Source organism: Mucilaginibacter gilvus, assembly GCF_004054195.1.
GTDB classification, from domain to species: Bacteria; Bacteroidota; Bacteroidia; order Sphingobacteriales; family Sphingobacteriaceae; genus Mucilaginibacter; species Mucilaginibacter gilvus.
In genome coordinates this window covers 173,015-288,357 of the sequence record NZ_SBIW01000012.1, presented here as the reverse complement: position 1 = coordinate 288,357, position 115,343 = coordinate 173,015, and the positions used below count along the sequence as shown (strand labels likewise).

Annotated in this window: 87 protein-coding genes, 3 tRNA genes and 1 riboswitch (2 of these 91 running past the window's edge); of the genes, 43 read left to right on the top strand and 47 right to left on the bottom strand. The window is 44.9% G+C overall.

Annotation, left to right across the window (positions count from 1 at the left end; all coding sequences use genetic code 11):
• The 4 genes from EPL05_RS21025 to EPL05_RS21010 all read right to left on the bottom strand — a co-directional run.
• On the bottom strand, positions 1–1,705 hold the beginning of the coding sequence (locus EPL05_RS21025; protein ID WP_128535960.1) for a VCBS repeat-containing protein. 1,871 nt of this gene lie to the left of the window's left edge; 1,705 of the gene's 3,576 nt are visible here — the first part of the coding sequence; its start codon is at positions 1,703–1,705; its stop codon lies beyond the left edge, outside the window.
• A 135-nt stretch (positions 1,706–1,840) separates the two neighbouring features.
• Positions 1,841–3,565, bottom strand: a complete 1,725-nt coding sequence (locus tag EPL05_RS21020) for a RagB/SusD family nutrient uptake outer membrane protein (protein WP_208394802.1) — start codon at positions 3,563–3,565, stop codon at positions 1,841–1,843.
• Positions 3,566–3,591: 26 nt separating this feature from the next.
• Positions 3,592–6,780: a SusC/RagA family TonB-linked outer membrane protein gene (locus EPL05_RS21015; RefSeq protein ID WP_128535958.1), complete on the bottom strand. Its 3,189-nt coding sequence runs from the start codon at positions 6,778–6,780 to the stop codon at positions 3,592–3,594.
• Positions 6,781–7,372: 592 nt separating this feature from the next.
• The gene (locus EPL05_RS21010) at positions 7,373–11,542 is read right to left on the bottom strand and encodes a two-component regulator propeller domain-containing protein (protein ID WP_128535957.1); all 4,170 of its coding nucleotides are present in this window, start codon (positions 11,540–11,542) and stop codon (positions 7,373–7,375) included.
• A gap of 303 nt (positions 11,543–11,845) precedes the next feature.
• Here EPL05_RS21010 and EPL05_RS21005 point away from each other — a divergent pair, with 303 nt between their 5' ends.
• The 11 genes from EPL05_RS21005 to EPL05_RS20955 all read left to right on the top strand — a co-directional run bounded on the left by EPL05_RS21005 (position 11,846) and on the right by EPL05_RS20955 (position 27,815).
• Entirely contained in the window at positions 11,846–12,523 is a 678-nt protein-coding gene (locus EPL05_RS21005; protein ID WP_128535956.1) for a response regulator transcription factor, read from the top strand.
• Entirely contained in the window at positions 12,520–13,767 is a 1,248-nt protein-coding gene (locus tag EPL05_RS21000) for a sensor histidine kinase (RefSeq protein WP_128535955.1), read from the top strand. The genes EPL05_RS21005 and EPL05_RS21000 overlap by 4 nt, the downstream gene beginning before the upstream one ends.
• A gap of 73 nt (positions 13,768–13,840) precedes the next feature.
• A complete protein-coding gene (locus tag EPL05_RS20995) occupies positions 13,841–14,281 on the top strand; it encodes a PepSY-like domain-containing protein (RefSeq protein WP_128535954.1) in 441 nt (146 codons plus the stop codon).
• A gap of 190 nt (positions 14,282–14,471) precedes the next feature.
• Positions 14,472–15,707 carry a TolC family protein gene (locus EPL05_RS20990; protein WP_128535953.1) on the top strand — a complete coding sequence of 412 codons (1,236 nt, stop codon included), beginning with the start codon at positions 14,472–14,474 and terminating at the stop codon, positions 15,705–15,707.
• A complete protein-coding gene (locus EPL05_RS20985; RefSeq protein ID WP_208394801.1) occupies positions 15,707–16,642 on the top strand; it encodes an efflux RND transporter periplasmic adaptor subunit in 936 nt (311 codons plus the stop codon). The genes EPL05_RS20990 and EPL05_RS20985 overlap by 1 nt, the downstream gene beginning before the upstream one ends.
• Complete coding sequence (locus EPL05_RS20980) at positions 16,639–19,698, top strand: efflux RND transporter permease subunit (protein WP_243837342.1); 3,060 nt, start codon at positions 16,639–16,641, stop codon at positions 19,696–19,698. The genes EPL05_RS20985 and EPL05_RS20980 overlap by 4 nt, the downstream gene beginning before the upstream one ends.
• Positions 19,699–20,057: 359 nt before the next feature.
• Entirely contained in the window at positions 20,058–20,735 is a 678-nt protein-coding gene (locus tag EPL05_RS20975) for a response regulator transcription factor (RefSeq protein ID WP_128535952.1), read from the top strand.
• Between the two features lie 8 nt (positions 20,736–20,743).
• Positions 20,744–22,102, top strand: a complete 1,359-nt coding sequence (locus tag EPL05_RS20970; RefSeq protein ID WP_128535951.1) for a sensor histidine kinase — start codon at positions 20,744–20,746, stop codon at positions 22,100–22,102.
• Positions 22,103–22,199: 97 nt separating this feature from the next.
• Positions 22,200–23,471, top strand: a complete 1,272-nt coding sequence (locus EPL05_RS20965; RefSeq protein ID WP_128535950.1) for a TolC family protein — start codon at positions 22,200–22,202, stop codon at positions 23,469–23,471.
• Positions 23,472–23,509: 38 nt separating this feature from the next.
• Positions 23,510–24,604, top strand: a complete 1,095-nt coding sequence (locus EPL05_RS20960; RefSeq protein ID WP_128535949.1) for an efflux RND transporter periplasmic adaptor subunit — start codon at positions 23,510–23,512, stop codon at positions 24,602–24,604.
• A 73-nt stretch (positions 24,605–24,677) separates the two neighbouring features.
• A complete protein-coding gene (locus EPL05_RS20955) occupies positions 24,678–27,815 on the top strand; it encodes an efflux RND transporter permease subunit (RefSeq protein ID WP_128535948.1) in 3,138 nt (1,045 codons plus the stop codon).
• A 77-nt stretch (positions 27,816–27,892) separates the two neighbouring features.
• On the opposite strand, the gene EPL05_RS20950 is transcribed toward EPL05_RS20955, so the two are convergent.
• The 5 genes from EPL05_RS20950 to EPL05_RS20930 all read right to left on the bottom strand — a co-directional run bounded on the left by EPL05_RS20950 (position 27,893) and on the right by EPL05_RS20930 (position 33,464).
• Complete coding sequence (locus tag EPL05_RS20950) at positions 27,893–28,924, bottom strand: YncE family protein (protein ID WP_128535947.1); 1,032 nt, start codon at positions 28,922–28,924, stop codon at positions 27,893–27,895.
• A 92-nt stretch (positions 28,925–29,016) separates the two neighbouring features.
• Positions 29,017–29,331 carry an L-rhamnose mutarotase gene (rhaM, locus tag EPL05_RS20945; RefSeq protein ID WP_128535946.1) on the bottom strand — a complete coding sequence of 105 codons (315 nt, stop codon included), beginning with the start codon at positions 29,329–29,331 and terminating at the stop codon, positions 29,017–29,019.
• Between the two features lie 75 nt (positions 29,332–29,406).
• Positions 29,407–31,686 carry a GH92 family glycosyl hydrolase gene (locus EPL05_RS20940; RefSeq protein WP_128535945.1) on the bottom strand — a complete coding sequence of 760 codons (2,280 nt, stop codon included), beginning with the start codon at positions 31,684–31,686 and terminating at the stop codon, positions 29,407–29,409.
• Between the two features lie 87 nt (positions 31,687–31,773).
• Entirely contained in the window at positions 31,774–32,010 is a 237-nt protein-coding gene (locus EPL05_RS20935) for a hypothetical protein (protein ID WP_128535944.1), read from the bottom strand.
• An 11-nt stretch (positions 32,011–32,021) separates the two neighbouring features.
• A complete protein-coding gene (locus tag EPL05_RS20930) occupies positions 32,022–33,464 on the bottom strand; it encodes an alpha-L-fucosidase (protein ID WP_128535943.1) in 1,443 nt (480 codons plus the stop codon).
• Between the two features lie 347 nt (positions 33,465–33,811).
• Here EPL05_RS20930 and EPL05_RS20925 point away from each other — a divergent pair, with 347 nt between their 5' ends.
• From EPL05_RS20925 to EPL05_RS20905, 5 genes are all read left to right on the top strand, one after another.
• Positions 33,812–34,447, top strand: coding sequence for an RNA polymerase sigma-70 factor (locus EPL05_RS20925; RefSeq protein ID WP_243837341.1), 636 nt, complete (start codon positions 33,812–33,814; stop codon positions 34,445–34,447).
• 511 nt (positions 34,448–34,958) lie between these two features.
• Entirely contained in the window at positions 34,959–38,096 is a 3,138-nt protein-coding gene (locus EPL05_RS20920; RefSeq protein ID WP_128535942.1) for a SusC/RagA family TonB-linked outer membrane protein, read from the top strand.
• A 5-nt stretch (positions 38,097–38,101) separates the two neighbouring features.
• Positions 38,102–39,682, top strand: a complete 1,581-nt coding sequence (locus EPL05_RS20915; protein WP_128535941.1) for a SusD/RagB family nutrient-binding outer membrane lipoprotein — start codon at positions 38,102–38,104, stop codon at positions 39,680–39,682.
• A gap of 126 nt (positions 39,683–39,808) precedes the next feature.
• The gene (locus EPL05_RS20910) at positions 39,809–43,111 is read left to right on the top strand and encodes a VCBS repeat-containing protein (RefSeq protein ID WP_128535940.1); all 3,303 of its coding nucleotides are present in this window, start codon (positions 39,809–39,811) and stop codon (positions 43,109–43,111) included.
• Positions 43,111–44,448, top strand: a complete 1,338-nt coding sequence (locus EPL05_RS20905; RefSeq protein WP_128535939.1) for a vanadium-dependent haloperoxidase — start codon at positions 43,111–43,113, stop codon at positions 44,446–44,448. Before EPL05_RS20910 ends, EPL05_RS20905 begins: the two co-directional genes overlap by 1 nt.
• Before the next feature lie 108 nt (positions 44,449–44,556).
• On the opposite strand, the gene EPL05_RS20900 is transcribed toward EPL05_RS20905, so the two are convergent.
• Positions 44,557–47,226 (bottom strand): glycoside hydrolase family 2 protein, encoded by a 2,670-nt coding sequence (locus tag EPL05_RS20900; RefSeq protein WP_128535938.1) that lies wholly within the window; start codon positions 47,224–47,226, stop codon positions 44,557–44,559.
• Positions 47,227–47,660: 434 nt separating this feature from the next.
• Here EPL05_RS20900 and EPL05_RS20895 point away from each other — a divergent pair, with 434 nt between their 5' ends.
• The 4 genes from EPL05_RS20895 to EPL05_RS20880 all read left to right on the top strand — a co-directional run bounded on the left by EPL05_RS20895 (position 47,661) and on the right by EPL05_RS20880 (position 56,429).
• Positions 47,661–48,776 (top strand): FecR family protein, encoded by a 1,116-nt coding sequence (locus tag EPL05_RS20895; RefSeq protein WP_128535937.1) that lies wholly within the window; start codon positions 47,661–47,663, stop codon positions 48,774–48,776.
• Between the two features lie 158 nt (positions 48,777–48,934).
• A complete protein-coding gene (locus EPL05_RS20890) occupies positions 48,935–51,097 on the top strand; it encodes a glycoside hydrolase family 3 N-terminal domain-containing protein (protein WP_128535936.1) in 2,163 nt (720 codons plus the stop codon).
• 384 nt (positions 51,098–51,481) lie between these two features.
• On the top strand, positions 51,482–54,922 hold the full coding sequence (locus EPL05_RS20885; RefSeq protein WP_128535935.1) for a SusC/RagA family TonB-linked outer membrane protein: 3,441 nt from the start codon (positions 51,482–51,484) through the stop codon (positions 54,920–54,922).
• 7 nt (positions 54,923–54,929) lie between these two features.
• Positions 54,930–56,429 (top strand): SusD/RagB family nutrient-binding outer membrane lipoprotein, encoded by a 1,500-nt coding sequence (locus tag EPL05_RS20880; RefSeq protein ID WP_128535934.1) that lies wholly within the window; start codon positions 54,930–54,932, stop codon positions 56,427–56,429.
• 106 nt (positions 56,430–56,535) lie between these two features.
• On the opposite strand, the gene EPL05_RS20875 is transcribed toward EPL05_RS20880, so the two are convergent.
• Positions 56,536–59,790: a glycosyl hydrolase gene (locus EPL05_RS20875; RefSeq protein WP_128535933.1), complete on the bottom strand. Its 3,255-nt coding sequence runs from the start codon at positions 59,788–59,790 to the stop codon at positions 56,536–56,538.
• A gap of 255 nt (positions 59,791–60,045) precedes the next feature.
• Positions 60,046–60,116 (bottom strand) — tRNA-Gln (locus EPL05_RS20870).
• A gap of 128 nt (positions 60,117–60,244) precedes the next feature.
• Between EPL05_RS20870 and EPL05_RS20865 the strand changes: the two genes are divergently transcribed.
• Positions 60,245–61,210 (top strand): hypothetical protein, encoded by a 966-nt coding sequence (locus EPL05_RS20865; RefSeq protein WP_128535932.1) that lies wholly within the window; start codon positions 60,245–60,247, stop codon positions 61,208–61,210.
• Between the two features lie 3 nt (positions 61,211–61,213).
• Here the strand turns inward: EPL05_RS20865 and EPL05_RS20860 are convergent, their stop codons facing one another.
• Together EPL05_RS20860 and EPL05_RS20855 are read right to left on the bottom strand one after the other, a co-directional pair.
• Positions 61,214–61,699: a hypothetical protein gene (locus tag EPL05_RS20860; protein ID WP_128535931.1), complete on the bottom strand. Its 486-nt coding sequence runs from the start codon at positions 61,697–61,699 to the stop codon at positions 61,214–61,216.
• Between the two features lie 193 nt (positions 61,700–61,892).
• Positions 61,893–64,067: a carbohydrate binding family 9 domain-containing protein gene (locus EPL05_RS20855; protein ID WP_208394800.1), complete on the bottom strand. Its 2,175-nt coding sequence runs from the start codon at positions 64,065–64,067 to the stop codon at positions 61,893–61,895.
• 148 nt (positions 64,068–64,215) lie between these two features.
• Here EPL05_RS20855 and EPL05_RS20850 point away from each other — a divergent pair, with 148 nt between their 5' ends.
• Positions 64,216–64,827 (top strand): class I SAM-dependent methyltransferase, encoded by a 612-nt coding sequence (locus EPL05_RS20850; protein ID WP_128535930.1) that lies wholly within the window; start codon positions 64,216–64,218, stop codon positions 64,825–64,827.
• A 12-nt stretch (positions 64,828–64,839) separates the two neighbouring features.
• Here EPL05_RS20850 and EPL05_RS20845 read toward each other — a convergent pair whose 3' ends face one another.
• The 4 genes from EPL05_RS20845 to EPL05_RS20830 form a co-directional block, all read right to left on the bottom strand.
• Positions 64,840–65,322: a GNAT family N-acetyltransferase gene (locus tag EPL05_RS20845; protein WP_128535929.1), complete on the bottom strand. Its 483-nt coding sequence runs from the start codon at positions 65,320–65,322 to the stop codon at positions 64,840–64,842.
• Positions 65,323–65,473: 151 nt separating this feature from the next.
• Positions 65,474–66,067 carry a GIN domain-containing protein gene (locus EPL05_RS20840; protein ID WP_128535928.1) on the bottom strand — a complete coding sequence of 198 codons (594 nt, stop codon included), beginning with the start codon at positions 66,065–66,067 and terminating at the stop codon, positions 65,474–65,476.
• A gap of 575 nt (positions 66,068–66,642) precedes the next feature.
• A tRNA-Cys gene (locus EPL05_RS20835) sits at positions 66,643–66,713 on the bottom strand.
• A 9-nt stretch (positions 66,714–66,722) separates the two neighbouring features.
• A complete protein-coding gene (locus tag EPL05_RS20830) occupies positions 66,723–67,358 on the bottom strand; it encodes a peroxiredoxin (RefSeq protein ID WP_128535927.1) in 636 nt (211 codons plus the stop codon).
• 161 nt (positions 67,359–67,519) lie between these two features.
• Positions 67,520–67,635, bottom strand: a riboswitch (SAM riboswitch).
• Positions 67,636–67,793: 158 nt separating this feature from the next.
• On the opposite strand from EPL05_RS20830, the gene EPL05_RS20825 reads away from it, so the two are divergent.
• Positions 67,794–68,021, top strand: a complete 228-nt coding sequence (locus EPL05_RS20825) for a hypothetical protein (RefSeq protein ID WP_128535926.1) — start codon at positions 67,794–67,796, stop codon at positions 68,019–68,021.
• 223 nt (positions 68,022–68,244) lie between these two features.
• Here EPL05_RS20825 and EPL05_RS20820 read toward each other — a convergent pair whose 3' ends face one another.
• Both EPL05_RS20820 and EPL05_RS20815 read right to left on the bottom strand, forming a co-directional pair.
• Positions 68,245–68,829 (bottom strand): hypothetical protein, encoded by a 585-nt coding sequence (locus EPL05_RS20820; RefSeq protein WP_128535925.1) that lies wholly within the window; start codon positions 68,827–68,829, stop codon positions 68,245–68,247.
• 7 nt (positions 68,830–68,836) lie between these two features.
• Positions 68,837–69,910, bottom strand: coding sequence for a glycoside hydrolase 5 family protein (locus tag EPL05_RS20815; RefSeq protein ID WP_128535924.1), 1,074 nt, complete (start codon positions 69,908–69,910; stop codon positions 68,837–68,839).
• A gap of 485 nt (positions 69,911–70,395) precedes the next feature.
• Between EPL05_RS20815 and EPL05_RS20810 the strand changes: the two genes are divergently transcribed.
• Positions 70,396–71,877 carry a PAS domain-containing sensor histidine kinase gene (locus tag EPL05_RS20810; protein ID WP_128535923.1) on the top strand — a complete coding sequence of 494 codons (1,482 nt, stop codon included), beginning with the start codon at positions 70,396–70,398 and terminating at the stop codon, positions 71,875–71,877.
• 14 nt (positions 71,878–71,891) lie between these two features.
• On the top strand, positions 71,892–72,326 hold the full coding sequence (locus EPL05_RS20805; protein WP_128535922.1) for a response regulator: 435 nt from the start codon (positions 71,892–71,894) through the stop codon (positions 72,324–72,326).
• Between the two features lie 65 nt (positions 72,327–72,391).
• Here the strand turns inward: EPL05_RS20805 and EPL05_RS20800 are convergent, their stop codons facing one another.
• Positions 72,392–73,372: a type I phosphomannose isomerase catalytic subunit gene (locus EPL05_RS20800; protein WP_128535921.1), complete on the bottom strand. Its 981-nt coding sequence runs from the start codon at positions 73,370–73,372 to the stop codon at positions 72,392–72,394.
• 143 nt (positions 73,373–73,515) lie between these two features.
• Positions 73,516–74,745, bottom strand: a complete 1,230-nt coding sequence (locus EPL05_RS20795) for an NADP-dependent isocitrate dehydrogenase (RefSeq protein WP_128535920.1) — start codon at positions 74,743–74,745, stop codon at positions 73,516–73,518.
• Between the two features lie 357 nt (positions 74,746–75,102).
• On the opposite strand from EPL05_RS20795, the gene EPL05_RS20790 reads away from it, so the two are divergent.
• On the top strand, positions 75,103–75,762 hold the full coding sequence (locus tag EPL05_RS20790) for a hypothetical protein (RefSeq protein WP_128535919.1): 660 nt from the start codon (positions 75,103–75,105) through the stop codon (positions 75,760–75,762).
• 68 nt (positions 75,763–75,830) lie between these two features.
• Complete coding sequence (locus tag EPL05_RS20785) at positions 75,831–76,265, top strand: hypothetical protein (RefSeq protein WP_243837340.1); 435 nt, start codon at positions 75,831–75,833, stop codon at positions 76,263–76,265.
• A 147-nt stretch (positions 76,266–76,412) separates the two neighbouring features.
• Here the strand turns inward: EPL05_RS20785 and EPL05_RS20780 are convergent, their stop codons facing one another.
• From EPL05_RS20780 to EPL05_RS20770, 3 genes are all read right to left on the bottom strand, one after another.
• Positions 76,413–78,230, bottom strand: a complete 1,818-nt coding sequence (locus tag EPL05_RS20780; protein ID WP_128535918.1) for a DNA polymerase III subunit gamma/tau — start codon at positions 78,228–78,230, stop codon at positions 76,413–76,415.
• A gap of 66 nt (positions 78,231–78,296) precedes the next feature.
• Positions 78,297–79,199, bottom strand: a complete 903-nt coding sequence (locus EPL05_RS20775) for a toll/interleukin-1 receptor domain-containing protein (protein ID WP_128535917.1) — start codon at positions 79,197–79,199, stop codon at positions 78,297–78,299.
• 79 nt (positions 79,200–79,278) lie between these two features.
• A complete protein-coding gene (locus tag EPL05_RS20770; protein WP_128535916.1) occupies positions 79,279–79,524 on the bottom strand; it encodes a hypothetical protein in 246 nt (81 codons plus the stop codon).
• A gap of 234 nt (positions 79,525–79,758) precedes the next feature.
• On the opposite strand from EPL05_RS20770, the gene rpsF reads away from it, so the two are divergent.
• The 4 genes from rpsF to mtgA all read left to right on the top strand — a co-directional run bounded on the left by rpsF (position 79,759) and on the right by mtgA (position 81,706).
• Complete coding sequence (gene rpsF / locus EPL05_RS20765) at positions 79,759–80,124, top strand: 30S ribosomal protein S6 (protein WP_128535915.1); 366 nt, start codon at positions 79,759–79,761, stop codon at positions 80,122–80,124.
• The gene (gene rpsR / locus EPL05_RS20760) at positions 80,124–80,387 is read left to right on the top strand and encodes a 30S ribosomal protein S18 (RefSeq protein ID WP_067054791.1); all 264 of its coding nucleotides are present in this window, start codon (positions 80,124–80,126) and stop codon (positions 80,385–80,387) included. Before rpsF ends, rpsR begins: the two co-directional genes overlap by 1 nt.
• Positions 80,388–80,403: 16 nt before the next feature.
• Complete coding sequence (gene rplI / locus EPL05_RS20755; RefSeq protein WP_128535914.1) at positions 80,404–80,847, top strand: 50S ribosomal protein L9; 444 nt, start codon at positions 80,404–80,406, stop codon at positions 80,845–80,847.
• Positions 80,848–80,950: 103 nt separating this feature from the next.
• Positions 80,951–81,706 carry a monofunctional biosynthetic peptidoglycan transglycosylase gene (gene mtgA / locus EPL05_RS20750; protein ID WP_128535913.1) on the top strand — a complete coding sequence of 252 codons (756 nt, stop codon included), beginning with the start codon at positions 80,951–80,953 and terminating at the stop codon, positions 81,704–81,706.
• A 203-nt stretch (positions 81,707–81,909) separates the two neighbouring features.
• On the opposite strand, the gene EPL05_RS24255 is transcribed toward mtgA, so the two are convergent.
• On the bottom strand, positions 81,910–82,254 hold the full coding sequence (locus EPL05_RS24255) for a YdeI/OmpD-associated family protein (protein ID WP_208394799.1): 345 nt from the start codon (positions 82,252–82,254) through the stop codon (positions 81,910–81,912).
• Positions 82,217–82,525 carry a DUF1801 domain-containing protein gene (locus tag EPL05_RS24250; protein ID WP_208394798.1) on the bottom strand — a complete coding sequence of 103 codons (309 nt, stop codon included), beginning with the start codon at positions 82,523–82,525 and terminating at the stop codon, positions 82,217–82,219. Before EPL05_RS24250 ends, EPL05_RS24255 begins: the two co-directional genes overlap by 38 nt.
• Positions 82,526–82,617: 92 nt before the next feature.
• Between EPL05_RS24250 and EPL05_RS20740 the strand changes: the two genes are divergently transcribed.
• Complete coding sequence (locus tag EPL05_RS20740) at positions 82,618–83,193, top strand: hypothetical protein (RefSeq protein ID WP_128535912.1); 576 nt, start codon at positions 82,618–82,620, stop codon at positions 83,191–83,193.
• Between the two features lie 2 nt (positions 83,194–83,195).
• On the opposite strand, the gene EPL05_RS20735 is transcribed toward EPL05_RS20740, so the two are convergent.
• Complete coding sequence (locus EPL05_RS20735; protein WP_128535911.1) at positions 83,196–83,486, bottom strand: YciI family protein; 291 nt, start codon at positions 83,484–83,486, stop codon at positions 83,196–83,198.
• 85 nt (positions 83,487–83,571) lie between these two features.
• Here EPL05_RS20735 and EPL05_RS20730 point away from each other — a divergent pair, with 85 nt between their 5' ends.
• Positions 83,572–85,026: an NHL domain-containing protein gene (locus EPL05_RS20730; RefSeq protein ID WP_128535910.1), complete on the top strand. Its 1,455-nt coding sequence runs from the start codon at positions 83,572–83,574 to the stop codon at positions 85,024–85,026.
• Between the two features lie 8 nt (positions 85,027–85,034).
• On the opposite strand, the gene EPL05_RS20725 is transcribed toward EPL05_RS20730, so the two are convergent.
• Positions 85,035–85,520, bottom strand: coding sequence for an ABC transporter ATPase (locus EPL05_RS20725; protein ID WP_128535909.1), 486 nt, complete (start codon positions 85,518–85,520; stop codon positions 85,035–85,037).
• 71 nt (positions 85,521–85,591) lie between these two features.
• Here EPL05_RS20725 and EPL05_RS20720 point away from each other — a divergent pair, with 71 nt between their 5' ends.
• The gene (locus tag EPL05_RS20720) at positions 85,592–86,053 is read left to right on the top strand and encodes a hypothetical protein (RefSeq protein ID WP_128535908.1); all 462 of its coding nucleotides are present in this window, start codon (positions 85,592–85,594) and stop codon (positions 86,051–86,053) included.
• Here the strand turns inward: EPL05_RS20720 and EPL05_RS20715 are convergent.
• Genes EPL05_RS20715 through EPL05_RS20705 form a run of 3 tightly spaced genes read right to left on the bottom strand, consistent with a single transcriptional unit; the run spans position 86,048 to position 88,623 of the window.
• Positions 86,048–86,842 carry a (Fe-S)-binding protein gene (locus EPL05_RS20715; protein ID WP_128535907.1) on the bottom strand — a complete coding sequence of 265 codons (795 nt, stop codon included), beginning with the start codon at positions 86,840–86,842 and terminating at the stop codon, positions 86,048–86,050. The genes EPL05_RS20720 and EPL05_RS20715 overlap by 6 nt on opposite strands.
• Positions 86,843–86,863: 21 nt before the next feature.
• Positions 86,864–87,301, bottom strand: a complete 438-nt coding sequence (locus EPL05_RS20710) for a DUF2750 domain-containing protein (RefSeq protein ID WP_128535906.1) — start codon at positions 87,299–87,301, stop codon at positions 86,864–86,866.
• A gap of 23 nt (positions 87,302–87,324) precedes the next feature.
• Complete coding sequence (locus tag EPL05_RS20705; RefSeq protein ID WP_128535905.1) at positions 87,325–88,623, bottom strand: (Fe-S)-binding protein; 1,299 nt, start codon at positions 88,621–88,623, stop codon at positions 87,325–87,327.
• A 392-nt stretch (positions 88,624–89,015) separates the two neighbouring features.
• Between EPL05_RS20705 and EPL05_RS20700 the strand changes: the two genes are divergently transcribed.
• A complete protein-coding gene (locus tag EPL05_RS20700; RefSeq protein WP_128535904.1) occupies positions 89,016–89,765 on the top strand; it encodes an SDR family NAD(P)-dependent oxidoreductase in 750 nt (249 codons plus the stop codon).
• A 67-nt stretch (positions 89,766–89,832) separates the two neighbouring features.
• Complete coding sequence (locus EPL05_RS20695) at positions 89,833–90,414, top strand: TetR/AcrR family transcriptional regulator (protein ID WP_128535903.1); 582 nt, start codon at positions 89,833–89,835, stop codon at positions 90,412–90,414.
• Positions 90,415–90,428: 14 nt separating this feature from the next.
• Here EPL05_RS20695 and EPL05_RS20690 read toward each other — a convergent pair whose 3' ends face one another.
• The gene (locus EPL05_RS20690; RefSeq protein WP_128535902.1) at positions 90,429–91,151 is read right to left on the bottom strand and encodes a DoxX family protein; all 723 of its coding nucleotides are present in this window, start codon (positions 91,149–91,151) and stop codon (positions 90,429–90,431) included.
• Between the two features lie 2 nt (positions 91,152–91,153).
• Positions 91,154–91,477: a hypothetical protein gene (locus EPL05_RS20685; protein ID WP_128535901.1), complete on the bottom strand. Its 324-nt coding sequence runs from the start codon at positions 91,475–91,477 to the stop codon at positions 91,154–91,156.
• Between the two features lie 458 nt (positions 91,478–91,935).
• Here EPL05_RS20685 and EPL05_RS20680 point away from each other — a divergent pair, with 458 nt between their 5' ends.
• Positions 91,936–93,402, top strand: a complete 1,467-nt coding sequence (locus EPL05_RS20680) for a sensor histidine kinase (protein ID WP_166727771.1) — start codon at positions 91,936–91,938, stop codon at positions 93,400–93,402.
• A gap of 174 nt (positions 93,403–93,576) precedes the next feature.
• Here the strand turns inward: EPL05_RS20680 and EPL05_RS20675 are convergent.
• The 3 genes from EPL05_RS20675 to EPL05_RS20665 form a co-directional block, all read right to left on the bottom strand.
• A tRNA-Phe gene (locus EPL05_RS20675) sits at positions 93,577–93,649 on the bottom strand.
• A 205-nt stretch (positions 93,650–93,854) separates the two neighbouring features.
• Positions 93,855–96,119 carry a glycoside hydrolase family 95 protein gene (locus EPL05_RS20670; protein WP_128535899.1) on the bottom strand — a complete coding sequence of 755 codons (2,265 nt, stop codon included), beginning with the start codon at positions 96,117–96,119 and terminating at the stop codon, positions 93,855–93,857.
• Between the two features lie 19 nt (positions 96,120–96,138).
• A complete protein-coding gene (locus tag EPL05_RS20665) occupies positions 96,139–96,918 on the bottom strand; it encodes an L-fucose dehydrogenase (RefSeq protein WP_128535898.1) in 780 nt (259 codons plus the stop codon).
• Positions 96,919–97,106: 188 nt separating this feature from the next.
• Between EPL05_RS20665 and EPL05_RS20660 the strand changes: the two genes are divergently transcribed.
• Positions 97,107–97,976 (top strand): AraC family transcriptional regulator, encoded by an 870-nt coding sequence (locus EPL05_RS20660; RefSeq protein WP_128535897.1) that lies wholly within the window; start codon positions 97,107–97,109, stop codon positions 97,974–97,976.
• Positions 97,977–97,979: 3 nt separating this feature from the next.
• Here EPL05_RS20660 and EPL05_RS20655 read toward each other — a convergent pair whose 3' ends face one another.
• From EPL05_RS20655 to EPL05_RS20620, 8 genes are all read right to left on the bottom strand, one after another.
• On the bottom strand, positions 97,980–99,953 hold the full coding sequence (locus EPL05_RS20655; protein ID WP_128535896.1) for a sialate O-acetylesterase: 1,974 nt from the start codon (positions 99,951–99,953) through the stop codon (positions 97,980–97,982).
• A 123-nt stretch (positions 99,954–100,076) separates the two neighbouring features.
• Entirely contained in the window at positions 100,077–100,733 is a 657-nt protein-coding gene (locus tag EPL05_RS20650; RefSeq protein WP_128535895.1) for a hypothetical protein, read from the bottom strand.
• A gap of 155 nt (positions 100,734–100,888) precedes the next feature.
• Complete coding sequence (locus EPL05_RS20645) at positions 100,889–101,485, bottom strand: LutC/YkgG family protein (protein ID WP_128535894.1); 597 nt, start codon at positions 101,483–101,485, stop codon at positions 100,889–100,891.
• Between the two features lie 150 nt (positions 101,486–101,635).
• Positions 101,636–102,997, bottom strand: coding sequence for a lactate utilization protein B (locus EPL05_RS20640; protein ID WP_128535893.1), 1,362 nt, complete (start codon positions 102,995–102,997; stop codon positions 101,636–101,638).
• Positions 102,994–103,743, bottom strand: coding sequence for a (Fe-S)-binding protein (locus EPL05_RS20635; protein WP_128535892.1), 750 nt, complete (start codon positions 103,741–103,743; stop codon positions 102,994–102,996). The genes EPL05_RS20640 and EPL05_RS20635 overlap by 4 nt, the downstream gene beginning before the upstream one ends.
• 50 nt (positions 103,744–103,793) lie before the next feature.
• Positions 103,794–104,651 carry a fumarylacetoacetate hydrolase family protein gene (locus tag EPL05_RS20630; RefSeq protein WP_128535891.1) on the bottom strand — a complete coding sequence of 286 codons (858 nt, stop codon included), beginning with the start codon at positions 104,649–104,651 and terminating at the stop codon, positions 103,794–103,796.
• A 6-nt stretch (positions 104,652–104,657) separates the two neighbouring features.
• Positions 104,658–105,422: an SDR family NAD(P)-dependent oxidoreductase gene (locus EPL05_RS20625; protein ID WP_128535890.1), complete on the bottom strand. Its 765-nt coding sequence runs from the start codon at positions 105,420–105,422 to the stop codon at positions 104,658–104,660.
• 15 nt (positions 105,423–105,437) lie between these two features.
• Entirely contained in the window at positions 105,438–107,102 is a 1,665-nt protein-coding gene (locus EPL05_RS20620; protein WP_128535889.1) for a UxaA family hydrolase, read from the bottom strand.
• 413 nt (positions 107,103–107,515) lie between these two features.
• On the opposite strand from EPL05_RS20620, the gene EPL05_RS20615 reads away from it, so the two are divergent.
• The 3 genes from EPL05_RS20615 to EPL05_RS20605 are packed head-to-tail and all read left to right on the top strand — an operon-like array spanning position 107,516 to position 110,372.
• Complete coding sequence (locus EPL05_RS20615) at positions 107,516–109,234, top strand: FAD/NAD(P)-binding protein (RefSeq protein WP_243837339.1); 1,719 nt, start codon at positions 107,516–107,518, stop codon at positions 109,232–109,234.
• A complete protein-coding gene (locus tag EPL05_RS20610; RefSeq protein WP_128535888.1) occupies positions 109,231–109,815 on the top strand; it encodes a DUF1543 domain-containing protein in 585 nt (194 codons plus the stop codon). Before EPL05_RS20615 ends, EPL05_RS20610 begins: the two co-directional genes overlap by 4 nt.
• Positions 109,812–110,372 carry a GNAT family N-acetyltransferase gene (locus tag EPL05_RS20605; RefSeq protein WP_128535887.1) on the top strand — a complete coding sequence of 187 codons (561 nt, stop codon included), beginning with the start codon at positions 109,812–109,814 and terminating at the stop codon, positions 110,370–110,372. The genes EPL05_RS20610 and EPL05_RS20605 overlap by 4 nt, the downstream gene beginning before the upstream one ends.
• On the opposite strand, the gene EPL05_RS20600 is transcribed toward EPL05_RS20605, so the two are convergent.
• Both EPL05_RS20600 and EPL05_RS20595 read right to left on the bottom strand, forming a co-directional pair.
• Positions 110,369–111,385, bottom strand: a complete 1,017-nt coding sequence (locus tag EPL05_RS20600) for a zinc-binding alcohol dehydrogenase family protein (RefSeq protein WP_128535886.1) — start codon at positions 111,383–111,385, stop codon at positions 110,369–110,371. The two genes, EPL05_RS20605 and EPL05_RS20600, sit on opposite strands and share 4 nt — an antisense overlap.
• Before the next feature lie 5 nt (positions 111,386–111,390).
• Entirely contained in the window at positions 111,391–113,838 is a 2,448-nt protein-coding gene (locus EPL05_RS20595) for a glycoside hydrolase family 95 protein (RefSeq protein WP_128535885.1), read from the bottom strand.
• 523 nt (positions 113,839–114,361) lie between these two features.
• Here EPL05_RS20595 and EPL05_RS20590 point away from each other — a divergent pair.
• Positions 114,362–115,003, top strand: coding sequence for a (2Fe-2S)-binding protein (locus EPL05_RS20590; RefSeq protein WP_128535884.1), 642 nt, complete (start codon positions 114,362–114,364; stop codon positions 115,001–115,003).
• Positions 115,000–115,343, top strand: partial view of an FAD binding domain-containing protein gene (locus EPL05_RS20585; RefSeq protein WP_128535883.1) — the start only. Its footprint extends 637 nt past the window's final position; only the first 344 of its 981 coding nucleotides appear in the window; the start codon lies at positions 115,000–115,002; the stop codon falls past the right edge of the window. Before EPL05_RS20590 ends, EPL05_RS20585 begins: the two co-directional genes overlap by 4 nt.

Below are 115,343 nucleotides of genomic sequence, written 5' to 3'. Positions count from 1 at the left end.
AATGGGCGATGTTCTCCACAGAAGAAAGGTATCCGCGATAAGGGTTGTTCTCATAAAACTGCTGCTTGCCTTTATTGTAGTAGATGTTTACCAAAGTGCCCAACCCGTTCAAATTAAACTTATCGCCCTTAAAGTTTAGTTGCAGGTAGTGCGAACCGCCCAGGTCTTTTTCCTCATCTCTTGAGGTGTTGCGATAAACCAACGCCTCATCGTTAACATTATTCACAACCATGTCCATCGCGCCATCGTTATCCAGATCGGCGTAAACTGCACCATTAGAAAAAGTTGGCAGCGATAAGCCCCAATCCATGCTAACATCCTTAAAAGTAAGGTCGCCATTATTGGCGAAAGCATAATTGTGTATTTTAATCTCCGGAATTTGATTTAAAACAGTTTCCTTAGAAGCTATGGCGTAGGCTTGCTGCCTGTAGGTCATGAAATCCCTGTCAGATACATCCCTTGGGAAACCGTTGGTTACGATCATATCCCTGAAACCATCGTTATTAAAATCGGTAATGAGCGGTGTCCAACTCCAGTCGGTTTGCGCTATTCCGCTCAGGAAACCTATATCGGCAAAGGTGGGCGCGCCAATAGCACCTTGCTGCCCCAGGCGCGGGCCCTGGTTTAATTGCAGGGTATTGCGCACATATTGGTACTGTGTGCTAAACAAGTCGAAGTTTTGAAAAAGCTGGTAGTTATTTGGCCCCAGCATCATCTTTTTACGGTAGTTGTCCTCGGGGTTCATATCCAGTTCCACCACATCTGGCAAGCCATCGTTATTAATGTCTACCACATCCTGCCCCATTGAGTTAAAGGAGGTGTGTTTAAAATATTCTTTAGATCGATCGGTAAAGGTGCCGTCGTGGTTGTTGATATACAGGATATTGTTGGAGATAAAATCGTTGGATACGTAAATATCTCTCCATCCATCGCCGTTAAAATCAACAGTAGATGCCGAGTGCCCGAAGCCACTTATGGTAACACCTGCCACTACGGTTACATCTGTAAAAACGGGGTGCTTTAGCAAGTTGTCCCAATCGTTACGAAACAGCTTACCTGTAACATTATGTGGCCCGCGGCTTTCGGCAGAGCCAAAAACGTTAGGATTATATTGAGCGCTGGCATTGTTAACCGTAAGGTACATATCCAGATCGCCGTCGTTATCATAATCAAAAAAACTGGCCATGGTAGATTCAACACCCGCTTGCAGGTGGTAATCTTTTGCCATATCCTTAAAATGAGGGGTACCGTCCTTATCAAGCCCCTGGTTAACGTACAAAAAGTTGTATCGCCTGGTAGAATCGGCGTAAATGGTGTTACAAACGTAAATGTCCATCAACCCATCGCTATTGATATCTACCACGCTTACACCACGGCCCCAGCGCCCGTTGCCGCCTACGCCTGCTGTGGCGGTAATATCATCAAACTTAAAATCGCCTTTATTGAGGTACAGGCGGTTAGATACCATGTTGCCCGAGAAAAAAACATCCTGTTTGCCATCGTTGTTAAAATCGCCGATGCCAACGCCGCCGCCATTGTAGATGTTTACTACGTCGAGCGGGTTTATGGAATCGTTCTCGGTTATTTTATTGTTGAAATTGATGCCAGAATGAGAGGAAGATATTTGCTGAAACTGCGTTTTCTTTTTACAGGAAAGCAAGCCAACAAAACAGAACAGAACTATTGTATAGTAAGAAATTCTCATATAGTAAGCCTAAGGTTATCGATTGAAAAGCATGTACAATTTATGGGTTTACATCCATTTCAACGAACTTTTTATCAGCAGCAAAAAAAGGCCTTCTCTGTACAGAGAAAGCCTTTTTTTAAAGTTAAAATACTATTATTTGCCATACGCAGGATTCTGCGTAAGATTTGGGTTAAGACCAATCGCAGCTTGTGGAATTGGCAAAATATCGCGTCCTTCCGGAAGGGTTGTTTTCCATACACCATGCAATAAACCATCGGCTGTTGGGCCATACGGATAAGGCTGAGGTGTAGAAGTTGCATCGGTACCGTAAGCGGCTTTGATGAAAGCCGAAGCTACACCCGGGCCAGCCCTGCGCAGATCATAAAAAACAGAATACTCGGCGGTTAATTCGTGTCTGTATTCGCTCAATACCATTTGCAAAGGATCGGTTATTGGGGTAGACGCTTTACCATCATAAGTAAGGCCGTCCTGCATTACGGCAGGTGCAACACCACCAAAGGCACGGTCTCTAACTATTTTAAGGTCGGCCATTGCGCCGGCAACGTCACCAGTACGTACTTTACATTCAGCTCTGCTTAACAGTACTTCCGCGTAACGCATCAGGATTTGGTTTTGTGAGCCAAATATGATTTGGCTACCAGTACCGCCTGTAAGTTGCGGATCGCGCCATTTTTTGGCATTGTAGTAGCCAGACCGTTTTTGATCTGATACACCATACCATGGTTTGGTTAACGTACCGCAAGTATTGATAATAGTACCGTCATCGGCTTTGAAACGAGCATCTCCATTTGCAAAGCCGCCCGTTACTGCAGGATAACCTTTTATACCACCCCATTTAGCGATGATACCAGGGCTTATATTCTGATCGCCGGGGCCTAAAACGGTAAGTGCTTTCCGTTTATCACCTGCCTGGTAAGAATACCACAAGCCCGGGTTGGCGTAATCGTAACCAAAGTTAGAAATCTCTTCAGGCCAGCTAAAGTCATCTATCCAGGCAACTTCTCCGCCATTTTGCCAGCCGCCATCCCAGCTCTGGGAACCCGATACTTCAAATTGTACCTCGAAAATCGATTCGTCATTATTTTGATTGCTAAATTCATGCACATCGGCAAAGTTTGGCAATAAATGGTAATTGCTGGTAAGCTCGGTGCTGTTAAAAGCTGTAAGGGCAGCAGCGTAATCTTTCAACCACATTTGCGCAGCACCTTCATAAGCGTAAGCAGAGCCTTTTGTAGCACGGCCCAGATCTTTTTTATCAAGCGTTGCTTTAGATACCAATAACGTTTCCGCCTGTTTCATATCAGCTACCACTTGTTTAAATACTTCATCCTGAGAACTGCGTGGCGTTAAACCGTCTGTTTCTGACTTTAACTCCAATGGTACGCCGCCAAAAGAACCTGCCAGATAGTAGTAACTCATACCACGTAAAAAGTAAGCTTCACCGGTAAGGCGATCTGCAAGGGCAGCTGTAACAACACCATTCTCCTTTGCAGTAGCAATAATTTTGAATGCAGCGTTAGCACGTGCAATAGTGATAAAGGCATTGTTCCAAAAAGTTGATAATGCACCAAAATCTGAGTTGATCTGGTAATTGTTCCAGGCAATATCCGCTCCATAATTGTAAAAATCATGCGTTGTGAAATTGGCGTAGTACCAGATAGATTTTTTCAGCAGGTCGCTATTTTGATAACCATCGTAAATGCTGTTAACCAATGCAACAACATCTGTTGATTTCCTGAAAGTAGCATCTGCCGTGGCCTGAAAGCTACTATCCCTCGACAAAAAATCCTTCTTACACCCCACCGGCATTATCAACGCGGTAAGCAGGGCTATAAAGGCAATATTCTTCTTATTCATTTTCATGTCTTTAATATTTTATCTTCTTATTTGAAAATTACATTTAAACCCACGGTGTAAAACCTCGAACCGGGATATGTACCGTTATCTACACCATTCTGTGTTGCGTTTCCGTTCTGAACCCCAATTTCAGGATCTAAACCACTGTATTTGGTTATAGTGAAAAGGTTTTGCGTTGAGAAGTAAACCCTAACTTTAGATAATAACGCTTTTTCGGTAATCGATTTAGGTAATGTATAACCCAGTGTAACGTTTTTCAATTTAAGGAAACTACCATTTTCTATCCATGCACTTGATGGTAAATTGCTGCCAATGGCATCATCATTATAAGTTGCCCTTGAAAACACGTTCGACGGGTTAGATGTGGTCCAACGGTTTTGGAAGTACTCTAAACTAACGTTTTCTACGCCCACAAAACCACGGTTTTGGAAGCTTTGTAACGAGCTTTGCTGATAGTTAAGAATTTTGTTACCGTAAACTCCGTAGAAATATGCATTAAAGTCGAATGCCTTATATGATAAATCGATATTTAAACCACCAAAGAACTTAGGCATAGGACTGCCAAGGCTAACCTGATCAGAAGGAGTTACTTGTCCATCGCCGTTTGTATCGGCAAAGTAACGATCACCCGGCGCTGTGGCGGTTTTTTGATAGAAAGGGTTAGATGGGTTTTTAGCTGCTGCCGATGCGTTTAAAGCATCTATCTGGGCTTGAGTTTGGAAAATGCCCAATGATTGATATCCATAAAATTCACCTACCGGCTGGCCAATGTTGGTTTGAGTAAAGGTAGACCAACCTATGCCTGTTAAGCCTAAGCCACCAAAATTTGTTACGGCGTTAGTACCTGAAGCAATTTCAGTTAATTTGTTTCTGATAGCTGATACGGTTAAATTTAATCCGTAATGGAAATCACGGGTAGTATGATTATATGCCAAAGCAACCTCTAAACCTTTATTTTCCATACTGCCTACGTTACGGGTTAAGAACGTATAACCAGATTGAGCAGGAGCAGCAAGTGTTAACAAGAAGTCTTTAGACCGCCTTTTGAAAACGTCGACAGTTAATGATAATTCACCATTTAAAAATGACGCGTCCATACCAAAATCTGTCATATAATCAGTTTCCCATCTCAAAAAAGGATTGGCTGGCTGAGTTTGAACAATACCTGGCTGGAAAATTTTATCAAACGGATAGCCGTTGTTTCCACTGGTAGCCGCTGCAGAGCCTGACGCGTAAAGTGCAAGATACTGGAACCCCGGAATAGAACCCTGATTACCAACCTTACCGTAGCTGCCTCTGAATTTCAGATCAGTTAACCAATTTACATTTTTAAGGAAAGATTCTTCTTTGGCTTTCCAGGCAACAGCACCCGATGGGAATACGCCGTATTGATGACCCTTGTCAAATTTGGACGAACCATCGCGCCTTACAGTACCTGTAATTAAATATTTGTCAGTGAATTTGTAGGTTAACCTTGCATATTGAGACTGTAATGCATAAATACTTTCCCCGTTACCATATCTGTCTAACTGCAGGTTGGTAACCTGGCCTAAATCGCGTATGGAGCTATTTGGAGGGATACCGCTGCCACCCATAGAGCTATAAGTAATCTCTTGTTGAGAAACGCCACCCACAAAATCTATGCTGTGTACACCAAAGGTTTTGGTATAAGCGATGGTATTTTCCCAGGTGTAATCAAACGTACTGTTAATATGCTGATTGTAATTAGCATTGCCCGGTACCGCACCTGGCCCATATTGCGTTTGCGCGCGGGTGTCTTCCGGCTGAAGAAAATAGCCCGAATAGCTTTTGTTATTAACACCCAAGAAGGTTTTAATTCTTAAACCATCAATAATTGTAGCTTCTAACGACGTGTTAGCCAGTAAAAAATTAGCTATATTTTTGTACTGATTATTTTCTATCGAATAAACCGGGTTATTGTATTTAGAGGTATAAGTATTTAAAGGGTTATAAAAACCATAGTTACCGTTACCGTCTTTTATTTGATTAGTTAGTTTGTTGCCACCATCAAGCGTTGGTATCAATTGCGTTAAATTACCTAAAGCACCGGTACCATAAGGGTTGTTTGAGTTTTGGTAAGTGTATTTAATGCTTGTTGACGATTTTAAAAATTTAGTTGCCTGGTAATCTAAATTCGAGCCCAGCGTTACACGCTTAAAAAACGAATTTAATACAATACCTTTTTGATCGTAATACCCTACAGAGGTAGCCGACTGAACTTTCTCGTTACCACCACGGATACCCAAGCTGTAATTTTGCGTTTTGGCACTCTGATAAATAGCATCTTGCCAGTCTACATTGGTTAGCGAAGCAGGATCGCGCCAGGCAGGGAATTCCTGAAAGTTGTGCTGAGGATCTGCATCAGCAATTTCGTTGGCCAGTGTAGCCCATTGCTGTGCATTTAATAACTTATATTGTTTAGGCTTGGTTTGAAAAGCGTTGTAAGCGTCAACAGTAACCTGTACACCTCCGTCTTTTCTGCCTTTTTTTGTAGTCACAATAACAACACCATTAGCAGCCCTTACACCGTAAATGGCGGTAGAAGATGCATCTTTCAATATATCGATAGTAGCAATGTCGCTGGGGTTAATATTATTTATACCACCATCTATTGCGTATCCGTCCACAACATATAATGGGTTGTTACCACCACTGGCCAAACTTCCAACACCACGTATGAGTATTGTAGTGTTACCGCCGGGAGCACCGTCATTACTGGTAACCTGCACACCAGAAGCTCGGCCTTGCAGTGCGTTCTCCAATGAAGGTACGGGTACCTTAGCAATGGTTTCGGCACTAACAGAACTTACCGATCCGGTAAGGTCTTTACGTTTTGCGGTACCGTAACCTATTACAACAACTTCGTTAAGCGCGCTTGTACTCGATGCTAACTTGAAGTTGTAAACAGAGCCGCTGCCCAGGGTCATCTCCTGACTGGCGTAACCAATAATAGTTACAGATAACGTACCAGTGGCCGGAACCACTAATTTAAAAGAGCCGGTAACATCAGTTACCACACCTATGGAAGTACCCTTAACTCCAACACTTGCGCCAGGGATAGGGGAACCATTTGTTTCGGTTACAGTACCTGTAATTTGCCGGCTTTGGGCATAACCGGCCATACTCATCAGGCACAGCGTTAAGCTGGTGCAGAGTAGTACTACAAGATTTTTAATTTGTAATTTTCTCATCATACATTTAATTTTTCTAAAGTTTAATTGGTTGTGGTTGATAACATAAGCCTACGGAGAAGGCATTCATCATCAGAAGTAAAAGTATTAGACAATCGATTGAATCGATACCACAAATGTTAACGTTTATATAACAAATGTTAATGGGTATATCACGAGTCAAATACTGTTAAAATAGTATCATTTTGTACCAAAAAAAGTGAATTGGGCGTATTTTTAAGAAAAACAGGAGATTGGATACTTAATGCCGGCAAAGGCAGGTTAACAATTGGTGTATGCTGTAGCTGTGCCTTAACAACGTTAATATGATTCCTATTTAATACGCCCTGCAGGCTTATATCGAATATAAAACGGCCTTAAATAAAAAAAGCGCCCCGTTCTCAGGCAGGGCGCCATTTACCAATACTGAACCAACTAACCCCACAAAAATGCTAACATATTGATGAAGGAGTGTTATTATACGTTTCAGCTATACACTAATGTAAAACTTAACGTGCTATAAAATTAGCTTGGTTTGATAAAAATGTATAACACTATTTATTACATCTATGCAACAAATGTTAAACCACGAAGAATGAGCGAGGAGGGGCCAATATTAAACCAGCTCGGCTTCTTTTTCCTTATTCCTTAATTCTGCAATATACTCTGAAGGCAGTATACCGTACTCCTCGCGGAACACCTTGGCAAAGTACGCCGCGTTATTAAAACCAACCTCATAGGCTACGTTGGCTATACTCAGCTTACTCTTCTCTAACAGTTGCACAGCCCGTTTTAAACGGATGGTGCGGATACAATCTACCGGGGTTTTGCCCGTGAGCGTGAGCAATTTTTTATACAGCGATACCCTGCTGAGGTTTAAATGCCTTGCCAGCTCTTCTACCGAAAAATTAAGATTAGTGATATTTAACTCAATGTATTCAAACGCGTTTTTAAGGAACTTGTCATCTTCAGATACCACGGTAATACCCTTGGCATTTACCTCTATTTGTTTCTGGTAGGTTTTTTTGAAGGTTGTCTGCATCCGTAAAGAATTATGGATCTTGGATAGCAGTATCTCAAAGTTGAACGGTTTAATAATGTAATCGTTGGCTCCGCTGTCAAGGCCTGCAAGCTGTTCTTCTTCGGTACCTAAGGCTGTAAGCAATATTACAGGGATCTCGGCAGTACGGCTATCCGCCTTAATTTTTTTGCAAAGCTCGATACCGTTCATCACCGGCATACTAATGTCGCTTACGATGAGTTTTGGGTGCATGGCCAGCGCCTTTTGCCAGCCATCCTTACCATTAACGGCTTCCACAATGTGGAAGCTGTTCTTCAGGTTATCTTTCAGGTAAAAACGCAGGTCATCGTTATCTTCTACCAGTAAAATGGTTGGCTTTTTGCCTGCTCCCGGTGTATTCTCCGGGTTTTTAAATATAGTGGGTTCACTTTCCAGCGTTTGGTTGTCGGCAACAACTTTTATATCCTTCAACTCAGATTGCTTACCAACCGGCAGGGATATGGTAAAACAACTGCCGTAATCTGGTTCACTTTCTATCTCAATGGTGCCGCCCTGCATCTTCACAAATTCGCGGGTAATAGATAAGCCTATACCGCTCCCCTGGTTTAGCAGGCTCTCGGGCATATCATCCTGGAAGAACCGCTCAAATATCTTGTCCTGGTTTTCTTTCGGGATGCCTATACCGGTATCTATTACTTTTATTTCCAATTCATTCTTCGCACCCGGGCTTTCGTTAATGCCCGCCATGCTCAGCATTACGCTGATATGCCCGCCAGATGGCGTGAATTTAAACGCGTTGGAAAGCAGATTGAACAATATCCGTTCTATCTTATCGTGGTCGAAATCTGTCACATACGAGCATATATCGCTTTCTACTAAAAACTGGATCTGCTTTTGGTGTGCTACATCCTTAAATGAGGATGATACCTCTTTAATAAATTGAACTATATCCCCTTTCTTCAGGCTCAGTTTAAGCTCGTTGTACTCCATCTTACGGAAATCGAGCAGTTGGTTAACCAGGTTGAGCAGGCGTTTGCCGTTTCTTTTGATGGTGACCAGCTGGTTTTGCTGTTCGGGCCGTTCGGTTGTTTTGATGAGGTTATCAATAGGCGATAATATCAGCGAAAGCGGTGTGCGGAACTCATGACTTACGTTGGTGAAGAACTTTATCTTCATCAGATCGAGCTGGTGCATCCGGCGGGCCTCTTCGCGCTCCTGCGCTATTTTACGCTCGGCTTCCATTTTGGCCTGCCTGGTATCAAACTCCCGCTTCAACTTAAGTATGCCGCGGTGGCGGATATACAGCAGCCCGCCAACCAGTATAACAATGTAGCTTACATAAGCTACGGGCGATTTTAAAAATGGCGGCTTTACCGTAATATTAAGCGAGATAGTATCATCCAGGCTTGCATTTTGCGTACGTACTTTAAACACGTAGTCGCCGCCATCCAGGTTGGTGTAGGTAGCTTTGCGGTTATTGCCGGCAACAGTTATCCAGCCTTTATCAAAGCCTTCCAGCTTGTACTCAAATTTTATTTTATCGGGGTTAAAATAATCGCAGGCCGCAAATTCAATATCAAAAACGTTTTGATTATGCGCCAGGGTAAGTTCTTTGGTTTCCGAAAGGGCTTTTGTTAACACTACACTTCCGTTTACAGTATCGCCAACGGTTACGCTTTTGTTAAAAAAGTGCAGATCGGTAAAAATAAGGTTAGGCTTAGGTTTAAAGGTATTTACTATCGCCGGATCGAAGATATTAAAGCCGTTTATACCTCCAAAAACAAGTTCACCGCTTTTTAGCCTCAATGCCGAATATAAATTGAACGCCCTGCCTTGCAACCCATCCAACTCGTTGTAGTTATTAATGCGGAACTTATATTTACCATCCACCCGGCTAAGCTGTATTTTTGCCAGTCCGTTTGTGGTGCTTACCCACATTTTACCTTCTTTATCCTCTATAATGTTCGATACATTGTTGGCCGGCAGGTTTATACCTTCCTCAATGTTTAAGAAATTATTGGTTTTGGTATCTAAAATACTCAACCCATCTTTGGTACCTATCCATATCAACCCGCGCTTATCTTGTGTAATGGCGTTTACATCATTACCAACCAGACTATTCAGGTTTTTAGGTTGGGACAGGTAATGCCTTACCTTATTGGTTTTGTAATCAATAACATCAACGCCTTTATCGCGCCCTATCCATTTATTTTTGTCTTTATCCTCGTAAATAATAGCTGTATATTCCGAGTTCATGGAATATTTGGGATGCTTAAATGAATTGGTTTTAGGATCGAAAACGTTATACCCGCCGGCGAAGGTACCCACCCACATTTCGCCTTTATGGTCTTCCATAATGGTATAAATACGGTCGTCGCCTATACTGCCGGGATCGTTAGGATTGTGGCGGTAATGGGTAAATCTTTTACCATCGTAACAATCCAACCCGCCAAAGTAGGTACCTATCCACAGTTTATGCTGCTTGTCTATATATAGCTTGATGATGATATCATTAGCTATACTGTTTGCATCTGCCGGGTTGTGCTTAAATTGGGTAAATGTATTATTAGCACGGTTGAAATAAATAAGCCCGTTGTTATTGGTGCCTATCCATAAATTGTTTTTATCGTCTTCGGCAAATGTATTCACATCTCCGGAAGGCAGGCTTTTGGGGTCGCTACTAAAGTGTTTAAATAACGGGAATTGCATTATACCGCTATGGTAATAGTTTACACCCTGTTTAAAAGTGCCGGCCCAAATAATACCCGAATTATCCTTATAAAGGTTAAGGCTGTTGCCGCTAAGCGATTTTGCGTCATCGGGTTTGCTCATAATAAAGCTCACCTTGTTGGTTTTCGGGTCGATAATGTTAGCGCCGCCATGATCGCTGCCAAGCCATATTTTATTATCATCGGCCTGCACAATACTATTTATTACGTTGGAGTTTAACCTTGCCTGTGGAGTATCTTTACTATAATGCGTAAGGGAATTAGTTATTGTATTGTAGCTAAAAGCGCCTATAGGTGCACCATCCGAACTTATCCAGATGTTACTCTTATTGTCAAGCAGCAGGGTATAGTTTGATGGCCTTAGGCTATTGGCTTTGGCAAAGCCATCGTAACGGCGGGTAATTTTATTAGTGCCCGTATTTAATTCCTCCATAAAGGCATCGCTGTAAAGCAGCCAAACATTGTTTTGCGGCGTAATTACCACATCCATTACATTGCTAGAGTGAAGCCTGGCTTTGGAACTGGGCAAGGTGCTGTAAAAAAATGTGCTGCGGTTGGCAGGGTTATAGCAATACAGCCCGGCATTATCGGTAATAAACCAAAATCTGCCTGCCGCATCTTTACGCACATGCGTTATGTAACTGGTAAAAATGTTATAAAGGGAAGCTTCGGCGGTAATATTGTTGGAGATCTTTTCGGTTTCGGGGTTGTAAATACTTAGGTTACTATGTGTAAAAATCCATAATTTATTATCGGGGCCCTGCTCTATGCGTACCACGTGGTTCTCGGCCAGCGAATTGGTGTTTTTATTATCGCGCTTAAATATTTTGAATTTGGAGCCGTCGTATCGGTTAAGACCCGATGTGGTGCCAAACCATACAAAGCCTTTTTCGTCCTTAAAAATGCAGTTAACCTGGTTGTCTGAAAGCCCGTTGGTGATATCGAGACGCGAAAACTCATAGGCATCTTTCTGAGCAAAAAGTTGCTGTTGCCACAGCATACACAATACACAGGATACGTAAAGTTTAAGTCTCATAATAGTATAATTGGCATCGGCAATTCGGGGGAATATTACCGAAATAAAATTAGAGAATAATTGTCACAACCACACTAAATAGTAAAAAGATATTTCATAAAAAATATCGGCCGGTTAAATCCTGTCGATTAAAAATAACCAACCACTTATAAATCAATTTATTACAAATAAAATTTCGCTTATGTATTGAAACAAACTTTTTAAAGCGTTTTTCAACACAGCTATAAATTAATTACTTAAATAATGCACAGGGCAACACCAACTGTACAGGTTTTCTACAATTTTTACTATTAACTTTATACGGTGAAGATATTGATCATTGAAGACGAAACCGGGCTGCGGGAAAGTATTGAGGCCTATTTTACAGGGGGCGACAGCGTATGCGAAACCGCGGGAGATTTCACCTCGGCACTTGCAAAAGTAAGTGTGTACCGGTACGATTGCATCATCCTCGACCTCACCCTGCCGCATGGTAACGGGCTGGATATTATCAAACACCTAAAAAACAACCAGCATAACGATGGTGTGCTTATCGTATCCGCTAAAAACTCCCTCGACGACAGGCTGACGGGCTTAGACCTCGGAGCCGACGACTACCTTACCAAACCTTTCCATTTATCGGAGCTAAAATCGCGTGTTACGGCCATTGTGCGGCGTAGATCTTTTAACGGTAACAGTCTGCTTAAATTTAATGAACTGAGCATCGACCTGGATGCGAAAACGGTAGCCGTGAATGGTAATTTTGTAAAATTTACCCGCAAAGAGTACTCACTGTTGTTATATTTTATTGCGAACAAAGGGAAAGTGGTATCTAAAAATGCCATTGCCGAACACCTTTGGGGCGACAGTATCGATATCGCCGACAACTTCGACTTCATTTACTCGCACATTAAAAACATCCGCAAAAAACTGGTAGAAGCCGGCGCACACGATTATATACAGGCCGCTTACGGCATGGGGTATAAATTTACCGAGGCATGAAACTGCTTAACAAGTATAATCGCATTAATATTGCCGCCACCATTGGCATTATGCTGGTTACCGGTATCATATACTATTATGCCATCAGCCATATTTTAACCAAGCGGATTGATAAGGACCTGGTGCTGGAAGAAAATGAAGTGTTTAACTATGTAAGCCTAAACCATAAACTCCCCGATGTATATGAATCGAACCATCAGCAGATCACTTTTTTGCCGCTTGGCAAACACGTTATTAAACGGAGATTTTTAGATACCGTTTATAAAGAGGTAGATGAGGACGACATGGAGGCCGGTCGTGCGCTCATCAGTTCGGTAAAGGTAGGCGGGCAAAGCTACCGGATCCTGGTAGCACAATCAAAGGTAGAAACAGAGTACCTCATCAAGATCATCTTCCAGATAACCATCTGCGTAATATTTGTATTGCTTGTACTGCTAACGGTGCTTAACCGCGTAATATTAAAAAGCATTTGGCAGCCATTTTATAAGGTATTGGCACAGTTAAAAGATTTTAGCCTTGCTGATAAAGCAATCGTTAACAGTACTCCATCAGGCATTGATGAATTTAAAGAACTGGACCAAGCGGTAATAACCATGGCCGGCAGGGTAAAAACCGATTATCAAAATTTAAAAGCCTTTACCGAAAATGCCTCGCATGAACTGTTGACCCCTATATCGGTTATCAACTCCAAACTGGATACCCTGCTGCAAACAGATGAATTTACCGACAGGCAAAGCAAACTACTTAATGATATATATGGTACCGTTGCCCGTTTAACAAGGCTCAACAAATCTATGCTGTTATTGGCTAAAATAGAGAACGGGCTTATTGGTGGCGATGAACAAGTTGATGTAAAGGCGATATTGGAAGAATGCCTTTACCAGCAGGAAGAGATCATTCACAGTAAAAACATTACCCTGGAAACTACCTTGGGCGAGATGCAGGTTAGTGCAAGCAGACTGTTGATGGAAGTACTGCTGAATAACCTGATCAGCAATGCTATCAGGCATAACTACAGCGGTGGCGAAATTACCATTACGCTGCAGCCACGGCAACTTACGATAAGCAACACCGGGAAGAACACTTTCGATATAGAGCAGGTGCTTAAGAGGTTTCACAAGTCAAACGAATCTGAAGGCACCGGGCTTGGGTTAACCATTTGCAAAAAAATATGCGATAATTATGGTTTTGCGTTGCAATATAACTTCGCAAACGAGAAACACCTATTTTCGATAAGTTTTTAGCAATCCCAAATTGCTACAGATTGTTTCCAATTTAGTTACAGATTTGGGGATTACTTTAGTAAAAAACACTAAAATGAAAATCATTAAAACTACAATGGCTATTGCAATAGCCTCGGTAATGGGGCTCACCGCCTCAGCACAAAAGATCAACTCTGCCAAGGTACCCGCATCGGTAAAAAAATCATTTTCATTGGCTTACCCAAGTGTAAAAACCGTTAAGTGGGAAAAAGAAAACGGCGGCTATGAAGCCGGTTTTAAACAGGGTAACAGCGAAATGTCGGCCTTTTTTAAAGCAGATGGTACACAGAAGGAATCGGAAACAGAGATAAAAGCGACTGAATTACCGGCAGCCGTTGCCCTGTACGTAAAGGAGCATTATAAAGGCGCCGCCATTAAAGAGGCCGCCAAAATCACCAAAACAGCAACCGGTGAAATTAATTACGAAGCCGAAGTAAAGGGCAAAGACCTGCTGTTTGATAAAGATGGCAAGTTCATCAGAATAGCTAAAGACTAATTCGGCTTAAGCAAATATACGGGCCATTGTCGGGGAACAGATGGTATGCAACAAAATGCCGCGGATACCAAGTATCTGCGGCATTTTAATTTCCCAATGGTTACCTTTAGCATTACACAAAATTTATCCAGAATTTTATAAGAGTTTTACAAACAGAACCGCCTACAGTAGGTTCTGTAGCTGATACCGAATGAAGTACATCATATACCTTTTTGCGCTTATCCTAACTACATCTACCTGCTACGGGCAAAGCAAAACGCTGGACGATTACCTGCAACATGCGTTAAAAAACAGCCCCCTTATAAAGGACCTCAACAACCAGGTGCTGGCCGCCCGGATAGACAGCGTACGCATCCGTGCAGGTTTTAAACCACAAGTGGCCTTAAACGCCGGCGGGCTTTACGCCCCGGTGATAAAAGGTTACGGTTATGCAGCTGCTATTACCAACGAGCATTCATTAAACGGACAGGTTACCGTGAGCAAATCCTTCATCGGCAAAGATTACCTTAATACACAGTTCGCGGCCATTGGGCTCAGCCAGGATTCCTTGCGCAACAGCGTAAAATTATCTGAGCAGGACTTGCGCCGCACCATTATTGGGCAATATATTACCGCCTACGGCAGCCTGCAGCAGCAGCAATTTAACCAGGAAGTGGTTACCCTGCTAAGCAAAGAAGAAGAACTACTAAAGAAACTCACCCGCAGCAACGTATATCGCCAAAGCGATTACCTTACGTTTTTGGTTACGTTGAAAGGCGCGCAGTTGCAGCTCTCGCAAACCAAACTGCAATATAAAACCGATTACGCCACGCTGAACTACTTAAGCGGCATTGCCGATACCACCATCAGCGAGATTGCCAAACCCGAATTACAACGAGCCATAGTTTACGACCGCAGCAACAGCATATTTTTTAAGCAATACCAACTGGATAGCCTGCGACTGGCTAACAGCCGTAAACTCATCGACTATAGTTATCGCCCCAAATTAAGCGCCTTTGCAGACGGGGGCTACAATTCCGACCTTACCAGCCAGTATTACAAAAACTTTGGTGCCAGCGTGGGTTTTAGCCTTACGATGCCAATTTATGATGGTGGGCAAAAACAACTTGCCTACAAAAAACTCTCCTTAGAACAAGAAACACAGCAGGTATACAAGGCTTTTTACTTTAACCAGTATAAACAGCAAATCAGCCAGCTAAACCAGCAGATAAAGGAATACGATAAGCTGATAACCGAGATAAACGAGCAATTTAAATACTCCGAAAGCCTGATAAAGGTAAATACCCAATTGATGCAAACCGGCGACCTGAAAATTGCCGACCTGATTCTGGCCATAAACAGCTACCTCAGCATAAAAAACCAGCTTGCCCAAAATGTAATAAGCAGGCTGCAATTGATAAATCAACTTAATTACTGGAGCAGATAATGATGAAGCAATATATAAAACCCTTTACTGTTTTACTGGCCTGCATGGTAATTGCCGCGGTTTTCAGCTGCGGGGGCAACAAAGCAGCTGAGGAAGAAGTTGCTAACCCGCAAACTCCCGTTACCATTACCAATATTGATAACAGCGCATTAGCCGATTCTATCGAACTGAATGCCACTTCATCTTTTCTGCAAAAAAACTATGTAAAGGCCAACGCCATCGGTTATATTAAAAAAGTGAACATACAGCCGGGGCATTATGTAGAGAAAGGGCAGCTGATGTTTACCATTAAAACCAAGGAAGCACAAAGCATAGGTAACACCATCAATGTGCTGGATACCACCTTTAAATTCTCGGGCATCAACAATATCCGTGCTTCGCGTAGTGGCTACGTAACCGATCTGATCCACCAGGTAGGTGATTATGTGCAGGACGGTGAACAACTGGCCACTATAAGCGACCGTGAAAGTTTCGCGTTTGTTTTACAGCTGCCTTACGAACTGAAAAAGGTAATGCAGAACAACCAAAATCTGGTGCTCACCCTCCCCGATGGCGAAAAGTTGAACGGGCGTGTAGTGTCTACCATGCCATCTGTAGATACGGTTTCGCAAACGCAGGGCATTGTAATAAAAGTAAACAATAGCCACCCCATCCCCGAAAATTTAGTTGCTAAGGCGCTTATCATCAAAACGGCAAAAAGCAGTGCGCCGTCTCTGCCAAAGTCTGCCGTGTTATCTAACGAGACCCAGGACGAATTTTGGGTAATGAAATTGATAAACGATACTACGGCCATAAAAATACCGGTAAAAAAAGGCATCGAATCTGGCGGTAAGGTAGAGATCGTTTCGCCGAAATTCAATACTAATGATAGGATAGCCGTAAGCGGCAATTATGGTTTAGCCGATACCGCAAAGGTTAAAATTGTGAAACCATGAACAAGCTGGAAAACTTTTTCATCACCCATAAAAAGCCTATCAGCCTAATGCTTTTTATTGTGCTGCTGGGCGGAATATTTTCCTACTCGCGGTTACAAACCTCGCTTTTCCCCGAGATCACGTTCCCCAAAATAAAGATCATTGCCGATGCGGGGCTACAGCCTGTAAACAAAATGATGGTTACGGTTACCAAACCGCTGGAGAACGCCATTAAACAAGTACCCGATCTGCATTACGTGCGCAGCATCACCAGTCGCGGCAGCTGCGAGATCTCTGCCTACATGAACTGGGATGCCGATATAGATTTGAGCCAGCAACGCATCGAATCGCGCATAGCACAGATCAAAAACCTATTGCCGCCCGACGTAGATATATCTGTTGAAAAGATGAACCCTTCCATCCTCCCGGTAAGCGGTTATACTTTGGAGAGCCACAACCTCTCTCCCATCGAGCTAAAGCAACTGGCCACTTACACGGTAAAGCCATTCCTTTCGCAGGTAGATGGTGTATCCGAGATCCGGGTTATCGGCGGCAAAACCAAAGAATACTGGCTGGTGCTCGATCGCCAGAAAATGAGCGCGCTGGGCCTTACACCCGATATGATCAGCAATACGCTTACGCAAACGGCGTTCATCAAATCTAACGGGTACCTGGCAGATTATAAAATGCTGTACCTTACCGTTACCGATGCCAGCGTAAACACCAGCGAACAATTGCAAAACCTGGTAGTAAGCAACAACCGCAAAAGGGTTATCCAACTGAAAGATATTGCCGAGATCCAGATAAACCCCGGTGTGGAGTTTACAAAAATAAACGCCAACGGGCACGAAGGCGTACTGATAGCGGTTATTAAACAGCCCAACTCTAACCTCGTCGATCTATCTGCCGCCATGACGGCCAAGGTTGCCGATCTGCAAAAGGTACTGCCCAAAGGCGTTACCCTAAAACCCTATTACGTACAGGCCGATTTTGTAAACGAATCTGTAAAGAGTGTTAGCGATAGCTTGTGGATAGGTTTAGCGCTGGCCATCATTGTGGCTATTATATTTTTGCGGTCGTTAAAGGCAAGCGCTACTATATTGATCACCATCCCGGTAACACTATGCCTTACGCTTATTATTCTGTATGCCTTTGGCTATACGCTTAACATCATGACGCTTGGTGCCATTGCGGCGGCCATAGGGCTAATTATTGATGATGCCATTGTGGTGGTGGAGCAAATTCACCGCACACATGAGGAGCACCCCGAAGAACCTACACTCACCCTGCTTCAAAAAGCCATCGATTATCTGTTTCCGGCTATGGTGGGCTCATCCATTAGTACTATCGTTATATTTATCCCTTTCCTGATGATGACGGGGGTGGCTGGTGCCTATTTTAAGGTAATGACAAATACAATGATCATCACCCTCGCCTGCTCGTTTTTTGTAACATGGATAGGCTTGCCGGTGATATACCTGCTGCTCACCAGAGAAAAACCTGCCAACAGCAAGCAAGCTAAGGAAGAAGTACACGAGGTAAAAAGACAGCGCTGGGTATCGTTTTTTATCCTCAATCCCTTCATTAGTATTTTGATGATATTGGGGTTGGTAGCGGTTATTATATTTATCCCCGGCAAATTGGAAACCGGCTTTTTACCGGATATGGATGAAGGGAGTATTGTGCTTGATTACACCTCCCCTCCCGGCACCTCCTTGGAAGAAACCGACCGGATGCTGCGCGAGATAGAAAAACTCATTATAAAAGAACCGGATGTTGCCGCCTACTCGCGCCGTACGGGCACGCAAATGGGGTTCTTTATTACCGAGCCCAACACCGGCGATTATCTTATCCAGTTAAAAAAGGGGCACGACAAAACTTCCGAAGAAGTAATTACCGATCTGCGCGTACAGATTGAAGCTTCGCAGCCCGCTTTGCGGGTAGATTTTGGACAGGTAATTGGCGATATGCTGGGCGACCTCATGACCTCTACGCAACCCATCGAGATAAAAGTATTTGGCGACGACCAAGCCAAACTGCAAACACTTGCCCGGCAAATTGCTGATATCACCACCAGCGTACAAGGCACCGCCGATGTGTTTGATGGTATTGTGATAGCCGGCCCATCGGTAAACATCGTGCCCGATTATGCAAAACTGGCGCAATACAACCTTACCCCCGCCGCGCTGCAAACGCAGGTGCAATCGGCCCTGGAGGGGAACGTGATAGGTAACCTTTTCGAGCGCGAGCAGCAATCACCTATCCGTATGGTGTACCCGGGCAGTCGCACGCAGAATGTTACCGGCATAAAAGATCTGAATGTGTTTTTAGCGGATGGCAGGTTGATCCCCATCACCTCGCTCGCTAAAGTAGAACTGCACCCCGGCGATGCCGAGGTAGAACGCGAAAATCTGCAGGCCATGGGCGTTATCAGCGCCCGTTTAGAGAACAGCGACCTGGGTACGGTTATCCCCGCCATCCAAAAAGGCATTGCCGATAAGATAAATTTACCGCCCGGCTACCACGTGGAATATGGCGGTGCTTACGCAGAGCAGCAACAATCGTTTAAAGAGTTGCTGATGATATTAATTACATCGAGTCTGCTGGTTTTTGGAGTGATCTTGTTCCTGTTCAAACAGTTCAGGATAGCCTTGCTCATATTGATTGTAGCGGTGCTGGGCATTGGCGGCAGTATGCTTGCCCTGTTTTTAACCAAAACGCCGCTCAATGTAGGCAGCTATACCGGGCTTATTATGATCGTAGGCATTATAGGCGAGAACGCCATTTTCACATTCTGGCAATTCCGCGAGAGTGCGAAAACCAGTTCGGTAGACGATGCGATAGTTTATTCTATATCTACCCGCCTTCGCCCCAAATTAATGACCGCGCTGGGTGCCATTATCGCCCTTGCCCCATTGGCCTTAGGCATTGGCGCGGGCGCGCAGTTGCACCAGCCATTGGCCATTGCTGTTATAGGCGGCTTTTTAGCAGCGCTGCCTTTGTTGCTGATCGTTTTACCAAGTATGATCCGCGTATTTTACCGTAACCATAATTTTAATAAGCCGGTAGTAAAATAGCAGGAGCGGGCTTGGTCTGCGTAGTTGAGAGAATTTAATCTACAAAAAATAGCGGTAAAAAAAGCGCTTTTTATGTTAACCCTGTTAAATTACAACGCACTGATTAACAATAACTTAAAAATATAATTACTGAAATATGTTAAGTTATGTTAACCCTTGCACACACAAGAAAGCCCGGTAATTGAATAGGCTATGGCATAAAAATTACTCTTTGGTAAGTGTTCATCCATAAGGATATCACCGTTTAGGGAAAACCACGGATATGCGTTTCAAACTTACCTTATTATTGCTATTGGATATTGTAAAGCCAATAGGCTAACTTTACCGCTCGCCTTATTTGAAAGGGCAGTATTTGATCTATGGATTCCATTTGCCTTGTTGAGGATAACGAAAAGGTTTCATCATTTATAAAAAAGGGGCTCAATGAGCATAAGTACGGCGTTGACGTTACCCCCAATGCCGAGAATGCTCTGCAAATGCTGCAGCAAAAAAATTACAACCTCGTTATATTGGATGTGATGCTCCCTGGCATGAGCGGTATAGACTTTTGTAAAGAGGTGAGAAAGAACCAGCCCCTGCTGCCCATTTTGATGCTGAGCGCTTTAGGCACTATTGACGATCGTGTTAACGGCCTAAAATCGGGTGCCGATGATTACCTGGTAAAACCCTTCCACTTTAACGAGCTGCTTGCCCGCATAGAAGCCCTGCTGCGCCGCAAAAAAGTGGCCGAGGAAGAAAATCACATTCTGAGTTTTGGCGGGTTAAAACTGAACACCTGGGATAAAACCGCCGAACGCGAGGGTCAGCAGATCATCCTCACCGCTAAAGAATACAGCCTGCTGGAACTGTTTATCCAGCACCCGGCAAAACTCCTCTCTCGTGAGTTTATTATGGAAAAAGTATGGGGTATTAATTTTGATACCGGCACTAATATGGTGGATGTGTATGTAAACTACCTCCGCAATAAAATTCAAAAAGGCTTCGATAAAAAACTGATCCATACAGTTATTGGTATGGGCTATATTTTAAAGGACTAATACCGGCCATGAAGATAAAAACCCGCCTCTCCCTTTATTTTACGCTCATTAGTTCGGGGGCGCTGCTGCTGGTTTTGGTGGCAGTTTACATCGCGGTCTTCTCTTTTTTTAACGCCGATTTTTATAACCGCTTGCAGGAGCGTACCAAACTGGCCTCGCAATTTTATCTAAAGGCCGATGAACTGGCAACAGATTCGCTGATGCAGGTGCAGCAAAAATATTTAGAGAAGCTGCCCGATGAGGTGATCCGCATATACGATGATTACAACCTCTCTGCCTTTAACATGAAAAACCATGTTTACTGGACAAAAGAGATCATAGAACAGGTACGAAAAGAAGGCGTCCTCGAGTACGAAGAAGGCACGCGAAAAGTAGTTGGCAAATACTATCACGATAACCAGGGCAATTATGTAATACTGGCTTCGGCAGTAGATACCAACCTGTCGCGCCGCACGGTGGTGCTGGCTAAAATAACAGGCGTGCTTTTCGTTATATTTGGTACAGGTTTGTTTTTCGCGGGGCGGGTTTTTGCGCAAAAGGCATTGTCGCCCGTGGATAAGATCATCTCGCAAATAAGCAATATACAAGCCAGCAACCTGCATTTACGGGTGGATGAGGTGAACACCAAAGATGAGATAGCCCAGTTGGTGAACAACTTTAACCGCTTGCTGGAGCATTTACAAAACGCCTTTGAACTGCAGCAAACCTTTGTGGCAAATGCCTCGCACGAATTGCGCACACCCCTTACCAGCATTATGGGAGAGGTGGATGTAGCCCTCAACAAAAAACGCAACATGGCCGAGTACGAGCGGGTGCTGCATTCCATAGCCAATGACGGCGGCCGCCTGCAGGAAACTATTACCAGCCTGATGGAACTTGCACAGGTAGACCTTAACTACACCCGCGCCGCCCTCACCCCGGTTAGGGTTGACGAACTGATATGGGAGCTTGATGAGTATTGGACCAATAAAAAAGGGCCGGGCTTACTTAAAATTCAATTAGCCAATCTGCCCGAGGATGAAGAGCTGCTCACCATCCCGGCACATAAATCCATGCTGTATATCGCGTTGAATAACATTATTGACAACGCCTTTAAATATTCGGGCTCTAACCCGGTTGTATTAAATTTTAAGGCTGACGCCACAAGTATCGCCATAGCTGTGACAGATAAAGGGCAAGGCATCAGCAAAGCCGACATCGAAAAAATATATCAGCCCTTCTTCAGGGTGAATACGGATAAATCGGTATCCGGCAGCGGTATCGGCCTGTATATCACCAGCAAGATCGTCGAATTGTTTAAGGGCAGAATCTACGTAGCCTCGCAACCCGGCGAGGGCAGCACCTTCACGGTAACGTTTTTAAAATAGCAAGAGCCGTTTTAAATTCTAATGCTAATCTAATTTGGTTTTAATGCGCCTCTAATTTGAGTGAAATAGGTTTGTATCATCAAATTCTATTGAGCTCATGATAACCAGGTACATCCGAACCGTCTTCATTTTAGCACTGCTAATTACAGTTGCCCGGGGCGCACACGCACAAACAGACACGCTTAAAATTACTTTTAAAGATGCCGAAAAAGCCTTTTTAGATAAAAACCTGAACCTGCTTGCCCAAAAGTATAATGTTGATGCCGCCCAGGCATTGGTAAAACAGGCCAAGCTTTGGGACAACCCCGTTTTAAGCACCGACCAAAACATTACCGATGCCAACAAAAAGTATTTCGACCATAGTTCGGGTAAAGGGCAGGTATTTGTACAGCTGAGCCAGCTGATAAAAACCGCGGGCAAACGCGGCAAGCAGATCCAGATAGCGCAGGATGGTGTACAAATTCAGCAGGCGCAGTTTAACGATCTGCTGCGCAACCTGCACTATAACTTACTCTTAGATTTTTCGCAGGTGGCCAACCTCCTGGACCAGCGCAAGGTTTACCAAACCGAGATAGCATCAGCTACCAATATGGTGAACGCTATTGAAAAATCATACCAGGCGGGCAACAATTCGCTGAAAGATGTGATCCGTTTGAAAGCGTTGAACTTTGGCCTGCAGAACGACCTGGTAGAAATAGACCGCCAGATAAACGATTTGCAAAGCGAGCTAAAAACACTGCTCACCGCCAACGAAACGCAATTCATATCGCCGCAGATCACCTTTAACAATACCGATACCACGCTGAACGCCGCAACCCTTGCCGAACAGGCAAAAACACTTCGCGGCGATTATTTGGCCAATAAATACCTGTACGACCAAAACGTACACAACCTTGCACTACAAAAGGCACTGGCCGTGCCCGATATCACCATAGGAAGCACATACGATCAGCATAGCAGCTACGCCAACAACTATATTGGGTTAGAGATCAGCCTGCCCCTCCCCCTGTTTAACCGCAACCAGGGTAACATCAAAAACGCCAAACTAACGGCACAAAGCCAGGAATATACCGTGCAGGGCAACGAACTGCAGTTAAAGAACGATGTGTACTCGGCAGTTAACCAGTACAAATTGAGCCAGCAATTACTCAGCACCAACGAAACGGATTTTTACAACAAGTACGATCAGTTGTATAACAGTATGCAAAAAAGCTTCCAGCAGAAACAAGTGGGCCTGCAGGAATTTATCGATTTCTTCGACTCGTACCGCGAAACCAAACTGAAGATCTTACAACAGCAACTTAACCTGCAAAAAGCCATTGCCGACCTCAATTTCGCGGTAGGCACCACGGTAGTAACGCCACTTTAATCAACCGAAAACAGCAACACATCAGCATAAAAAACAACATGAAAAAAGAACTCCTATATATGGCAGCCGGGTTATTGGCCCTTGCATCCTGCCAGGAAAACAAAACCGGTACTATGGAAAGCAAACAGGTTTGCGTAAGCGATTCCATGGCCAAAATAATAACCGTTGATACCGCCAAAACCACGCAAATGAAGGATGAACTTTCCCTATCGGGCGAGGTATCTTTTGATGATAACAAAGTGGTAAAAGTGTTCCCGTTCACCAGCGGGCAGGTAATGGAAGTAAAGGTGTCCCTGGGCGATAAGGTAAGCAGAGGTCAAACCCTTGCGGTACTGCGCAGCGCCGATGTGGCCGGTAACTATACCGACCTTACCTCTACCAAAGCCGACCTTGCCATCAGCAAACGTCAGTTAGAGCAAGCCGAATACCTGTACAAAAACGGTATCTCCAGCGAACGCGATTACACCGAGGCAAAAGAGAATTATAACAAAGCTGTAGCATCTAACAGTAAAGTAAAACAGCAGATCGCAATTAACGGCGGCGGCAATACCAGTGCCAGTGGCTCGTTGGTGATCAAAGCACCCGGCGATGGCTACATCGTAGAGAAGAATATAACCGCGGGTAACTTCATCCGCCCGGATAACAGCAGCAGCTTGTTCACCATCTCTAATATGAAAGATGTGTGGATCTGGGCAAACGTGTTCGAGTCGGACATTGCTAAGGTTAAAAAAGGATATGATGCGAAGATCACTACGCTGGCTTACCCCGATAAAGTTTTCACCGGAAAAGTAGATGAAGTAAGCTCGGTATTGGACCCGGATAACAAGGTAATGAAAGTTCGTATCGCTTTACAAAACAAGGATATGCTGCTGAAACCCGAGATGTTCACCAATGTACTCATCACCAATAAAGAAGCAACCAGCTCGGTAGCCATCCCTGCATCGGCTGTGATATTTGACAGCAGCAAAAACTTTGTGGTGGTGTATCACGACAAATGCAATTTACAGGTACACGAGGTGAGCGTAATAAAAACGGTTGATAACATTACCTACATCTCCTCCGGATTAAAGCCGGGCGATAAGGTGATCTCTAAAGGCCAGCTATTACTTTACGATGCTTTAACCGAGGAATAAGCCACTCAAAAAGATTGTCTGTAACACAAATTGTTTTTACGGTAACCTAACCGGCTGCCATTATATTAAGTAAATGAACAAGCTCATTAAAAATATTATACACTTCTCGCTCAGGCACCGGGCGATGGTGTTTTTCCTTACCGGTGTTCTGGCTGTATTGGGCGTCTGGAGTTATTTAAATACCCCTATTGAAACATTCCCGGACGTAACCAATACCCAGATCATCATAATTGCGCAATGGCCCGGCCGCAGTGCCGAGGAGGTGGAGAAAATGATCACCGTGCCTATGGAGACCGTTTTAAACTCGGTACAAAAAAAGGCTAACCTCCGTACTACGTCATCATTCGGCCTTTCTTACGTGCGTATCATTTTTGATGACGACGTGGATGATGCCTTTGCACGCCAGCAGGTGCTTAGTCGCTTAGGTAATGCCGACCTGCCCGATGGTGTAAAACCAGAAGTTGAGCCACCATACGGCCCAACCGGCGAAATTTACCGCTATACACTCAAAAGCAAAACAAAATCTATTCATGATCTTACTGCCATACAGGATTGGATCCTCGACCGCCAGTTTAAATCTATCCAGGGTGTGGCCGATGTAAACAGCTTTGGCGGTGAGGAAAAAACTTACGAAGTAAGTGTTAACCCATCCCTGCTGGCAAAATACGGCTTAACATCGCTCGATGTTTTTACCGCCATTAACCGAAGTAACATCAACGTAGGCGGCGATGTGATCGAGAAGAACGACCAGGCATTTGTGGTGCGTGGTATCGGCTTGATCAACAACATCAGCGAGATCCAGAACATCATCATCAAGAACGTGAACAACGTGCCTATACTGGCGAGCAACGTTGCCAATATTAAGGAAAGCGGTCTGCCACGTTTGGGCCAGGTAAGCCGCGACCGGCAAAAGGATGTGATAGAAGGTATTATTGTGATGCGCAAGGGCGAAAACCCTGCCGAAGTGCTGGCGAAGATCCGTGATAAAGTTGCCGATCTGAACGATAACATCCTGCCGAAAGGTGTAAAAATTGACACCTTTTACGACCGCACCAACCTGATGGATTTTTGTACCGAAACGGTGATTCATAACCTGTGCGAAGGTATTGTATTGGTAACGGTTATCGTGTTCCTGTTCATGGCCGACTGGCGTACCACCTTAACAGTAGCCATTATTATACCGCTCGCATTGCTATTTGCCTTTATATGTATGCGTATTAAGGGGATGACGGCCAACCTGCTCTCGATGGGCGCGGTAGATTTTGGTATCATTATAGATGGCGCGGTGGTGATGGTGGAGGGTATATTTGTAGCGCTCGATCATAAGGCCAAGGAAGTGGGTATGCAAAAGTTTAACGGGCTTGCCAAACTGGGCCTGTTCAAAAACGTTGGTGCCGAAATGGGTAAGGCCATCTTCTTCTCCAAACTGATCATCATCACTTGTCTGATCCCGATCTTCGCGTTCCAGAAGGTGGAGGGTAAAATGTTCTCTCCATTGGCTTATACGCTGGGCTTTGCCTTACTTGGCGCGCTTTTGTTTACGCTCACCTTGGTACCCGCTTTATCCAGCATCCTGTTACGCAAGAATGTAAAAGAGAAACATAACCCGGTCGTGATCTTCTTTGAGAATGGCATCCGCCGGCTGTTTACGTTCACTTATAAAAACCAAAAGTTAAGTTTAATTATCGCGTTCAGTTTTATGGCGCTTACGTTTTTCTCTGCCAAATTCCTGGGCACAGAGTTCCTGCCCGATCTGAATGAAGGCGCGTTGTGGGTAGAGGCTGAGTTGCCTATGAGCGTTTCCTTAAACCAGGCAGAAAGCATCAACCAAAAAATGATGCAAATATTGGAGAAATTCCCCGAAGTAAAACAAACGCTTGCGCAGGTTGGCCGTACCAACGATGGTACCGACCCTAAAGGCTTTTTTGATGTACAGATCCAGGTGGATCTGAAGAATAAGAAAAACTGGCCAAGCGGCATAACCGAAGAGGAACTGATAGACCAGATGGATACCCAACTGCGCAAATTGCCGGGTATCGTATTCAACTATTCGCAGCCAATTCGCGATAATGTTGACGAAGCAGTAGCTGGTGTAAACGCCAGCATGGCCGTTAAGATCTTCGGTACCGATTTTGAAGTACTGGATAAAAAAGCCGATGCGGTAATGAAGGTGTTGAAAGGCATTAGAGGTGTTGATGACCTTGGTGTACTGCGTAACCTTGGCCAGCCCGAGTTTAGAATAGAGCTTGACCAGCGTAAAATGGCACTGTATGGTGTTACCACTGCCGATGCAAACTCGGTGATTGAAATGGCCATTGGCGGTAAAGCGGCCACGCAGCTATATGAAGGCGAACGCAAATTCGATATCCGGATCCGTTATCAGAAAGAGTATCGTGATACTCAGGATAAAATAGAGAACCTGATGGTGCCAACGCTTAACGGTTCTAAGATCTCCATCAAAGAGATCTCAACCGTTAAGGAATTAACAGGCCCGGCGTTTATCTTCAGGGATAACAACGCCCGCTATATCGCCGTAAAATTCTCGGTGCGTGGCCGCGATCTGGGCAGTACCATAGCCGAAGCACAGGCCAAGGTAAACAAGGACGTTAAATTAGACCATGGTTACGCCTTCACCTGGAATGGTGAATTTGAGAACCAGATCCGTGCATCAAACACACTGGCACACGTAGTGCCTATTTGTTTGCTGGTAATCTTCCTGATATTATATATGATGTTTGGTAACGCCAAAGATGCCCTGCTGGTAATTATGAACGTACCTTTCGCCCTCATAGGCGGTATATTGGCCCTGCACATTACGGGTATCAACTTCAGCATCTCGGCAGGGATAGGTTTCATCGCCTTGTTTGGGGTGTGTATCCAAAACGGGGTGATCCTTATCTCAGTGTTCAAAAAGAACCTGGAAGCGGGCCTCCATTTGGACGAGGCCATCCTAACCGGGGTAATATCCCGTGTGCGCCCAGTGGTGATGACGGCCCTGATGGCAGCTATCGGTTTAATGCCGGCAGCTATATCAACCGGGATAGGATCCGAAACACAGAAACCTTTAGCGGTAGTAGTAATAGGTGGTTTGATCACCTCAACCATACTTACCTTACTTATTCTGCCTGTAATTTACGCCATTGTGAACAGGTTTATTCACAAACGCGAGAACCGCAAGCTGTTAAAGCGGATCGGTGCTATAAACGCATAAGTTGCCCCCACTATAGATGAAAAGAGGCTGCCACTTAAACAAGGCAGCCTCTTTTTATTTTAAGGGAATAGCATTAACTATTTCCCTACTTCAATTACATGGAAAGTGCCCGGTACCATTTTAGGGCGCGGGTTAGCATTTTCTGCGGTTGGCGCAACAGCTTCCAGTTTTGCAGTTGGTAAAAACAGGTGGTGAGTAAGCACATCTATACCGATAGTGCGCGCGCCTTTTTCAGTGGTGATATTCTCAATAAATGCGAATTTGTTAGCGCTGATCTCTTTTATTACAGATATAGTACCCTCGTTATTTGAAGTATAAGCCCTCTTAAGGGTTGGGTCGAATGCCACCCCATCGCAATCCCCGATGTGGAACTTGGCCAGGTTTTTACCGTTTGTGGCATCCATTACTACCAGGGTTTGGTTGCCGCCGCAACCCACAAATAAACGGTTGGTAGCACGGTCCATAGCCAGGCCCGATGGTTCGTCGCCATCATTTATTTTATAGCGGGCTATTACTTTGTAGGTAGCCGCGTCAATAGCAACCACCTCGTTGGTGGTTTCGGAATTTACAAATACTTTACCCTTACCGTCAGACACACCGGTTTCGGGTTTACCGCCAAGCGGGATAGTTGCTACAACTTTATCGGTAGCCGGGTCAATAACCGATGCGTCGTTGCTGCGACCGTTAAAGGCGTATACTTTTTTTGAGAAATCATCATAAAAAATAGCGTCGGGGTTAGTGCCTACCGGGATTCTGGCAATTTCGGCGTTGGTTTGCAGATCGAATACCGTGCAGCTGTTATCGCGGCCGTTGCTGGTATAGCCTTTGTTTAATGCCTTTACTAATGCTATACCATGTACGCCGTTGGTGTTCGCAATAACGCCGATAGAATCGCCCGTGGCGGTGCTCAGGATGTTTACCTGTGTACCATGCGATACATAGATCTTTTTACTTTCGGCATCTACCGTTACATAATCCCAGCCTCCCTGGCTTTTTATGCTGTGGCTTTTAAGGACATGAAAGCCGGTTTTGGTTTGAGCGAATGTGTTGAAGGAAGCCATAGCTAACGCAACTACCGCAAGCCCCTTTATTGTTTTTAAGTGGATCATAATGTCGGGTTTAATTTTACGCTATGATAGGATTGTAATCTGTAGGAATATTGGATAATAGAGGATATTAATTAGCACTATAAATCTTACCATCAGGGCATGTAAAACACTTGTTTCAACGGTTGGCTTACAGGGGAATTATCCGGGTTGGTTTCCATAATATCGGCCATGTACTCCCACCAACGCTGTACAATGGGATGGGAACCCAAATGCTGCGACGACTGGCCTGATGACTGCTCCTGCACCGCAAATAAAATGTTGGTGCTTTCGTCTAAGAAAATAGAATAGTCACTTACGCCTGCTTCTTTTAGCAAAGTTTTCAACTCTGGCCAGATCTCGGCATGGCGTTGTTCATAAATACCTTTGCAACCCGGTTTTAGCTGCATTTTAAAAGCTATTTTTGCCATTTAACGTAATCTATTTTGAATTTTTACTTTCTTTTGCTGCTAATTTAGCTTTTTCATTTTTAAGGACAACTGTAATTAATATACCGATTTCGGGCGCGATGCCGAAGCTACACCAAACACAGCTGAGGGTTTGCTGCCCATCGTAATTACCATGCTGCCTCCCTTGGCCAGATCGGTATGCAACAGGTACGATTTGGCATAAGGCTTACCATTAAAGCTGATACTTTGGATATACTTATTGGAACCCACGTTATTTTTCACGCTGATATGGAAGGTTTTACCGCCCGCCAGTTTCAGCACGGCATCATTAATAACCGGACTGCCAAATACATAAGCACCATTTGCAGGATTGACCGGGTAAAAGCCCATAGCCGATAACACGTACCAGGCCGACATCTGCCCCACATCCTCGTTGCCGATAATGCCATCCTTTTTATTGGTGTAAAAAGTATCTAATATGTATCGTACCTTTTCGGCGGTTTTGTATTGCTGGCCCGCGTAGGCATACATGTAAGTGATATGGTGGCTCGGTTCGTTACCATGGGCATACTGCCCTATTAAGCCGGTGATATCGTTCGAGGCCTCGTTACCCATATCGCCTTTAACGGTGAACAAAGAGTCAAGCTTTTTAACAAAGGTATCTTTGCCACCCAACAATTGCATCAGCCCTTCCACATCCTGCGGAACCAGCCAGGTATACTGCCAGGCATTGCCCTCGGTAAAATCATCCTTCATGTGGCGCGAAACAAAGGGGCTGAACGGGCTGCGCCATTCATTTGCACCCAGGCGGCCACGCATAAAGTGGGTTTCTCTGTTGTAATAGTTCACATAGTTTTTACCACGCTTGCTAAAGTATTCGTAATCCGCATGCTTGCCCAGCTTTTTGGCCATTTGCGCAATGCACCAATCATCAATGGCGTATTCCATGCCGGTGGCTACGGTCTCGGTCATGGTATCGGCGGGGATGTAACCCAGTTCCTTTACAAATTTTAAGCCGCGGCGATCTCCCATGGCGGTAGTTTTTACGGCTTCGTAAGCCAGCTCGCGATCAAAACCTTTGTATCCCTTTAAAAAGGCATCGGCAACAACCGGGATGGCGCTGTTACCCACCATACAATCGGTTTCGCTGCCCATTAAATGCCAAACGGGTAGCCTGCCCTGCTGCTGGTATATTGCCAGCATCGAGCTGATGATATCGTTAACACGCTCGGGCTGAGTAATGGTCATCAGCGGGTCCTGTGCCCGGTAGGTATCCCATAACGACATGGTGGTAACATTAGTAAAGCCCGCATTATGGTGTATTTTTTTATCGGTGCCCAGGTAATCGCCATTGTAATCGTTATAAACCGATGGGGCAATCATGGTGTGATACATGGCGGTATAAAAGGTACGCATACGCGCCGGAGTAGCTTTGATAGCGATTTTACTTAATTCTTTATTCCATAATGCATTGGCATCGCTTTTTATCCGGTCGAAATCCCAGGTGCAAGCCTCGGCAGCTATGTTCAACAAGGCATTGTCCATACTTACCGGTGAGATGCCTACTTTAATTTTCACCTTCTCGCCCGCAGTAGTATTAAAGCTGAGCACACCCTTTACATTACGGCCCTTTAATTCGGCGCCACTTACTTTGGCGAGGCTATCATAAACCGCAAAATTGCTGATGCGGTTTGAAAACACCGCCGCAAAATAGATCCGGTCATCCACCGACCAGCCCGAAGAATGGCGGTAACCTATTATGGTAGTATCGTTAACCTGTTTAATAAAAGTTTCCACCGGGTGATCCCAGCCGATACCTTTTTGCAGATCGATAACGATGTGCGCATCCTTTGATTTAGGGAAAGTATACTCATGCATCCCCACCCTTGTGGTAGTGGTAAGCCTGACGCCGATATTGTAGCGCTTTAACTTTACTGAATAGAAGCCGGGTTGAGCGATTTCTTCCTTATGGCTAAACAGGGAATAATAGCCGCCGCTGTAACCATCTGCCAAGTTGCCGCTTACCACTTTTACATCGCCCGTGGTTGGCATAAATTGAATGTCGCCCAAATCGCCGATACCCGTACCACTTAGGTGGGTGTGCGCAAAGCCTGCGATGGTACTGTCGGAATAATTATAACCAGAACACCAATCCCACTCAACCGCTTTTATGTTAACCGGGCCTAATTGCACAGCGCCGAATGGAACATTCGCTCCCAAAAACACATGCCCGTGCAGGGCCGTGCCGATAAAGGGAGCTACAAAAGAGGTGTAGTTGGTTGGCCTAACATCAGCCTTTTTTGCCTGTCCGAAAACGCCTATGCAAGCAGCGCATAGTGCTATTGATACGAGGGATAATCTGAAATACTTTTTCATCAATTATTTACTATTGGCGATGCCGGGTACTTTTTTATACATATTATTATAAGCCTCGAAAGACCAGTGATTTTTTTAGCGCTATGCTTAATTCTTCAACCATTCTGAGGAAATATCTTTTGGCTCCGAACCAGCTTCGTTTTTAAAGGAAGCGGTTGCCACAATGGAGGTAGCAGGCGTAACAATAAAACTGCCACTTGCCGGGATCAGCTCGGTTGGGTAAGGGATAATCGGGTAACGCGCGTCCGTTTGCTGTGCCGAAGCATTTGCAAAGCCCAGCACCGTGAAAGAAAAAGCCAAAACTGCAGCTCTATAAAATTTCATCAGGAGGAATATTAGTACGTTACTTTTAAAGTGGACGCGTATCGAGCAGCGGTGTTGTTTTGGATAGCAGCGGGGATGGTTATCACCAGATCATCACCGGTCAGTTTATACTTAAGGCTTTGTTTAAAGCCAAGCATGGTTACCTTTTTAATGGCTTTTACATGGTTAACCTTAATAATTACTGTTTTACCCAGCTTCACGCCGTCCTTATCGGCCAAAACAAAGGCATATATGGTATTAGCGTTTTTTGCTTTAGTATAGTATACATTGCCTGTAGAATATGGCGCAACCGATGTGGAACCGTAAATACCTTCACCGTTCACCTGCATCCAGGCGCTAACTTCGCTTAGGCGTGAGTAGGCTACCGGATCCCAGTCGCCATCGGGACCAGGGCCTATATTTAATAACAGGTTACCGCCGCGCGATACGATCTTCACTAATAGCTGCACAATTTGGTGGGCGGTTTTATAGTGGTCGTTTGGTACATAGCTCCACGAATCGCCCATGGTGATGCAAGTTTCCCATGGATGATCCAACGGTGTTTCGGGTACCTGCTGCTCCGGCGTGGTGTAGTTTTCAAATTCGCCGGTTACGGTACGGTCCACTACTATCAACCCCGGTTGTTTGCTACGGGCCATGCCTGCAATTTTAGGCATATTAATATCCTGGTTGAATTTGATGCCGCGCTGCCAGTCTACCGTAGTATCAATGGTGCTTTTTGGGCGTACCCACCCTCCATCCAGCCATAAAATATCAACCTTACCGTAATCCGTCATCAGTTCGCCTATCTGGTTATAAGTAAAATCTTTAAACTTCTGCCATCTATCGGGATGCATAGCCGGGTCGTAATTTACATTACGATCTTTAGGGGGAAAATATGGCCACCAATAATCTTCGGAATGCCAATCGGGCTTGGAAAAATAAGCGCCTATCATAAAATTCTCTTTACGGAAAGCATTGAAGATCTCTTTGGTAACATTGCTGCGCGGATTAGAAGAGAATGGCGTTTTTGCCGACGTGATCTTATAATCCGTCTGCTTGGTATCAAACATGCTGAAACCATCGTGGTGCTTGGTAGTGAAAATAACATACTTCATCCCGGCACTTTTTGCCGCGGCCACCCATTTTTCGGGGTTGAACTTTACCGGGTTAAAGGTGGTTTGCAGGTTTTCATACGCTTTTAAGTAACCGTTATAAGTAGCACCATAAGGGCCTTTGCGTTGTGTCCAGCCTTCATCTTCGGGGCAAATGCTCCAACTTTCTACCACCCCCCATTGACTGTAGGTACCCCAGTGCATAAAAAGCCCAAATTTAAGGTCCTGCCAATTGTTTAGTTTCTTTTTCACCAATTCATCGGTGGGTGCCTGGTATGTTTTAGACATATTATGCTGCTGCGCCACCAATACGGTTGTATTTATCAGCACCAAAAGCAGGGTAACGAATTTTTTTATCATCTATGTTTATATTATATATTGATGCATTTTGTAATCTATTGACATTTTTTAAACGGATTTTGCCTACATAAGGCGCTATTTTTTACACACTATTACAACATTTGCCTTTTTTACAGCCCTAACGAACAGACTTATTTTACCATTTACACTTTCTATTGTTATTTTCCAAAAAAAAGAAGTGGTTTGTGTCTAATCAGCGCTTTTCCTTAACGTAAATGATACACTAAGTTTCAAATCTTTTTAAAATATTTTAAAAAACAAGCAAAGTTGTTGATATTTTGTATTTAAAGCGTTATTATTGTTACGCAAATGTTAAGTTTCTACCGGCTTACAAATTATAGGATATTTTGAGAAACAAAAATGCCAATATTGTTGAATTATGGAACCGGGTATGCAACCACGACGATGTAAAAGCATTTGAAAAACTATTTTACGCACTAAACAAGCCTCTCATTAAATTCTGTGTGTTGTATGTACGCCAAAACGAGGTGGCCGAAGATATCGTTTCAGAATTATTTGTGAAATGCTGGCAAAACCGCCAAAAGCTTTGCGGCATAAACAACCCGGCTACCTACCTGTATATAGCGGTAAAAAACCAATCGCTCAACTACATTAAAAAATATTCTAATATCCACATGGTGCAGATAGAGGATACGGATGAATTTGCACTGGTGAATACTTACAATCCTCAAAAAGAACTTGAAAAGAAAGAACTTGTTTTTAAACTGGATAAGGCTATCAGCGCCTTACCCCAACAATGCCGGATCATCTTCAGGTTGATTAAAGAGGACGGCATGAAATATAAAGAAGTTGGCGAGGTACTGGATATTTCTCCACGCACTGTACAAACGCAACTTTTCAGGGCTTTAAAAAAGCTGAGCGCGGTTTTAGACCCTGATCAAAAACGGGCGCGCCATTCGGTTTCAAACGCCCCTGTTTTGTTTATGCTGGCTGCTCTGTTTGCCTGCTTATTTTTCTTTTAGTTTAACCGCCATTGCCTACCGCGATGCCAATTTTTGAGGCTCTCAGCCCGTTATTATCTGTTTATTCAATTTTTTTCGCGCGTCAACTCCCTCGGCGTGAACTGCTATTTGCTTTTTTTAGTTAACAAATTCATTATCATTATTATAGTGTATTACTCACACTCATAATGTTTCAACAATAAAATTAAAATATTTACAAATCGTGTAGGCAATGTTAAGTTTTTAATTGTCCATACCCGTGAAGCCCGCGTAGTGAATGCACCAATAGCACTTTACGCAGTTTACAGGGCTATAACCGGTATTGAACAAATGAAAATTAAACAATTTGCCTATGTAAAATAAGTACTTACCCACCCCATAAAGCATAGTTACCTGGTGGAACTACCGCTTAAGAAAACTAAAACTGTTTAAACAAGATACCCGGCGTACGGGGTCTTGAAATTAACCCCTCTTTAACTAATTAAATATGGAATTTTTTAAACATCCAATGGGTGTAAGAAATAGGTATCGGATGTCAGAAGCGCTTCCGATATGTAAAGTTGCCCTGGCATTTTTGATAATTGCAAGTACGCAACTATTGGCCGTAGCGGCTCCTGTAAACGCTGCTCCTACTAATTTCAATAAAAGCAAGTTTGTGCCTGTTACCGGTACCGTTACCGACGAAAATGGCGAAGCGCTGATAGGCGTTAGTGTTGCCATAAAAAGCACAGGCACCGGTACACAAACCGATGCAAGCGGTAAATTCACACTGGATGCTGCGGTAAATTCTACATTAGTATTCAGCTACGTAGGTTTTAAAACACAGGAAGTTGTTTTTACCGGCAGCCCGCTTAGGGTAAAAATGGTATCTAACACCAAACTGCAAGAAGTTGTAGTAACGGCTTTAGGTATCAGCAAAGAACAGAAAAAATTAGGCTACTCTGTATCAACCGTAAATGGCGATGCTTTAAATAAAGCGAAAGAATCAAACGTTGCTTTATCATTACAAGGCCGCGTTGCTGGTTTAAGCGTTGGTGCATCAAACGGTGGCCCCGGCTCATCTGCAAGGGTGTTGTTACGTGGTTTAACGAGCTTTACCGCAGGTAGCCCGCTATATGTTATTAATGGTGTACCAATGGATAACACACAACGCGGCGCATCCGGCGAGTGGGGTGGTGCAGATTATGGCGATGGTATTGGTAACATCAACCCTGACGATATAGAGTCGATGACGGTACTTAAAGGCCAGTCGGCTTCGGCGCTTTACGGCTCAAGAGCGGTAAATGGTGTAATTTTAATTACTACCAAATCCGGTAAAAAAAACAGCCCGTTCGGTGTTGAGTTCAATACCAACGTACAGTTTGATAAACCGGTAGATAACACCGATTACCAACAAGTTTACGGCCAGGGGATACAAGGTGTTAAACCTACTACGCTTGATGCAGCACGCAACTCGGGTAGCCTTGCATGGGGTTCTAAAATGGATGGATCTGACGTTATGCAAATCGACGGACAAAACCATAAATACTCTCCGGTAAGCAATTACATTGATTTTTACCGTACAGCACCAAGCTTTACAAACACAGTATCATTTACCGGTGGTAACGAAACAGGTGCTTTCCGTTTGTCGGCTTCAGACCTGCGCGCCAACTCAATGGTACCAAACAGCTACCTCGACAGGAAAACTTTTAACTTTAACGGCAGCCAGCAGGTAAACAAAAAATTAAATATTAACGTAGTAGCTAACTATGTTATCGAAAATTCTAAAAACAGATCTGGCTTAAGTGATGGCCCCGGTAACCCTAACAACGTACAGTTTTTAGCTCCTAACCAAGACCAGGCAACTTTGGCGCCGGGTACAACTGCTGATGGTAAAGAATTAACCTTTACTGATGACAGCTATGTAACCAACCCATACTTCGCGGCTAACTACTTTATATCAAACGTTATCAGAACCCGTTTGATCTCGGCATTATCTGCCAAATACGATCTAACTAACTGGATCTATTTACAAGGACGTTTAGGTTATGATGACAGTAATGATAAAAGGGTAAATATTGAGCCAACTGGTACAGGCTACCGTAATGATAATGGTACCATGAACCTAAGCAATACTCATATTAACGAGTTTAACGCGGATGTATTGGTTAACGCTAAACACACACTTGTTCCAAACTTTTTAAATTTAGATCTGTCCGTAGGTGGTAACATCCGCAAAAGCTCTTTAGAGGGATCATTTATCAACGGCCAAAACGGTTTCATCATCCCTTATTTCTACAGTTTAAAAAACTTTAAAACTCGTGATTCGGGACCAACGGTTGACGGCGCAAGCAAAAAACAAGTTAACTCGGCTTACTACTCTGCAGATTTTTCTTTCAAAGATTTCTTAGTATTAAGCACAACCGGCCGTTACGATTACTATAGCACCATATTAAAGTCTGTTGGCCCGGGTATTTTCTCGCCATCAGTTTCCGGTAGTTTCATCTTCTCTGAATTATATAAGATAGATGGCCTGGATTTAGGTAAAGTAAGGTTGTCATTCGCACAAACCAGCAACGATGCCGCTGCTTTTTCTAACGCGGTTTATTACGATCTTAACAACTCTATTAACGGTATCCCTGCAGCTGGTTTCAGCAGCCAGTTACCAAACTTATTCTTAAAACCATTTACGCTGAAAGAAATTGAAGCAGGTTTAGAGATGAAATTCTGGGGCGACAGATTAGGTTTTGACGTTACTGTCTTCTCTCGTAAAACAACAAACGAGATCATCAACGGTAACTTAGATTGGTCTGCCGGTTACACAAACCGTTACATTGGTACAGGTTCTACCCAAAACCGTGGTGTGGAAATAGAGATCCATGGTACTCCTGTTAGAAAATCGGGCTTCAGTTGGACTCCCTCGTTCAACTTCACCTATGTTAAAAACAAAATTCTACAAACAGACGGTATAACCAATAATAACATTGGCTTTGGCACTTATCGCCCGGCAGCAAGTTCTGGTACTGCCAGCACAGCTCTTATAGTAGGCTTAGCCGGACCACAAATTTTGGCTACCGATTACAAGCGCGATGCGGCTGGTAACATTGTTTTTGATGCTGATGGTCTTCCGCAGCGTGGCGATTTAAAAGCAATGGGTTCAACCATTCCTAAAATCTACGGTGGTTTTAACAACGCATTTACCTACAAACAATTCAATTTAGGTTTCCTGATTGATTACCGCTTTGGCAACAAAGTGCTTTCGGCTACAGAAAACTACAGCATTTTCAGAGGGTTCAATAAACTTACACTGGTAGGCCGCGAATCAGGCGTAGTTGGCAACGGCGTTACCGAATCTGGTGCACCTAATACCAAAAGCGTATCTGCACAAACTTACTACCAGGCGTTATCACGTAACGTTGGTGCAGTATCTGTGTTAGATGGCAGCTTTATTAAGTTACGCCAGGTAACTTTAGGCTATACCTTTAACGCTACTTTCTTAAGAGGTACGCCATTTAGCAGTATAGGTGTATCGGCAGTTGCCCGTAACCTTTGGACAATTATGAAACATACCGATAATCTTGATCCGGAGTCTGGTTTTTCAGCCGACCCAAGATATGCCGGTATAGAAGGTACCAGTTTGCCTTTCGCCAGAACTTATGGTTTAAACGTAAACTTCAAATTCAAAAACTAAGACAGATGAAAAAACGATATATTTTTAGCTTCCTGGTAGCAGGCGCTACGTTAATGGCAAGCTGTACAAAAAATTTCGAGGAGATAAATACACAGCCGGATAAAACAAACGGCGAACTTATTAACCCGAACTATTTGATGTCGCAAGCGCAAATGACCTTTTCGCAAACCGGCTATGATCAGTTATTATTCCAAAGCATGTGGACGCAGTCTTTGGCTTCAACGTTCAGCTATTACAGCAATGGTGACAAGTATGTATTTGGCGGCGGCGGTACGGGTTATTTCAACCGTACCTGGAACAGAGGATACAGCGCGCTTACGCTGGTTGACGAAATGAAGGCTTTAGTTAAAGATAAGCCCGAGTTAGCTAATCTTGATGCCTGCGGTACCATTTTACGTGCTATGTTTATTCAACGCATAACAGATTTACACGGAGACGTACCTTATTCACAGGAAGGACAAGCAAAAAATGGGATATTTGAGCCGGCATTTGATTCTCAACAGGACATTTACACTGCAATACTTACCCAGCTTGACCAGGCTACAAAAGCCCTTGACGCGGCTAAAGCTACTCCTACTGCCGACCTTTTTTACGGTGGTAACATTGCACAATGGAAACGTTTAGGTTATTCTTTAATGTTAAAGGCAGCTATGCGTTTAACAAAGGTTGATGCTACTACAGCCAAAACCTGGGCAGAAAAGGCATACGCTGGCGGTACCATGGCAAGCATTGCTGATAACGTGAAAGTTATGACAGATGCCAACGGTAATACCAGCAGTAACTCTGATGCATTATTGGTTACCGATGACTTTAGAGAAGTACGCTGGGGCAAAAAGCTGATCGATTACATGAAATCGAGCAACGATCCCCGTATTTCTGCTATAGCGGAAATCACGGCCACCAATGGCCGCAGAGCCAATGAAGACCGTACTTTAGCAGGTATTAACACAGCAAGCCTGCAGGCAGGTATGCCAAATGGTTACACCACCGGTACTATTTCTACCGCGGCTGGTTACCCGGGCGAAACGCCTGCTGCTGATGCAACAGATGCACCTGCGCCATTGGGTAAATACTCTCGCCCACGCTTGCTGGTTTACGCAGACAGGGTAAGTGCAAACTTTATTTACACTTACGGTGAGTCTGAACTGTTGTTGGCAGAAGCTGCATCAAGAGGCTGGGCTACCGGTGTTGCTGCAACCCATTATGCCAATGCACTTACTGCAGATATGGCTACACTTGCACAATACAATCCATCGGCAGCCGGTGCTGTAAACGCAGGTGATATTGCAACATACGTTTTAGCACATCCGTTAGTAGCAGCAACTGCTTTGGAGCAAATTAACATGGAATATTATGTAGCTACTTCAACTACATTTGATTTTAACGAAACATTTGCTAACTGGAGAAGATCTGGTTACCCGGTATTAACCCCAATTACTTTCCAGGGCCAGTTTATCACCGGCCAGGTTCCACGCAGGATGCCTTACCCTACTACACTTATACAAACCAACGGCACAAACTATGCCGCTGCTGTTACACACCAGGGTGCAGATAATTTTGCTACCCGTGTATGGTGGGATAAATAATAACCATTTGTTATAAAAAACAAGGCTGCAATTGCAGCCTTGTTTTTTGTTTAAAGTAAAAATACGCGCGCCTTCAATAGCAATCTCTATTTTTATATTTCCAGTAATTAATAATCCCCTCATTAAATGCATTACTGTTTCTTCGGTATTATCAAAAAGGGTCTCCTTTTAACACTTACCACGCTCGCAATACCATGCATTGTTCTACATGCTCAAGCACAGCAAACGCTATTTAATTTATTACCCGCCGCGCAAACCGGCATTACCTTCCGTAACGATCTTAAAGAGGACGAGCGCCTTAACGTACTATCCTACGAATACTTATACAACGGCGGCGGTGTTGCCGTTGGCGATATCAATAACGATGGCCTGCAGGATCTGCTGTTTACCAGCAATATGGGGCAAAACAAGCTATACCTTAATTTAGGCGGTTTAAAATTTAAAGACATTACCAGCGAAGCCGCATCTGGCCTTAGCGGCAGGGCCGGTGCCTGGAAAACCGGCGCAACCATGGCCGATGTAAACGGCGATGGCTTACTGGATATTTATATCTGCTACTCGGGCTTAGGTCAAAACGATATACGGCGCAACCAGCTATTCATCAACAAAGGCAAAAATAAATTTGTAGAAAAAGCCAAAGAATACGGCCTTGATGACCCCGGCTACAGCACGCAAGCTGCTTTTTTCGATTACAATAATGACGGCAAGATGGATATGTTCCTACTGAACCATAATGTTAAAAAGATAAACAACATTGAACTGGCACAAGCCAAAAACCAAACCGACGAGCTGGCAAGCAATAAACTGTTTGAAAACCAGGGTGGCCATTTTGTTGATGTTTCTAAAAAAGCGGGCATTATACAAAACCCTTTAACCTTTGGCCTGGGCATTGCCCTTGCCGATATTAACAAAGATGGGCTTACCGATATTTATGTAACAAACGATTATAACGAACCCGATTATATATACATCAACAAAGGCGATGGTACTTTTAGCGAGCAATCGCAAAAAATGCTGAGGCACCTCTCGCAATTTTCGATGGGGGTTGATATTGCCGATATCAATAACGACGGCCTACCTGATATCATAACACTTGACATGCTTCCGCCTGATAACCGGAGGCAAAAACTGCTGCAACTGCAGGAAAATTATGAAACCTTTGAGCTGATGCTTAACCAGGGCCTGTACAAACAGTATATGCGCAATATGCTACAATTGAATAACGGCGATGGTACTTTTAGCGAAATAGGCCAACTGGCCGGCCTGTCAAATACCGACTGGAGCTGGTGCCCGCTCATAGCAGATTTTGATAACGACGGTTACAAAGATATATTCATCTCCAATGGCTACCTGCGCGATTATACCAACAAGGATTTCCTGCGTTACTGGGGCGATTATAAAATGAAAAAAGCGATGGACAGGGAGCCTGCCCTGCTGATGGACCTTGTGCAGGCCATGCCATCAACCACCCTATCCAATTACATATTTAAAAACAACCACAACCTTAACTTTACCGATAAAAAACAGGATTGGGGAATCAATAACCCGGGAATTTCCAGCGGATCGGCCTATGCAGATCTGGATAACGATGGCGACCTGGATATTATCACCAACAATATCAACAATGTTGCTTCCATTTTTAAAAACACCAGTCGCGATGCCGCTGCAACAAATTATATTGCTATAAACCTGGTTACCGCGAACGGCAAGGTAATTGCCACTGGTGCAAAAGTATATGTTTATACCGGCAAGGCGGTGCAATACCAAGAGCTAAACCCTAATCGCGGCTACCTCTCCTGTGTATCAACTGTATTAAACTTTGGCTTAGGCGATGTGCAAACTGTCGATTCGGTAAAAGTGACATGGCCGGGTAATAATACACAAGTGCTTACGAACGTGAAAGCAAATCAAAGGCTTAATTTGGTTTATAGTGATGCGGGTAAAAGAGCTAATATTTCGACTTCAGTGCCGCAAAAACGGTCTTTCAGCAAAGTAAAAGCGCCAATAGACTATACCAACACCGCTAACACCATCAACGATTTTAAGCGCCAGCCGCTGATGCTGTTTATGGCATCTAAAATCGGGCCTGTAATAGCCAAAGCCGATGTAAATAAAGACGGACTGGAAGACATTTTTATTGGCGACGGAACGGCAGGTAAGCTATACCTGCAAACTAAAACCGGGACATGGGCGGTTAAAGAAATTGCCGACCTGAATGCCGAGAACACCTCTGCCGCTGCTTTTTTTGATGCCAATGGCGATGGCTTCCCCGACTTATACATAGCCAAAGGCGGCTATGCACTGCTGGAACCGGGCTCAACCGAGCTACAGGATAAACTCTATTTAAACGATGGCAAGGGTAATTTCACTTTCAGCAGTGTGGCTTTACCTGTATTAAACGCCAGCAGTAAATCTTGCGTACGCCCATGCGATTATAATAACGACGGTAAAATAGATCTGTTCGTTGGTGGCCGTATTGTACCGGGCCAGTACCCTATTACGCCACGCAGCTATTTACTTAATAATAATGGCGATGGTACTTTTACCACCATCCCCGCTCCTTTTAGTAAGGCAGGCATGGTAACAGACGCCCAATGGGCCGACCTTAATGGCGATGGCCGCCAGGACCTGGTGATCTGTGGCGAAATGATGCCCATTTTGGTTTACATCAATACCAAAACAGGCTTTGAAGATAAAACCGCCGACTACTTTGCCAAGCCCGAAAGCGGTTTTTGGAACAGTATCAGCCTGACGGATGTGGATGGTGATAGTAAATTGGATATCATCGCGGGCAACCTTGGTACAAACACACAGATCCAAACCAGCGAAACGCAGCCAGCCGAAATGTACTTTGCCGATTTTGACAATAATGGCTCGATAGACCCATTCCTTAACTTTTATGTACAAGGTGTAAGCTACCCCTTTGTAAGTCGGGAGGAACTGAACGACCAGATCTTCCCTATGCGACGTAAGTTCAGGTCCTACAAGGATTACTGCGATGCAACCATGAAAGAACTATTTACACACGAAGAATTGGCAAAGGCTACCAAATTAATAGCGGCCAATGTTGAAACTACTTTGTTTTTAAACCAGAACAAGAAGTTCATGAAAAGCGAAATACCTATTGAGGCTCAATTTTCCAGCGTATCACAAATATTAACAGGCGATTTTAACCACGATGGCAAAACCGATCTGCTGCTGTTCGGCAACCATACCGATAACCGCCTTAAATTGGGCAGCTTTGATGCCAACTACGGATGCCTGCTCATCGGTGACGGCAAGGGTAGCTTTGTTTATCAAACCCAGGTTGCATCGGGGCTAAGTACCGATGGCGATGTGAAATCGGCTTCAGAAATAAAAATAAGTGGTATCAAGTATTTAATGCTCGGCGTATCTAACCAGCCCTTACAATTTTACCAGGAAAACTAATGATCAAAAAACTGCTCTTTTTTGCCGCCACTATATTACTATGTCGCTCTGCCGTTGCACAACCAGCAAAAGCCCCGACACCTGCATACCTTGCATTAGACAAGGCCATTAATTCTATATCGGCGGTGATGATTCACGATGTGGTTAACCCGCCTGCCGCCGCCCGCTACTACAATTACTTTATGCTGGGTGCCTACAACCTGGTGGCTTTGAATAACAAAGACATCGTACCGCTTAGTAACTTTATCAAAAGCTACAAGTTGGATAATTCCATCAGCATAGCGCCCGGAAAATATGACTACCGCATAGCCGCCGTATATTGCATTTTAGAAACAGGTAAACAGATGCTTCCCTCAGGTTTTATGCTACAGGACGATGAGGACAAATACATCGATCTGCTGAAAAAAAACAACATCAGCGACGAGGTTATCAAATCGTCGGTTGCTGCAGCCGTTGAAATGACCGCCAAGGTGCTTGGTTTTACCCGCAGCGATGACTATAACCGCTTAAGCGGCAAACTGCGGTACACTCCGCTAAAAGGGAGCAAGAATTGGTACCCTACCCCACCCATGTATATGGAAGCCGTGGAACCAAACTGGAAAACCGTGCGGCCAATGATGATCGATTCGTCGCGGCAATTTATACCGGCAAGGCCAACCGCTTTTAGTACCGATAGCACCAGCGAATTTTACAAACAAGCGTACGAAGTGTACAAAATATCGCAACACCCATCTACCGAGCAGGTTAATATAGCTTCCTTTTGGGATTGCAACCCTTTTGCAGTGACTACATCGGGGCACATGATGATTGGCTTTAAAAAAATAAGCCCCGGCGGCCATTGGATGAATATCGTGGGCATCGTAACAAAAAAAGCCAACCTCAGCTTCGATGCTTCGGTACAAGTATTGGCGCTTGAGGGCATTACCCTGATGGATGCCTTCATCAGCTGCTGGGACGAAAAATACCGCAGCAACGGCATCCGCCCCGAAACTTATATCAACCGTTACATCGATAATAAATGGACGCCATTTTTACAAACCCCGCCATTCCCCGAATACCCAAGCGGGCACGCCGTGCTTTCCAACGCCTCGGCAACTGTATTATCATACCTTTTAGGCGATCATTTTGAATATACCGATGATTCTGAGATCCCTTATGGTGTAGGGCCGCGCAACTTTAAATCATTTATCCAGGCCGCCGAAGAGGCTTCAGTTTCGCGGTTTTATGGCGGTATTCATTTTAGGGACGCTATAGAAAATGGCAATAAACAGGGCCGTGATGTTGGGGAAGATATTGTTAAAAAACTAAAGGCCGCCAAGGTGCTCCAGTTGAAGTAACTATCATGTAATCAACCTGCCTGATATTGGATAGCGCCTACGGCGCATAAAATATGTCAATCATTTTCTACAAAGCGGCTGCGCCTACGGCGCAAGCCCGAAGCTTACTTAGTTGCCAACGGCAATAAATTTCTCTGCCATGTTCCAGCCGCTGATGCTTACCATTGGCGCAGGCGCATTTTTAACAGGTGTGTAATCTATCACCACCTTTTTTACCTCGCCCGGCAAAACAGATACGTAATTATCGCTGTAGAACGCAGGCAATAAACGCTCTTTTGTACCGGCATCCACTACCGACAAACGGTTAAAAAATGCCAACGGTACCTTATTGCCGTTGGTTAAGGTCACTTCTATTTTCCCGGTTTTTAACGCCTTTGCACTTACCGCAAGTTGGGCGTTATCCATTTTTTGCAAGCCGGAGTATTCACCTGTTTCGTTGGGCACCCAATAAATATTTTGGCTTAACGGCGTTTTATCTTCGGCTAAAAGCTCCAGCACTACAAACGCGCCATCATCCTTAGCAGCAGCATCGATATTTTTTTTGATAGACAAATAACGCTTGGTAGAGGCAGCCGTTACGTCTACAAAAACCTGTGTGATCAGGGTTTCCTTACCCGCTATATCGTACATTTTCGCAACCAGCATCATATTGGTTTTTGGACGGAAAGTGTTATTGGCCACCATCACCATGCCGTCGGTAGGGTTGTACATTACGTGCAACGGGGCGCTGCCGTTGTGCAGGCCGTAAAGGCAGGCGTTAGGGTCCAGATAGTAATCATACATCTGCCCGCGCATCGCGGTCCATGGGTTTTGAGTTTTCCAGATGATGGTGCCGGTATACCAATCCCACATGTGCGAGCTAAAACCCTCCATTAATGCGCGGTACTGGTCGTAATTTACCAGTTGTGCCTTATTGGCAAAATCTTCTGCATCCTTTGGCTTACCGTATTTATCAATAAAACCATCGTAGCCTATATACTTGTGGTATTCCCAAACCGGATCCGTTTTGGTTTTACCAGTAGCGGCATCATAAACAGGTGCCGCCAAATTTCCCTTCGGGATAAATCTTTTCAGGGATGTGTAATCACTCACCCCAACAGAACCAACCTCGGAGTTGAAAGGAAATGCGCGCTCGTTCCAAAACACCGAGAGCGGCTGTATGCCATAAGGGCCATCACCGTTACCGCCGTTCACATTGCGCGACATGTTCTCTGAGTTGGAATACTCAATAAACCAGCGGGTGCTATCCAGCGCGGGCATAATGGTATCCCGCAGCGCTTTCAGGATATCCTCAGGTGGGGTGATCTCATTACCACCGCACCACATAGCTAGCGATGGGTAATTGCGGATCATTTTCACCTGGTCTTTTATGGATGCAAGGTAAAGGTCGTGGTCGTCCGGGTATTTCCTGCGTGTCCATTGGTCTTCCCGTTTCATCGGATCCAACCATCGGCCATTGCAATCTCCCGATCCCCACATATCCTGAAAAACCAGCATCCCGTATTTATCGCAGGCCTCGTAAAACTCTGGCCGTTCTATCAGCGCACCCCCCCAAACCCTGATCAGGTTCAGGTTCATATCCCGGTGAAAGCGCACTTCAGCATCGTAACGGGCATCTGTAAAGCGCAGCATCTCGTCGGATATGATCCAGTTGCCCCCTTTTATAAATATCCTTTGGCCATTAATGTTTACCTGGCGGCTTTCGGTACGTGCGTTCCACTCCGTAGTGAGCTGCCTTACCCCCACCAAAATCTCCTGCTGATCGGACACCTTCGCATCTGCAGCAACAAATTGCAGCTTCAAATCATATAAATTTTGAGGGCCATAACCATTAGGCCACCAAAGCTTGGGATTAGCCAAAGTGTAGTCATCCAATTTAACTTCCTGGGTAGAATTTGGCTTAAGGGTAACTTTCTTAAATACCTTCTTGCCATCTAACAGGTATTGCAACGTGCCGCTAACACGCAACGCGGTTGCATTTTCCAGCTCCGTGCTTACTTTTATAATGGCAGGTTGCTGTGCTCCTTCAGGTTTACGGATGCCGGGCACCAGTGTAATTACATGCGGGTCTTTTATTTTTACCGAGCCGGTAGTTTGTATAGTTACCTTGTCCCAGATCCCGGTATTACGGTCGCGAACGGGCTGGATCCAATCCCAGCCGGCGGTGTATTGGATACCTACATTTTTGGCGATAGTACCGTCGCCACCCTGCCCGCCGTTGGCATTACCTACCGCATCGGGCGGGTAAACGATCACCGCCAGCCTGTTACTGCCATTGGCAGCAAGCCATTTGGTAATATTGAAAGAGCGGCGCATAAACATGCCTTTATTAAGCTGCGCGTTTAGCTTATTTCCGTTCAAAAACACATCAAAACTATAATTCACCCCCCTAAAATTAAGGTAAATCTGGCTGCCCTTTGCCGGTATGGCCTGTTTGAAATCTTTTGCAAACCAATAGGTATAATAATCACGGCCAGTTTTGTAGATATCGGGGATCTGCTCATTATTCATCCCGTAAAATGGGTCGGGCATTTGCTTATTGGCTACCATGCTGGTTAATACCGTTCCGGGTACAGTGGCCGGCATCCAGGCCGCGGTGCTGTATGAGGTATTTGAAATGGCCGTCCCTTGTTCTTTTATTTGAGCGATAGGGGCACACTTCCATCCGGAATTTAATTCATAGCTATTTTGCGCTTTGGACGTAACTGTCATTAAAACCAGGTTTAACAACAATATTGAAATAAGCGCGACTTTGTTAAGAGTAAAAAGTTTGATCATTTTTATGAAGTATAATACGTGGACCGGAAAGCGACCGGCGTTTAGCAAGGCGTTTGCCCGGGTGAGTTAACGATACCGCTTGTTACAAAAAATACCGTTGTACCGTAATGACAATGATTGCCCGATTATTGCCTACAGGCAAATTGAAATACTTTTTTAACATTTTCAGGTACCATTTTAAATAAAGTTCAACTTTTAGCTAAAAATCAGCGTCTTATAACTAAATTGGCACTGTAAATGCCCGTTTTAACATGTTTTAACTAAAAAAATATGTTAAGGCCGGCCGATTAAACCTAAGTGTAATAAATTTAAAAACAGGAGCAAAATATTGTGGTGGATAAACCCATGATTTTGGTTACGTACATTTTTTAAAAAAATTTGTAAGTAATTTCAATCAAATGTTGTCCTAAGTAAAAGTGCGGGTTATTATAAAGATGGGCAACGATAAATTTATTGAACTGGTTTCAAAACACCTTACAAATGATATTACTCCGGCGGAAAGCGCCGAGCTTAAACACCTCATTACTAATTTCCCCGCCTACAAACAACAATTTGACGACCTGGGCATGTACTGGGACCATACGGACAATGAGTACACCGACGACGCAATTGCCTTTCAGAAAATACAGGATAAAATAAAAAGACTGGATGATAAAGCAGAAAGCGAACCCAACGACAGCAAAATCCTACTTCCGTTAACACCCAAGCGTAAAAATAAAAATACATTTCGCCTTTGGCCTGTTGCGGCGGCGGCGATAGTTTTAGTAGCAGCAGGCTCTTATCTTTTAAATGCTTTTGTTTTTTCGGCACATACAGGCGCAATATCTACCGCAGGCTGGCAGCAAAAAACAACATCAAGGGGTGCAAAATCAATCATCACTTTATCAGATGGTACCCGTATCACGCTTAATTCGCAAAGTACCATTAAATACCCGGCAAGCTTTAGCGGGAATACAAGGGAGGTTACGTTAACCGGGGAGGCTTATTTTGATGTTAAAAAAGACAAGGAACACCCCTTTATCATCCATACCGATAAAATGAATGTAAGGGTATTGGGCACCACATTTAACGTTAGATCGTACCCACAAGATACCGTTAGTGAAACTACACTCATCAACGGAGCCATTGAAGTCACTTTAAACGACAGGCCATCCGACCGGATCATCCTAAAACCAAAGGAGAAACTCATAGTAAAGAATAACGGTTCTGGTGATGCGAAAAAACCAACTAATGCGGGTAATGGAGGCAACACGCAGGTTGCGCAGTATGTGCTCACTTCATTAAACTACATCGGTGGGAAAGATAGTTCCGTATCAGAAACCTCCTGGATAAATAACCGCTTCTCGTTTGAGAACGACAGCTTTGCTGTACTTGCCGAAAAGATGGAAAGGTGGTATGGCGTAGATATCCAGTTTAAAAACGACAAGGTTAAACAGTACAATTTTAGCGGTGTTTTTGAAAACGACACCATAATACAGGCCTTAAACGCACTGCGCGATATCGAAAAATTCGATTACAAGATCTCGGGATCGACAATTTATATCTATTGATCCGTTATAAGTTTCTACGGAGACGTCCTCAACACGCCCGCGTAAATTTCTAAACAGCGCGATTATAAAATTGGAATCGTAGCCCATCGCTTATGTTTTCACGTATCAGTATGGTAAACCACAATACACCCAAACCGGCAAATTTTACTTTTATTAAAATGAAATTATCTAAATCCTTTTTACTTGTAGTTACAGCGATCCTATTGATGGCCAATACAACACATGCACAGCAGGCACCCGCCTATTTAAACCCCAAGCTGAAAGTTGAGGAACGTGTAAAAGATCTTTTAGGTAGGCTAACCCTTACAGAAAAAGCTATGCTGTTAGGCTACCGCAATCAGCCGGTGGAGCGGCTTAACATACCGGCCTATAACTGGTGGAACGAGGGACTGCATGGTGTGGCAAGAGCCGGCGAGTCAACCGTTTTTCCGCAGGCCATAGCCATGGCGGCAACCTTTAACCCGCAACTGGTAAAACAAATAGGGGTTGTAATTTCAACCGAGGCGCGGGCCAAATACAACCTCGCTGTTGCCAATAACAACCACGGGCAATACGTGGGGCTAACGTACTGGTCGCCAAATATCAATATCTTCCGCGATCCGCGCTGGGGCCGTGGCCAGGAAACCTATGGCGAAGACCCATTTTTAACCAGCCAGATAGGGTTAGCTTATGTAAATGGTATGCAAGGCAGCATCCCCGCGCAATTTAAAATAGCGGCAACCGCAAAACATTTTGTGGCACACAGTGGCCCCGAAAACACCCGCGACTATTTCAATTCAATAGTAAGCGAGCAGGATCTTCGGAACACTTACCTGTATGCTTTTCATAAATTGGTTAACGGCGGCGTATCCAGCGTAATGACGGCTTATAACAGTGTTAACGGCGTCCCCAACTCGGTAAACAATGCTTTATTGCAAAATATCCTGCGGAAAGAATGGGGCTTTAAAGGCTATATAGTTACCGACTGCGGCGCGCTCGATGATGTTTACCTTACCCATAAATACCTCAAAACCCGTACAGAAGCAGCCGCTGCTGGCATCAAAGCGGGGCTCAATTTAGATTGCTCGGGCGTATTACAATCTGATGTGGAAGAGGCCGTAAAACAAAAAATGATCAGCACTAAAGATGTTGACCTGGCTTTAACGCCGGTGCTATTAACACAAATAAAATTGGGTTTTTATAATGACCCAAAACTTTCGCCCTACTATACTTTTAGCGCGGACAGCATTCACAACCAAGCTCATATCAACCTTGCACGTGCAGCCGCGCAGCAAAGCATGGTTTTGCTGGAGAACAAGAACAACGTGCTGCCCTTAAAAAAGGAGGCCTACAAAAGCATCATGGTTTTAGGGCCTAACGCGGCATCGCTTGATGCGCTGGTGGGCAGCTACCACGGCATCAACGCCAATATGGTGAACTTTGTAGAAGGGATCTCCGCAGCGGTAGATAAGGGTACCCGTGTAGAATATGACCTGGGTGCGGGCCAAACCGACACTACCCATTTTGGCGGTATCTGGGGAGCCGGCAATGCAGACCTGACCATTGCCGTAATTGGGCTTACCCCGCTTGATGAGGGCGAAGCCGGCGATGCATTCCTATCGGCCGCTGGCGGTGATAAAAAAACTTTAAGCTTACCCGCAAGCCATATCGCCTTTATGAAGGCTTTGCGCAAGGGTGTTAAAAAACCTATCATCGCCGTAGTAACCGCGGGCAGCGATGTGGATATTGCAGCTATAGCACCCTATGCCGATGCCGTTATTTTAGCCTGGTATCCCGGCGAACAGGGTGGCAACGCCCTTGCCGACCTTATATATGGTAAAGTAGCGCCATCGGGCAGGTTGCCCTTAACCTTTTACAATTCGGTAAACGACCTGCCAGCATTTAGCGACTATAGCATGAAGGGCCGTACCTACCGTTACTACACCGGTAAAGTACAATACCCTTTTGGCTATGGGCTTAATTACACAACCTTTACTTACGAGGCGAAAAGCAAGGTAAAGGATGTATATAAACTGGCCGATACCATTGAGGTGTTCTGTAGCATCAGCAACAGCGGAAAAGCCAAGGGAATTGAAACCGCGCAGGCCTATATTGTTTACCCGGTGAATGATGATTTACCTGTACAGGAATTAAAAGCATTTGATAAACTCAGTCTTGAACCGGCAGAAAGTAAAACAGCTGTACTGAAGATCCCTGTTTCCGAACTACAAAAGTGGGATGCAGAAAAACATAAATTTAAATTGTTCCCCGGAACTTATACGCTTAAGGTTGGACACGATGCTGCGGATAAATCTATTGTGCAGCAATTCATTATTAAATAACGAAAACTGCAAATAAACACACCGGTTATTTGTATTGCTAAGATTATTGATTTATATTGATTGGCTTTAAGAGGTATAACGCATTATGTCCATTATGGCTGTTTTTTGGAGAAAAAACCGGGGACTCCTCCCCGGTAATCAACCAACTAATTCTCTGATGAAGCAATTTAACCCTCTCATCAAATATTATACGTACAGGAAGTCGCCCTCCGGTATAAGAACAATTTTACAGGCTTAATTGCCTACAACAAATCGAAAAAGAATTAAATTAATTAAAGGCACATCAATATCTATAATAACATTTGGCAAGCAGTTATTACCATAAATATATATTCGATCTCCCCGGCGTAAAATTGCGAAAGCAAGTTATTGAAGACCGTTGATATGAAACTGAAAATCCTTTTCATAGTTGTCATAAACATCCTGGCAATTCTGCCTGCGCTTGCTCAAAATAAAGTCTCGCTAAATTTAAAGAACGCCGATTTTAAGAAAGTTTTAAAATCGATAGAAAAGCAAAGCGACTACCACTTTGTTTACAGCGAGCGTAAAATACCCGTCAACAAAAAAGTAACTATCAACGTTCAAAACGTGGAGGTTACCAATGTTTTGGATGAGGTATTTGCCAACACCGGCTACGCCTATAAAAAATTAGCCAACAATCTCATCGTTATTCTGCTTGCCGGTGAACAGATCAATTCCGGTAAGGCTATTGGGCAGGTGGTAGATGAGAACGATAACCCACTCCCCGGTGCCAGCATCCAGATCAAAAAAACATCATTTATTACTATTACTGATAATAACGGAGACTTCACCATGGTTGCGCCGGATAATTCGGTACTGGTGGTTACCTATGTGGGTTACAACACTATAGAAATCCCTTACGACGAAATGGCGATTCTCACCATCAGGATGTCGCCGAACGACAAGGCCCTTAACGAGGTAGTTGTTACCGCACTCGGTTTAAACAAAGAAGAACGGCGGCTTGGTTACTCCATTACGCAATTAAGCGGCAACGAGGTATCTGAAACCCGCGAAACCACTTTTATCAACGCTCTTGCGGGTAAAGTGGCGGGGCTAACCGTACAATCTCCACCCAACGGGCCGGGTGGGTCGTCCCGGATCATTCTCAGGGGGTACTCTTCGTTCTCGGGTTCAAACCAGCCGCTATACGTGGTAGATGGTGTGCCTATCAACAGCAGCACTAAAGAGAATACCGAGGAGCCTTTAAAGGTTTTCGGCGGCAGCGATCCCGGTGATGGCTTATCCTCCATCAATCCGGACGATATCGAATCGATAAGTATTCTGAAAGGAGCTTCAGCAGCGGCGCTTTATGGTGGGGGGGCGCAAGGCGGCGTTATATTGATCAGCACAAAAAAAGGGTTAAAAAGCCCTGGGGTAGGGATAGCTTTTAACAGCAACACCGTAATGGAAAAAATGATCCCCTACGATGGCTTTCAGTATGAATATGGGCGCGGTAACAACGGGAAGCTTTACACTATGGCCGATAATATTACCAACAGCAGTTACTTAACAGGCCAATCATGGGGCGCTAAATTCGCGGGCCAGCAGGCCCTGGGTGCCGATGGCAAAATTGAATCATACCAGCCCCAAACTATCCGGGAACGTTTTAACAAATTATACCAAAACGGCATCACCACCACCAACAGCCTCGCATTTACAAAAACCACCGATAACAACAGCTTTAGAGTGTCGTTATCGCAAACCAAAAACAATACACCCACGCCAGGCTCGGGGTATGAACGTTATAACGGCGTATTGCGTTTTGTGCAGGATTTTGGCAACAAGATCCATACCGATTTTAAGGTAGACCTATCTAAAACCATGCGCACAAACGCCCCCTTGCTAAGAGGCGATGACAGGGGCTCGTTTTCCAAGTACTTCATCCGATCTGACAATGTAACCGATATTGATTTTTTGAACCAGAAAGATGCCAACGGCAACTACCTGTATGTATACACCAATCCTTATATACAGCTTCAGAAGATCATTAATGATCAGACCCAAAACCGAGTTTTATCCGCAGCCAATATCACATACGACCTATCCAAACATCTCCATTTTAACCTCATCGGCGGGCTGGATTATGTTGGTACCGATGGGCTTTTTGTCAATTTCCCAAACAATAAGAACGGTAGCGGCACCATTACCAACACCACCATTACCCAGCGAAGAAGCGATGTGCGGGCATTGTTGAATTACGACCGTACTTTCGCCGATTTTAGCGTAAGCGCGTTTGCCGGTGCCGAGTTCCAGAATTCCGCCTTTAGTTCGCTAAATATCACAGGAACCGGCCTTACAGACCCTACCTCCACCAATTTAAATAACACAACCATCGGCTTGCCTGTGCAGGTATCTACCCCCAGATTAAAAACCAATGCGATCTTTGGCGCGACGCAGTTAGGTTACAAAAATCTATTGTTTTTAGAGGTAACCGCCCGTAATGATTGGTACTCGGCGCTGTCTTCCACCCGCCCGGGCTTTGTAAACCATATCTTTTATCCATCGGCCAATCTGAGTTATATTTTCTCCGACGCGTTCAGGATAAACCCTAAAGTGCTTTCTTTTGGTAAGCTGCGCTTATCTGTGGGCCAAACCGGGAGCAACCCAAACCCCAACCAAACCGACCTTACGTTTAAGTATACCGAAACGGTAAATAACATACCGGGGCAGCAAATAAGCAACACTTCGCTGCCACCTTCATCCTTAAAACCCGAAACCACTACCGAAACGGAAATAGGTACCGAGCTTAAATTTTTTAAGGACCTGTTTTATTTAGATGTGGCCTGGTACAATAAAAAATCGAAGAACTTTTTGTTGCCGGTAACCTTGCCAACTACCACAGGGTTTAACTCCACTTACCAAAATGCGGGTTCGATGATCAACCGGGGGCTGGAGATCCTGCTGAACGGAACAGCCGTAAAAACGACGAATTTCACCTGGAATATTATCGTTACCTATGCCCATAACAATAATAAAGTTACAGCTTTAAGTGATGCGCTTGGCACCAATGGCGTTGCGTTTTACTACACCATAAAAGCCAAAGCCGGTTATCCGCTGGGTTCAATTTTTGGGACGCCGCTACGCCGGGACGCTAATGGAAATTTGCTTTATAAAGCGGTAAGTACCGACGGGAGCAATGTAAAAACAGCCGTTGTTATTGATAAAGGAGCGCTATCTTACCACGGTGATGGCAACCCTGTAAAAAATGCGGCGGGCGCGTTGGTCGTAGATAACGAAACCTACCTGGGCAGCATCAATCCCGATTGGTCGGGCGGTATTACCAACACTTTCCGGTATAAAAATTTCAGGTTCAGCTTTTTAATAGACGGGCAATTTGGCGGGAAGATTTTTGAAGATGGAGCCAGATGGGCAAACTTTTTTGGAAATTCAAAAGCTACCCTGCTGGGCCGCGATGGCACTTATATACCACAGGGCATGGTAAACACCGGTACGGATGCAGCGCCCGTTTATGTGAAAAACATCCTGCCATACAGCCCTTACCAGCAATACAATGCGTTTGCCTCTCTTGCCTATTATGCTGATGAAATGTCGGTATTCAGCAGTACGTTCATCAAATTAAGGCAGATCTCGCTGGGTTACTCGCTTCCAAAAAAATTACTCAGCGCCACGCCCGCCAAGAGCGCTACATTCTCGTTAATAGCACGTAATTTATTCTTTATCAGGAAAGACCTCCCTATATTCGACCCGGAATCTTCCGACAGTATTGGCAATGGCTATGGCTATGATAGCGGCGGCTTGCCCGGCAGCCGCACCTTTGGTTTTAATTTAAGCGTAAGTTTTTAATATAGACATGAAGCAGACACCGCCAAAATTACTTTTACTCTTGCTGCTGGCTTTTGCGCCATTAGCTTGTACGAAGAATTTTGCCGAATACAACCTCAACCCCGATGGTGTTACCACGCCACAACCAGCCTACATGTTTTCTGATGCGCTGGTGAAAACATCCGGGCTGGATATGGAGCCCCGCACCAACTACTGCCACGCTTTTATGCAATATGGCTATTCCGATTTTTGGTCGGGTACAAGCTACACGCTATCTGATGATATTGCCCGGCGTTACTGGAACAATTTCTATATCCCCGTACTGCAAAATCTGGAGTTTATAATGCCACTGTTAAAAACAAATAACGGCATGGTTACCACCTATGCGGCAGCCCGTATCTGGCGCGTATTTATCTACCAAAAACTAACCGACTATTATGGCGATATCCCTTACAGCCAGGCGGGTAAAGCATTGGAGAGCGGGATTTTCACGCCGGTTTACGATAAGCAGCAAATCATTTATGCCGACCTCATCAGCGAATTGCGGGCATCCATTACCCTGCTCAGCAACAATGCCCCCGAAGCCGTACAGGGCGATCAGTTTTATGCAGGCAGCACCGAGCGCTGGAAAAAACTCGCCGCTTCGTTATTATTTAGGATGGGGATGCGCCTGATCAAGGTAGATGCACCACAAGCGGAAGCTTTGGTTAAAGAAGCATACAGTTATGGCGTAATGGCGTCCAACTCGGATATGCCGGTGCTAAAGCACAATATGAACGCACCAAACGGCTATGCGTTTAACCTCTCCGATCAGCATTTCTTTTTACATAAAACACTTGTGGATCACATGCGGGCAAGCGGCGACCCACGGTTAAAAATATACGGCGGAGTTTACGATAAAGAGGCTTTTCTGGGTGGAGTTATCACCTCTTCGGATACGTCAAAGTTTATAGGCTTTAGCTTTAATGCAGCCGACCCTTTGCCCAATACCCGTGTAAACTATGCCGTTTACCAGCCCAAGGACACTCCTTTTTTTGACTTTCAGTACGCGGAGGTGGAGTTTTTACTGGCCGAAGCTATCCTGAGAGGCTTTATTACCGGCGATGCCAGCGCGCACTACCAGGCAGGCATTACCGCGCAAATGCAATCCTTAGCCATGTTGCCTACCGCGCCATCTATAAGTACTGCACAGATCAGCGCTTACCTTACCAAAAACCCGATGGTGGACGTAAAAGATCCAACAACGGAGCGGTCAATAGAAATTATTAACACCGAATTTTGGGTGGCCGGTTTTATTGCTGATGCTGATGAGGTTTATGCCAACTGGCGCCGTACCGGTTATCCAAAGCTGATCCCAAACCCAAACACCGTAACCGGGAACAGCAACTCCCCGGGCGTTATCCCAAGGAAAGTACCCTATCCACAGGTTGAATTTACGCTGAACAATGCCAACATAACCAGTGCCCTTTCGGCATACGGCGGCATGAACGATTTTAATGAAAAAGCCAGGGTGTGGTGGGATAAGTAAGATGGCTTATTAAAAGCTACACACCCTCCTTGAGCACCACATGCTTTATGTTTTTACGGTTGAAGGTATACGTAATATGGATGAGCCCATCCTTTGCTTGAATGCGTTAATATTTTATAACATCAATTTTAACCGGCCCCATTAAGCCCGAAGATTGCAAACCACCCCTCGGATCGGGACCAAAAAGTACAGATGTTGGCCGCGTACCGGCAGGCATCAAACTATCGCCGACAAGCCGGTTCACCCAATTGTTTACCACCTTAATTTCGAGCTTATTTTCTCCCGCTTTAAGTACTTTGGTGATATCAACCCGGTATGGCGGCGTCCAGGCGCCACCCATTTCCTGCCCGTTCACAAAAACTTTGGCTATCGATCTGGCCACGCCCAGGTCGATGATATAATTAGCCCCCTTTTCCGGAGTACCTGTTTTAAAAGTGGTACGGTAATAGGCCGTTCCCGAGTAATATTTTATGCTGTCGTTTGCGCTTTTCGCCCAATCTGTTAGCTCGTCGAATTTTACAGGATGCGCCGGGCCACGCATCGCTTTGTCAAAACTCACCATCCAGGGCTGTGTGATGCTTACTGTTTTTGTTGCCTCCGGATAATTTGAACGTGTAGTGCTTCCCGCTTTAGTCGGTTTTCGGAATATGACAAACGCGCTCTCTAAAGGGGCAAGCTGCATAGGAACCACGGTTGTTTTTGCCGTTTGACGATACACAGGCAGATTGCGTATGCTGCCGCTTACCGCATCCCACAATTCGGGACTTTTGCCGCTTACGCGAAACTCCGCGTCAAATTTAACGGGAGTGTCGTTTTGGTTCGATACAAAATAAAGATCGCCTCCCGCTAATTTCCTATGAATAAATAATACCGATTCGCTTTTGGTGACCTTCAGATCGGGCAGAACTTTTACGAGGTTCAAAGCTTCCTGCATCTCCATCCCGCTAATCACCATACCTTTGCCGTAACGGTTCACCTTTGTTGTTTTACCATCGATGTTTCCCCAAAGCTCCGCCGCCATTGTTTGTACCATTTTATCGGAAGATGGATAATTTTGCAAACTTGGCGACCGTGATGGTTTCGGCCCTAAAACAACCGCCCCCTGCAGTACCAGCTCTTTTACTTTCGCTAATAGTTCCGGCCGCATGGTTTCTAATTTTGGTAAAATGAGGATGCTGTAACTGATGCCATTGGACAGGGTAAGCTTACCATTTTTTACCGAAAGTTTTTGTTTGATCACCTCGCCATTGATGTAGTCGAATGAGTAGCCCGTTGGTAACGCCGGGTCTGTTACGCCTATCATTTTGGGCGCATCTTCGCCAATAAAATAGGCGACATCGGCTACGTACTGCCCTTGCTGCAACATCATATTACAGCGTTTTAAGTAGCGCATCAACACGTCCATATCAAAAAACCAAGTGTTCAGCCTGTTAAATTCCACGCCAAACCATGCGGTTAAACCCGGCGCGGTGTTTTCAGCAGGCTGCTGAATATATACGTGCAGCAGGGTGTTGTTTATTCCCTCCGTAAAAAAGCGGTCACCGCGTTTTTTGAACATCGCCGGGTAGCGTGCAAAGGGGGCACCTGCTGCCGTGAACGATTCTGCCGAAACCTTTGTTTTGCCATAAATATGTGCTGAAGATGAGGCCGCGCGGTTTTCTATATCACCAAGATCACCCTCGCTCCAAAATTCGCCGCCTATCTCATCAGACTGCCCGCCGTATTGTAAAAACTCGCCCGGGTAACCCCAGTGCCCGTAATTTTCCAGCCAGGTAGTTAAGCCGTTTTTATGGCTGATCTCGCGCAGGCCGCCCACATATTTATACGATATATCATCGGCTATCAACCTTCTTAAGTCCCACAAAAACCTGTCGGACATATCCTGGCTGCCCACAACTTTGCCCTGCAACGTGGGCAGGTAAGGTATCGGGTCGTAATGATAGGCCTGTTTAAATTCATCAGCGAGGTGATCCGTCCAGTTTTGGCTGCCGGTTTCGTAACTATCCTGTACTACTACCTTCCATGTTTTGCGGTCGGCTGCCGGGATGCGTTTTAAGATCTGCCCCATAAACGCGCTAAAGTGATCCGTCACATGTTCTTTACTCATCTTATCTACCTCCAGCCCCCGGCCCTCGGGCGGTGCCGGGGCGTTGGTAACCTTGGTGGGCGTCATCCCGGTGCGCTCAATAATCCAGTTGCCTGCCGGCACTTTCCAGTTCAGGGTACCATCGGCTGTCATAGCTGTTGATATATCCAGTACTTTTGCCGGATCGATGGCGTAGTTGGACGTTTCGTTGGGCTGGGGTGCCCATTGATAGGCCGTCCAAAAAGGATGCGGCGTTGGCCACATTTTAGCCAATGATTTCTCCATGTAATTCTCCACCATCGGCACCGCAGACAATTTCAATTCCGTTAACCCGGAATTGGAAGTAACTTTTGTGAATACAACCCTAAAACTCGTTGATGTGGTAGTGGGGATAGAAATATTAGCCGGGCCATAAGGCTTAAAGCCGGTATTCAGCTCAGGGTTTGTACGATCTATAGAAAAGTGTTTTACGGTTACGTAAGCCCCATTTACCTTAGCCTGTATATCTCCTTCTAAGAAAACCGGCTTCCGGGCGCTGTTTACCACTACGCTGCGCACCGTGTACGGGCTTTGCGTAATTACCTCAACAGAAAATTGCTGGCCGTTTTTTAAACTGATACCCGATGCATCATTCCCATCAAACAGGTTAGCCAGGGAATCTACCGCAGGAACTGATGAAAATTCCGGTTTCAAGGTGCTGATATCGGCTGTGTAACCATCAACTACCGGATATGCTATCACCTTTACATCCTGAAAATCCTCTTGTGGTTTTACTAATTTTTGCCGGAGTAATAACGGCCCCTTAACCATCAGCTGCGACGAGGTTAAATATCGCATGGCCTGTTGAGGTTTTACCCATGGCCCGCCGGATTGGCTCCAGCCGGGGCTGTTAAAGATCCCTATCTCAATGTTTAACCTCGTGGCGGTTTTAAGCGCGGTGTGCATAATCTCCCACCACTCATCAGACAGCATCTTTACCTTTCCATACGGCACCTCATCCAACCCGATGTTACCAATAAACGCCCGGTTGATGCCTACCTTTTTCATGGCCTCCAGGTCTTTTACAACACCTTCCTTAGAAATATTGCCCGAGATCCAATACCAGTAAACACTGGTTTGTACCGAATCGGGGATGGTTAAAAAACCGGTTTCAATAGCCTTGAAGGTGGGCAAATGATGCTTGACAGCACTGCGGGCTGGTGCATTCTGGCCTTTTGATTGATTAGCTATGAAACAGCATGATAGCAAATAAAAGCAAATGTGTTTTAACGACATTCCTATTCAAATAAGTTTAGTAAAAAATGGGCATAAATACCCGATTGACCACATGCAGACGGTACTATAAAGATTTTTAACCGGTAATAATACCTGCAAACACGTAAAAAATCAGGCTAATTGGCAATAACGTTGCTAAGCTAAATAACCCAAACTTGATAACTGTTATGCACTGTATTGACCGCGGTGTTTGGTAAAATTTGGAAAGAATAAAAAAAACGGACGGCAATTTATTAAATCGCTCGTCCGTTAATGTTTTCGTGAATGGATTCGAACCACTACTAACAGAGTCAGAGTCTGGGGTGCTACCGTTACACTACACGAAAATAAGGTAATAGCTTATTTAGCTACGGGGCAAAAGTAATAAAATTTGCAGACTTCGAAAATTGAACCTGAAAAAGGATAGCTATTACCTGTTTTACGTTTACCGCCATTGTGTTATCTTCGCCATTGTATGATGTACACTTACCTCAAAAACAACAAATTCAGTATTCTTACGGTCCTTGCGTTAGCGTTCCTGTTGAGCGCGTGTGGGGGTGGCAAGAAAAATAAAGCATATACCAGTATCCAGGCAGATGAATCTGTAAAGCCATCCTTTATGCCTGTAAAGGGCATTCGTTACACCGAAGTGCGCCGCGCCTTTAAAAATGGTGTATCGTTTAATAACGATGGCTACCAGTTGGAGCCGGAATGGCACCTCTCCTTCCTGTCAGACGATTCGGTGAACATCTATAACCCCAAACGCAAAATGTTTGTGAACGCGCCGCTACTGTTTGATCATGATTCGCTCTTTAACGTGGCATGGTCGTGGATGCGCTTGCGTAAATTAACCCGCGATAGTATCATTTTCCAGGTGATGAAAGTAAAGGGGCGGAAACTGAATCGCGACAGCTCGGTGGTATACATGACCCTCTATGCAGACGATTACATTAAAAATAAATTACATACCGATGCTGCCACATTGATGAGGCCCCGCCGTGCAGATACATTGTTTATCCTGAATAAGGCGGCACTGGCCAGCAAGGATACCTCTAAAGCCTTCTCTGCCCGCGACCAGGCCGTGTTAAAAAGCAAAACGCCGCTGCTTACCATAAAACAGATAGACCCCATAGCCGAAGATGACCAGCGCGAAGGCATGAACCAGGATTACATGCTGCCCGAGTACAGTATCACCATTAAAAAAGCCTACGATGATTTTAAGTATGCTTTTTCGGTGCGGATAGATGCCGACGGAAGTATGCATTTTTTACGATCGGTTAATTTTATGTACGAGGAATTTGTGGCGTCGTCTAACCGGGCCATGAAAGGCATTGTAGATGGATACTTTAAAGCTTACCTAAACGTAAAACCCGGCACCACCCTGGGCATACCGCATTCGAGTTTTATTATTGTGAATGTAGTGGGGGCGAAAAAGGGGTGATGTTTATTTACTCTTAGTTACCTTGGGTTTCAACTCCCTTTTTACCGGCGAAACTGATTTGGTAATGGTAAAACCTTTGATGATGTCTTTTGGGTTTTTTACTTTGGCCAGGGAGTTGATATAGGCATCGGCCATGAGTTTGTATATGTATTCCTTCGGGAAATCGTCCTTACCGGTTACTTTGATATAACGGAACTGTTTACCATTCCCTATCAGCATTTTTTGCGGGTCGTGCAGTTCGCTGCCCCAGTTAAACCCGAATATCACATTTTGGTTAGTGCGCCATATAGCCACATTGCAAAACACCTGCCCCAACTTCTCGGTAGGCGACCAGCCAAACGCTACTGCATTATACGCATCGTAAACCAACTCATTCGTCTCAGGAAACCTATCCCAGGCGAAATCACGCAGCCATAAAGCCAGTTCGATGGTTTCGGGCTTAAAGGGCTCCATAAATTTTAGCAGATCGATGGTTTGGGCTTTGCTCATGTGGAGTTTTTATCTTACCGAACATTATTGTATAACAAAAAATCACCCATAAAAATGGCGCTTTTTATGTTAACCCTGTAAAAATACAAATAATTGATTATTAATGACTTATAAAGTTAACATGCGGAATTGTGTTAACTTTTGTAAACTTTTTGTCCTAATTGATTACCCCCGCTTTCCCTTTCCAACAACGTTATATATTCCACCAGTAGGTCCACTTAACCGTCAGCTGCCTGTTTTTAACCATAAACGGCGATGGGATGGAATTGTCGCCATAAACAATAAATACATCTGATGCAGGGCGGTAACGCCATTGCAGGCGGGTGTTGATGTTCATGTTACGTGCCTGCTCGTTGTACTGCACAAAGGTGGTAAAATACAGGTTGTTGGTAAAGGTAACATCGGTACGCGGGCCTATCAGCCAAAAACTATTGCGGCCATAAGGCTGTGGCAAGCGCAGATCGTTATAGGAGGCGTTTACCGCTATATTTACATAAGGCTGAAAACGGTAGCCCAGCTGGCCGGTAAGCGTGAGCTTGGTGCCGTCGTCATAATATCCCCCGTATGAAGCTTCTGCAACATAGGTAAATACGCTTTGCGGCTTGGAGATATACTGCACATCGGCCGTGTTCCAGTGGCTCTCGAAACCTATGGGCAGGTTGCCTTTGCCAATGTTGGTAGGATCGTATGGGCGAAGCAGCTTTACATAGGTGTCAATCCCCGAGAACCATAATTGGCTGCGGTTACGGAAGGTGATAATATAGCTCAGGTTACTTTCGTTATCGGTACGTTTAAAATGTTCATCAAAAAAGTAGGTGGACGTTAGTTGCAGGCTATGGATCAAAACTGAGCCACTTTTTGGGAAGAAATTACGCAGCAACAGCGGACTAAGCTTATTGTAGCCCCTTCGAGGCACATAGCCCACTTCGGCATTGTAGTTACTACCTACGTATTGCTGTTGCAGATACAGCGTCCAGTATTTACTAAGGTACTGCAGGTGCGCAGCCTGCACATAATCGTGCCCGGTAACGCCTGGGCTGAACGATTTTAAGCCCAGTAGTTTACCCGTCCATAGATTATTGGAGGATGCCAGGTTATATTCTACACCCAGGTTACGGTTATAGCCTGGTGCCGTATTACCGTGGCTTGGCGCGCTGCCGGTAGCATCTTTGTTAATAAACATAATGCCGATGTTGGAGCGGGAGAACACCCGCCGTTGCAGTGTAACTACCCCAAAGTTTTGGCCAGGCAGGTTATTAATGCCAGTTTGCCCGGTCTGCACATCCATCACCCCCACGCGCCAGTCTTTATTTATCTTACCCGTTAGCCTTGTGCCAAAACGAATGGGCGCGTTAAGCCCTATCCTGCGGGAAAAGAAAGGGCGGATATCCGAATACCCGAAATTAGAGAACAGGTCGCCGTTCTCTAAAAAGAATTGCCGTTTTTCGGGAAAGAAAAGTTCGTAGCGGTTTAGGTTGATCACCTGCTGGTCTACGTCCACCTGCGAAAAATCGGGGTTAACGGTGAGATCCAGGTTGAGCGCCGAGGTGAGCCCTATTTTAACATCGCCGCCAATATCTGTACGCCAGTTGGTAGGTGTTTTGGTTTGATAATCTTTGGTTAGGCCGGCCAGCGCATAAGGTATTACCGATACGTTGCTGCTGGCAACGGGTGGCTCCTCGTCCCAAACCAAGGTGCCGGTATACGCCAGCGACGCGGTAGGGAACTGCCTTGGCACCGGCGCCCAGCTCGATTTCTCGGTAGATTTAAGGTCGTTGCGACTAAAGTTGATTCCCCACTCGCGGATGCCTTTTTTATAGCGGATGCTTTTGAACGGGATAGCCGCTTCCCATACATACCTGTCGGAATAGTTTTTTACTACGGAGAACCATTTGTTATCCCAGCTCAGATCTACCTTGCCGCCCTCGTACATGGTACCGTCCCATTGCGCGCCGGCCGCGTTTGCGCCAAAGCTAAAGCCATCGGTACGGGCATCAAAGGGATCCATAAAAAGCAAAAAGTTATCGTTCTTCCCAAAGTTAAAGTCGCGCTTTAGCGATTCCACCATGTTTTGGCCCGGCAGGCCGCCATAGCAAATGGCCACTACGTAGAGGTTATCGTTATCGTAAGTCATTTTTACCGTAGTTTTCACTTTAGCGAAGCTGGTATCCATGGGTAAAACTAAAAAGAAGTTGGCGGCAGAATCGGCACGTTGCCAATCAGCCTCATCAACAATTCCGTCTATTTTAATTGGAGCCGCAGCCCGTTTAATGTGATACTGATAGGCGGCGTTCTTTTTTTGGGCGATAGCTGTTAAGCCGGGCAGGCAAAAACAAAGCAGCAGTAAGGTGAGTTTTCCTGTTGACAATGGGATAATAAATAATGGTTTAAATACCTGGTACGAGAAACAAGTATATACATATTATCCCGTAAATATACGTCAATGTGTATTTTAAACACAATTGTTACTTAAGTTGGGCGCTCCGCTATTATTATATTTATCCTACTTTTACCTTATGGAAAACAACCCGCAGCAGCTTTACGGTAATATTGATATCTACCTGTTCGACCAGTTGTTGAAAGGGCGTTTCAACGGCTGTAAAAAAGTGCTGGATATTGGCTGCGGCAGCGGCCGCAATATTGTTTATTTCCTCCAAAACGAACACGACGTATATGGCATCGACCCAAACCCGAACGCCGTGGCAGAAGTGCAGGCCCTCTCAAAAATATTAGCCCCGGCCAATCCGCTAAAAAACTTTGTGAATTGCACTGCCGAAAATATGCCGTTTAAGGACACGGCTTTCGATCTGGTAATTTGCAACGCTGTACTACACTTTGCCGAAGATAGCAATCACTTTGATGCCATGCTGCGCTCAGCCTGGCGGGTGCTAAAACCCGGCGGCTATATGTTTACCCGGCTGGCATCAGATATTGGCATAGAAAGCCTGGTTACCCCCTTAGGCAACAGCCGCTACGCCCTGCCCGATGGCAGCGAACGTTTTTTGGTGAATGAACAGATATTAATGGAATACACCCACGAACTAAACGGCGAATTATTTGAGCCAATAAAAACCACTAACGTGCAAAATTTACGATGCATGACCACCTGGTGCGTGCGGAAGAGATAAGGTGCGGCGCTTTTATAATGCGCGGTACATGATATAAGTATCTACCAAACCCAGTTGCTGATGCCTGAAACCATTTGGCGTTGTACCGATGACAGAGAAGCCATGCTTTTGCCAAAGTTTAACTGCGGTTGCATTGCTCGATACCACAAAATTAAACTGGATGCCTTTGTAGCCCATTGCCGTTGCCATTTTTATAGAGTGCCGGCATAACAAACTGCCAACACCTTTTCCCCTAAAGCCGGGATGCACCATGTAACCGCAGTTGCTTATGTGGTTACCCAACCCAACCTGGTTCGGTTTCAAAAAATAGGTTCCTGCCACCTCGTTGTTATCCATGGCTACAAAGGTTTCCATGCCGTTGCCCAGCCAGCAATTCATCATGTCGTTTCTGGTACTATCGGGCGCAAAGGCATAGGTATTGCCGGGCTTTACTACGGCAGAGAATATTTCCCAAATGGCGTCGTAGTGCTCGGGGGTGGCTTTTATTATTTCCATTGCAATACAAAGTTGCTGCATTAACCGGGTTATTCAAATATACCCTCTTAATTTTTTATTTAATTGCCCTATGGCATCCCACAAAATCGAGCAGACAAAAAAAGCCGACTGTAGGCAGCCGGCTTTAAAAAACTCGTTTGTTGTATACTTATTATAACGCCGTTATCTGCTTACCGGCTACGGCAATATTTTTGTTTTCGTAAAGATGTATCACCGCAAGGTTATTGCGTGTAACGTTTTGCTCAACTTCCCGGTTAAGGTTAAATTCTTCGGCAGAACCGTTAATATCGGCCTTGGCATTGTTACTTACATGCAGGGTTAGTTTAAAAGCATTTAAGTTCAAATTTGCCTGGGCATTATTGTGCAGATCTACGCTGAACTCAATTTTTGACAAGGTGCCAAATGAATTGATCTGCGCGTTATCAAACAGCGATACCGAACGCAGGTCATTTGCTTTCACCCATATTACCAATTTTTCGTTTCCGTAAGAAGAGATCCGTAACACGCCGTCTTTATTTTGGATAAGGGCACTCTCCGCGTAATACTTGTTGTATACTTTTATTACATCGGCTGGCGCGTCTGTAATAAAAAGCTGCACGTTACCATGCACCTCTATACTGCTAATAGCGCCTACATCCTGTAGGATGGTAAAAGCATCGTCTTTTGTTGTATTGGCGTAGGTTGATTTAAATGATACTAATGCAAGGATAACCGTTGCGATCAAGAATAGATTTTTAATTTTCATTGTAATGTTATTTTAAGGTTGTATGTATCAATTGTATTTGCCTTTTCAAATACAAAAAACTACAAGACCTTTTTTGCTCTATCCTCGGGCAGTATTTTTATGCCTTGTAATTCTCCGCAAAAGTGAGGTTTATTCAAGGAGGAAAAATCATCTTAGTGTAAAATATACACTATTTAAAAATAACGCAAAAATCACCTTCCTTATTGATTTTTATACTCATTTACAGCTATTTAATGGTGACTTAATTGCCGATTTAACATTTTTGGGGAGACAACTAATTTAGCCTTGAAGATTGTATTTTGATTTCGGCGGCGTAAAATCGCACGGTAGCAAATACTTTTTTGAGAAATTTTGAAGAAAAGAAAGCATAAAACAGCAAGAAAAAACGAGGTTTTGATTAATGATATATGATGGCAGAAATTTGGCTAAAGGCTTACCAAACTGACTGATGCCGCTCATAAATGGCTACCTATCCATTATTCATTGCCGCCGGTTTCACCCAACGGCAGGGCACACAAAAAAGCGACAAGCCCCTCAGCTCGCCGCTTTCTGAAAACTAAAATCACCTAAATGAGACGTCGTGGGTAGATTCGAACTACCGTTGAAGGTTTTGCAGACCCATGCCTATCCTCTCGGCCACACGACTTTATTATACCTATTTGTTAGGCTGCGGTGTTAAGCGCAAATATGGTTTTACCTCTACAAACCCTTTATGGAATTTAGCAGGTATATCTTCTGTTTTGATAGATGGCAACACCACAACCTGTTCGCCGTCTTTCCAGTCGGCCGGGGTGGCAACGCTGTGGTACGCGGTTAATTGTAATGAATCTATCACTCTTAATATTTCCTGGAAATTTCTGCCGGTTGATGCCGGGTAGCTGATGATGAGTTTTATCTTTTTATCCGGGCCAATAATAAACAGCGAACGCACAGTGGTAACAAGCGAAGCGTTAGGGTGGATCATATCATAAGCCTGCGAAATTTCGCGGCTTTCATCGCCAATGATAGGGAAGGTAACTTCCACGCCCTGGGTTTCGTTAATATCTTTTATCCAGCCTTTGTGCGATTCTACGTTATCGGTGCTTAAAGCGATCACCTTTACGTTGCGTTTTTCAAATTCATCTTTTAAAGAAGCGGTTTTGCCAAGTTCGGTAGTGCAAACCGGCGTATAATCTGCCGGGTGAGAGAACAGCACGCCCCAGCTATCATTCAGGTATTCGTAAAAATCAATTTCCCCAAGTGATGTATTTGCTTTAAAGTTTGGGGCGTCGTCGCCAATTCGTAAGCTCATAATTTTTTAGTTTTGTTTAATTTTTAAATATCGTTTTGCTGCAATAAAGCTATGCAAAATTGCAAATGTGAATCAATAAAAATATTGTTGGAAAGTGTGGAATGGAAGTGGCAAAAAAAGCTGAAGAGCCCGCAATTATGTGCGGTCAATTCTTTTAAATCAGCTTATCTGTCCTCGTTAAACACGAAGCAGGAATTAGCACCTTACACCATGCTTAAAGCCGGTACAGGTTGCTAAGACATCATAGGGCCTTTCCCTCTGTCTTTCTGGATAAGTATTTTAAAGAACGATTATATCACAAAAGTAGATATTAAACCTACAATTCCTATAGTCTTTATATTTTTTATTGTGCCAAGACTTTAAGTCATTGAAAATCAATTATAAAATTTTATCTCGTATTTGTTAGCCGTTACAAGGGGGTGTACCATTTTGTAAATGGCACGGAATGGTACAGGTGGTACATGTTGGCACACCCTCTACTTGGAAACTTTTAACCTGTGCGGTCAAAAAGATGAGTGGCTTTTTTGTGGTGATTATCCGGTTGCTGTTTTGGTAGAAATTGTTGTGGGTGTTGCCTGCGGCCCGGGCTTTCCGCTCATACGCCTGCAGGCATTACGCTCCGGGCCGGTATCCGCTCCTATCCCTAACACTTTTTTAAAGTGATTGGCTTTGCGCCTCCTCCAAGCGTCATTGCTATAACGTGATGGGATAACCCGGGGCTTCATCTGCACGGTTGCACATTTGAAATCTGCAAATCTATTTATACGTAACCTTCAGGTTTGCAAACTCCCCGTCGGAATTATTGCCTACCCATACGCCTATTTTGCCATGTGTGGTGCTGCTTAGCTTTTTAACCGAGAGGCTTAGCTCGGCGTTGCCATTTACATTATACCGTTACATCCGCTCCGTTCACTACAATTTTTGCATGGAACCACTCATCGGCAGCTGGGGCAGGTGTAATGCCTTTTTCGTATTGCCCGTTATGCTTCTCGCGTAAAACCTCCCAATCGTAATTGGGCAGCGAAACATATTGCACCGCGTGGATCTTCCGCACCGGGTCGGTCGCCCTGAAATTAAACGGCCTAAAGTATATCACGTCCATCGTGTTGGGCGCATGGGTACCGTGGTAGGCAATGCCAACAAAGCTTTGCTGTAATACATCCTTGCCTTTTATATCTAAATCTATAGTCCCGTTGGTAAAATCTACATTTTTTAGCCAGGCTACGCCGTCGTTTTCCTTTGCAGACAGTTTAATACCTTTTTTACCGCCCGCATCAATAACTGCTGCATCGCGGTTTACTATATCCAACTGCGCTGCTTTAAGCATCTGCGGCAGGGGGTACAGCACCGTTCCTACCTGCAATTCGGTGGTTTTGAGGGTTACTGGCTTGGGCCGTATTATTTTTGCCTGCTGCGCCTGGCCATAGGCGGTTACTATTAAAGCAATAATTAATACAGGGCGCTTTTTCATTAGCTTATTATTTACCATTTAATTTTTTGATCAGATCCACCTCGTCCTGCTTATAAGGCGTACCATCCTTGCGGAAGATATCATGAAACCACTCCTTTGGCTCGCTACCATCGGGCATGGGGTTATCCCAGGCGTAAATGGTATTGGTTTTACCCATTACAAAGCCCCAGTTTAGCGCACCTACGTTTTCCTTCTTTAACATAGGCATTACATTGGCAAACTTGCTGCCCCGGGTACGTGCCATATACTCGGTACAAATAAGCGGCTTGCCATGGCTTTTTAACAATTGTATTGTTTTCAAATGGGAGTTTTCGTCGGTATAATCATGGTAGGTAACCACATCCGAATTAAGCGCCTGGTAGGCGTTGAGTTTCTCAAAGCTCCAGTCCCACAACCCAACGGATACCGGTTGGTCGGGGTTCACCTCCCTTGCCCAGCCAAACACTTTGGTAAGCAAACCCATCGAAGCTTCTTTTTTACCCGAGTTACCGGGCTCGTTAAACAGATCCCAAAGCAAAATGCGTTTATCGTGCTTAAAGGTTGTCATTACATCTTTTACGTAAGCTTCCAGTTCGGGGTATATGCCTGCATCTTTTATCCTGTTCCCTGGGTCCTGCAACCAACCGGAATTATGGATGCCAACTTTTGGAGCCGGCTGCAGGCCAATTTTAGCGTCGGCATTCCAGCAATCATCAAAAAACACAAACATGGTTTGGATATGATGTTTATTGGCAATAGTTAAATATTGATCCACTCGTTTCTTAAAACCCGCTTTATCTTGTTTCCAGGCAAGGCTATATAAGAACACCCGCATGGTATTAAAGCCAATGCCTTCGGCATAGCCAAGCTCCTTATCTATCGTTGCCGGGTCAAATGTGGCGGCCTGCCACATTTCTAATTGGTTAATGGCTGTGCTTGGGATAAAATCGCTCCCACTTATCCATTTATGCTGTGCATACCAGGCATTGGCCTTAACCGGCGACCAGCTCTTACCAGCAGGTATTTTTTGAGCAAAGGCGGCGGTTGTTGTAAAGGCAGCAATTAAAGCAGCTGCAAAAAACTTGTAGTGTATGTTTTTCATGAAAAATAATTGGCAGGAGTAAATATATAAAATTTGTTTGCTGCTGAAGGAATTTGGCATCGCCGGCCTTTACCTGCCTTGCTCATTAACAATTACAACGCTACTTTAGTTGATCCGCGTATTGTTGAAAGCTTTTATCCAACTTATTAAAAGCCGCAAATACTTAGTGTAAACCAGGTTAAACAGCATCTTAAATATCAGCTATATAATATTCATAACTATAATTACATTTTACCGTATAAATGCCTTACATACTTTTTAAAGTATGTTTATTTTTTATGCTATAACACTAATAATAAGCATACTAAAACCGAATTACTTTGATACTTTCGTAACAAAATAATAAATCAATTATAATTCGGTTAATGTTTATTGCAACAAAATAATTGCAACAACTTAAAGTTGTATTGGTAGCTAACGCGCTTTTTTGGCATGTTTATTAGCAATAATGTGGTAATTAAAATGAATAGGAACAACGCGGAAAAATGAGTTTTTTTGAGGGTCATGATTTTTTTGGCGAAAGCACAGCTCATCTTGCGCGTTTAATAAATAATATTAACACCGGCATCTGGGAATATAACACCACTACCAAAAAGGCTAAGTGGTCTGACGGCTTTTACGCTATTTTAGGTTACCACCCCGGCGAAATAGAATGCTCCTATCACAATTTCTTCGAAAACATCCTCTATTACCACGATAAGCAAATCTTTATAAAGGCAACACATTATGCAGGCAAGGGCCCAGCCCCTATCGCCCAAATAAGGCTGCTCACCAAAAACAATGGTTACCAGTGGTTTGAAAGCTCGGCCCTAAAACACGACGATGACGACGGCCAGTTTATATACGGCGTTTTAAACAACATCAATAAATATAAGCTTGCCGAATTTACGGCGGCCCAGGCCGATTTCCTGAGCGCCGAAACCAGCCGGATAGCCCGGATTGGCGGCTGGGAAATTGACGTAACCTCTATGGCGTTGAATATGTCGCGCGAGATCTATAATATTTATGAGCTCCATGGCGATGTTAAGCTTAATGTTGATGAAGCCATTAGTTTTTTTGAACCTGCCTACCGCCCCGTGCTAACCAAAGCTATTGAAGATGCTGTAAAATATTGCAAGCCTTACGATTTGGAAGTGCTTTTTAAAACTGCCAAAAACAATACTATTTGGGTGAGAGCCAAAGGCATACCTATTATTGATGATTTTGGCAAGTGCGTAACCGTGCGCGGCGTTTTCCAGGATATTGATATTATTAAAAGGAGCGGCATAAGCATGCAATCGTCGATAAATTTACTTGACGACCAAAACAAGCGGCTGCAAAATTTTGCCTATATCGTATCGCATAACCTCCGCTCCCATGCGGGTAACCTTAAATTTATGGTTAACCTGTTTGAAGAGACAAAGGCGGAAAATGATAAGGAAGAGATCTTCTCACACATCAAAACCATCAGCGAAAGCCTGAGCGCCACTATGGGGCATTTGGATGAGATTGTAAAGATCCAATCGGAAATAAGCAAGGAACGCAAATCTGTTTCTTTTGAAACCATATTTAATAACGTAATAGCTACGCTGAGAGCCAATATTGAGGCCAGCAAGGCGCAAATAAACGCCGATTTTAGCGAGGTGCCCGAGATAAGCTACATCCCCGCGTACCTGGAGAGCATCTTTCAAAACCTGCTTACCAATGCTATTAAATACAAACACCCTAACCGCGAGCCCGTTATAAATTGTTATACCCACATACACGAAAAGCATATATACCTGGTGTTTGAGGACAACGGTATGGGTATAGATATGAAACGTTTTGGCGACCAGCTATTTGGTATGTACCGCACCTTTCATCAAAATAAAGATGCCAAGGGAATTGGTCTTTTTATTACCCGCAACCAGGTGGAGGCCCTCGGCGGCAACATCATAGTTGACAGCACCGTAGATGTTGGCACTAAATTTACAGTAAGGTTGGTATAAACAACCCGAAAAAAATGAGTGTAGAGAGAAAAATGGTGACTGCTTGTATTATTGATGACGATGATATCTTTATCTATGGCTTCAAAAAATTTGTTGAGATAAGGGGGGTTTCCGCTGAAATACTCAATTTTAGCAACGGAAAAGAAGCTATTGACTATTTAAAAAATCCGTTTTACGCTAACAATTTGCCTGATATTATATTTGTTGATATCAATATGCCGGTTATGGATGGATGGGAGTTTACCCAAAACTTCGAGGAAATAAAATCCCATATGGGAAAAAAAATCTCTGTTTACTTCATTAGTTCTTCTGTAGATATCAATGATATTAACCGCGCGAAAAATAATCCTGCAATAGAAGATTATATTATGAAACCTATAAGTGAAACCCATGTGGAGGATCTTATTAATTCCTACCAGATCAGCCCTGGGTTTATTAGTATGAACTAAGAATTTTACTAAATAAAAAGAGACGCGAAGTATCGCGCCTCTACAATTGTTAAGCCTTTCTAAAACTATTGTATATAGCTTTCCAGTATTTTAAAGCCCGAAGTAGTTTCGAGGGTAACCTTATCTATTGTTTTTGGCAATAAGATGCACTCGCCCATTTTAACCTGGTAGGCAATATCGTTATGCTTAATGGTGTACTCGCCCTCCACGCAAACGTGTATTACAAAAGAATCTAAACCCGAGTAATCCTTTTCGGTACCGTGAGTAAAATCCATAATGTTGGTCGTGAAATACGGGCAACTCACCACATGCACGGTTTCATCTTTTTGTGGCGTGTACAACGTTTTGTATTCGTCGTAGTGTTTGTAATCTATAGCAGCGAGAGCTTCCTCTGTATGTAATTCGCGTTTGTTGCCTTTATCGTCAACACGGTCGAAATCATAAATACGATAGGTAATATCAGATGTTTGCTGGATCTCAGCGATCAGCAACCCTTTGCCTATAGTATGCACGCGGCCGGCCGGTAAAAAGTAAACCTCACCCGCGGTAACTTCTTCTTTGTTCAGGATATCCATAATATGGCCGCTGTTCAGCGCCTCTACATATTCCTGCTCGTTCATTTCGCGGTTAAAACCAGTGATCAGGGTAGAGCCCGGGTCCGCCTCTATCACATACCACATTTCAGTTTTACCAAATGAGTTATGGCGTTTTTTGGCTAACTCATCATTAGGGTGTACCTGCACTGATAGGTCGTCGTTCGCATCGATGAATTTGATCAGCAGCGGGAAGATGTTGCCAAAATGAGCATATACCTTATCCCCTACCAGCTCACCCTGGAATTTTTCCAGCAGGTCTGCTAAGGATTCACCATCAAGTTCGCCGCCATTCACAACCGATACATCAGATTTTACGCCCGATATTTCCCAGGTTTCGCCGCAATTTGGCAGATCGCCAATATTTTTATGCAGGTATGTTTCTATTTTGTGGCCACCCCAAATTTTATCTTTGTAAATGGTTTTGAATTTTAGCGGATATAATGCTGACATAGGTAATGTATTATTTGGTGGCTAAGTTAAAGATTTTGCCGAAGCGAGGAATAAGGTTTTTCTAAAAATCAATAAAAGCAAGTATGCCTAAAACAAAAAGCCCATCCTTTTTCAAGAATGGGCTCTATATTAAAAGCGGCTAATTACTTACCCAACTTTGCTTTCAAATTTTCGTCGATAGCTTCTAAAAACTCTTCGGTGTACAGGTAATCGGTACCGTGTTCTACCTTTGGTTTTATGGTGATGGCCAAATCTTTGGTCATTTTGCCGCTTTCTACGGTTTCAACACAAACTTCCTCCAAAGCTTTACAAAAGTCGATCAGCTCCTGGTTACCATCCAGTATACCACGGAACTCTAAACCACGTGTCCATGCGAAGATAGAAGCGATAGGATTGGTTGAGGTTGGGCGGCCAGCCTGGTGCTCGCGGTAGTGGCGGGTTACGGTGCCGTGTGCAGCTTCAGCTTCCATAACGGTACCATCCGGTGTAACCAGAGTAGAGGTCATTAAACCTAATGAACCAAAACCTTGCGCTACGGTGTCAGACTGTACGTCGCCATCGTAGTTTTTACACGCCCAAACAAAGTTACCGTTCCATTTAAGGGCCGATGCAACCATGTCATCAATCAGGCGGTGCTCGTAAGTAATGCCGGCTTCAACAAACTTAGCTTTGTAATCTGCCTGGTAGATCTCTTCAAAAATGTCTTTAAAACGGCCATCGTATTTTTTTAGGATGGTATTTTTGGTAGATAAATATAAAGGCCAACCCTTCATCAGTGCCTGGTTAAAACAAGCGTGCGCAAAACCGATGATAGATTCGTCGGTATTGTACATAGTTAACGCAACGCCATCACCTTTAAAGTTAAACACTTCAAACGACTGCTCAGGGCTGCCATCTTCTGGTGTAAATTTAACGGTAAGTTTACCTTTCCCTTTAGTAAGGAAATCGGTAGCACGGTACTGATCGCCAAAAGCGTGGCGGCCAATGCATATTGGGGCGGTCCAGTTTGGTACTAAACGTGGCACGTTTGCCATAACTATCGGCTCGCGGAAAACCGTACCATCTAATATATTACGGATAGTTCCGTTTGGCGAACGCCACATTTGTTTCAAACCAAATTCTTTTACACGGTCTTCATCAGGCGTGATAGTTGCGCATTTAATACCCACACCATATTGCTTAATGGCGTTAGCGGCATCAATGGTTACCTGGTCATCTGTTTCATCACGATACTCAATACCAAGGTCATAATACTTTATGTCCACATCAAGATAAGGGATGATCAATTTATCTTTTATAAATTTCCAGATGATGCGTGTCATTTCGTCGCCATCCAGCTCAACTACCGGGTTTTCTACTTTAATTTTTGACATACCTTGTTATGGGTTATTTTTTGATTTAACGGTTTCAAACTTACATAAAATTTTATTTGTATATTTTCACAAAGCACACATAATTTTAAAAAAACAGCGTTAATTACGTGCATTAGTTGTATTATTTACAATTGCCACACATAAAAATTCGCTTACCTAATAATTAAACAATAAAATATTTAGTGTATTTTAACCCCGGCAATTAATTTACGGGCAGCATTGCTTTTAAACCTTGAGCCGCTATTTTTATAAAAATTTAATCATCCGCTATTTTTCCCGTAGCATTGCTGTTATATTATGATAAAGTTGCTTTTAAAAACAACATTCCTCTTCGTACTGCTAACGTCGGTTGCTTCCATGTCAAAAGCACAAATTGGCTACGATTATGCGCAGTATGATTTTGGCTTGGGTGGAAATATAAACATGGTTTATGGCGATGCCGAATCCGTTACAAAAACCCCCTCTGCCTCTATCAGCTTTACCTATAACCATACTCCGTTTGTTAACTATGTAGTAGAGGTGCAGGTTGGTACGCTTGAGGGCGGCGATAAACTTTTACTTTCCAAATCGGGCAGGTATTTTAAAAACAACTATACAGCCTTTGTATTTAAAGGACAATTACAGGCCGGCGAATTGATGGACTACTCGCGCAGCGGCGCTGCCAATGTTCTAAAAAATCTGTATATTTCTGCAGGCCTGGGCTATTTAATGAATGATATTCGGGATGGCAATATTAACCGCGAATCAATAGTAACACCTGGTTTTGTTACCACCGGCCTTGATAAAAGCAACGAGCTTTTTTTACCAATAAGACTTGGTTACGAGTTTAAAGTATTTAACCGCTACAACGAACCATCCTTTAAAATAGACCTTGGTGCGCAGTACAATATGGACTTTGGCGACAATATGGACGGTTTCGACGCGGGTAAAAGCAAAGATAAACTGATCCAATACAGCATCGGTTTAAAATTTGCAATTGGCGGCGTTACCTCATACCGCAAGCAAATACATTATTAACTCCGTTTTTTGCCGCCGACGTTTTTGGCAGGGTTTTTAGTGTATATAAACGTACAAAACAAAGACCAATGACAACTAATAACGAAAGCCAAGAAACCAAGATCGACCCCGAATACAGGGACACCGACCTGGACAACAATGCCGAGGATACTGTAGACAGCGAAGACCTTAATTTTAATGAGGCCGAAGGCAGTTTTGAGTATGATGTAAAAGGCGACGACCCCGATTACGATCACCCCGACCCTTACGACACTACAGTAAAAAATGGAGAAGATATCAGTTCAACCTACGATGAGGCAAACCCTTACGATACCAAAGGTGAGTATGACGCAGCACGTTCTATAGAATCCGATGCAGATTCGCTGGGGATGCATATAGATAGCGGTAAAATTGTAGAATTGGACCCCTTAGACGCCAAACTGGCCCACACCCCCGAGGATGACCGCGATGACCTTGACGAAGAAGGTTATCCAAAAAACGATACACCCGAAGGATTTAAATAAGTTGGAAATGTTTTAAAGGTTGTATAAGTTAAGAAAACTGCCAGTCTAAAAACGAGAATAGTAAAAGGGATAGTTCTGACGAGCTATCCCTTTTACTATTCTATCTTAATTCGTGAAATTCGCTCAATTCGTGAAATTTGTGTCTATCTAATCAAAATCCAGGTTAAACCTATTCTTCAGATCTATTAGCTGCGGGTTTTTGGCCGCCATGTGCTGAAATTTCTCCAGCGAAGTATATGGCTTCCGCACCGCGGTAGATTCTTCTACCTTTGCGTTCACTTCTATGCTAAAATTTCTTAAAGTGGTGCGCAAAAAGTTAAGCACATTTGGGCGTTCGTCTCTAAAATCTTTCTCCTGTACCTTATTAGATACCGTAACTTCAAAGTTTCCGGGCGAAAGTACTCTTGGTGTAACCGATGTGAAAATATTATACAAACTGGCAGATTTGCCTTCAGCCTTTAGCTTAGCGCCGTGGTTTGTCCATAGTTGCAAAAATTCATCCATGGTAAACGGCTCCTTATCTTCCCCTTTTAGGTAGGGGTCCTCTTCTACCGCTAAAGCTTCTTCTACCTGTTTGCCAAGGTCTTTCCTACTCGGTATCTTAACCGATGTTACGCCCGAATGCACGTTGGCAATAAAAGGATTTTTTGGCTTTTCGGCTTCTGGGGTACCGGCTATACCAACCGGCAGCGCAGTTTGCTGCGGTGGTGTTTTCTGATAAACAGCAGGTGAAGTATCGCGCAGCAAAGGCACTTCATCTGCCCGTTCTGGCTGCACAGGGGCTGCTTGTGCTACTGTATCAGGTTTTTTTTTTTGCTCCCCTTGCGGGGCAGCTCCTGCCTGTGGCATTGGCGCGGTTGCCAGGTTAAATACCGATTGCAGGTGGCACATTTTCAGCAAGGCAAGTTCTACCTGTAAGCGTTGGTTCTTACTCTGCTTATAGCTGATATCGCACTGGTTGGCAATATTCATGGCCGATAGCAAGAACGAGATGCTGGCCGCCTGCGATTGCTGCAGGTAGCGAGCCTTTATAGTTTCGCTCACTTCAAGCAGTTTAATGGTAGCGGTATCTTTTCCCACCAGCAGATTACGGAAGTGTTCGGACAGGCCGGATATAAAATGCGCGCCGTCAAAGCCTTTTGATAGTATTTCGTCAAAAAGCAACAGCGATTGCGCGTTGTCCTCGCCCAGCAGTTTATCTGTTATACTGAAGTAGTAATCGTAATCGAGGATGTTCAGGTTATCAATAACCGAACGGTAGGTAACGTTACCGCCACTGAAGCTTACGATCTGATCAAACATCGAAAGCGCGTCCCTCAAACCGCCATCAGCCTTTTGGGCGATGATGTGCAGGCCGTCGTTCTCGTATGTAATGCTTTCTTTCTGCGCGATGTTAGCGAGATGCCCGGCCATGTCCTCCACCCTGATGCGGTTAAAATCAAAGATCTGGCATCGCGAGAGGATGGTGGGCAGAATTTTATGCTTCTCGGTAGTGGCTAATATAAATATGGCGTAGTTGGGTGGTTCTTCCAGCGTTTTCAGGAAAGCATTGAACGCCGCCTGGGAAAGCATGTGCACCTCATCAATAATATAAACCTTGTAACGGGCAGCCTGCGGCGGTATGCGCACCTGCTCTATCAAGCTGCGGATATCATCAACCGAGTTGTTGGATGCTGCATCCAGTTCATGCACATTAAAGGAGTTACCATTCTGGAAAGCACGGCAGCTATCGCAGGTACCGCAAGCCTCGCCATTGGGCAGTAAATTGGTACAGTTGATGGTTTTTGCCAGGATACGCGCGCAGGTAGTTTTACCCACACCCCTTGGCCCGCAGAACAAAAATGCCTGCGCCAGCTGGTTATTCTTAATAGCGTTTTTTAACGTATTAGTTATATGTTGCTGACCAACAACAGTTTCAAAAGTAGCCGGGCGGTATTTGCGTGCCGAAACAATAAAATTATCCACAGGTATAAAGGTAGCAAGAAAATGCTAACCTGAAAACTTCAGAAATGGATTGTTGAAATAATCTAACTATGCGATTAATTCTTGGTCATCGGATTCTTTTGAAGGGGTTTTGAATTTCGCTTTCCTTGTTAAAATTGAGCCATTATAAGATTTAGTAGTAGTTCGCAAGACTGTCGTTTGAACCTCCTCTAGTCTTAATTTAAACTCCGCGGCCAAACTGTCGTTAGCAACCGTCCGTTCTATAAGGTATTTCATAGGAGGAAAGAACTCTTGTAAATTTTCAAATAAAAGCGTTTTTTCATCCTCTAATGCATTTTTTACAAGCATTTCTAACCCTTTTAGTAAATCTCTTATTGCCATTGGACTTACTCTTTCGCTCTTATCCGCCCTCTCACGAGTGAATGACATTTGTCGCGTCAAAGACAAAATTTCTTCTAATAGATCCCGTTCTCCTCTTAAACCCTTGTCAGTTGATTTGGACGGTTTAGTTTTATTTAATTCTATCTCGATTTTTTCTGATAGCCTTGGCCACCACATATCAAATACACTTTCAAAAACCTCAGAACTTAGAGCAAAGTCTCCAAGTTCCGCATTAATCATACGGACTACTTTTTTAATTTCCTCTCTATTGAACTTAGCAGCCTGAAACTGAACTAATGGCCCTTGTATGTCGCTAGGATCGATTCCAAACAAGATTGGACAAACTTTGGAGGAATCAATATTTTTCGATAAAGCGCCGGCTTCGAACATTATCCAAGGACTATTTAGATTATCCTTAGTTAAGCAGATAATTCCAACTTTACTCTCGTCTAGCTCTTTAGCTATCTCACTGCCCCATCTGGTGCCTTTTGTTATATCGTCCGGTGAATAATATGGTTTGACTGACTGAATTACGCTAGGCAACCATTGCCTTAAAATTTCCGCTATGTTTCTAGACGTTTCTCCTGACCAACTAATAAATACTTTCATTGCAATTGTGATATTTAGGTTTTTTTTAAATATCACTAATAATATTTAACAATGAAATATTATTTAATAAAATGTTCACCTACTGCAGATCATCATCCGGCAAATGATCGTCCTCATCCGGATCGGGCTCGCGAACGTCGTCGCCTACGCGTATCTCGTGCTCATCGTTTGTGCTCTCCATCTGGTCGTCAAAGTCTTCGTCCTCTTCATCATCCCAATCACCCTCAAAAACTTCGTCTTCCTCAATTGGCCCCTGCAAAAAGAGCATATCATACATAAACCCTGATGTACCTGCTTCCTGGTACCTGCTTTCAGAAAATTGCATAACGGTATAGTTTACAGATGAAACGATGACCAGCGGCATATGTTTTAAAAAATGCCTTATAAAAGCTTTAACAATTGTTTATAAACTTAAAAGGCCCGGGTTACCTAAACAGGCTGAATTACAGCCAAACTATTCTTAAAATACAGGGCAATAACACTTGCATAAGTATATTATTCTTACTACATTTGCAGCCCCGTAATAGCGGGGTATTTAATTAAAAATCAAAGTATAACAATGCAACAGTACGAAATCGTGATCGTTCTAACCCCGTTGTTGTCAACAGAAACAGCTGCAGAGGCTATCGCCAAATACAGCAAAGTTTTAACAGACAACGGAGCCGAAATTGTCCAGGAGGATAATTGGGGTTTGAAAAAACTTGCGTACCCTATTCAGAAAAAGACTACAGGGTACTATCACTTAACTGAATTCAGGGCTCCCGGTGAAGTAATTAACAAAGTGGAAGTTGAATTAAGGCGCGATGAGCGTGTTTTGCGCTTCCTTACCATTGCTCTTGATAAACACGCAGTGGCTTACAATGAGAAAAAACGCAGCGGTGCTTTCAACAAAAAGCCTGCAGCTAAAGCGGAGGAAAGCAAATAATGGCAAACGACCAAATTAAATACGTTACCGCTCCAAAAGTGGAGGATAACCGTAAAAAATACTGCCGTTTTAAAAAGAATGGTATTAAGTATATCGATTACAAAGACGCTAACTTTTTGTTGAAGTTTATTAACGATCAGGGTAAAGTATTACCACGCCGTTTAACAGGTACTTCATTAAAATTTCAGCGTAAAGTGGCCCAAGCTGTTAAACGCGCACGCCACATTGGTTTATTACCTTACGTTACAGACTCATTAAAATAATCAGGAGGTTTACAAAATGGAAGTTATTTTAAAACAAGATGTAAAAAACCTGGGCGATAAAGACGATGTAGTAAGCGTTAAACCAGGTTATGGCCGTAATTTCCTTATCCCTAAGGGTTATGCCATATTAGCCACAGAATCTGCACGTAAAGTATTAGCAGAAAACCTGAAACAGGCTCAATTTAAACAAGATAAAATACGCAAAGATGCTGATGCTATCGCTGCTCGTTTGGAAGGTGTTAAACTTACCATCGGCGCTAAAGCTGGCGAAAGCGGCAAAATCTTCGGTGCTATCAATACCATCCAGGTTGCTGATGCATTGAAAAAAGAAGGTTTTGAAGTTGACCGTCGCCGCATCACTTTTGACCAGGAGCCAAAATTTGTTGGCGAGTACGTTGCAAACGTAAACCTGCATAAAGAAGTAAAAGTTCAGGTACCTTTTGAAGTAGTAGCTGAGTAATTTTAATTTCGGATATCGAATTTTCGATTTCGGATTTAAGAATCATAAAAAAGGGGTTTTGCTTAGCAGAACTCCTTTTTTGTTTTATAGATTAGCATTACAAATGGCACGGACCCAATCTCCCAAAAAATCAAACTCCAAATCAAAGTATCGCGGTTCTAATTCAAAAATCGGCGGCGTGTTGCGCCTCGCTTTCCGCATTGTAAAACTGGTGTTTATCACTTTTGTTTGTGCCAGTCTTTTTGGTGTAATACTCTTCCGTTTTGTAAACCCGCCCTTTACCTGGCTGATGATACAGCGCGGTTTTGAGCAAAAAGCAGCCGGTAAAGAATGGAAGATTGATAAGAAATGGGTTGATTTTGAGGACATTGCCGACCCTATGAAACGTGCAGCAGTAGCTGCCGAAGACCAAACCTTTTTAGAGAATCATGGCTTCGATTTTAAGGCTATACAACACGCCATTCAAAAAAACGCCAAAAGTAAAAAGCTGATAGGCGGCAGCACCATTACCCAGCAAACCGCCAAGAATGTGTTCCTGTACCAGGGGCGTTCGTTTATCCGCAAGGGCTTAGAGGCTTGGTTTACCGTTTTGATAGAGGTCTGCTGGAGTAAAAAGCGTGTGATGGAGGTGTACCTCAACGTAATAGAAATGGGCGACGGCATCTACGGCATCGAGGCGGCTTCGCAGGCGTACTTTCATAAACCCGCGTCCGAACTTACCAACCGGCAAGCGGCGGCCATAGCGGTGATATTCCCCAGTCCGCTGAAATGGTCTGCAACCAAGCCTACCAAATACTTAAAGCACCGGCAATATCTCATCAGGCAAAATATGCGCAGGTTGGGGCCGCTGGAGTTTTAAAGGTTTAAATACGCAAAATCACTTGCGAAAATCTCCGTTTTTTTTCAATAATGCATTGAAAAAAGGGACATTTAGTGCATTTTTAGTACCTGAACTGACCTGTTTTCGACAGTTAAAAATCGCGTTTTTTTTTAATCTGTTCAATGTCTGTCCTTCCTGGTTCTCATAATATTTTTTTTGATATTTATGGTGGCAGTATATCGCTACTTATATTTCCAGTGCCGGGTCTTCCCTTCGCTTAGCCATTCCAGGCCTTCCTTTAAACGCTTCTCGCGTGTTGCCTCACTTTTGGCATCTTCAAACCAAGTGACGTACTCCTTTTTTTGCGACGGGCTGAATTTTTCGAAGTATTTTTTTGCACCGGGTGTTTGGTCGAGCAATTCTGCCAAATAATCCGGCGTTGTTAAAGTGGCCGATGCAGTTGCTGGCTTTGCAGATTGGGCCTTAGGTTTGGCGCTTGGCACGCCTTTTATCAACATGGCCTGGCGGATATACCATACCAGGATATCATCATCGGGCAAGTCGGCGAGCGAGGAGATGCGACCCATGCTCCCGGCAGCCTCCCCTCCTTCCAGGTGCAATATGGTGTGGATCAGGCAAAGTATCGGCCTTCCAAAAACCAAAGCCCAGGTGCTGCTTAAAGGCCATCATATGGCATAGTATGCCGTTGTATTCAAAAAAGGGCGCGCTCCATTTGATGGTTTCCATTATCTCGGGCGAGGCCCGATGCACCAGTTCGCGCAGGTGTTTTAAAATGGGCTTTGCAAAATCTGCCGACTTTTCGATGTAGGCGTCGATGCGGGTATCGTACTGTTCCATAACGCAATATACCGCAAAATCTAACAAATTAAGCGTTGGGCCCAATTTCGTTAAACGAAAAACTATCGTAAATTTGAGTATTGACAAACCTGATGCGGAAGTATATATCGAGATCATTTGCGGCTCTCATCATAATTGCCGTTTTGTTTAACGGCTGTAAGCTGGATGCACCGGTATACCCCGATCCGGGTGGTACTACCGGCCCGGGCGGCACCGATCCACCGGTGGTAGTGCCGGATACGGATGATGGCACTAACCCGCCTGCCGATGCCACCTATACGGTGCCCATCGGCGCAGCCAACACTATCGTTTTCCAGGTAGATGGCGGCGAAACGGTGATACTGGATCAATCTAAGGCCGAGGTGTCGCAACCGGGCAGCGTAGCCGTTACCGGATACACCAGCATTTTGGGCGATAAAGCCGACCCGGAGATCATTTTTCAGCTTAACTTCAGTTCTATCGTTCAGGGTGAATACGCCAACGACCTGCTCGGCCTCCAATACCAGGACCTAAAACTCAGCGACGACGGTAGTGGGAAAGTGAAAGCGACTACCTATAAAAAAATAGGCGATTCATACCATATCAGAGGTTTTTTTAAGGTACAGGCTACCAACGATACTGATGGCAGCAAACACACCGTTATCGGCTCTTTTAATATTGAGCAATAACCTTAATTGCGCAGCAACTTCTTAATATCCGGGTGAGCCTGCGATGCCAGGAACTCGGTTATGGTAAACTCGGCAAGCTTATGTTTGTGGAACGGATCATCGGCAATTATCTTTTCTAATATCTCCTTTGCATCTGCCTGCGCAATTATAATTCCGCCGGTACGCGGCACTTTCCTGCCACTAATCAGGAACACATCCGCCTCATAATATTTTTCTAAGTATTTCACATGGGCGGCCATGTGTTTATCCAGTTCTTCCAGCGGAACAATGTAGTGAAGGTTGATGATGAACATTATTAATAAAGAAATAAAATTAGTTTAATATTAAACTTAAGCAAAAAATGATTACTTTAGTTTTATTGACATGGCCTAAACATATATGAAAAAAATATATCCCTTATTTTGTATTGCTGCCATACTCATATACTTTTCGGCTTGTAAAATAGATGCACCGGTTTTTCCGGATAAGCCCGATAAACCCACCCCTGTTGACACCACCCATACCGACAAAACTATCGATAAAGCCCTGCTTACCGGTTGGTGGGCACCTGTAAAACCAGATTTGAACGCCAAACTATACTTTGGTGCTGATAATTTCTTTTTCCAGGATACTTTAACTAAAGATATTGCACCAACCGCAGGGTTTTGGCACATCGCACACGATACCATCAGGTACAGCCAAACCCTTACCAGCCCGTCATTGGATATTTTTGTTGTAAGCAAATTAACGGCTGATAGTTTAGTAGTAAAGGGGGGCGTTGTTACAGTACGGTATTATAAAATTAATCAACCACCTATTACTTCAACGGCCATAAGTACTATTGCAGGTACGGGGATCGATGGTTATACCGGCGATGGCGGCCCCGCTACAGCAGCCCTTATATCGGCTAAAGCCGGTATACTGGTGAGCAAAACGGGGGATATTTATTTTTGCGACCGCAGTAATAATCTTGTTCGTAAGATAGCGGCTGCAGACGGCAAGATAAGTACGATAGCTGGCTCGTTTGGCAAATCGGGCGGGATGTATGCAAATAATTCTGCGGCCACTGATGCTACTCTCGCCTTTCCTGTTTTTATGGCGATGGATGCGGCTAACAATATTTATGTAACTGAATCGCTGGGTAACCGGATAAGCAAAATATCGCCGGACGGTAAAATAAACTGTATCGCAGGCTGCTCCATGTTCCCCCAGCAAGGCTTTAGCGGCGATGGCGGCCCCGCTACTGCTGCAGAGCTTCGTGAGCCGCAGGGGATTGCTGTAGATGATGCAGGCAACATTTACTTTGCAGACCTAAGTAACTATCGAATTAGAAAAATAAATGCTTCAGATGGCAAAATAAGTACAATAGCAGGTACTGGCGATAGAAACTATAGCGGCGATGGCGGTCCTGCGATAACCGCAGGCTTATCTGTGCTCGACCTATCTTTAGATGCAGCCGGCGACATCTATTTTACCGATTTCACGTCAGACCGCATCCGCAAGATCAGCAAAGCAACCGGGATAGTTACCACCATCGCAGGCACAGGTGCAAGAGGAAGCACCGGCAACGGTGGGCTTGCCACGGCGGCCAAACTTTATCTTCCCTTCGGCATTAGCATTGATAACAAAGGGGATATTTATTTTGCCGAAATAAATGGGGGTATCATCAGAAAAATAACCAAAGCTACCGGCATTATCACTAAAATAGGTGGTACCGGTTTCGACAATTTTTCGGGCGACGGCATACATGCAACCGCTTACTCGTTAGTTGGCCCATATGATGTTGCTACAGATGCAGCAGGTAACATATACATTGGCGAGCAAGCCAGAATAAGAAAGATAGCGGCAAATTAGTAGCTCTTCTACACAACCACCAAATCCCTAAACAATTGTATGTGCCAGCTATCTTTAAACGGCACTTCCCACTTGGTTTGCAGTTCCGTTACGTTTTGGGCCAGGTTGTTAAAAACGATGGTTTCGGTATTGATCTTGCCTTGTTTTAGCAGTTCTTCAAATTGCTGGCGCGGAACGGAAAGCACTTCTTCCCCATCGCGGTAGGCCAGGTTAAACCTATCGAACAGACTGAGCCCGAACTGCTGCTCCAGCTGCTTCATAAAATTCACCGATTTATCTATCGAGCAGCCGCTTGCGCCTGCCTGGCTTTCGTCTACTATCAGTATCAAAAAGCGGCTGTACCGTATTTCGGCCTTAGCTTTCAGCTGGTTGTTGTGAGCCGTCCAGCCGATGGTAAAATTATCCAGCTGCACCTGTATTTGCAGGGCTTCGGCATCAGTTAATTTACGGTCGGACTGGTATACCCAAACTCTCGAGTGTGAAGAAAATTCCATAGAGCAAATTTATTCAATTTATTAAATTAGGAGTATTATTTGTTGTCATGCTAACATCAATTCTACCGAAGGTGAAAAAAGCATTAACCACTGTACTGTTATTATTGACAATGCCCGTTTTATACGGCTTTGGAGCATTTATGGATGAGCAGCAATGGGTAAGCTGGGGCACCAAGGCACTTACCGAAAGCTACGACCCGTCCGGCGAAACTAACATCACCAAGTGGGAGATCATGCTCACCACCGACCATTTTATCCGCCTGCGAAAAACTTATCAACAGGGAAACCAAGAGTATTATTCGTTCAATATCAAACGCCTCAGCGGCCTAAATTATCTGCCTGGGAATGAACTGACCGATACCCTCCAAGTGCAAACCCAAACAGACGATATCATCATCCAAACGTACGGCAACCCCATTGGCGACCTTGATTCCATGGCCACCACGCTCAACATCCCCGTAAAGAAATTAATGCCTGGCAGGCTGGATAGTTTGAAGCAGGCGTTGATTTTTTTGAGGCAGAAGGGGCTATAACCCATTAGCCAGTACCGTTATCTCGGCAATATCCAGCACTTTTATTTCCTGTTCTTTGTTGATGTGCTTTACGCCATCGCTCAGCATGGTCATGCAGAAGGGGCAGCCGGAGGCTACTATTTGCGCGCCGGCTTCCAGTACATCGGTCATGCGTTCGGCGTTTATGTCTTTTTTGCCAGGTTCGGGTTCTTTAAACATTTGGGCGCCGCCTGCACCGCAGCAAAGGCCATTGCTTTTGCAGCGTTTCATTTCTACCAGTTCGGTATCCAATATTTCGAGGGCGGCGCGTGGCGCTTCGTAAACGCCGTTACCGCGGCCCAGGTAACATGGGTCGTGAAAGGTGATGCGGCGGCCTTTAAAACTTTCGCCGCCTTCGGCCTTTAACTTGCCATCGTTGATGAGGCCCTGGATCAGCTGGGTATGGTGGATCACTTCGTAATTGCCGCCAAGGCCCGGGTATTCGTTGGCTATGGTGTTAAAGCAATGCGGGCATCCCGTTACTATCTTTTTAACGTTGTAAGCGTTCAATACCTCTATGTTGCCCATGGCCTGCATCTGGAACAAAAACTCGTTTCCCGCACGTTTGGCCGGGTCGCCGGTGCAGCTTTCTTCGGTACCCAGTACGGCATAGCTGATGCCTACATGCTGTAGTATCTTGCAAATATCCCTGGTTATTTTTTGCGCTCGCTCGTCAAAACTGCCGGCACAGCCCACCCAGAAAAGTATTTCGGGGGCGTTGCCTTCGGCAGCCATTTGGGCCATGGTTGGTATTGTTAGTTCATGGTTCATGGTTGATAGTTCATAGGTGCGTTATTCTTCTTCACTTATTTGGGAAATAAAGTCATCTATGCTGGTATAGTTTACAAACTTAATAGCCGAGTTGATCACTTTTAACTGGTTCAATACATCGAGCGCGATGCCTAAAGCGTCTTCCTCTTCGCCCTGCATTTTAGGGTCCCAGTTGATGCCTATCAGCGTATCATCCTCGGCCATGCCAACGCACCAGTTCTCTAAAAACTGCCCCAGCGGAATTTCGGTAGGTGTAAAATCCTTCCAGTCATCCCGTGCGCAAGCTTTGGCATACGCCCGTTCCGACCAAAAAGGCACCACATCGGTATCCTCACTATCTGCCGAATGGGAATTTGCCCAGCCATTCTTACTTTTTAATCCCCACACCAGTTTTGATGCGGCCACCCGTTCGATGAATAATTGATAATCTCTTTCTGTTGTAGTGCTGTCGTTTGCCATTCCTGTTCGTTCTATACTATCTATTATTCTTTCTCTGCCCAATTAAACCGGTCGGCCTGGCTATACTTCCATGGGGCGCCGTTATTTTCCATATTGCCGAACATATTGTTGAGGCTGGCCGGTGCCTGCGATTCTTCCATCACCACGTAGCGGCGCATCTCCGTAATAATTTCCAGCGGGTTAATGTTCACCGGGCAAGCCTCTACGCAGGCATTACAGGTGGTACAGGCCCACAATTCCTCGCGGGTGATGTAGTTATCCAATAAAGTTTTATCGTCGATATAATCCTTGCCGTGCTTATCTATGTTGTTGCCTACTTCGGTTAGCCTGTCGCGGGTATCCATCATAATTTTACGGGGCGAGAGCAGCTTACCCGTAATGTTAGCCGGACAGACGGATGTACACCTGCCGCACTCGGTACAGGTGTAAGCTTCCATCAGGTTCTTCCAGGTAAGGTCGGTTACGTCCTTCACACCAAAACGACTCACCTCGGTAGTTTCGGGCACAAAGGATGGATCCAGCATAGCCTTTACTTCATTGGTAACGGAGCCCATATTACTAAATTCGCCCTTAGGTTCCAGGTTAGAATAATACACATTGGGGAAAGCCAGCAGAATGTGGAAATGCTTGGAATACGGCAGGTAATTTAAAAACGCCAGGATGCCTATGATATGGAACCACCAGCAGCCCCGCTCTATAGTTTCCAAAGCCGAAGCACCAGCCGGCAGCAAAGGTGCTATTAAGGCGCTCACCGGGAAACTCCCTGCGGTAACATAATGCCCAAAGTGCAGGGCCTGTAATTTATAATCGGCGGCGTTCATGGTGAGGAAGGCCGTCATCAGCAAAATTTCGATAGTGAGGATATAGTTAGCGTCGGATTTTGGCCAGGTCGTCATCTCGGTACCGCTAAAGCGTTTCAACTTTAATAGGTTACGCCTCGCAAAAAACACCACGCAGGATAACAGCACCAGCAGCGCCAGTACCTCAAAGCCGCCTATCAGCAGGCCGTATAAGCTACCAAGCGGTTTAGAAAACACCCGGTGCGAACCGAAGATGCCATCGATCATGATTTCCAGCACTTCGAGGTTGATGATCACAAAACCTACATAAATAAAGAAGTGCATCACCGCGGCGGTTGGGCGTTTCACCATTTTGGTTTGCCCAAGGGCCACTTTTGCCATTATTTTCCAGCGGGCGGCGGGGTTATCGCTCCTGTCGGTATCCTTACCAAGCAAAATATTGCGCCTTACTTGGGCCACGTTTTTACCAAACAGGTAAACGGCGGCTAATAGAATGATGATGAAAATAACCTGTCCTATCATTATGCGTGCATAGTAATTTAAAGCTAAAGTATAAATTACTTTTAATGTTTGTGAAGATTGTTTAAATGTTCAGTATTTGTCTGAATCAGAATTTACAGAATATTAGAATGAGCAGAATATAAACTCAGTCACCCGGCAAACACCCATAATGTAACCAGCACGCAAAGCGACTACATATGTTGGCTACTTTGCACATCGGATACTTTGCAAATGGGGTGCCGAAATAAATTCGGCATGACGGGAAGGTCAAGAATTGTGTTAATCCCTCCATCCCAAAATCGTGTCTTTGTCACCCCAAAATAATAATTTAAAATAGCGGAACGTTCGTTCCGCTACGTTGTATATTTGCGGAACGATTATTCCAATAAACAAAATTTAATCAGAAACTAAAAATGAAAAAGTTAGAAAATAAAGTAGCAGTAGTAACAGGCGCCTCTAAAGGTATTGGCGCAGGTATAGCAAAAAGCCTTGCAGCAGCAGGCGCTTCGGTAGTAGTAAATTATTCATCATCAAAAGCCGGTGCTGATAAAGTTGTTGATGAAATTGTTGCCGCCGGTGGTAAAGCCATCGCGGTACAGGGCAGCGTATCAAGCAAAGCCGATGTTACCCGTTTGTTTGACGAAACCGCGAAAGCCTTTGGCCCTACCGATATATTGGTAAATAATGCAGGCGTGTACGAATTTGGCCAGATAGAGCAGATCACCGAAGAACATTTCCACAATCAGTTTGATACTAATGTGCTTGGTTTGCTGTTAGCTACACAGGGTGCAGTGGCCAGCTTTAACCCTAATGGTGGTAGCATCATCAACATTGGTTCGGTAGTGAGCAACATTACCCCTGCGGGCAGTGCTGTTTACAGTGCTACCAAAGGCGCGGTTGATGCCATTACTCACGTACTGGCAAAAGAGCTCGGCTCAAAAAACATCAGGGTAAACTCTATTAACCCGGGTATGGTTGAGACCGAAGGCACGCACACAGCAGGCTTTATCGGCAGCGATTTTCATCACGAAGCCGTAAAAACCACTCCATTGGGCCGTATCGGTCAGCCGGAAGATATCGCTTTAATAGCCGTGTTCCTGGCGTCTGAAGATTCGCGTTGGTTAACCAACGAAACCTTGCTTGCTGGTGGCGGCGTAAGGTAATTACCTGTTCAATAAACATTTTAAATTGAATAGCTTTGCTTAATATTAAGCAAAGCTATTTAAGGTTATGGCAAGAACGAAGGATTTCGATGAAGCAGAGGTACTTAACAAGGCCGTAAACATATTCTGGTTAAAAGGGTATAATGGTACTTCTATGCATGACCTGGTGAATGGCCTGGGCATTAGCCGCTCCAGCCTGTACGATACCTATGGCGATAAGCACACGCTTTTTATAAAAGCACTGGAGAGTTATCAGGGCTTAAATTCGGAAAAATTCCGTGAGATCATCTGTGGCGAACAAACGGCTAAGGAAACTATCAAACGCTTACTGGAGTATGTTATAGATAACCTTTTGAACGATAAAAGCCAGAAAGGCTGCTTTATGGTGAACGCCGAAGTGGAGGTAGCACTGCATGATAAGGAGGTAAGCTGCATGATCCAGAAGAACGACCAGCAGATAGAGGAAGTATTTTATACCGTTATAAAAAACGGACAGGATAAAGGAGAGATTACCAACAAGCAGGACGCGCGAGCGCTGGCCAGATTTATGTTCAATACCATAAAAGGCGTGCAGGTAACCGCAAAGTCTACCAACGAGCGGGCTGTTTTCGATGATATTATTAACCTAACGGTATCGGTGTTGGGGTAACAACCGCTATATTACTACTTCCCATCAACCTTGCGAAGATCTTTCGCCTTATTAAACGCTGCCAAACAGCTATCCAGCGGTTTACCTTGTTTATAAATACAATCGCAAAAAACTTTACAAGCCGCCGGGTTTTTGCTGGTGGCACATTGGTTTATACATTCAGCTTCGGAGTTGCCCGGCACTATCTCAAATAAATAAAAAGTACCGGCTATAATAAACGCCACAATTGCAAAGGAACCCCCAAAAAATATAATTCGAAGGCGCACACCTAAAGGCTTTTTTACTACAGGAGCATCTGTTTCGGGCTGTTTAAATGGCAAGATGTGTTTTAGCCGGTCATAATCCCAAACCAATAAAAACAAGTTTGCCAATGCCATCATCGTTACCTCCCGGGTACCGTCAAAACGGGTAGCATAGGTAAGCACCAAAATATTGATGATGACAGGAAAATACATCAGCGCACCAAGAAGCGAAGTTCTCGGGATGAGTATTAATATAGCTATTATAACCTGACCAATTCCAATAAAGGTATAGTAATAACCCGTTATATATAAGGCGTCGAAATAATGCCCTAAAGGGTTATTGGACGGCAAACCGGCGGCGAACCGTTCACCCATAATTTTAACAAAGCCTGCAATAAGAAAGGCAACTGCAAGGGCAACGCGGCAAAAAACAGCAAAACGCTTAAGCCATTTGTCGGCCTTTGCCTCGTAATATATTTCTTCGAGTCTACTCATAACTATTTCTCTTTTTTACGAGTGATTATTTTGCTGAGCAGAAAATGGAGAACTAATGCGATGGCGGTCCAGTAGATAGCACAGGCAAGTAACCGAACAGGTGGTGCCGGGTCCGGATCGTTAAATATTGGTGCCAGGGGCCCTACCAACACAATTTTTATAGGGTATAAAATGGCGGCTAAGGTATGCTTCCAGGCTATCGGTGAATCGGTCCCCGGGAACCACTCGCCATGGTTTACGGGCCCTAAAAGTAAATTAGAGATAACTTGAAAGGCAAACGCCGAAACGAGGAAGATAATGACGAATTTGGTTCTTGAGATTTTCATACTGTTAAGTTTTATAATTAAATAAAAGTACTTTGCATTACAAAGTCATTAAAAATAGATTAGCATTTACAAGGGTTAGCGAAAAAAGAATTTGGGAATGATTGAAAGCCTTGGGTATACCTAAAGCTGCTGCTAAAATAGATTAGGCCGAAATTATATCTAAGCAGCGAGCCAAGGATTTTCATTCCTTTAATTGAAATAAAGTAACCTAAATATTATCTATACGTATCAATAGCAGTAAGCCATGCCGGGATAATATTATGCAGACTAATAATATTGCATGTTTTAATAATATTGTTTTAGTTTTTCAGTTTATTTAATTTTAAATGTTTCCTAAAATATTCCAAACATTATCCAAGTACCTTTGCTTCGGGGTAATTTTAATTGCTGGTATCGCCTTATGCGGCTGGGTGTTAGATCTGTCTGTATTTAAGAGCGTTTTAAAGGGTTATATTTCCATGAACCCATTAACTGCTGCCCTATTTATTTTATTTGCCGGCGGTATGTTAAGCTCGCATAAAAACCGGTATTCCACCGCCATAAAAACGGCCATTGCCATTATCACTTTCGGAATTTTATCACTGAAAATATCTGACCTTGTATTCTTTACTAATTTTAAACCTGATGCATTTCTGTTTACCAGTAATTTGAAAGGCAACCAAATGGCGGTGGCAACCGTTGTTAACTTTGTTCTTATTGCTGTAGCGCTTTACTTTTCAACAAAAAGAGGACTGCGAGTAATCGCTCTTTCGCAACTTATGAGCCTGCTGGCCTTGTCGGTTAGCTCAATTTACATTTGCGCATACCTTTTTAATTTAAACTCTATAATTGGCGTTTCGGTAATTACTCCTATGGCAATCCACACCGCGGTATGCTTTATCTTATTAGGCGCCTTGGTGCTTTTTATTCATCCCCGCCAAGGATTTATGAAAACTATCACCTCCGAATCCGTTGGAGGTATTGTTACCCGCAAAACCCTTCCACTTATTATTCTGATACCTTTTGTTATAGGCTATTTGAGTTTAACAGGACAAAGGAAAGGCTTATATAACAGCGAATTTAGTATGGCAATTTTTGTTGTTATTACTTCCCTTTTATGCGCTGTTATTATGTGGCAATATGGCAAAATGATAAATGTAATTCATCGTGTTTGGAAAAGTACAGAGTCGGACCTAAATTCAAGCATAGCCGAAACAAAAAATCTGAATCATGAAATTGAAACAAAGAATAATGTATTAACTTATACTGCTGTGGATTTGGAAGGCAAAATACGCCAGCTTGAGGAATTTAACAAAATTGTTGCCCATAACCTGCGGGGCCCGGCAGGTAGCATCCAGATGCTAATTAACATGGTGCTCGAATCCGATTCGGACCAGGAAAAGCTGGACTTTCTTGCTTTGCTAAAGGAATCCAGCAAAGATTTAATTGATACGCTTACCGAATTAGTAGCCATAATGGAAGTGAGGCTGAATACACAGATCCCTTTTGATGATTGCAGCTTCGCTGAAATAATCAGCAAAGTAGAACATATGCTAAAAGGGGAAATGATCTCAAAAAAAGCAAGTATTGTAATGAACCTGAAAATGCCCGGGTTAAAATATCCTAAAGTTTACCTGGAGAGCATATTTTATAATATGATAAGCAATGCATTAAAATACAGCAAAAAAGATGAACAGCCATTCATCGAGATCAGCTCGGAATTGACAGATAACAAAACACGGCTTACTTTTAAAGACAACGGCATTGGAATAGATCTGGCCCGCCATTCAAATCAGCTCTTTAAACTTCATCAAACTTTTCACCAAGGCTACGACAGTAAAGGAATTGGCCTGTTTATGACAAAAAATCAGATTGAAACCTTTGGAGGCAGCATATCCATAAAAAGCGAGCCGGGGCGGGGTTCTGAGTTTACCATTATTTTATAAAGTAATGGATGAAATGGCATAAGCCTCCCATGGCCTCCCACGAACAGTCAATACACCTTGTATAACAACAATGTAATGACCTTTTATAAATTCTCAGTAAAAATAAAAGCCTCCAGTTTTTACGCTGAAGACTTATATAAATTTTCGACTTAAAATCCCATATGGGATATTTTGTGGTATCAGCTGGGATCGAACCAGCGACACAAGGATTTTCAGTCCTTTGCTCTACCGACTGAGCTATGATACCGCTCCGTTTAAGGTTTGCAAATGTAGCGTTTTTTTTAAAAATGGAAAGTTTTTTTTCAATTTAGTTTATCCGCCTTAGTCAAAAAGAGCTGTAACGAGTGGCGGTGGGTTGAATTTCAGGCATTTAAACTTGGATTTTTTTATAAATAATTTACACTTTTATGGGGCTGGCGGACTTCCCCCGCAGCCTTTTTTAAATATCGCGCTTACATACCGGTAAACACGTACGTTTTGCCCGCCACGGTTTTAAGGTTTATTACCTGCGCGTCGCTACCATCGCGGTTAAATTTACCTTCGCCGGCCAGCTTTAGTTTATTTGCGCTTCGTATAATACAATCGCCGCCCGATAACGATTTGATAGATACCTTCACCACCTTGCCTGCCTTCCATTGCATATTGCTTATTTCGAAATTACCGCGGGCACGCAGGCCTTTCACGCTGCCATCTGCCCAGGCTTTTGGCAAGGCGGGTAATAGTTGAATTTCTCCGGCCTGGCTTTGCAGCAGCATTTCGGCAACGCCGGCGGTATAGCCAAAGTTGCCATCTATCTGGAACGGCGGATGCGCGCAAAACAGGTTGGCATAAATGCCCCCGCCGTGGTTATAATCAACCCCTCCCCCACCTACAAGCGTTATAAAATTATTAAGGATGGTATGCGCATGGTCGCCATCCTGCAGGCGTGCCCAAAAGTTCATCTTCCAGGCCATGCTCCAACCCGTAGATTCGTCGCCACGGGCCAACAAACTTACTTTGGCCGCTTTGGCCAGGTCAGGTGTGGTGATAACGCTGACCTGCCTGCCCGGGTGCAGGGCAAACAGGTGCGATGCATGGCGGTGCGTATCTTTTGGGTCGTCGCGGTCGGTTTCCCATTCCTGCAATTGGCCCCACTTGCCAATTTTGGGTTTCAGCAGGTGCTCTTTTAAGGACGCAATGTGGGCGCGGTAGGGTTTATCCAGCCCCAATATATCCGCTGCTGATAGATAATTGGTAAACAGATCGTATACAATTTCCTGGTCGTAAGTTACACCATCTTCCGTTGGCCCATGCTCCGGCGACCAGCCCAAGGGCGATACCAGCGTACCATCATCGCGGCGCTTTAAATGGTCGTCCCAAAATTCCGAGATTTCTTTGAGGATAGGGTAAGCGAAGTTTTTAAGGTATTCTTTGTCTTTCGTAAAAGCGTAGTGCTCCCAAAGTGCCTGTGCATACCAGGCGCTGCCTGGCGTGTTCCATAAATAGCTGGAGCAGCCGAAGATGCCGTTCTCTGTCCGCACCGTCCAGCCGCGGGTATTGGGGTATTCTTTGGCGGTGCTTTCGGTTTTCACTGCCCTTTGACTGTTGATGAAATCGAGGTATGGGAAATGGCATTCTGACAAATTAGTAGGTTCCGCCAGCCAGTAATTCATCTGGATATTGATATTGGAGTGATAATCGCTGCGCCATGGTGGGTTATTGCTGTTATTCCAAAGGCCCTGCAGATTGGCGGGCAGCCCCCCCTTGCGGGATGAACTGATAAGCAGGTACCGCCCGTATTGAAAAAGCAGTGCCTCCAGCTGTGTATCGCCGCCTTTTTTATAATTCAGAATTTGCTGATAGGTGGGTACGGTGCTTTGCGCAGCTTTTTTAGTGCCGAGGTTTATAGAGACGCGGCCAAATAACGCGCGGTAATCGGCAATGTGCCTTGCCAACAATTGCGGGTATGTTTTGGCAGATGCCGATGCGATAATACCCTTCACTTTTACGGCCGGGTCTTCGCCTTTCCATTTATTTTCGCGTTTGTTGCTGTAGTCGGTAGCAGCCGAAAGCAATATGGTAAAGCCGTTTGCTTTGCTGATATTGAGTTGCTGGCCGCCATTACCATCGGTGCCGATGCTGAGTTTGCCACCATCTAAAATAATTTTGGCGGTGGCACTATATACTTCGCCGTTGTCCAGCTTGCCGTTTATCTGCAAGGTGGCGCCCTCAGCCGTAACTGTACCTTTATGCGCATCCTTTAATTGAATCCCCGCTGAGTAATAAGCGCCGGGTTTATCGGCCGTATAATGCAGCACCATTACCTTATCGGGGAAGCTGCAAAAATACTCGCGACTATATTTGGCTACGGTGTTGTATCCAATGCACATAACCGACCTGCTGATATCCAGCTCACGGCGGTAATTGCTGGTAACGGTATCAAAAAGCGGGAAGTTGATAAAAAGGTCGCCAAAAGCCTGGTAAGCGCCGGTTTCGTTCTCGTCGCCGGTCCAAAGGCTTATCTCATTAAACTGAATATGCTCGCTGGCAACACCGCCAAAAACCATCCCCCCTATGCGGCCGTTGCCAATGGGGTAAGCGTCGGTCATCCAGTCTTTAGCAGGCTTATCGTCCCATAGCTTTAAATTTTGGGCGGAAGCGTTGCCTGCAATAAGCAAGCTCCCGATACATAATACAAAGGCAGCAAACTTCAGGTTCAGGTTGGATATGGCTTTCATCTGTAATTATCGTGAGGTTTTAAATTGATCTGTCTAAATGTACATACCCGCCATCCACATATACTATTTGCCCGGTGGTATGGCTGGAAAGAGGTGACAGCAGGAACCCCGCGGTATTAGCAATTTCCTCTACAGTCGTCATCCGTTTTCCAAGCGGAATATTCTCAACAATAGAGGCGAGTTTTTCTTCGGGGTTTTCCAGGGTGCTTAACCAGCGCTCGTAAAGCGGTGTATAGCATTCGGCCACCACAAGGGCATTTACGCGGATATTGTGCGGCAATAGCTCCACAGCCCATTCCCTTGTCAAGGCATTGCGCCCACCATTGGCAGCCGCATAAGCTGATGTACCGCCCTGCCCTGTATCTGCCACCTTAGAGGTTATATTGAGGATACTACCCTGCGATCTGATCAACTCGGGCAAAGCATGGTGCGCTATTAAATAATAATGCACCAGGTTTTTATGCAGCGAAGCCATAAATTTTTCGTAGCCGCCGTTTTGCAGGCCCACGCCATCGTTCTCGCCGGCATTATTCACCAGGCCGTCTATTCTGCCAAATTCGGCTATTACGTTTTCAACCGCCTGGCGGCAAGCGTCGGGGTTTGATAGTTCGGCCACAAAATGGAAGGCTTTACCGCCGGCAGCTGCAATTTCGTTTACCGTTTTCAGGTTTTCCGCTTCGGTGCGGCTGATAATAACGGGGATAGCGCCCTCCTTTGCCAGCAGCACAGCTATGCCTTTGCCTATACCGCGGGCACCGCCGGTCACAATAATTACTTTGTCCTTTAATTGTAGATCCATAATAGAAAAAAATGCCGGTAAGGCAGGTATAATTGGTATTATTCAATACAAGTATAGGCTTTGTTGCAGGCCCAACATTTTATTCTTTGATCAAAACATTAAGCGATATTGTATTTAGTTAAAAACATATGCAGGTTTTGTAACTTTAATGTTGAATTTTTGTACATTCATCCAACCAATTACTTACAATGAAGCCCCAATTATTAAAAGTATCCACTACCATGGTACAGTCGTTCAATGCGCGGCGCGATACCAGGCCCAATGTGAATAACCATTGGCACTACCACCCCGAAGTGGAATTGGTTTACTTTAAAAAAGGCAGCGGCACCCAATTTATAGGCGATTGCATCACCCAGTTTAACACCGGCGATGTGGTGCTGGTTGGTTCTAACCTGCCGCATTACTGGAAGTTTGACGAAGTGTATTTTCATGGCGATGCCGATGTTACCGCGGATGTGAGCGTGGTGCATTTTAATGAGAATTTTTGGGGCGACCAGTTCCTGGAGCTTCCCGAAAATAAGGAGATCAAAAACATCCTCAATAAATCTAAACGGGGCATACAGATAACAGGCGCCAATCTCAATAAGGTGGGCAGCCTGGTAGAACAGGTGGTATTTGCCGAGGGACCGCGTAAAATTATCCTGCTGATGGAAGTATTGCTTGCAATTGCCGGCGGCGGGGAGAACAACATATTGGCATCATTGGGTTTCGCGCACAATTTCCAGGAATCGGAGAAGGACCGCATCAACGCTATTTACAACTACTCCATCGTAAATTTCAAAAAGAAGATAACGCTTGATGAAATAGCCGCCGTTGCCAATATCAGCCCAAATTCATTTTGTAAATATTTTAAATCGCGCAGCAAAAAAACCTACTCGCGCTTTATTAACGAGATAAGGGTGGGCAGCGCCTGTAAGCTACTCATCAACAACCAAATGAACGTGAAGGAAATATGTTATGAAAGCGGCTTTTATAATTTTGCCAGCTTTCATAAATATTTTAAAGAGATAACCGGAAAAAGCCCCCTAAGCTATCAGAAGTGTTACGTTAAAAAGTAGCACTTACTTTTTGCCAAAAGTGCTGTACTGCCAACTATCCGTACGGAACGGTGATGCAGGCAAGCCCGCCCCGTTAACTAAGTTACAAACCGGGTTATTGGCCCAGGCGTATCTTACAGCAACCGGGTTTTTCACATTGGGGCTGCTTACCGTTACTTTATCGCCATCTATTACGGCATCGGCCCAGTAAAACTTTTGGTCGGCACCGGCTAAAGCGAAACCCGTAAGGGCACCGCCGCCTTTGGCGTTAAGTCCATCGGCATGTTTTAGTTTTATGCTGATTGCACTGCCATCAATTTTAGAAGATTTGTAAACCGGGCCAGTATAAACGTCGCTTTGTCCGTAGTTTTTTGCCAGGGCGATAAGCGCCAGCCGGCGGCCAACTTCCTGTTTATTTTTGGGGTGAATATCCGCGCCTTCGCCAATATCTATGGCCACAGCCATGCCCGTGTTTGGCAAAGCCAGGGTAACAGATTGCACATCGCGCAGTTCGGCCCAGGCAGAGGGCATGGGTTGCGGAATCGCCGGCATAAAATTGGCCAGTTGCACAAAGTAGAAAGGCATTTTTGGGTTGTTCCAATCGCGGCGCCAATCGTTTATTAAAGCCGGGAACAGTTCCGCGTATTGTTGCGCCCTGTTGGTATTTGCCTCGCCCTGGTACCATATAGCGCCTTTTACCGCGTATTGGATAAAAGGATTGATCATCCCATTGTACAATACAGATGGCCGGTTTGGCCCATCATTAAATACCGGCGAGGGGAAACCTTTAAAATCTACCGCTGCCTTATATTGCCATGCTCCATCTAATTGGATACGGTCGGTGCCGCTTTGTATAAACATTACGCCTTTTTTGCCGGTAAAACCGCCGTCGCCGCCGGTGTCAAAAGCACGTACGGCCAGTACAAACTCACCCGCTTTTACCTTTTCTGCCGGGATCACATAATTACGCGGCGCGGCATAAAAGTTGGTTTCGCCTATTTTTTCGCCGTTTAAGAAAGTGATATCGGCATCATCAATAGCACCCAAACTTACCTGCACCGATTTACCGGCCCACCTTTCGGGGATGGTAATCGTTTTACGGAACCATACGATGCCATCAAAATCTGGCAGTATGGAAGTTTCCCAGGCACCGGGTAACTGCACAGTTTTCCATCCGGCAGTATCTATACTTGGGGCGGCCCAAACAGGTACGCCGTTTTGGTAGCCGCCGTCCTTCGCTATTACATTGGTTTGCCACGCTGTAGATTCGGTATTGTAGAGGGCCTGGCTTTGTTCTTTAGTAAGGGTCTTCATCCTGTCGTAAGCTTTGGCCAGGTCGGGCAGTTGCTTTACTGTGTTCTCGCTGGTCCATGCTTCCACAATAGTGCCACCCCATGACGAATGGATGAGCCCTATTGGGATACCCGTTTTTTTATAGATATTGCGGGCGAAGAAATAAGCTACCGCCGAAAACTGCGCCACCGTTTGCGGGGTGCATGGCTGCCAGCCGCCGCCGGTTATTTTGGCATCGTCCAAAGGCACGGTGCTTACCACATGCTCCACTTGTAAAAGGCGGATATTGGGGTACTGCGCATCGGCCAGTTCCTGCTGGTAATTTACCACTTGCGACCAGCCCGAAACCGGGAACTCCATATTGGATTGCCCAGAACAGATCCACACTTCGCCTATCAATATATTTTTTAGTGTAATGACCTCGCCATCAGAAACCGTAATATCATAAGGACCGCCGTAAGATGGCGTAGCCAGCATTACCTTCCATTTACCATCGGCACCGGCTATAGCTGTGTAATGTTTACTGCTCCAGGTAGTGGTAATGCTTACCGTTTTACCCGGCTCAGCCTTGCCCCAAATAGCGGCTTTTGTTTTTTGCTGCAGCACCATATTATCGGAAAATGCAGAAGACAGAATAACTTTAGCATGGGCACAAAAGCCGGTAGCCACAAGCGTGGTAAGGAGGAGGACGCGAAGGATTTTCATAATTTTAAGGTTAGGCAAATATTGGTTTTTATTTGGTGAAATAAAGAGCATCATTGGCTTTTTCATATTGCTAAAATGATTACGCAAGTTGATTCACCTAATTATTTGTATTATTAATTATTTTTATCGGCGCAGCACTGCTTTCATAGTTATTGTTTCCCAAGTAGTTTTTCCATCATTGAAATTGCATACCTTAAATTCCCCTTTTTTTATTTTTCGTACCAGTGTATTGAACTTAACTTTGCCAGGATCTTTGGTGAAAATATCAAACGTAGACTCGGCTATTTTTACCCATTCATTTTGCTGAAGGCTATAAATATTTAATGCTTTAAAACGACTTGTGCACGATGAATAAAATATACCAATTTCCCGGGTACCATCTTCATCAATATCCTCAACAACAAATAAATTATTCGGATGGCAGCAATTAGATTGGGTATAAAGCCTGGGCAATTTCTGGTCGTTAAAAAAGTAAGAGTCACCCTCGTCGCAATAATTAAATGGCGGAATAACAACTACACTATCGCGCCCTTTGTCGCCGTTTATTTTTCTCACCGTAGCAATCCCTTCAAAGTTCTCTTTTAAACGGTCGTTTTTATAGGTAAGTATCCCACAAGTGTCGGGTTGGTACCGCTTCATATACGCTTGAACGGGAGCTTGGTTGCCCCCCAGCAAACTATCTGCAAAAAAATTAAGATTTGATTTAAGGACAGCTTTTAAACTATCCTTTCTTTTAGTTTCCCGCTCAACGGCTCTCGGTTTCACAAATTTATCTTTCACAGTCACGGCCGGTTTATTTGCGTTGCTAATACAAGAAGAAACGATGGCTATAGATACAAAAAGACATGTCCAGTGTTTATAATTCGGGACTTTGATAAGGGAAAGCATGATTAATTAAATGGTAACCAAAGTTAATTAAACCATTTTATGATTTATTAACTCACCAAAACAAATATCACCAAACTCCTCGGTCCGTGTGCGCCGAGCACCAAAGATTGTTCAATATCGGCTGTTTTTGAGGGACCAGCAATGAAGGCAGCGAAGCCATGGTCGGTACCCTGGGTACGCAGGTAGGCGGCGTGCATATCGGGTACAATATCTGTCGACTTAACAACCAACGCTAAATGCTGGCAAATAAAGGGCAGCACGCGGGTACCCATTTGTTTTTCGGTAACCCAAAGAGCGCTGTTTTCGGCAACGCCAAACTCGGCCTGCAGAATGGCCAGCTCTACATTCTCCATTTCGTGCGGAGCGTTGTTGGCAAACAAGGCGGCATCTTTGGCAAGATCCAATAATCCGGGTATAGAGGTTAACACCCGTGCGCCCGGCGCAATCACCAAATGTGCTTTCAATTCGGCAATACTATCAACAAGCACAACCCTGCTGCCTACGTTACCCGCGACTGTGGCAAAAGTTTCCAGCAACGCGCCTTTAGCTGCAGCCTTCTCTTCCCACACAGCCATATCCGGCGCAGCCACCAAAGGCGGCTGGTTACGGCGTACATCTGCTAATATTTTATCACGGCTATTCATTTCGAATTTAGAATGTTCAATGTCGAATTTATTTTACCTGTATTGCCTCTTGCATTTCTATTCTCATCACTCACTACCTACTACTCACAACTCACCATTCACTACTCACAACTTACCACTCACCATTCACTACTCACTACTCACCACCCACTACTCTCTATTCTTCCTATACCACTCCCCGAAAGACTCCTTCGGTGCATCCGGCATATCGCGTTGCTTGTACCAGGGGTTCAGGGGGTTGCCCACGGCAAATGGGGTATGTTTCATTACCCAACGCCCGGCCTTGCCTGCTATGCGGTAGATCTTTGGCGAGGACAGCGTATAAGCCATCGCCTGCATGGCTGCTGCTTTCTTTTTATCGCCGTAGCCCTCTTTTATAATTACCTGCCGCCATTTATAAAGCTGCTCGTGGATATCTATCTTCACCGGGCAAACGTTACTGCACGATCCGCAAAGCGTGGACGCAAAGGGCAGATCGGCATATTGCTTCATATCCAGGTTCGGTGCGAGGATAGACCCGATGGGCCCAGCAACGGCGGTATGGTAGCTATGCCCCCCGCTGCGCCGGTAAACCGGGCAAGTATTCATACAGGCCCCGCAACGGATGCACTTGAGCGAATTGCGGAAATCTTCGCGGCCTAATTGAATGCTTCGACCGTTATCAACCAATACAATATGCATCTCCTGCCCCGGCCTTGGCCTTTTAAAGTGGCTGCTGTAGGTGGTGATAGGTTGCCCGGTAGCGCTGCGCGTAAGCAGGCGCAAAAACACGCCCAGGTCCTTGCGTTTAGGGATCAGTTTTTCTATTCCCATGCTGGCAATATGCACGTCTGACAGGTGCGCGCCCATATCTGCATTACCCTCGTTGGTGCACACCACAAACTCGCCAGTTTCGGCTACCGCGAAGTTAACGCCGGTAAGCGCTGCCCTGCGGGATAAGAAAGTATTACGCAAATGGATGCGGGCGGTTTCGGTCAATACCTGCGGGTCGGCCTCACCTTTGGCACTGCCCAAAAATTCGTGGAATATATCGCCTATCTCTTCTTTTTTCTTATGGATACAAGGAAGCACGATATGGCTTGGTGGTTCTTTAGCCAACTGCACAATCAGTTCGCCCAGGTCGGAATCTACCACGTTAATGCCCTGCTCTTCCAGGTAATGGTTCAGGTGGCATTCCTCCGTCAGCATGGATTTGCTTTTCACCATCTGGCTGATGCCATGTCGCTTTAAAATACTATGAACAATGTGGTTATGTTCTTTTGCATCAGCCGCCCAATGCACCCTAATGCCGTTGTTGATGGCTTGCTGCTCAAACTGCTCCAGGTAATTACTAAGGTTGGACAGTACATTATGTTTTATTTGCGAGGCGGCTTCGCGCAACTCTTCCCAATCGGGGATCTGGTGCGAGGCCTTATCACGTTTCTGGCGGACAAACCAAAGAGTTTCATCGTGCCAGTCTACGCGCTGTTCGTCTTTATTGAACACTTCAGATAGTTGGGCGTGATCTTTCATGCTACTGTTTCCTTTACGCCGTTTAGGATCTCGGCAATGTGGATCACCTTTACCCCGCTTTTTTGCCTTTTCAGGATGCCTTCCATGTGCATGAGGCAACTGAGGTCGGCAGCGGTGATGTACTCCGCGCCGTTTTGAATATGATCGGCAACACGGTCTTTCCCCATCTTTGCCGATACCGCTTCCTCGGCCACGCAAAACGTACCGCCGAAACCGCAGCATTCATCGGCACGGTTCAGGGGGACCAGCTCCACACCTTCTACCATACCAAGCAAGCTCCCGGGTTTGGAGAATGGCGACGCGGTTAATTCCGTCATCTGCGCCAGTTTAAGGCCGCGTTGCCCGTGACAGCTTTGGTGCAGGCCAACCCGGTGCGGGAATTTCGCATCCAGTTTTTCCACCTTTAAAACGTCGGTTAAAAACTCGGTAAGCTCGTATATTTTTTTGCGGATGCCGGTGGCGGCTTCCTCATTATTGTGGCTGTGCAGGTGTTCCTTAATGTGTAAAGCACAACTGCCCGATGGCGAAACCACGTAATCAAATTCCGCAAAGTTGTCTACAAAAAGATCGTTACAGCCGCCGGTTAAATGTTCGTAACCCGAGTTTGCCATGGGCTGCCCGCAGCAGGTTTGCTGTGCAGGGTAGCCAACCGTTACGCCAAGTTTTTCCAGCAACTCCAGCGTAGCGATAGCCGCGTTGGGGTAAAACTGGTCGACGTAACAGGGGATGAACAAACCTACTCTCATGTTACAAATCTGCAGTATTCATATCATTAAATTGTCCTGTACTGTATGCCTTAAGCTTTGGTGTAAGCCACCACTTCCTGCCTCGAAGTACCCAAACCATCTATCCCTAATTCAACCACATCGCCGGGTTTTAGGTATACGGGTGGTTTAAAGCCAAGCCCAACACCTGCCGGCGTACCGGTAGAGATCACATCACCCGGCAGCAATGTCATAAACTGGCTGATATAGGATATTACAAAAGGCACTTTAAAAATAAAGTTGGAAGTATTGCCATCCTGCATTTTGGTACCGTTAACGGTGAGCCACAGGCGCATGGCATCTACATCGCCGGCTTCATCGGGTGTAACCAAATACGGGCCCATCGGCGCAAAGGTGTCGCAGCCTTTACCTTTATCCCAGGTACCATTTCGCTCCAGCTGAAACTCGCGTTCGGATACATCATTGTGCAAAACGTAACCTGCGATATAGTCCGCTGCTTCGGCTTCGTCTACATAAGATGCTTTTTTGCCGATAACCACAGCAAGCTCCACTTCCCAATCGGTTTTTACCGAGTTCTTGGGGACCATGATATCATCGTTTGGCCCAACCAGCGAGGTAGTGCTTTTCATGAAGATGATAGGCTCGGTTGGTGTTGCCGCGTTGGTTTCTTTGGCATGATCGGCATAGTTAAGGCCGATGCATACAATTTTCGACGGCCTGGCGATAGGGCTGCCCAAACGGCTGCCTTCGGGGATTGGTATCAATTCGCTTTGATGCGCTTTTATGTAAGCGTCCAGCTCGGCAAGGCCGCCGCGCCCGAAGAATTTCTCATCGTAATCGCTTTGCAAAAAAGATGCATCGTAGTTAACACCATCTATGTTTACGCCTGCTTTTTCCTTACCGGCGTTGCCAAATCTTATCAGTTTCATCTCTTGTTAGTTATTTAAAGTAATAAAACCCCCATCAATAGGGTAATCCGTCCCGGTTATAAAACCGGATTCATCCGAACACAGGTACAACGCCAACGAAGCAATTTCCTCCGGCTTGCCCATACGCCCGATGGGTTGGCTTTTTGATAATTTTTCAAATATTTCGTCCTCTTTGCCCGGGTAGTTTTTGGCGATGAACCCATCTACAAATGGCGTATGCACCCTCGCCGGCGAAATGCTGTTACAGCGGATGTTATCGGGCATGTAATCGCGTGCTACGGATAAGGTAATGGCGAAGATGGCGCCCTTGCTCATGCTGTAAGCAAACCTATCGGTAAGCCCCACATGCGCAGCTATCGATGCCATGTTGAGGATAACACCGCCGCCATTTTGCTTCATCAAAGGCACAGCGGCGTACAGGCAGTTATAAGCGCCCTTTACGTTTACGTTATACACACGGTCCAGGTCAGCCTCAGCGGTGTTCTCCAGGTTACCCACATGGGCAATGCCCGCGTTATTCACCAGGATATCTACCCCGCCTATCTCTTTAAAAATAGCCACAACCGCCTGCTGATCGGCAACGTTTGCCGCGTAAGCCTTTGCCTGTCCGCCTGCGGCGGCTATCTCTTCCACCACGCCTGTAGCGGCGTCGGCATTCAGTTCTATGATGTGTACCTGTGCGCCTTGTTTGGCAAACAACAGGGCTATGGCTCTGCCTATCCCGCTGCCGCCACCGGTTATTACGGCGCTTTTATTTATTAAGCTAAACATGCTTTATCTGATAATTTATAATGAAACACCCCTTTTCCATGGGATAAAATCGTCCTGCCCTAATTGTACCGCTTTCGGTTTTATATCGCCATTGGCCACCTCAATAACATAGTTAAGCAACCTGTGTGCCGATTGCTGGATGCTCTCGTCGCCCTCTATCACGGCACCGCAATTAAAATCGATAATATCGGGCATGCGGTTAAACAGTTTAGTATTGGTAGATAGCTTTACCACCGGCGCTATGGGGTTGCCCGTTGGCGTACCCAGCCCGGTTGTAAAAAGCACCAGGTTTGTGCCCGAGCCAACTACCGCGGTGGTGCTCTCCACATCGCTGCCCGGCGTGCATAGCAGGTTAAGCCCCGGCTTGGTTACTTTTTCAGGATAATCCAACACGGCGGTTACCGGCGATGAGCCTCCTTTTTTTGCTGCCCCTGCCGATTTAATGGCATCGGTAATTAAACCATCCCTGATATTGCCCGGCGATGGGTTGGCGTAAAAGCCTGATCCATCTGCCTCTGCCCTGGCGGCGTAAGTACTCATCAGGTTCATGAATTTTAAGGCAGTTGGTTCGTCTACACAGCGGTCGCTTAGTTCCTGTTCTACCCCACAAAGTTCGGGGAACTCTGCCAATACCACATTGCCGCCCAGGGTTACCAAAATATCTGATAAATAGCCCAGCACAGGGTTAGCCGATATGCCCGAAAAGCCATCAGAACCACCGCACTCCAAACCAACACACAGTTTGTTTATCGGGGCAGGCTCGCGCTGTTGTTTGTTTACTTCTATCAGCCCGGCAAAAGTTTGTTTTAAGGCCTCGTGCAGCAGGCGGCTTTCTGTACCCAACTTTTGCTGCTCCAGTATTATTAAAGGTTTGGAGAAATTCGGATCGCGTTTTTTTATTTCATCCTGCAAAATGCTGGCCTGCGCGTGCTGGCAGCCCAGACTTAATACGGTTGCGCCTGCCACATTGGGGTGGGTAATATACCCGGCCAACAGCCCGCAAAGCGCGTCAGAATCGGTACGGGTACCGCCGCAGCCCATATCATGATTGAGGAATTTTATGCCATCAACATTGGCGAAGATCTTTTTAGAAGCGTTCCCTTCGGGCGTCATCTGCAGGTCGGCCTGTAGGATATCCTCTACCGATTTGCCTGTTTGTAGCATACTCACCAGTTGATCTACTTCGCTTTCGTAACCGCGTGGTTTGGCAAAGCCCAATTTATCCAGCATGGCATCCTTCAGCACATTAATATTACGGTTCTCGCAAAAAACCAGTGGGATAACCAACCAGTAATTGGCCGTCCCAACCGAGCCATCCGACCGGTGGTAGCCCATAAACGTGCGGTCTTTAAAATCGCTGACATCCGGCTGTTTCCACTCCGTTTTACGAGTGCCCAGCTTAAAACCATCCGCCGCGTGGTGCACGTTTTTGGTAGAGATAAGTCCGCCCTGTGCAATGGGTTCGCTGGCTTTGCCAACCAACACACCATACATGTGGATCTCATCCCCTTCGGCAAGTGGGCTTATGGTAAATTTATGCTTACCGGCTATATCATCCGCCAACACCAGGCTGCTGCCATTGTGCTCAATAACGGTGCCTTTTGGGAGGTCGGTGAGGGCTACCAATACATTGTCGGTATGGTGTATCTGTAAAAAAGTACGTTTATCTTCTGCTACCATAATATTTTTATTGCCCGTTAAATATAATAACTCAACGCCTGCTGCCTTGTTTGGCAATTACCCATACCCTGGTAAACCACCATTAATTTCTTGTAAAATTAACAGCATTACCGTGGTTTAAAATGGATAAACCGCAAAAAAAGATGGACTATTTGGTTATAAATTTAAACAAGCGCTGCATCCTGCGATGCAATTTTCCAGCAATATACCTTTACATTACAAAACATGCAAAAACTAATAAAGCACCTGCAAAGGAAACGGATGCAGGCTAACAATACTTTTACCTTATTGGCTAATTATTAAGCGATATTGGTTTTGTAACGCAACTGCCTGGCTCGCAAATTCCTATCCGCGTAAAACAATTGCTTATAATTTTAATTACCATACCATCAGCACTTCAAAAGCATCATATATTGAAAACTAAAGTACACATTGCCATATTGGGTGGTGGCCCAAGCGGGCTGTTTATGTTTAAACGATTGGTAGATACCTGCAATGCTAACCTTGCTATAACCATATTTGAGCGTAAGAAACAATTGGGCGTGGGCATGCCTTACAGCACCGAGGGTGCTAATGATGAGCACATTACCAATGTATCGGGTAACGAGATCCCCGAGCTGGTTACCTCCATTGCCGATTGGATAGCAAGCGCGCCAAAACATCTGCTGGACCATTACCAGATAACACAGGAAAGCTATAACGATTATAAAGTGCTGCCGCGCTTGTTGTTTGGGCAGTATCTGTCGGCACAGTTCGACCTGCTGCAACAGCAGGCAGAAACGAGGGGCATAGAGGTGAACATACATTTTGAAAGCAGTGTGACCGACATTACCGACGAGCCGGAAAAGGGCAACGTTTCCGTAGAAGTAAACGGCGAAAACACGCAAGACTTTGATACCGTGATTATTTGCACAGGGCACAACTGGCCAAAGAAATACGAAGGGAAGATACCCGGTTATTTCGATTCGCCTTACCCACCTGCCAAATTGCATATTAAAACAAACCATCAGGTTGCCATCAAAGGCTCCTCGCTTACCGCAGTGGATGCCATCCGTACCCTTGCCCGTGGGAATGGCGAATTTTCGATAGAAAAGGATGGCAAACGAGTTTATCATTTGGCTGCCGATAGCCCCGACTTTAAGATCACGCTGCATTCGCGCAATGGTTTATTGCCTGCGGTTCGATTTCACCTGGATGATTCGCATTTAGAGAACGATTCGCTATTAACTGATGAAGAAATAGCGGAGCATATTCAAAGCAACAATGGCTTTTTGTCGCTTGATTATATCTTCGAAAAGGATTTTAAACAGATCTTTAAAGAGAAAGACCCGGAGTTTTACGCGCATGTAAAGGATTTGAGCATGGAAACCTTCGTAGCCGAAATGATGGAACAGCGCGAACGCCTGGATGCCTTCCAGTTGTTAAAAGCGGAATATATGGAGGCGGAGCGTTCCATCAAAAGAAGGGAATCTATTTACTGGAAGGAGATGCTGGGCGTTTTAAGCTTCGCGATGAATTACCCCGCCAAATATTTATGTGCCGAGGATATGCAAAGGCTGCAAAAAGTGTTGCAGCCGCTCATATCGGTGGTGATCGCCTATATCCCCCAAAGCTCCTGCGAAGAATTGCTGGCCATGCACGATGCAGGTGTACTGGAAATTGTTTCGGTAGGTGAAGACAGCGAAGTAAAACCCGAAAAAACCGGCGGTGCTACCTATTATTATACCGATGAGGTGGGTGAAAAACACGCCGACCATTTTAAAACTTTTGTAGATTCGGTTGGGCAGCCGCACCTGCCTTTTGAAGACCTGCCCTATAAAAGCCTCGTCGACAATAAAACCGTTAGCCCTGCCCTACTTAAATTCAGGGATGCTGCTAAAGGTAAAGAGGCTTTAAAAAAAGATGAGAGGCTGGTGCAAACTAAAGGCGGAGATTATTATTTGACAGTCCCCGGGGTTGCCATTAACGATAATTTCCAGGTGCTTGATGAGCAGGGCACGGTAAACGATCGGATTTATATGATGGCCGTACCGTATATTGGCGGTTATAATCCCGATTACTCCGGGCTTGATTTTTGCGAGGCCGCGTCGGCAAATATTATCGACAGCCTTTTTAAAACAGAAGATGCATGAGCGAAGAAACGTCAACGGAATTAAAATTATATATGCTACTGCTGGGTTCTAAAGCACCCGGCAGGCACGTGGAACAGCACGACTTCTTCTTCGGCGTAGCCCATTCTTTAAAAGAACTTGTCCCCGCTATTAAAAGTTTTTGGCACGGCACGGGCAACTCGCTGCATATTGACGGCTGGCGCGAAGTGACCAATGTAGACGGCTACCGCGTAAACGTACTATTGAAACAGGATGCCTTCCCGGAACCGGAGAACAGGCTCTTTTTTGTAAACCTCGGCGGCTACCAGGCCAATAAGTTGGAAGAACAGCATTACACCCTGTTAACGGTTCAAAGCGACAAAGCGCTCGCCATCCAGGAATCCAAGAAAACCATTTTCTTTCGCACCGCTACCATCGCCGGTATGAAAGGGGCGAACTCGCACATCGACGACAAGTACGGCATCGATGTGGATGATATCTACAAGATAGAAGAAATGCTTTCTCCCTCGCAAAAAGAACGGTACTACATCGATATCACACCTGCTTCAGATCTACCGGAGGACGAGGTACATTTGGGGTATTTCAGGTTGGAGAAACTATGATCCGCCCCGCCAACCCAGCCGATGCCCCAGCCATATCCCAACTCATATTGCTTGCTATGGGTAATGCACTTGCCGGCAAATTTGCCAATAGTAATGACCCGGAAGTTGTAGATGAATTATTTACCAAATTTGCCGGGCAACCTGGCAACCAGTACAGTTATGAAAACGCTTTGCTTTGGGAAGAAGATAGCAGTGTTTGCGGGATGATATTGGCTTATGACGGCGGGCAACTGGATGCGCTTAGGATACCTTTCCTAACCTATACGCGTACCCAACTTGGCTTTACAGGCACTATTGAAGATGAAACTCAAAGCAGCGAATTTTATATCGACTGCCTCGGCGTTTTTCCGCAGTATCAAGGTAAGGGCATCGCCAAAAAATTAATAAAAGCACTATTTATACGCGCCGCTGAGTTGGGCCACCAAACCGTTGGCTTACTGGTAAGCAAAGGCAACGATAAAGCCCAAAAACTCTACACCGGGCTTGGATTTGAAATAGTGGGTGAGCAGGCCTTGCTGGGAGGCATACACTATCATTTACAATTCATATTGCCCTAATCAAAACTTATCATCGCCTTAATCACGCCGTTCTCCGGCTTTAGCCAGCTTTCAAAATTACCGACAACATCATCAAAATTTACGCGATGGGTGATGTAGGTTTTAGGATCAACCAGCCCTTTTTTCATGCAATCTATTACATGTTCAAAATCGGCACGGGTGGCGTTTCGGCTACTCATCAGCGTACCTTCCCGTTTATGTAGTTCGGGGTGGCCAACAACAATATCACCTTTTTGCAAGCCAACCAGTACATACCTCGCGCCATGCGCCATATAATAAAAGGAATTATTTATGGCTTTTTGGCTACCGGTGGCATCTATAACCACCGTAGGCATATCGCCATTGGTAATAGCTGATAGCTGCCCGGCTACGTCGGTTTCCAGCGCATTAATGGTATGGGCAACCTGCAGCTTTTCTTTACAAAAATCCAAACGCTGCTGGTTTACATCAAGGGCTATTACTTTTCCTCCAGCAATGCGGGCAAACTCCATTATGCCCAGGCCTATCGGCCCGGCACCTACCACCAACACAAATTCGCTGGCTTGTACCGCTGCCCGGCGCACACCGTGGGCACCTATGGCCAAAGGCTCTACCAGCGCCAATTCGTCGAGGTTTAAGCCCTTGCCGTGTATTAGCAGGGTTGCGGGTACCTGTAAGTATTCGCACATGCCGCCATCTGTATGCACGCCGCAAACCCGCAAGCTTACACAGCAGTTTGGCTTGTTGCTGCGGCAGGCTATACAATGCCCGCAATGATAGTAAGGTATAAAAGTAACTGCCTCGCCAATTACAAAACCTTCCGCGCCGCCGGTATCTGTCAATTCGCCCGATAGCTCATGCCCCAGAATCCGTGGGTAGCTAAAAAATGGCTGGGTGCCCTCAAAAGCATGCAGGTCTGTTCCGCACACACCAATACGGCGGATGCGGATAGTGGCATATCCTTCTCCTGGTTGTGGTTTATCGGTTGTGCCGTAATTAAGCTGGCCGGGCTGGCTGCATATCAAAATTTTCATTAGGCTCAATTACTGGTGAACTTGTACGTTTGGCCCTTGCCGGTTTGGAATATAAGCAGGTAACTGCCGCCATCCGCTTTAGACACTATACTACTGCCCGCGAGTTTAACCGGCCAATTACTGCGCAGCTTACAAACGCCGCCCATAGCCGATGTTATGCTTGCCTTTTTAAGCTTATGATCGCTCCAGGTGATGCTTACTTCAAAATTACCCCTTGCCTTTAAGCCTTTAACGCTCCCGCTTTCCCAGGCATCCGGCAGGGCAGGCAGCAGGTATACATTGCCGGTTTGGCTTTGCAGCAGCATCTCTGCAACGCCGGCTGTCGCCCCAAAGTTGCCATCTATCTGGAACGGCGGGTGCGCGTCGAACAGGTTGGCATACGTACCGCCGCCGCTGGCATAATTGGTGCCCTCTTCGCCGGTAAGGTGCAGCAGATCGCGCAGTAGTTTGTGCGCATGGTTGCCATCAAGCAGCCTCGCCCAAAAGTTTATTTTCCAGGCTTTGCTCCAGCCGGTGCCTTCGTCGCCCCGCAGTTCCAGCGTTTTTTTAGCGGCAGCAGCCAGGTCGGGTGTGGTTACCGGCGAGATCTGTTCGCCGGGGTATAAACCAAACAAATGCGATACATGGCGGTGGTGTGGGTCGGTTTCGTCCCAGTCTTTATACCACTCCACTAAATTCCCCTTTTTACCAATATGGAAAGGCAGCAGCTTTGCCTGCCGGGCTATCACCGTATCGCGCAGCGCCTTATCCAGCCCAAGCTTTTCAGATGCAATTATATAATGCGCGAACAGGTCGCGGATGATAGACATATCCATGGTGCTTCCCAAAGCTATAGTGCCCACTTTGCCGTTCTCATCCTTAAAAGCATTCTCGGGAGAGCCGCTTGGCGCGGTAACCCAATAGCCATCCTTATCTTTTACCAGCCAGCCCAGGGTAAAATCGACAGCACCTTTCATTAGCGGGTAGGCCTTGTTCTTTAAAAAAGCTTCGTCTTTAGTAAACAAGTAATGGTCCCAAAGGTGGCGGCACAGCCAATCGCCGCCCATAGACCAGTTGGCCCACATAGGATCGCCGGTTCCATCGCCAACCGGGTTACTCATCGCCCAGATATCGCTGTTATGGTGCGCCACCCAGCCATTTAAATTGTAAAACTCTTTGGCCGTTGTTTTACCCGTGATGGCCAGTTCGCCTGTCAGCCTTAGAAGCGGCTGGTGCAGTTCGCTCAGATTAGCCGTTTCCGCCGGCCAATAGTTCATCTGGGCGTTTATATTGATAGTATAGTTAGAGCTCCATGGCGGGCGCGTTTCGTTATTCCAAATCCCCTGCAGGTTTGCCGCTATGCCGCCCGGGCGCGAACTGGAGATAAGCAGGTACCGCCCAAACTGAAAAAATAAAGTTTCCAGGCCTGCATCCTTAGCTCCTTTAGTGTAAGCCAATAAGCGCTCGTTGGTAGGCAGGCTCACCGTATCGGGCTGCTGGTTTAGTTTAAAACTTACGCGATTAAAGTAAAGGCGATAATCGGCCTGGTGAGCGGCCAATAACGAGGCATATGGTAAAGCAACCGCCCCGGCCAAATATTTTTGGCTGAGGGCCAACTCATCCTTCCCCTCGGTAACCGGGCTTTTGTCGAAGCCATTGTAACTGGTTGCAGCTGATATTAATATGGTAACCTCGCTGGCATTTTTTATGCTGATGCCCGATGTATCTGCCGATACTGCTCCCCCCTTGTTAAGCACTTTTGTAACCCAGGCGTAGCGCATCCCCTTACTGAGCGAGTCGTCGTAATGGATCGGATTGGGCTTTTTACCAAGATAGCTGGGATCAACATGGGTTGGGGCGCTGCCCTTTATCAAAATCGTATTTTGCCCTGTAACGGCTTTTCTGTTTTTAAGTGGCGTACTGGCCAATACCTTTAAACTTAACTGGCCGGGCTTACTGGCCGTTAATCTTACAATGATCACCTGTGCCGGTGCCGAAGAAAACACTTCGCGCTTGTACGTAACGCCGTTAATCGTAAATCTTGTTGTGGCAATGGCGTCGCTGATGTTAAGACCGCGGTAGTAATTGCTAACGGCACCGTTAAAATTCTGCTTGATGCGGATATCGCCCAATGGTAAGTATCCTTCCGAATAATGGCCCTGCATTTTCTTGCTCAGTTCCTGCGCTTTTTGGTAATCGCCTGCAAAAATAGCTTCCCGTACCTGCGGCAAGTACGAAGGCGAATTAGGATTCATACCACCCTTTACCGGCCCGCCCGACCATAAACTACTTTCGTTCAACTGAATGAGCTCATCATCGGGGCGGCCAAAAACCATCGCGCCGAGGCGTCCATTGCCCACGGGTAAGGCCTGCGTCCAGCGTTTGGCAGGCTGATTGTACCATAGTTTTAAGGGCTGCTGGCTTAGCGCCACCAATGGCGACGACAATAATAGCGCGATGAAAAGCTTTTTCATGAATGGTATAATTGGTTTAAAACAATCGATTGCGTAATTCATCTAAGTAACATTTGTTTAGGCTGAAATCAAAACTTTAGTGAAAATATTTTTACGGACGAGTAACATTGATGAATACCCAAGGCAGGTGGCTCAGCTCGAATTAACACCCGTCAGCGTGGAAGCAGACTAAATATCACAGTCAGGTTTGGATGCATGACCAGGCGGGAGTGCTCAACCTCTCTATCTACGCTTTCCTAATAAAATATTTGAAAATTATGGTGACACAATTATCAAAAAAAGTGTTAACCCAGTATTTATTTATCTTATTGACTATAAGATACTTGAAAAACAAAAATCGAAATTGTGTTAACTTTTGTTAACCCTGTTTTAATGCAAAGAAGTTTGATGGGGCTAAAAAGACTCCCAAATTGAAGCGATTTACCTGTTTTGCTTTTTTTTCCCAAACATTTTTACCTCCCAATTATTTTATAAATAACAAGAAAAAGAGGTACATTGACATTCCCTAAAAAATCCAATACCTATGTCCGATAAGAAGCCGATAATCCCGCCCAATGGCGAAGGCATTTCCAATGGAACGCGCCGCGATTTTATCAAACAAACCACCGTATTAACAGCCGTAGCTATGGCTCCAGGTACTGTTGTAAAGGCCGCATCCGATCATATAGACGAGCAGATAGCCGCTGTATTTGAAAAAATGCCGTTAAAAATGGAAGTGAACGGCAAGCTGCAAAACCTTTCGGTAGAACCTCGTTCTACCCTTTTAGATATCCTGCGAGAACAACTCGACCTTACCGGCACCAAAAAAGGCTGCGACCATGGCCAATGCGGCGCTTGTACCGTGCATGTGGATGGGCATAGGGTAAACTCCTGCCTCACGCTGGGTGTAATGGTGAACGGTAAAAAGATAACTACTATAGAAGGGCTGGCCAAAGGCGACGAACTGCACCCTATGCAGGAAGCTTTTTTAAAGCACGATGGTTTCCAGTGCGGGTACTGCACACCGGGGCAGATCATGTCGGCAGTGGCTTGTATCCGCGAGGGGCACGCCAATTCCGAAGGAGAGATAAGGGAATACATGAGCGGTAATATTTGCCGCTGCGGCGCTTACCCCAACATTGTAAACGCCATACAGGAAGTAAAAGCAGGAGGGCAAACCGTATGAAACAGTTTCAATACATACGCCCCGCCAGCCAGGCAGCCGTACTGGATGCAATAGCCAAGTCAGGCAGCAAAATAATTGCCGGCGGTACCAACCTGGTAGACCTGATGAAGAAAGGGGTAATGTCGCCGGATAAACTGGTAGACATTAACAGTCTTCCCTTAAACACCATAAACACCAGCCCAAAAGGCCTGCATATAGGCGCATTAGTGCTAAACAGCGTTCTATCAGAAAATAGTTTGGTGCTGGATAAACACCCGCTACTATCGATGGCCTTAAAGGCAGGTGCTTCGCCGCAGTTGCGCAATATGGCAACGGTTGGCGGCAATATGATGCAGCGTAC

Bases quoted from the DNA above. Each gene is read 5' to 3' on its own strand.
- EPL05_RS21020 (WP_208394802.1), bottom strand. From the start codon at position 3,565: ATGAATAAGAAGAATATTGCCTTTATAGCCCTGCTTACCGCGTTGATA.
- EPL05_RS21015 (WP_128535958.1), bottom strand. From the start codon at position 6,780: ATGATGAGAAAATTACAAATTAAAAATCTTGTAGTACTACTCTGCACC.
- EPL05_RS21010 (WP_128535957.1), bottom strand. From the start codon at position 11,542: ATGAGACTTAAACTTTACGTATCCTGTGTATTGTGTATGCTGTGGCAA.
- EPL05_RS21000 (WP_128535955.1), top strand. From the start codon at position 12,520: ATGAAACTGCTTAACAAGTATAATCGCATTAATATTGCCGCCACCATT.
- EPL05_RS20995 (WP_128535954.1), top strand. From the start codon at position 13,841: ATGAAAATCATTAAAACTACAATGGCTATTGCAATAGCCTCGGTAATG.
- EPL05_RS20990 (WP_128535953.1), top strand. From the start codon at position 14,472: ATGAAGTACATCATATACCTTTTTGCGCTTATCCTAACTACATCTACC.
- EPL05_RS20985 (WP_208394801.1), top strand. From the start codon at position 15,707: ATGATGAAGCAATATATAAAACCCTTTACTGTTTTACTGGCCTGCATG.
- EPL05_RS20980 (WP_243837342.1), top strand. From the start codon at position 16,639: ATGAACAAGCTGGAAAACTTTTTCATCACCCATAAAAAGCCTATCAGC.
- EPL05_RS20975 (WP_128535952.1), top strand. From the start codon at position 20,058: ATGGATTCCATTTGCCTTGTTGAGGATAACGAAAAGGTTTCATCATTT.
- EPL05_RS20970 (WP_128535951.1), top strand. From the start codon at position 20,744: ATGAAGATAAAAACCCGCCTCTCCCTTTATTTTACGCTCATTAGTTCG.
- EPL05_RS20965 (WP_128535950.1), top strand. From the start codon at position 22,200: ATGATAACCAGGTACATCCGAACCGTCTTCATTTTAGCACTGCTAATT.
- EPL05_RS20960 (WP_128535949.1), top strand. From the start codon at position 23,510: ATGAAAAAAGAACTCCTATATATGGCAGCCGGGTTATTGGCCCTTGCA.
- EPL05_RS20955 (WP_128535948.1), top strand. From the start codon at position 24,678: ATGAACAAGCTCATTAAAAATATTATACACTTCTCGCTCAGGCACCGG.
- EPL05_RS20950 (WP_128535947.1), bottom strand. From the start codon at position 28,924: ATGATCCACTTAAAAACAATAAAGGGGCTTGCGGTAGTTGCGTTAGCT.
- rhaM (WP_128535946.1), bottom strand. From the start codon at position 29,331: ATGGCAAAAATAGCTTTTAAAATGCAGCTAAAACCGGGTTGCAAAGGT.
- EPL05_RS20940 (WP_128535945.1), bottom strand. From the start codon at position 31,686: ATGAAAAAGTATTTCAGATTATCCCTCGTATCAATAGCACTATGCGCT.
- EPL05_RS20935 (WP_128535944.1), bottom strand. From the start codon at position 32,010: ATGAAATTTTATAGAGCTGCAGTTTTGGCTTTTTCTTTCACGGTGCTG.
- EPL05_RS20930 (WP_128535943.1), bottom strand. From the start codon at position 33,464: ATGATAAAAAAATTCGTTACCCTGCTTTTGGTGCTGATAAATACAACC.
- EPL05_RS20920 (WP_128535942.1), top strand. From the start codon at position 34,959: ATGTCAGAAGCGCTTCCGATATGTAAAGTTGCCCTGGCATTTTTGATA.
- EPL05_RS20915 (WP_128535941.1), top strand. From the start codon at position 38,102: ATGAAAAAACGATATATTTTTAGCTTCCTGGTAGCAGGCGCTACGTTA.
- EPL05_RS20910 (WP_128535940.1), top strand. From the start codon at position 39,809: ATGCATTACTGTTTCTTCGGTATTATCAAAAAGGGTCTCCTTTTAACA.
- EPL05_RS20905 (WP_128535939.1), top strand. From the start codon at position 43,111: ATGATCAAAAAACTGCTCTTTTTTGCCGCCACTATATTACTATGTCGC.
- EPL05_RS20900 (WP_128535938.1), bottom strand. From the start codon at position 47,226: ATGATCAAACTTTTTACTCTTAACAAAGTCGCGCTTATTTCAATATTG.
- EPL05_RS20895 (WP_128535937.1), top strand. From the start codon at position 47,661: ATGGGCAACGATAAATTTATTGAACTGGTTTCAAAACACCTTACAAAT.
- EPL05_RS20890 (WP_128535936.1), top strand. From the start codon at position 48,935: ATGAAATTATCTAAATCCTTTTTACTTGTAGTTACAGCGATCCTATTG.
- EPL05_RS20885 (WP_128535935.1), top strand. From the start codon at position 51,482: ATGAAACTGAAAATCCTTTTCATAGTTGTCATAAACATCCTGGCAATT.
- EPL05_RS20880 (WP_128535934.1), top strand. From the start codon at position 54,930: ATGAAGCAGACACCGCCAAAATTACTTTTACTCTTGCTGCTGGCTTTT.
- EPL05_RS20875 (WP_128535933.1), bottom strand. From the start codon at position 59,790: ATGTCGTTAAAACACATTTGCTTTTATTTGCTATCATGCTGTTTCATA.
- EPL05_RS20865 (WP_128535932.1), top strand. From the start codon at position 60,245: ATGATGTACACTTACCTCAAAAACAACAAATTCAGTATTCTTACGGTC.
- EPL05_RS20860 (WP_128535931.1), bottom strand. From the start codon at position 61,699: ATGAGCAAAGCCCAAACCATCGATCTGCTAAAATTTATGGAGCCCTTT.
- EPL05_RS20850 (WP_128535930.1), top strand. From the start codon at position 64,216: ATGGAAAACAACCCGCAGCAGCTTTACGGTAATATTGATATCTACCTG.
- EPL05_RS20845 (WP_128535929.1), bottom strand. From the start codon at position 65,322: ATGGAAATAATAAAAGCCACCCCCGAGCACTACGACGCCATTTGGGAA.
- EPL05_RS20840 (WP_128535928.1), bottom strand. From the start codon at position 66,067: ATGAAAATTAAAAATCTATTCTTGATCGCAACGGTTATCCTTGCATTA.
- EPL05_RS20830 (WP_128535927.1), bottom strand. From the start codon at position 67,358: ATGAGCTTACGAATTGGCGACGACGCCCCAAACTTTAAAGCAAATACA.
- EPL05_RS20825 (WP_128535926.1), top strand. From the start codon at position 67,794: ATGGCACGGAATGGTACAGGTGGTACATGTTGGCACACCCTCTACTTG.
- EPL05_RS20820 (WP_128535925.1), bottom strand. From the start codon at position 68,829: ATGAAAAAGCGCCCTGTATTAATTATTGCTTTAATAGTAACCGCCTAT.
- EPL05_RS20815 (WP_128535924.1), bottom strand. From the start codon at position 69,910: ATGAAAAACATACACTACAAGTTTTTTGCAGCTGCTTTAATTGCTGCC.
- EPL05_RS20810 (WP_128535923.1), top strand. From the start codon at position 70,396: ATGAGTTTTTTTGAGGGTCATGATTTTTTTGGCGAAAGCACAGCTCAT.
- EPL05_RS20805 (WP_128535922.1), top strand. From the start codon at position 71,892: ATGAGTGTAGAGAGAAAAATGGTGACTGCTTGTATTATTGATGACGAT.
- EPL05_RS20800 (WP_128535921.1), bottom strand. From the start codon at position 73,372: ATGTCAGCATTATATCCGCTAAAATTCAAAACCATTTACAAAGATAAA.
- EPL05_RS20795 (WP_128535920.1), bottom strand. From the start codon at position 74,745: ATGTCAAAAATTAAAGTAGAAAACCCGGTAGTTGAGCTGGATGGCGAC.
- EPL05_RS20790 (WP_128535919.1), top strand. From the start codon at position 75,103: ATGTCAAAAGCACAAATTGGCTACGATTATGCGCAGTATGATTTTGGC.
- EPL05_RS20785 (WP_243837340.1), top strand. From the start codon at position 75,831: ATGACAACTAATAACGAAAGCCAAGAAACCAAGATCGACCCCGAATAC.
- EPL05_RS20775 (WP_128535917.1), bottom strand. From the start codon at position 79,199: ATGAAAGTATTTATTAGTTGGTCAGGAGAAACGTCTAGAAACATAGCG.
- EPL05_RS20770 (WP_128535916.1), bottom strand. From the start codon at position 79,524: ATGCAATTTTCTGAAAGCAGGTACCAGGAAGCAGGTACATCAGGGTTT.
- rpsF (WP_128535915.1), top strand. From the start codon at position 79,759: ATGCAACAGTACGAAATCGTGATCGTTCTAACCCCGTTGTTGTCAACA.
- rpsR (WP_067054791.1), top strand. From the start codon at position 80,124: ATGGCAAACGACCAAATTAAATACGTTACCGCTCCAAAAGTGGAGGAT.
- rplI (WP_128535914.1), top strand. From the start codon at position 80,404: ATGGAAGTTATTTTAAAACAAGATGTAAAAAACCTGGGCGATAAAGAC.
- mtgA (WP_128535913.1), top strand. From the start codon at position 80,951: ATGGCACGGACCCAATCTCCCAAAAAATCAAACTCCAAATCAAAGTAT.
- EPL05_RS24255 (WP_208394799.1), bottom strand. From the start codon at position 82,254: ATGGGTCGCATCTCCTCGCTCGCCGACTTGCCCGATGATGATATCCTG.
- EPL05_RS24250 (WP_208394798.1), bottom strand. From the start codon at position 82,525: ATGGAACAGTACGATACCCGCATCGACGCCTACATCGAAAAGTCGGCA.
- EPL05_RS20740 (WP_128535912.1), top strand. From the start codon at position 82,618: ATGCGGAAGTATATATCGAGATCATTTGCGGCTCTCATCATAATTGCC.
- EPL05_RS20735 (WP_128535911.1), bottom strand. From the start codon at position 83,486: ATGTTCATCATCAACCTTCACTACATTGTTCCGCTGGAAGAACTGGAT.
- EPL05_RS20730 (WP_128535910.1), top strand. From the start codon at position 83,572: ATGAAAAAAATATATCCCTTATTTTGTATTGCTGCCATACTCATATAC.
- EPL05_RS20725 (WP_128535909.1), bottom strand. From the start codon at position 85,520: ATGGAATTTTCTTCACACTCGAGAGTTTGGGTATACCAGTCCGACCGT.
- EPL05_RS20715 (WP_128535907.1), bottom strand. From the start codon at position 86,842: ATGAACCATGAACTAACAATACCAACCATGGCCCAAATGGCTGCCGAA.
- EPL05_RS20710 (WP_128535906.1), bottom strand. From the start codon at position 87,301: ATGGCAAACGACAGCACTACAACAGAAAGAGATTATCAATTATTCATC.
- EPL05_RS20705 (WP_128535905.1), bottom strand. From the start codon at position 88,623: ATGATAGGACAGGTTATTTTCATCATCATTCTATTAGCCGCCGTTTAC.
- EPL05_RS20700 (WP_128535904.1), top strand. From the start codon at position 89,016: ATGAAAAAGTTAGAAAATAAAGTAGCAGTAGTAACAGGCGCCTCTAAA.
- EPL05_RS20695 (WP_128535903.1), top strand. From the start codon at position 89,833: ATGGCAAGAACGAAGGATTTCGATGAAGCAGAGGTACTTAACAAGGCC.
- EPL05_RS20690 (WP_128535902.1), bottom strand. From the start codon at position 91,151: ATGAGTAGACTCGAAGAAATATATTACGAGGCAAAGGCCGACAAATGG.
- EPL05_RS20685 (WP_128535901.1), bottom strand. From the start codon at position 91,477: ATGAAAATCTCAAGAACCAAATTCGTCATTATCTTCCTCGTTTCGGCG.
- EPL05_RS20680 (WP_166727771.1), top strand. From the start codon at position 91,936: ATGAACCCATTAACTGCTGCCCTATTTATTTTATTTGCCGGCGGTATG.
- EPL05_RS20670 (WP_128535899.1), bottom strand. From the start codon at position 96,119: ATGAAAGCCATATCCAACCTGAACCTGAAGTTTGCTGCCTTTGTATTA.
- EPL05_RS20665 (WP_128535898.1), bottom strand. From the start codon at position 96,918: ATGGATCTACAATTAAAGGACAAAGTAATTATTGTGACCGGCGGTGCC.
- EPL05_RS20660 (WP_128535897.1), top strand. From the start codon at position 97,107: ATGAAGCCCCAATTATTAAAAGTATCCACTACCATGGTACAGTCGTTC.
- EPL05_RS20655 (WP_128535896.1), bottom strand. From the start codon at position 99,953: ATGAAAATCCTTCGCGTCCTCCTCCTTACCACGCTTGTGGCTACCGGC.
- EPL05_RS20645 (WP_128535894.1), bottom strand. From the start codon at position 101,485: ATGAATAGCCGTGATAAAATATTAGCAGATGTACGCCGTAACCAGCCG.
- EPL05_RS20640 (WP_128535893.1), bottom strand. From the start codon at position 102,997: ATGAAAGATCACGCCCAACTATCTGAAGTGTTCAATAAAGACGAACAG.
- EPL05_RS20635 (WP_128535892.1), bottom strand. From the start codon at position 103,743: ATGAGAGTAGGTTTGTTCATCCCCTGTTACGTCGACCAGTTTTACCCC.
- EPL05_RS20630 (WP_128535891.1), bottom strand. From the start codon at position 104,651: ATGAAACTGATAAGATTTGGCAACGCCGGTAAGGAAAAAGCAGGCGTA.
- EPL05_RS20625 (WP_128535890.1), bottom strand. From the start codon at position 105,422: ATGTTTAGCTTAATAAATAAAAGCGCCGTAATAACCGGTGGCGGCAGC.
- EPL05_RS20620 (WP_128535889.1), bottom strand. From the start codon at position 107,102: ATGGTAGCAGAAGATAAACGTACTTTTTTACAGATACACCATACCGAC.
- EPL05_RS20610 (WP_128535888.1), top strand. From the start codon at position 109,231: ATGAGCGAAGAAACGTCAACGGAATTAAAATTATATATGCTACTGCTG.
- EPL05_RS20605 (WP_128535887.1), top strand. From the start codon at position 109,812: ATGATCCGCCCCGCCAACCCAGCCGATGCCCCAGCCATATCCCAACTC.
- EPL05_RS20600 (WP_128535886.1), bottom strand. From the start codon at position 111,385: ATGAAAATTTTGATATGCAGCCAGCCCGGCCAGCTTAATTACGGCACA.
- EPL05_RS20595 (WP_128535885.1), bottom strand. From the start codon at position 113,838: ATGAAAAAGCTTTTCATCGCGCTATTATTGTCGTCGCCATTGGTGGCG.
- EPL05_RS20590 (WP_128535884.1), top strand. From the start codon at position 114,362: ATGTCCGATAAGAAGCCGATAATCCCGCCCAATGGCGAAGGCATTTCC.